Source organism: Pseudomonas sp. CFBP 13711 (assembly GCF_014842265.1).
Taxonomy (GTDB): domain Bacteria; phylum Pseudomonadota; class Gammaproteobacteria; order Pseudomonadales; family Pseudomonadaceae; genus Aquipseudomonas.
Genome location: NZ_JACYVI010000001.1, coordinates 975935 through 1091277, shown reverse-complemented (window position 1 = coordinate 1091277; position 115343 = coordinate 975935). Strand labels below are relative to the sequence as shown.

Here is a 115343-nt window from a genome sequence, read left to right as displayed (position 1 = left end):
GCCTGGCGGCACCGACCGGCAAAGCCGCGGCACGCTTGACCGAGTCGATCAGTCATCAGGTGCAGTCGCTGCAAGTGCCGGAAGACGTGCGGCAGAAGATCCCCAGCGAAGTCACGACGGTTCACCGCTTGCTGGGCAGCCGTCCGGGCACGCGGCATTTTCGGCATCACGCGGGCAACCCGTTGCCGCTGGACGTGCTGGTTGTCGATGAAGCCTCGATGATCGACCTGGAAATGATGGCCAACCTGCTGGACGCGCTGCCGCCCCATGCTCGGATGGTGTTGCTGGGCGACAAGGATCAATTGGCGTCGGTCGAGGCTGGCGCCGTGCTGGGCGATTTGTGCCGCGACGCGGAGGCGGGGATGTACAGCCCGCAGACCCAGGCGTGGCTGGAATCGGTCAGCGGGGAAGATCTTGCCGGAAGCGGTTTGCAGCAGGGCGACGATCAGCATCACGCCCTGGCGCAACAGGTGGTGATGCTGCGCCATTCACGTCGTTTCGTGGCCGGCAGCGGCATCGGTCAGTTGGCCAAACTGGTCAATCAGCAGCAGGACCAGGACGCGCGTGCATTGCTCGCGGCTCGCCAGTACCCGGACCTGTTTTCCCTGGTGCTCAAGGGTGAGCAGGACCGCGCGCTGTCGCGACTGCTGCTCGACGGTCACGGCGATGGCCCGCAAGGCTATCGCCATTATCTGGGCGTGATGCACGCGCAGCGGCCGCAAGACCTGACGCAGATCGAAGACCCGCGCAGTGTCGAGTGGGCGCGGCAGGTGCTGAATGCGTTTGATGAGTTCCAGCTGCTGTGTGCTGTGCGTAAAGGGCCGTGGGGCGTGGAAGGGTTGAATCGACGGATCACTGAAACGCTGTTCAGCGCCGGACTGATCGAGAGCGATCATCAGTGGTACGAGGGGCGCCCCGTGTTGATGACGCGCAACGATTACGGGCTGGGTTTGATGAACGGCGACATCGGCATCGCCCTGCGTTTGCCCGAGGGGCCGGTCGAGGAAAACCGTCAGGCGCTGCGTGTTGCGTTCCCGCGTAACGACGGCAGCGGCGGGGTGCGCTTCGTGCTGCCGAGCCGACTCAATGACGTGGAAACGGTGTACGCGATGACGGTGCATAAGTCCCAGGGCTCGGAGTTCGCGCACACGGCGCTGGTTTTGCCGGAGGCGCTGAACCCGGTGCTGACCAAGGAGCTGATCTACACCGGCATCACCCGGGCCAAGCACTGGTTCAGCCTGATCGAGCCGCGTCAGGGCGTGTTTGAAGAAGCGCTGCGGCGCAAGGTCAAGCGCCTGAGCGGGTTGATGTTGGGGCTGTGAGGCTCAAGCTTCTTTGAGCGCAGGCGTTTGTTGCGTCACGGCGTGATCCAGCCCCATGAACCTGCGCACGCGCTCGCCGCACTGATCGGCAAGAATCGTCTGCGGCGCGGCGTCGACCTGCACGATGCCGTTTTCCATGAAAATCACCCGGTCGGAAATCGACAGGGCGAAGTCCATCTCATGGGTGACGATGAGCATCGTCATGCCTTCCTTCGCCAGGTCGGCGATGACCTTGAGCACGTCGCCCACCAACTCCGGGTCCAGCGCAGACGTCGGTTCGTCGAAGAGCATGATCTGCGGGTCCATCGCCAGTGCCCGGGCAATCGCCACGCGCTGTTGCTGACCGCCGGATAACTGATGGGGGTATTTGTGCGCATGGGCCAGCAGCCCGACCTTGTCGAGCAGGGCGTAGGCGCGTTGCTCGCTGAGGTCCCGGTCGCGGCCGTGGTACCGCGGCGCGAGGGTCACGTTGTCGAGAATGGTGCGGTGGGGGAACAGGTTGAAGTTCTGGAACACCATGCCGATGCGCTGCACCCCTAGGCGGATCTGCGGTGCGTTGGGGTTGTCGCCGGCGTGAATGTAGCCTTCGCCAAACAGGATGATCTCGCCCTTGTCGATGGTCTCCAGGCTGTTGACCGTGCGAATCAGCGACGTCTTGCCCGAGCCCGACGGGCCGATGATGGAGATGACCTGCCCAGCCTCCACCTCCAGATTGATGCCCTTGAGCACCTCATGCTGCCCGTAGCTTTTGTGGATGTTGACCAGTTGCAGCGCCGGCGCCGAGCCCGGACCTGTTAGCGGCTGACGCGTCACTGCGGGCTGCGTGACCAGGCTGGTGCGCAGGTTACTCAGGGCAGGGTCGTCGAGGGTTTGCGGCTTGCGATTGCTCAGCTCCAGGTGCTGCTCCAGCCAGTGAAACAGCCAGCCGAACACCGTGACGATCATCACGTAATACACCGCGACGGCCGACAGCGTTTCCATGACCAGAAAGTTTTGCGCGTAGAGGCGTTGGCCCACGGTCAGCAGCTCAGTGAGGGAAATCACTGACACGAGTGAGGTCAGTTTCACCACGGTGATGTATTCATTCACCAGCGTCGGCAGGGAGATACGGAATGCCTGGGGGATGACGATCAGACGCTGCATGCCGATCAGACCAACACCCAAGGCGCGGCCCGCTTCCTTCTGGCCCTTGGCGACCGAGATCAGGCCGCCCCGGTGAATCTCCGCCATGTACGCCGCCTCCGTGACCACCAGCGCAAGAAGGCCGGAATAGAAGGGGTTGGACAGCACCTCGCGGGTGACCGGAAACATCTGTGGCAGGTTGTAGGTAAACACCACCAGCACCAGCAGCGGGACACTGCGGAAGAACCAGATATAAATCGACGCCGGCACACTGATCCAGCGTGCGGTCGAGAGCTTGGCCGAGGCCAGGAGGAAACCCAGCAGCATGCCGATGAACCAGCCCAGGGCGCTGAGTTCGATCACGGTGATGCAGGATTCCCAGAAGTCAGCGACCGAGAACAGAGAAAAAAAGTAGGACCATTCGAATTGCATACACACACCTCAGCAGGGCGGGGCCCGGCGGGATTCTCTTGTCAAACGCGATCCCTGTGGGAGTGAGCTTGCTCGCGATGACTTCGGTACAGCCAACACACCTTCATCGTCTGTCACGGCCAATCGCGAGCAAGCTCACTCCTACACGGGTGACGCATCAAGCCGTCAGTTCGCGGGCTCTTCCAGGTTGTATTTCTTCAAGAGCGCAGCGTATTCGCCGGATTTTTTGGTCTCGTCGAAGGCCTTGAGTAACGCCTGATAGAGCTCGTCATTGCCCTTCTTCACGTAGATGCCAAGCGTCTGCTGATAGATCGAATGCTCGGTGCTGACCACCACGCGGCCCTTGGTGCGTTCGGCGATCATGCCGGCGGCGCCGTCGATTTCTACCTGCGCCTGCACGTTCCCTGACAGCAGCGCCTGGGTCACTTCCGGTGCCGACGGGAATTCGCTGACGGCGACCGGGCCTTTGCCCTTCGGCACGCAGTATTCGGTGGAGAGCTTGTTGAACTGGGTGACCCACGTGGTGCCTTTTTCCAGGCCGATTTTCAGCCCACACAAGTCTTCCGGCACCTTGGGTTTGAGCGGACTGTCCTTGAGCACCATGATCGCCGCGCCGGTTACAGCGTAGGGAATGGTCTGTGCCTGGGTCTGGCGCTCCGGCGTGATGTACATGCCCGAAATGATCGCGTCGTAGTGCCCGGCATTGAGGCTGAGGATCAGGCTGGAGAACTTGGTGTCGACGAACTCCGCTTTGAGGTCCATGTGCTTGGCGAGCAGGCGCGAGAGGTCAGGGTCGGCACCGACGACGTTCTTCTTCTCGTCGTAGGATTCGAATGGGGGGTAGGTGATCTCCATGCCAACCTTGAACTGCCCGGGCGTCACGGTGGTGGCAGCTTGTGCGGCCGTGGCAGCCAATAACGACGCGCCGAGCATGGCGGAGGCAAGCACGGTCAAGCGGACAGCAGTGTTCAAAGTGTTGCGCATCGTCGGTGACTCCACGTCAGGAAAGTAGGGCTGGGTGTGCTGGGTATTCGAGTGATGCAGGGCGCCGTATCGCATCAAGATACGTCCTGTGTCTGATTCTTCAGGTGGCCGAAGCTCGACGGCTTGCGCGCCTTTTCGTACAGCTTGAGTTCGCCGTTCTCGACCTTGCGCCGCAGGTATTGGTAGGTCTGCAATGCCTGACCGAACATGTGCTCGCCGATGGTGATTTCTTCGTAGTCGGCAGTGCCCTTGTCGAACTGCGGAAGGGGCTTGATCTGGGTGTGGAAGTCGCAGGCGAAGAACAGTGGAAACGAATAGCGCTCCTCGCTGACCGTGCGTACCCGATGAGCCGTAGCAACGAACGTACCAGCGGTCATGACCTCCAGCATGTCGCCGATGTTGACCACAAACGCGCCATCAACCGGGGGCGCGTCGATCCACTGCCCGAGGTCGTTCATCACTTCCAGCCCGGGCTTGTCGGCCAGCAGCATGGTGAAGCACTCGTAATCGGTGTGCGCACCAATTCCGGGCGCATCTTGGGCGGCGCCGTCGAACGGGTAATGAATCAGTCGCAGCTTCGACGGCGGACGGGTGACCATCGCCTCGAAGTAGCCTTCCTCCAGGCCCAGCGCCAGCGCAAAGCCGTCGAACAGGCGGCGGCCCAGGGCAAACACCGCCGCGTAATACGCTTCGACCGCAGGGCGAAAGCCGGGCAGGTCCGGCCATTCGTTGGCACCGATCAGCGGGGTTTTAGCGATCACCAGTGGGTCGTCATCGCCCACTTCAAAACCGATATCGAACGCCTCTTTGTGATCCGGCTTGCCCTTGGCGTACACCTCTTCGCCCTCGGGTACGAAGCCTTTGTGGCTGCGTGAAGTGCCGATGTAGTGCTGCATTTTGTAATCGAGGGATTGGGCGAACAGGTCCTTGGCCGCCTGACGCAGACCGTCGATCAAAGACGGCGCGATGCCGTGATTCCTGACGTACAGAAAGCCCACTTCCCGCGCCGCCTTGCCCAGTTCGTCGGCGACGGCCTGACGCAGTGCGATGTCGGGGCTGAACAACCCCGCGATATCGACCACCGGGATGCTGCTGAAATTGGCGACCTTCGGGGCTGCCGTGTGCGACGGATCTGGCATGACGAAACGCTCCTTATCGGCTTGTGGTGTGGGTGAAGCGCTGAAAATGTTCGCGTTCGGTCCGGCCCATCCACAGGTTCAGCGACCAGAGATCGGCCACCGGCACATTGGTGAAGGGCAGATGATGCAGATAGCCGTCGGCGCCGAATTCAGGCGTCATCGTGCTGACCTGATAACCGCGGGCCTGCTGGGATGTCCACACGGCTTCCCAGTGCTGCTGATGGAAAGCCAGCTCTCGGGCGTACTCGGGGGCAGCCGGATGAGGGACTTGCGGACCCTGGTCGTAGCCGACCCGAGCCTGAATGTGATGAACGCGCTCGACGAACGCGCTGAGGTCGTCTTCCGGGTCGTCGAGCAAACGCTCGCAGGTGACGATCCAGTGGCTGATGTCGCTGGTGAAGCGTAGATCGGGCAGTTGGCGGATCAGCTCAAGGGTGACCCACGGATTGAACAGCGAGCGGGCGCGATGGGTTTCGAAAGTGACGGTCTGCCCGTGCTTGCGCGCCACCTCCAGTGCCCGACCGAAGAAGTCCACCTGCTGCGGCAATTGCCAGCGGTCGTTGCCGGCCAGCACGTTGACGAAGCGCGGCGCCAGTTCGGTTGACCAGGCGAGCTTCTGTTCCAGATCGGTGAGGTGTTCCGCGGTGGTCGCTGATTGTTCCGGGAGGACGTCGTAGGCGGTGAAAACGGTGGCGATGTAAGGCACGTGATTGGCGCGCAGGAAGGCACCGAATTCCGCACGCTCGACAGGCGTCAGTGGCAGGCGTGCTTCCATGCCGTCGAATCCGGCTTCCAGCAGCTCATCCAGCGCCTGGGCCTTGCTGGCGCGGTAGCCCCAGAGCGTGCGGAAGATTTCCAGTTTCATCGAGCGTCCTCAAAGATTGCAGCAAGCGGCTGACGTGTGACCCGAGAAAGGGCTCCGCCGCGGCGCGGGCCGAGACGGGTACAGCGGCAGTCACATCAGAAAAGGCAATCTTCGGGCCGTGTCTCTACTGGACGGGCTCCTTTATTGCGGCCGATCTTAGATTCGGCCGATGAACGGGAAGAATAGGAAAGCTCAAATGCATAGTTCAGAGATTTCTGAACTATGGTCGGGAGGTGCGAGGTAGACGCAGACTTCAGGCATGCGACGTTCATGTGGGAGTGGCCGGGATGGCGCTCCACCTTGCTCGCGAATAGATAGGAACATCCACCGCATCTTCAGCGCCTGAGATGCCGCCTTCGTGAGCAAGCTCACTCCCACAGGATCGCGTTTCATCCGCAGGCAAGTTGGGCGCTACCCCTACCTGCAGCCGACTTTTCGTTCAATCCACAAACGTCATCCGTTCCGTCTTGCCCAGCAGAAACCCCTGATTGCGCTCGGTAGCCTCACGGATGTAATCCCACAGCAACGTAATCCGCTTGAGCTTCCTCAAGTCCTCGCGGCAATACATCCAGAACTGCCGCGTGATATCCACCTCACTTTCCAGCACCGGCAACAGCCGAGCATCCTGTGCCGCCAGAAAGCACGGCAGGATCGCCAGCGCTCGTCCCTGCAACGCGGCGACGTATTGGGCGATGACGCTGGTGCTGCGCAGGGTGGCGTGGGCGCCGGGGAGCAGGTTGCTGAGGTAGAGCAATTCCGAGCTGAAGGCCAGGTCGTCGACATAGCTGATGAACGGATGGTCGGCGAGGTCTTCGGTCTTGAGTATCGGCGCGTGGTTGTCGAGATACTCCTGAGTGGCGTAGAGCCTCAGGCTGTAGTCGCACAGTTTGCAGCACACGTAAGGCCCGTGTTCCGGACGCTCCAGCGCGATGACGATATCGGCCTCGCGCTTGGACAGGCTGATGAAGTGCGGCAGCGGCAGGATGTCCACCGAAATGGCAGGGTACGTGTCGGTGAAGTGACTGATTTGCGGGGTGATGAAGAAGCTGCCGAAGCCTTCGGTGCAGCCCATGCGCACGTGCCCCGACAACGCGACGCCGGAGCCGGAAACCTGCTCGCAGGCGATGTGCAGCGTGCTTTCGATGGACTCCGCAGCGCCCAGCAATCGTTGGCCTTCCGCCGTGAGGATGAAGCCGTTGTTGCGGGATTTTTCGAACAGCAACGTGCCCAGTGAAGTTTCCAGCGAGCTGATCCGGCGCGACACCGTTGTGTAGTCCACCGCGAGGCGTTTGGCCGCGGAACTGGCCTTGCGCGTGCGCGCCACTTCGAGAAAAAACTTCAGGTCATCCCAGTTCAGCGCGCTCAGGGACGTGATGTTTTTTTGCATGTTGAACCTGCTTTTATGTGCGTTTTTATTAGAAGTTTGCACATCTATACTCCGAAGCGCGGCCGGATCCAACCTGTCCGTCAACGCCTGCTGCAGCAGCTGAAACCAACGAGGTAGCGCCCCGGCAAACCGCCCCATCCCACATGCCATAACACCCTGCACAACAATAAATAAGCGGAGGAGTTTATGAAGAACGCTATTACGGCGGACGCTGGCGCACTCGATGCCGGCCCCGTGAAAAACGCCCGATCCTATCGGCTTGCCGGCGCGGCAAGCATGGCCGGCACGACCATCGAGTGGTACGACTTTTTCCTCTACGGCACGGCTGCCGCACTGATCTTCAACAAGATCTTCTTCCCTGCACTGGACCCGATCATTGGTGTGCTGGCGGCGTTCGCCACCTACGCGGTGGGCTTTCTTGGCCGGCCACTGGGCGGCATCGTGTTCGGCCATTTCGGCGATAAGATCGGGCGCAAGTCCATGCTCCTGTTCACCCTGATGCTGATGGGCATTCCGACCATCATCATCGGCCTGATTCCCACCTACGAACAGATCGGCTACTGGGCTGCAGTCCTGCTGGTGGCGATGCGGTTTCTCCAGGGCATGGCGGTCGGCGGCGAATGGGGCGGGGCGGTGCTGATGGCCGTCGAACATGCGCCCGAGGGCCGCAAAGGTTTCTACGGCAGCCTGCCGCAAACCGGCGTTGGTGCCGGGCTGGTACTAGCCTCGCTGGCGATGGGCATGGTTGCCAAATTGCCGGAGGCCGACATGCTCAGTTGGGGCTGGCGGATTCCGTTTCTGGCCAGCGTTGTGCTGCTGGGCGTTGGCTGGTTGATTCGCTTGAAAGTCCCGGAGTCGCCCGATTTCGAGAAGCTGAAAAAAGACAACATCGCCGTCAAGGTGCCGCTGTTCAAAGTGTTCCGCGAGCATCCGAAGGAAACCCTGACCATCATCGGCGCGCGCACGGCCGAGAACGCCTGGTTTTACATGTCGGTGACCTTCGCCCTGGCGTACGCCGCCAATCAGTTGCTGATACCCCGTGCCGACGTGCTGAGCGCGATCACCGCTGGCGCTGCGCTGTCCTTGGTGACCATGCCGCTGTGTGGGCACCTGTCCGACAAGGTCGGTCAGAAACGTCTGTATTTCGCCGGGCTTTTGCTGCTCTGCGCCTTCGTCTATCCGTTCTTCGCCATGCTCGGCACCCGCGAACCGCAGATGGTGTGGTGGGCGATGGTGCTGGCGGTGGGCGTGGTGTTCCCGATCCTGTACGCGCCGGAATCCCTGTTATTTGCTCGCCAGTTCCCGGCGGAAATTCGCTACAGCGGCATCTCTGTCTCGGTGCAGTTGGCGGGCGTGTTGGGCGGTGGATTTGCGCCGATGATCGCCACGCAATTGCTGGCCATGGGCGGCGGCAGTCCGCACTACGTGATCGTCTACCTGATCGGCATGGCGCTGGTGGCATTGGTCTGCACCGCGCTGATGAAGCGCGATCCGCCTCGCCATCGCGCAGCCTGAATCGACTTTTTTTCAGCGCGCCCACGCCGGCGCGCTGCCTTGAATGGAGCAATGGCAATGAACGTGTCACTGAACAAAAACAACACCACCGTGGCCCGCGTGAAGCTGCTGATCGGCGGTGAATGGGTTGAGTCGCAAACCACCGAGTGGCTCGACGTGGTCAACCCCGCCACCCAGGAAGTGCTGGCCCACGTGCCGTTCGCCACGGCCGCTGAGGTCGATGCCGCCGTCGCCGCTGCGCAGAAGGCATTCACCACTTGGCGGCACACGCCGATTGGCGCCCGTATGCGCATCATGCTCAAGCTGCAGGCGTTAATCCGGGAACACTCCAAACGCATCGCCGTGGTGCTCAGCGCCGAACAGGGCAAGACGATTGCGGACGCCGAGGGCGATATCTTCCGCGGCCTGGAAGTGGTTGAGCACGCGTGCTCCATCGGCACGCTGCAGATGGGCGAATTCGCTGAAAACGTCGCCGGCGGCGTGGACACCTACACCCTGCGTCAGCCCATCGGCGTTTGCGCAGGGATCACGCCTTTCAACTTCCCGGCGATGATTCCGCTGTGGATGTTCCCGATGGCCATCGCCTGCGGCAACACCTTCGTGCTGAAACCGTCCGAGCAGGACCCGATGTCGACGATGCTGCTGGTGGAGCTGGCCGTCGAAGCGGGCGTGCCGGCGGGCGTGCTCAACGTTGTGCACGGCGGCAAAGAGGTGGTCGACGGGATCTGCACCCACAAGGACATCAAGGCGGTTTCCTTCGTAGGCTCGACGGCAGTGGGCACTCACGTTTACGAGCTGGCCGGCAAACACGGCAAGCGTGTGCAGTCGATGATGGGCGCCAAGAACCATGCCGTTGTGCTGCCCGATGCCAATCGCGAGCAGACCCTCAACGCACTGGTCGGCGCCGGTTTCGGTGCGGCGGGTCAGCGCTGCATGGCGACGTCGGCGGTGGTCATGGTCGGCGCGGCGAAGCAGTGGATTCCCGACCTGAAGGCGCTGGCGCAGAAGCTCAAGGTGAATGCGGGCAGCGAGCCGGGCACCGATGTCGGGCCGGTGATTTCGAAGCGCGCGAGACAGCGGATTCTTGATCTGATCGAAAGTGGCGTCCAGGAAGGCGCCACCCTCGAACTGGACGGGCGTGGCATCACAGTGGCGGGCTTTGAGGAAGGCAATTTCGTCGGGCCGACGCTGTTTACCGGCGTGACCACCGAGATGCAGATCTACACTCAGGAAATCTTCGGGCCGGTGCTCGTGGTGCTGGAAGTCGACACGCTGGATCAGGCCATTGCGCTGGTCAACGCCAACCCGTTCGGCAACGGCGTCGGGCTGTTCACTCAGAGCGGTGCGGCGGCGCGCAAATTCCAGAGTGAAATCGACGTGGGTCAGGTCGGCATCAATATCCCGATTCCCGTGCCGGTGCCGTTCTTCAGCTTCACCGGTTCGCGCGGTTCGAAGCTGGGAGATCTGGGGCCGTACGGCAAGCAGGTGGTGCAGTTCTACACTCAGACCAAGACCGTCACCAGCCGCTGGTTCGATGACGACAGCATGAATGACGGGGTGAACACGACGATCAATTTGCGTTGAGTGCGACGCGCTTTAAGCGGGCGCGCGTGTCGCCGGTGGCACTGGAACTGAACAAGGAGAACAACAATGAAAATCGCATTCATCGGCCTGGGCAATATGGGGGCGCCGATGGCGAGGAACCTGATCCGTGCCGGGCATCAGCTGCATTTGTTCGACCTGAACCAACAGGTGCTGGCCGAGCTGGCCGAATTGGGCAGCCGCATCAGTGAGTCGCCCAAACATGCTGCTCAGGGTGCCGACCTGGTCATTACCATGCTCCCGGCGGCAGCCCACGTTCGCGCGGTTTATCTGAATGAAGACGGCGTATTGGCTGGCATCAGCGCAGGCGTTCCGGCGGTGGACTGCAGCACCATCGATCCACAGACTATCCGCGATGTGGCGGCCGCAGCGGCGAAACAAGGTGTGGTGGTCGGCGATGCGCCGGTGTCGGGCGGCACGGGCGGCGCGCAGGCCGGGACGTTGACGTTCATGGTCGGCGCGAGTCTTGAGCACTTCACGGTGCTCAAGCCGATCCTCGCGCAGATGGGCCGCAACATCGTCCACTGCGGCGATGTCGGCACCGGGCAGATCGCCAAGATCTGCAACAACATGCTCTTGGGCATTTCCATGATCGGTGTGGCAGAAGCCATGGCGCTGGGTAATAGCCTGGGCATCGACACCGGCGTGCTGGCGACCATCATCAACAGCTCGACCGGACGCTGCTGGAGCTCGGAAATGTACAACCCGTGGCCCGGCGTCGTGGAAACCGCCCCGGCGTCGCGCGGCTACACCGGAGGGTTTGGCGCAGAGCTGATGCTCAAGGACCTGGGCCTGGCAACCGAAGCCGCCAAAGCCGCACGCCAACCGGTGATCATGGGCGCGCTGGCGCAGCAGCTGTATCAGGCGATGAGTCTGCGCGGTGATGGCGGCAAGGATTTCTCGGCGGTGGTTCAGGGTTACATCAAGAAGGAAAACTGATGGTGCACGCCCCGGCCTCTTCCCGGCTAAAGCCGGTCCCACAATGTGCACGCGGTCACCGAGTGGGACCGGCTTCAGCCGGGACGAGGCCAGCACCAACACAGCAATGCCGCGGCGTGGCATCCGACGCCTTCCCGGCTAAAGCCGGTCCTACAATGTGCACGCGGTCCCACTGAATACACGGAGTCCCACCGAGAACTAACCCCGCGGGCCGCTGTAATCCTTGGCCCACTGCTCTTGCGCCACCAGGTGCTTCTTAAACCGCGCGATCTGTTCGGCCACTCGCACCGGCGACGTACCGCCCCAGCCGCTGCGCGCTGCCAGTGCAGCTTCAAGCGTCAGGCTCTCCAACACCTCCGGCGTCAGGCGCGGGTCGGTGTCGGCGAGCATCTTTGGCGTCAGCTCCGGCAGCCCGATGTCCTGGGCCTCGCACAGCTGCACCAGTTGCCCGGTGATCTCGTGGGCTTCCTTGAACGGCACACCGCGAACGGCCAGCCAGTCGGCGATTTCCGTCGCCAGGGTGAACCCCAAAGGTGCCTGCCGCAGCAATTCGTCCTTGCGCACCTTCATGGTTCGAACCATGCCGGCGAAGGCGGGCAGCACCAGATTCAGCGTGTCCAAAGCGTCGAAGATGGCGTGCTTGTCTTCGCTCAAATCCCGGTTGTACGACAGCGGCTGCGCCTTGAGCACCGACAGAATCGCCGTCAGCGAACCGATCAACCGGCCGGATTTACCCCGGGCCAGTTCGGCGATGTCCGGGTTCTTCTTCTGCGGCATGATCGAGCTGCCCGTGGCGTAGGCATCGTCCAGCTCGACCCAGCGAAACTGCCGAGACGTCCAGATGCAGAACTCCTCGGCCATGCGCGAAATATTGATCCCCAGCATGCTCGCACAGAACAGAAACTCGGCCACGTGATCGCGGCTGCCGACGGCGTCGATGGAGTTCTCACACGGCCCGGCGTAGCCCATTTCCGCCGCCGAACGTTGCGGGTCGCGGGCGATGGCGGAACCGGCCATGGCGGCGGCGCCGAGGGGCGACAGATGGAAGCGCTGATCCCAATCCTGCAGGCGCTGGATATCACGATGAATTGCCTGGGCGTGGGCCATCAGGTGATGACCGAACACGATTGGCTGCGCTTGTTGCAAGTGAGTGAAACCCGGCGCAATGGTCTCGATATGCGCTTCGGCCTGGCCGACCAACGCCTGCTGCAAATCCAGAATCGACAGGGTCAGCACGCGAATCCGGTCACGCAAAAACAGCCGCATGTCATTGGCTGTCTGATCGTTGCGCGAGCGCCCGGCGCGAAGCTTGCCGCCCAGTGCGCCAAGGCGTTCGGTGAGCAGGCGCTCGATGAAGGTGTGCACGTCCTCGTCGGCGGGAATGGGCTGAATCGTGCCGGCGGCAAAATCCTCGTCAATCGATCGCAGCGCGTCGATGATGCGGCGGGTTTCGTCGGCGTCCAGCAAACCGGCGCGCTCAAGCTCGTGGGCGTGGGCCTTGGAGCCTGCCACGTCATAAGGCGTCATGCGGAAATAGACGGCGGGCGAGCGTGACAGGTTGGCCATCGCTTCGGCTGGCGCTGATTTAAAGCGCGCGCCCCACAGACGCTCAGTTGCATCGGACATATGCATTCCCCCTCAAACACGTGATTGCTGGCGAGCCAGGCGTCGGCGACGTCAGGGGATCCTAGAAAAAACCGGCTGCCGGTGAAACGTTACAAATGGCAAGTCGGGTTGGCAGAAATGGAAAGCTGCTTGATTCGGCCTGCTGATCAGAAGCGTGGTGCAGACTTTTTTTCGTTACCGCAGGTGGCGGAATGTGGTGAAGTGGCGCCGATCACAACGCTCGCTGTTTACCCTCTTCGACCTTTCGCAGGATGCGCCCATGACTGATTTCCTATCGCTCTATCAAAACCTCGGCTGGACCTTGTCAGCGCTGGTGCTGCTGACGTTTCTGCTGGCGGGGACGGTGAAGGGCGTGATTGGCATGGGCCTGCCGACGGTCGCGATGGGGCTGCTGGGCGTGATGATGCTGCCGACCCAGGCGGCGGCGTTGCTGCTGATCCCCTCGACGCTGACCAACTTTTGGCAGCTGGCAACCGGCGGACATCTTCGCGGACTGTGCACGCGGTTGTGGCCGCTGCTGTTGATGATCGTCATCGGCACGCTGCTCGGCTCCTACGCGCTGGGCCTTGGCAACGGGCACGCCATGGCGAGGGCACTGGGCGGCGCGCTGTTTGTGTACGCGCTGTGTGGCCTGTTTTTGCCGACGCTCAGGGTGCCGCCCACTGCAGAGCGCTGGCTTGGACCGTTGTGCGGATTCATCACCGGGCTGGTCACCTCGGCCACCGGCGTCTTCGTCATTCCGGCGGTGCCCTACATTCAGGGCCTGGGGCTGGATCGTAATGAACTGGTGCAGGCGCTGGGGCTGTCGTTCACCGTCTCGACCCTGGCACTGGGTGTCGGTCTGTTCTGGAACGGCGCAGTGGGCAGCGCCGAAATGGGCGCCTCGTTGCTGGCGCTGATTCCTGCGTTGCTCGGGATGATGTTCGGTCAGTGGCTGCGTCAACGGATCAGCGCGCTGGTGTTCAAGCGGATGTTCTTTATCGGCATGGCCCTGCTGGGCGCGCATCTGATGATCGCGGGCTGATTACGCGGCGTTCGGCTCGGATTCACGCTGCCGTTCTATCAACATAAATTCATCAATAGCCGCCTGACTCGTGATTCAGGCGCAAATGTATTTTGCCCGTCTGTGGCTTATTCCCGTCTCGTCCGCCAGATATTCTGCCGTCCATTCCAATTGAAGACCCTCAATCCAGTACCGCTGAGCCGCGGGCTGCATTGACGACGGACGAGGCTTGATATGAAAAAAGTACTGTTTCTCAACGGCGGCAAACAATTTGCGCACTCCGATGGCCGCTACAACACCACGCTGCATGAAGCCGGCCTGACGCTGCTGGATCGTGCCGGTTTTGAAGTACGACAGACCTTCATCGACGGCGGCTACGACGTGGCCGAAGAAGTGCAGAAGTTTCTCTGGGCTGACGTGATTATCTGGCAGATGCCGGGCTGGTGGATGGGGGCGCCGTGGACGGTGAAAAAGTACATCGACGAAGTGTTCACCGAAGGTCACGGCAGCCTGTACGCCAACGACGGTCGCACCCGTTCCGATGCCTCCCAGCGTTATGGCAGCGGCGGCTTGCTGCACGGCAAGCAATACATGATTTCGGCCACCTGGAATGCGCCGCAGCAAGCGTTCGACGACCCGGCCGACTTCTTCGAAGCCAAGGGCGTGGATGCCGTGTACTTCCCCTTCCACAAGGCCAACCAATTCTTGGGCATGACCGGCCTGCCGACCTTCCTGGCGGTGGACGTGATGAAGATGCCGAATGTGGAAGCAGACGTGAAGCGGTACGAGGCGCATCTGGCCTCGGTGTTCGGGATCTGAGGGGGAGGAGCGAGCTACAAGCTTCAAGCGGCAAGCTTAAAGCTCAATGCCTGCCGCTTGCCGCTCTTGCCAGCAAGCACGCTAATATCCAGTCTCTTGTGAGCGGGAGACAACAGTGAAAGCCAGGTCAGATGAGTTGCAGGTTTTTGTCACGGTGATCGAAAGCGGCTCGATTTCAGCTGCGGCCGAGCAGGTCGGGCAGACGCCTTCGGCAATCAGCCGCACGCTGTCGCGACTCGAAGGCAAGCTGGGCACGACGTTGATCAACCGCACCACGCGGCGCATGGACCTGACCGAGGAGGGCAAGTATTTCCTCGAGCGGGCCAGGCAGATTCTGGATCAGATGGAAGAGCTGGAAGAACGCATGTCGGTGCGACAGCAGACGCCCTCCGGCCGTTTGCGGATCAACGCGGCGTCGCCTTTCATGCTGCATTCCATCGTCCCGTACGTTGCCGAGTTTCGTGCGCTGTACCCGGACATCCAGCTGGAGCTGAACAGCAACGATCTGATCATCGATCTGCTGGAACAGAGCACCGATGTGGCGATCCGTATTGGCGTGCTGGCCGATTCCACCCTGCACGCCCGGCCTCTTGGCAGCAGCCCGCTGAACATCCTGGCCAGCCCTGAATACCTCGAAAAGCACGGCACGCCGAAGACCGTTGCAGCGCTGAGCGAGCATTCCCTGCTCGGCTTCACCCAGACCGAAACCCTCAACCACTGGCCGTTGCGCCACGCGGACGGGGATCGGCTGTTCATTCAGCCGACGGTTTCGGCCTCCAGCGGCGAGACGTTGCGCCAGTTGGCGTTGGCGGGTGAGGGCATCGTGTGCCTGTCGCACTTCATGACCCACGAAGACATCCGCCAGGGCCGCCTAAACGTCATCCTGCCCCAGGCCAACAGCGGCTATCGACAGCCGATCCACGCCGTTTACTACCGCAACTCGCAGCTGGCGTTGCGGATTCAGTGCTTTCTGGATTTCATTCAGGAGAAACTGGCGGTGTACGCCGCCTGACGCGTCACGCCTCGCCCACCCCGCTGAATTCCGCCCGTAACATCTGCACAAACGCCTCCCGCGCCGGGTGATGCTCGGCGCTCTCGTGCCAGTAAAACAGGTTGTCGATGGAGGTCAGTTCAGGGAATTCATAACCGACCCAGCCCGAGCCTTTCCGGTACTGCTCGTAAACCCCTTTGGGCACCAGCGCCACCCCGGCCCCGGCGCTGACGCAACCGACGATGGTGCCGTAATTGGCGATGCTGACGATGGGCTGAGTCTGGCCGTCGCTCTGCAACCAGCGCTCCAGCGCCGCGCGATAAGGGCAGCCTTCGGGCCACATGAAAATCGATTTGCCCTGCAGATCCGCCGCGCTCCGAATCGGCCCCAACGACTCGGCGGCAATCAGCACCAGATCCTCCCGGTACATCGACGTGCGCTTGAGCCGTGGGCGTTTGACATCGATGGCGACAATGGCGCCATCGAGCTTCTGGTTGAGCGTCGCTTCCAGCAGCTGCGTGCCGGTGCCAGTGGTCAGCTCCAGCGACACCTGCGGATAACGCGCATGAAAGCGCGCCAGCAGTCGCGGCAGCCGCGCCGTGGCCGAAGATTCGATGGCGCCGATGCGCAACGGCCCGGATGGCGCGGCGTCCGGGTGCACCGCGCGTTTGGCTTCGTCGGCCAGGCTCAGCATCTTGCCGGCGTAGGTGAGGAAGATTTCTCCCGCCGCGCTGATGCGCAAACCGCGGCCCTGACGGTAGAACAGCTCGGTGCCCAGCTCTGCTTCAAGCGCCTTGATCCGTGCGGTGATGTTCGATGGCACGCAATGCAACACCTCCGCAGCGCGGGCAATGCTGCCGGTGTCGACGACAGTCTTGAACATGCGGATCTGGGCCAGTTCCATTCATCACCAAAAGTGAGGGGTTGAGTCATTATTGTTCGGTTGTGGTGAGCATAGGTTGTTTCGATACTCGCAGCCATGGGCAAGCGCCGGGCTTGTCGGCAGGAGTATCGAGATGAGCGTGGTAGCTGAGCCAGTTCCTGATTCCGATGTTACGGCTAACGCTGCGGTGCCCTGGCAGGGGATGAAAGTCGCTCTGGCCACTTTCTTTGTGGTCGCCTGCTGGGGCTTCTCGCCGACCGGCATTCGCATCGGTTTGCAGGCCTATGAGCCGGGGCATCTGGCGCTGCTGCGCTTTCTGATCGCGTCGGTGTTCATGCTGTTAATCGCCTCATCGCAACGCATCGCGTTACCGCGCCTGAAAGATCTGCCGTTGCTCGCGGTGCTGGGTTTCTTCGCCGTCAGCCTGCATCACATCGCCCTCAACTTCGGCCAGGCCGGCGTGACTGCCGGGGCGTCGAGCGTGCTGGTTCAGTCGACGCCTCTGTTCACCGCGCTGCTGGCGCATTTCGTGTTCAAGGAGCGGGTCAGCGCCTGGCGTTGGGGCTGTGTGGCGCTCGGGCTGGTGGGCGCCGCAATTGTCGTCACCGGTGATCGCGGCATCGGCCACATGGACGCCCGCGGGCTGCTGATCTTGGTGGCGGCGTTTTCCTGGAGCGTTTATTTCTCTCTGCAGAAGCGTCACAGCCACCGGTACGACGGCCTGACCATGGTCTGTTACACGGTCTGGGCCGGCACGGTGTTCCTGCTGGTTTACCTGCCGGGGCTGATCGGCGAAATCGTCAACGCGCCGCTTAGGGTCAATGTGGCCGTGGGTGTGTTGGGGCTGTTCCCCAGCGCGCTGGCGTATCTGGCCTGGGCGTACGTCTTGAAGCACATGGAGGTCAGCCGCGCCTCGATGAGTTTGTACCTGACGCCACCGATGGCCATCGCCATCGCGTCTGTGATGCTGGGCGAGTTGCCCTCACAGCGGGTGATCGTCGGGTCGATTGTGGTGCTGGCGAGCGTGTTGGCGCTCAATCTGCGTCGGGAGAGGGCGGTGGTGTTTCCCGTTCGGGATGAACCTGAACGTGCCCCGGTTTAGGCGCTTGGCCGTTTGCGTTTGCGCCAAGTTTCATCATTAATGTGCAGCCGGACCGTTAGTCTCTTCAGCCTCCAGACAGCCCATCAGTTCCAAGCTGTCGCATTTGCCATCAAGGAAGCCCCATGCGTGCAGTGACCCTGAAAACCCTTGCCCTGTCGGTGATCTTCGCCGCGAGTTCGCCGGTGTATGCCGTGGTACTGGAAGGCGGCGCCGTTGCGGCCCCGGACCAATACGGTGCTCAGGTCGCTGCGCAGATTCTGAAAAAGGGCGGCAACGCCGTCGATGCCGCTGTCGCCACGGCCTTCACCCTGGCGGTCACTTACCCCGAAGCGGGCAACATCGGCGGCGGTGGCTTCATGACCCTGTTCATGAACGGTCGGCCGTATTTTCTCGACTACCGCGAAGCCGCGCCGAAAGCCGCCACGCGCAACATGTACCTGGACGACAAGGGCGAGGTCATCCCGGGCATGAGTCTGGTGGGCGCACGTGCGTCGGGGGTGCCTGGCACGGTAATGGGGCTGTGGGAAGCGCATCAGAAATTCGGCAAGCTGCCGTGGGCCGAGCTGCTGACGCCGGCCATTGGTTATGCCAAAAACGGCTTCAAGGTCGCCGACAAGCAGTACATGTACGGCGCCGAAGCCATCAAACAGCTCAACGGCAAAACCAATTTTGCGGATTACTTCGGCGACATGAATACCGGGGAGACCTTCCGTCAGCCGGAGCTGGCCAAGACCCTGGAACGCATCGCCAACAAAGGCGCCAACGAGTTTTATCAGGGCCAGACGGCCGATCTGCTGGTGGCGCAGATGCAGCACGACAACGGCCTGATCACCAAGGAGGACCTGCAGGGTTACAAGGCGGTCTGGCGCAAGCCGCTGCACGTGAACTTCAACGGCAACACGCTTTATACCGCGCCGCTGCCCAGTTCCGGCGGCATAGCGCTGGCGCAATTGATCGGCATGAAGCAGCTGCTTGCCGATGACTTCAAGGACGTGCCGCTCAACTCGGCGCGCTACATCCACCTGCTCGCTGAAATTGAAAAACGTGTGTTCGCCGATCGCGCCAACTACCTGGGCGATCCGGACTTTTCCGTGGCGCCGGTGAATCAGCTGACCGACAACGCCTACCTGGCCAAGCGCGCCCATGAGGTCAACCCGACGGCGATTTCGCCCACGGAAAACGTAAAGGCCGGGCTTGAATCGCACCAGACCACGCACTTCTCCATCGTCGATGCCAAGGGCAACGCGGTCAGCAACACCTACACCCTGAACTGGGATTACGGCAGCGGCGTGGTGGTGAAGGGCGCAGGCTTTTTGCTGAACGACGAGATGGATGATTTCAGCTCCAAGCCCGGCGTGGCCAATGCGTTCGGCGTGGTCGGCGGAGATGCCAATGCCATTCAGCCCGGCAAGCGCATGTTGTCGTCGATGAGCCCGAGCCTGGTCACCCGCGATGGTGCGGTCACGCTGGTGCTGGGCACGCCGGGTGGCTCACGGATTTTCACCACGGTGTTTCAGGTGCTGAACAATATCTATGACTTCCACATGCCGCTGAAAGACGCGGTTGCCGCGCAGCGGGTTCATCACCAGTTGCTGCCGAAAGACACGATCTACACCGAGAAATTTGCACCGCTGGCGACCCCGGTTGCCGACGAGCTGACGGCCATGGGTTACACGTTGAAGGACCAGGGCTGGTCGATGGGCAATGTGCAGGCGATCAAGATCGACGGCACGAAGGTCGAAACCGCGTCCGATCCCCGTGGGCGGGGTGTGGGGATGGTGGTGAAGTGAGGGCGTGATCGCTGCGATCGTTCCCACGTTCCGCGTGGGAATGCCCGAATTGTCACAGAACCATTGTGGGAGCGAGCTTGCTCGCGAATGCGTCAGTTCAGGCTACTCAAACTGTCTGTCATGCCGCTTTCGCGAGCAAGCTCGCTCCCACAAGCGTGGGAACAATCACTCGGAGGAGTGAGCCTTAGTGATGCTCCCGCGTTGCGCGGAATTTCACGTCAGGCCAGCGCTCTTCCATCAAGGCCAGGTTGACCCGCGTCGGCGCGAGGTAGGTCAGGTGACCGCCGCCGTCCACGGCCAGGTTTTCCACGGCCTTGTTCTCGAATTCCTCGAGCTTCTTCTTGTCGCTGCAATCGATCCAGCGGGCTGACCACACGGTAATCGGCTCGTAGGCGCATTCGACTTTATATTCTTCCTTCAAACGGCTGGCGACCACATCGAACTGCAGCACACCGACGGCGCCGAGGATGATGTCGTTGCTGCGCTGCGGGAAAAACACCTGAGTGGCGCCTTCCTCGGCCAGTTGCTGCAAACCCTGACGCAGCTGCTTGGATTTCAGCGGATCTTTCAGGCGCACGCGGCGGAACAGCTCCGGGGCGAAGTGCGGAATGCCCGTGAAGCCCAGCGCCTCGCCTTCAGTGAACGTATCGCCGATCTGAATCGTGCCGTGGTTGTGCAGGCCGATGATGTCGCCGGCGTAGGCTTCTTCCAGCTGCTCACGCTCGCTGGAGAAGAACGTCAGCGCGTCACCGATGCGCACGTCCTTGCCGGTGCGCACATGGCGCATCTTCATGCCCTTGTCGTACTTGCCCGAGCAGATGCGCATGAACGCGATGCGGTCGCGGTGTTTCGGGTCCATGTTTGCCTGAATCTTGAACACGAAACCGGCGAACTTTTCCTCGACCGGCTCGACCGTGCGCTCGTTGGCAACCCGGGCCAGTGGCTTCGGTGCCCAATTCACGACGGCGTCCAGAACGTGGTCGACACCGAAGTTGCCCAGCGCCGTGCCGAAGAACACCGGGGTCAACTGGCCGTCGAGGAATTCCTGCTGGTTGAATTCATGACAAGCGCCTTGCACCAGTTCCAGCTGATCGACAAAGCGATCGTATTCGTCACCCAGGTGCGCGCGCGCCTCGTCCGAGTCGAGCTTCTCGATGATTTTCACCTCGGTGCGCTCGTGACCGTGACCGGCGGTGTAGACGATGATGTAGTCGTCGGCGAAGTGATAGACGCCTTTGAAATCGCGGTAGCAACCGATCGGCCAGGTGATCGGCGCAGCCTTGATCTTCAGGACCGCTTCGATCTCGTCGAGCAGCTCGATCGGGTCGCGAATGTCGCGGTCGAGCTTGTTGATGAAGCTCACGATCGGCGTGTCGCGCAGGCGGCAGACGTCCATCAGTGCGATGGTGCGGGGCTCAACCCCTTTACCGCCATCGAGCACCATCAGCGCCGAGTCGACGGCGGTCAACGTGCGGTAGGTGTCTTCGGAGAAGTCTTCGTGGCCCGGGGTGTCGAGCAGGTTGATCATGTGATCGCGATACGGGAACTGCATGACCGACGTGGTGATGGAGATGCCGCGCTGCTTTTCCATTTCCATCCAGTCGGAGGTGGCGTGACGGTCGGATTTACGCGACTTCACCGTACCGGCGACGGAAATGGCCTTGCCCATCAGCAAGAGCTTTTCAGTGATGGTGGTCTTACCCGCATCGGGGTGGGAAATGATGGCGAAAGTGCGGCGTTTCGCGACTTCGGCGGCCTGTCTGGTCATGGGAAATCGCCCGAGAGGTGATTCAAAAAAGGGCGGCGATTATAGCCCAAACTAAAGCAATAACCGAACCGTTCAGTCAATAAGGGGTGGCCAGATACCATCGCACGTGGGAACCTTTGCGGTTACGGAGACGTCCATTCCCTGGTATCGCAAGACGCCAAGGGTTGCAAAATCAGCAAGTTAGCTTGACGAAGCTGCGCTCATGGCTTGTGTTTTCGCCGAGGTATCAACCTTTCCGGCGACCCACCCGCTGCTCTTCGCGAACGTTCGCGTGCTGCCTTAAAGGGCCAGTTCCACGCCAGACGTTCGCCGACTGAAATAAGGAGTCCGCCCGTGGCAAATCGCTATGGCAAGGGGCTGTTGGGAGGTGTGATTGTCATTGCACTCCTGGCCCTGCTGGTCCAATGGATCGGCATCAGTACCATCAGGCAATATCAAGATGATCTGCTGTTTTATCTGCAAGCCCATGTCTGGCTTGTGTTGGCTTCGATGCTCGCGGCACTGGTGGTCGGCATCCCGACCGGCATTGTCCTTAGCCGACCGAACATGGTTGGCCGCGCCGAACGCTTCATGCAGATCTTCAACATCGGTAACACCGTTCCTCCTCTCGCCGTGCTGGCCATTGCTCTGGGTATTCTGGGCATCGGCAGCGGTCCGGCAATCTTCGCTTTGTTCCTCGCTTCGTTGTTGCCCATCGTGCGCAACACCTACGAAGGCCTGAAAAACGTTCAGGGGTCCCTCAAAGAAGCCGCTCGCGGCATCGGCATGACACCGCGTCAGGTGTTGTGGCGTGTCGAGCTGCCCAACGCCGTACCGATCATCATCGGCGGTGTGCGTGTGGCGCTGGCGATCAACGTCGGGACCGCGCCACTGGCCTTCCTCATCGGCGCGAACAGCCTGGGCAGCCTGATTTTCCCCGGCATCGCCCTGAACAATCAGCCGCAACTGGTGCTGGGCGCCGCGTGTACCGCGTTGCTGGCGCTGCTGCTCGATGGCGCCGTGACCCTGGCAAGCCGTCTCTGGCTGGAACGCGGCCTGGCTCGATAACTCGAGCCCCGCTGAGAAAGGAATTGCTATGAAGAAGTTATGCACATTAATCATGGGCCTCGGGCTGTTGCTGTCCGGTTTCGCCCAGGCTGCGGATGCACCGGCTGAAATGCCCGTGTTGCGCATCGGCGCGCGGGTGTTTACTGAGCAGACCATGCTGGCCGAACTGACGGCTCAATACCTGCGCGACAAGGGCTATGACGTCCAGATCACCGGCGGCCTGGGCAGTAACCTGGCGCGCAGTGCTCAGGAAAGCGGCCAGCTGGATCTGCTGTGGGAATACACCGGTGTGTCGCTGGTGGCCTACAACCATGTCGACGAGAAGCTCGACAGCGATCAGACCTATCAGCGCGTCAAGGAACTGGACGCGAAAAAGGGGCTGGTCTGGCTGTCGCCGTCCAAGTTCAACAACACCTATGCCTTGGCTCTGCCGGACAAAATTGCCCAGCAGTATCCGCAGGTCAACACCATGTCTGACCTGACCACAGTGCTCAAGGCCGAAGCCGACAAGGGTCACATCGTTGCGCTGGACACCGAGTTCGCCAACCGTTCCGACGGTCTGGTGGGCATGGTCAAGCATTACGGCATGAACCTGGGGCGTGAAAACACTCGTCAGATGGACGCCGGCCTGGTCTACACCGCGCTGCGCAACGGGCAGGTTTTTGCGGGCCTCGTCTACACCACCGATGGCCGCCTGAACGCGTTCAAACTCAAGGTGCTGGCGGACGATAAGCACTACTTCCCGGACTACACCGCCGCACCAGTCATCCGCAAAGAGTACCTCGACAAGCACCCGGAACTGGCCGATTTGCTCAAGCCACTTGCCGCGCTGCTGGATAACCAGACCATGCGTACGCTGAACGCGCGCATCGACGTCGACCACGAAAGTCCTACCGTCGTGGCGGCAGAATTCCTGCGCGAGCATCCGATCAATCCTTCCGCCGACAGCGTGCCGGTCCCGCCGGCGTCGGCGGCAAAACAGGAGGAGAAACCATGAGTTTCCTCAGCGCTTTCTCCCATCTGGACTGGAATCAGGTCATGCACCTGACCCTGCAGCACATCACCCTCGTCGGCATCGCGGTAACGCTGGCGATTGTCGTCGGCGTGCCGCTCGGCGTGTTAATGACGCGCTTCCCGACCCTCGCCGGGCCGTTGCAGGCCAGCGCCACCGTGCTGCTGACCATCCCGTCGATTGCCCTGTTCGGCTTGCTGCTGCCGTTCTATTCGAAGTTCGGTCAGGGCCTCGGCCCGATGCCGGCGATCACAGCGGTGTTTCTCTACTCGCTGCTGCCGATCATGCGCAACACCTACCTGGCGCTGACCGGCGTCGAGCCCGGCATTCGTGAAGCCGCCAAGGGCATCGGCATGACCTTCGGCCAGCGCCTGCGCATGGTCGAACTGCCGATCGCCGTGCCGGTGATCCTTGCCGGCGTCCGCACCGCCGTGGTCATGAACATCGGTGTCATGACCATCGCCGCCACCATTGGCGCGGGCGGTCTGGGCGTACTCATCCTCGCTTCCATCAGCCGCAGCGATATGTCGATGCTGATCGTCGGCGCCGTACTGGTCAGCATTCTGGCCATCTTCGCCGACCTGCTTCTGCAATGGCTGCAACGCTCGCTGACTCCAAAAGGACTCCTGAAATGATCGCCAAACAAATGATTGAGCTGCAGAACCTGACCAAGACTTTCCAGAGCAACGGCAAGGAAGTGAAGGCTGTCGACTCAGTGAGCCTGACCGTCAATGAAGGCGAGATCTGCGTGTTCCTGGGTCCGTCGGGTTGCGGCAAAAGTACAACACTGAAAATGATCAACCGGCTGATCATGCCGACCTCCGGCAAAGTGCTGATCAATGGCGAGGACACCACCGGTCTCGACGAAGTCACCCTGCGCCGCAACATCGGTTACGTGATTCAGCAGATCGGCCTGTTCCCCAACATGACCATCGAGGAAAACATCGTGGTCGTGCCCAAGCTTCTGGGTTGGGACAAGCAGAAGTGCCACGACCGTGCTCGCGAACTGATGAGCATGATCAAGCTGGAACCCAAGCAGTACCTGCATCGCTATCCGCGCGAGTTGTCGGGTGGTCAGCAACAGCGGATCGGTGTGATTCGTGCGCTGGCGGCCGACGCGCCGCTGCTGCTGATGGACGAGCCCTTCGGTGCGGTCGACCCGATCAACCGCGAGATGATCCAGAACGAGTTTTTCGAGATGCAACGCGCGCTGAACAAGACCGTGATCATGGTCAGCCACGACATCGACGAAGCCATCAAGCTGGGCGACAAGATCGCCATCTTCCGCGCCGGCAAGCTGCTGCAGATCGATCACCCGGACACCCTGCTGGCGCACCCGGCGGATGATTTCGTCAGCAACTTCGTCGGCCAGGACAGCACGCTCAAGCGCCTGCTGCTGGTCAAGGCCGAAGACGCGGCGGACAACGCGCCGTCCGTGAGCCCGGAAACGCCCGTCGCCGATGCCCTGGAAATCATGGACGAAAACGACCGCCGCTACGTGGTCGTCACCGATGCCGAAAACAAGGCAATGGGTTACGTCCGCCGCCGCGACCTGCACCGTCAGGCCGGCACGTGCGAGCAATACCTGCGCCCGTTCAACGCCACCGCCGCTTACGACGAACACCTGCGCATCCTGCTGTCGCGCATGTACGAGTTCAACCGCTCGTGGCTGCCGGTGCTGGATGCCGACAATGTGTTCCTGGGTGAAGTGACCCAGGAATCCATCGCGGCTTACCTGAGTTCCGGCCAGTCGCGCGGGATGAAGACCAGCATTGTTTCGCCTGCGGAATTGGTGGAGCAGGCTGCGCTGAGTTGAGGTGAAGGGCCCGGGTGCTTTGGTGCCCGGGCTACTGTTGACGGTGACGACGCTGAGTCGTTATCGCCGACAGTCAGGGTTGTAATTGGTCTGCGTGAATGACATGAGGATCAAGCCCACAGCGTTCCCAACAATCGTGATGACCATGAGCGAGTCAACGGACTGTTGAAAAACCGCTACCTGAACGATCAGCGTGTAAACGGCTGTTCCAGCAATACCCACCGTTACGACATGTCGGCCGATTGTTCTTATGGACAGCACCAGTGCTGATTGCATCAGGACCAGGAAGATCACGGTGAGGGCCGTCAACTGAGGCGCCTCAGACACGATGGTCACGAGGGCACCATCCAGCAATCCAATCGTTGCGCAGACCAGAAAAGCGAACAGTGATCTGCGCGCATATAGGTTGTGGAAGGGTTGGCCTAGATTGTTAAGTCGCTGGGTTAACAGTGTAATTAAATAAAGCGAAATGCCGCACGTTACTGAAAACGTCACACCTGTTTCCAGCTCGTAATCATCATGTATGCCACTGCCTTGCATGACTGAGCTGTAAGAAGTACACAGCACCCATCCTGTGCCCAGTGTAAGCAGAAAGCCAAATAGGCCCAATCTGCCTGACTTTCTTATATTCGTCAGAGCGATGATGATCGAGCTCACCGAGAAGGCGATGCCGGCAAACACGGCTGGGTTAAGGTTTAGCAAAGCTGTGTAGCCACTTGCCCAGCAGGTGAACGTAAACAGGGTGATCCAAAAATAGTTCTTGATCAGTTGTCTTGAAGAGAATGTGGTGGTTGGCGGAGTGGGGGTAAACAGGAATAGGGGTAACGCTATGATGATTGATGCCAACGATGCAACGGCGGCAAGGACGATGGGTTCCAAGTCCACGTTCTGCTTGTAAGTGATGTAATTCATTGTCATGGCATTGCCAGTTAGAAAAATAATTAGTGCGGTCAGGCCTGGCGAGTAAAGTTTTTTCATATTCAAGTCAATGTGTCGTGGCTGTAGTCTGTTTTTTGAATGAATCGATATATGCCTTGTGGCATCCATCTCTGTCTGATTCGTCCTCTATTTGCGTGATATACCCTAAATGGTATCGGCAGTAATCGATCAAGTCCTGGCGGTCGTCATCCCTCAGCTCATGCACCGGATCAAAATCGCTGTCGGTCGCGAACATATTCTCGAATTCGATTTGTAGGGCGGGTTCTTTTTTTATAAAAAATACGGTGATGTTGTCTTCCGCCCAGTGCGTGTCGTAGTAGCCGATGTTGAGGACGGTCCATGCTGTGATGATAAGAACCACCGTAAACAAGAGAATAATCTTTTTCATTCTTGTAGTGGCCTGTGTAGTCCGGTAGTGGCACGCACTACTTTCACAAAATTCATTCCAATATTTCCGGGGCAGATTTTATGCTGATCCTCCGTCTGATGAGGGAACTCTCTGTGGCCGCCGAGGTGTTTTATAGGAAACTCGCGGTTTAAAGCCCTGATCAGATTGATAGCAGCCTCCTGCTGAATATTTGGCACTTGCATCGTGGTGTTAATTCCAAGGTGACTGAAAATCGTACGTGCTACCGCAGTCAGCCCTCCGCCCTCTTCTGGACTACTTAGGTTGTCCAGAAGCACGATGCCTAACACGTTGGAGTTATAAAGCTTGAGGTGTTCGCCCTTGAAGCGTATGTCCCTACCTTCGTAGACGACGCCGGAACAGTCGATTCCAAAATGGTAACCGACGTCATCAGACTTTTCGGCCATTTGAGAATCTTGTACATACCGCATCTGTTCGGCCCCAATACCGCATGCGTAGCTTCTCCCCGCGTGATGAAGTGCAACCATGCTGTAATCCCAGTCTCGGTCCAACGGCTTTTTAGGCGGCGTCGCATGCCACTCCGACCGCTCGACAAACCTGTGCCCCAGCTCCCGCACTTTCCGAATAATCGCCTCTCGCGTCGCGGCCCGATCATTCACGGTGATCACCATGGGCTTCGGCGCATCCCCATGGATCAACGTCTCCACGCGCGTTGTGGTCGTAACTTCGCGCGTGGTCATTCCCGCAAGCTCACTCAACTCTCGCACTGGCGAGCGGAACATGACGTGGAGAGACACGACGGACTCCGCTGAAGAACCCTCAACGCGGGCCAGTCCATAGCTGTCGGTGATACCGGTCTTCTGCTGACCGTCCACCCTCGCCACAAACGCCCGGTTCACCAGCGGTCGTCCCGTTTCGCTGTCGCGGATGACGAAGGTACGGACGAAGACTTTTCCCGACGCCCGAGTGGTGTGGGGATAAAGAGAAGGCGGGGTACTCGATGTGGGCGTCACGTGGCGTGGCGTCGCAGGAGTAGGCGCAACGCGAGCGGCTCCCGCGCGCCCTGACCGCGAAGCAATCAATCGATTCGTGCCCGGCGGACACGCGCACAACACAAGCGCGTTATGCACGGCGGTCGGGATGCCTAGCCACACGAAGCGACTGTCCCCTTCGACGATTTCACCGATCTGCCCCACACACGCCGCAAGGGCTGGTCTTGTCGCCTAGCCGCAATGCCATCCGGCCCTGTTCCAGGGATGACTGCACAAGACTGGCGTGGCAGATTGCGCCGGTGGTGGTCGCGTCTCCATCGAGGCCTTGTTCCCGATTGTGGATGCCGAAGAATCCCATGCATCAACACTCCGCAGCAGGAAGGAAATCGTCCGGCCACGCGACATCCTGGCGTTGCAGCAACAGAAGGTGTCCCTGGGGCGTATTGATGATCTCGTCGCCGTTGCTCAAGCGACTGCCAACTAGCGCAATTTGACTGTTCGCTTCTCCTGCACCGGTAAGGATCTGCGCCTCAGTGCCATCGGGGTAAACGGCGTAATCACCGACTCTTGCGCCCGCGACCTCACGCCCGTCAGCGAGCGTGAAATTCATACCCAGTGTGCCTTTCACGATGACACCGCCATCGCGGGTCTGGCTGCGTTCCGCTGCCACCCGGAAAATGCCAGTGGGGGGTGGGCCTGCTTGAACGCTTCGTTCTCTTTTACCCGAGCCAAGGCTTCCGGACTGAACGTGGCAAGCGCCTCGTCTGAAAAGTGCGGTCGATTCTGATCACGCAGGTACTCGGCGGTGATGTCGTTGTTGTACAGCGGGGAAAGGGCGTTCTCTTGCATGACGCTGATCCTTGGCCGGGTTGATTCGCCTCCTCGTACCGTTCGTGCGAGGTGAATGAACGCCAACCCTAGTGATCAGGATCAATGGGATACGTGGGGGAGAGAGATCCGGTGCGTAGGGCATTTCGGGTGATCAGGTAGCCGATGTCTGACGGACAGGTGGCTTTCGTAACGGATCGCCCATTTGCCACCCACCGGGAACATCACCCTGTCACATCGGTCGGTTACTACGGGTTGATTGAACGCGCGTGGATTCCCGTCTGGCAAAAACGGGCAGAAACGCGACATTTTTAGTTGATCTCCGGCCCCTCAGGTCCTACAGTTCGCGCCGAACGTCCATGCTGGAAACGATCCATCCGGCTCAAGTACTGACGACGAGACAGCAAGGCCACGGGACATCGCGTTCCCATGGCCTTTTTGCTTTCGGCCGAGCAGCCTTGGGAAGTAGGCGAACCAAAGTGGGGATACGGAGGACGTTCACGAGCCGCGCGCTCACACCCATTGTTTTTTACCGTTTGCCAACAGGAGTCCCCGCATGTCGATCCAGGTCGAAGACTATTTCGAGAAAAGCACCTTCGATAAAATGAAGGCGTTTGCCGACAAGCAAGAAACCCCGTTCGTGGTCATCGACACCGCGATGATCAGCAAGGCCTACGACGACCTGCGTGCAGGCTTCGAATTCGCCAAAGTGTATTACGCAGTCAAAGCCAACCCGGCGGTCGAAATCATCGATCTGCTGAAGGAAAAAGGCTCCAGCTTCGACATCGCCTCGATCTACGAGCTGGACAAAGTGATGGACCGCGGCGTCAGCCCGGATCGCATCAGCTACGGCAACACCATCAAGAAATCCAAAGACATTCGCTACTTCTACGAGAAGGGCGTGCGTCTGTTCTCCACCGACTCCGAAGCCGACCTGCGCAACATCGCCAAGGCTGCGCCGGGCTCGAAAGTCTACGTTCGCATCCTCACCGAAGGCTCGACCACGGCTGACTGGCCGCTGTCACGCAAGTTCGGTTGCCAGACCGACATGGCCATGGACCTGCTGATTCTGGCCCGTGAACTGGGCCTGGTGCCTTACGGCATCTCGTTCCACGTCGGTTCTCAACAGCGCGACATCAGCGTCTGGGACGCCGCGATCGCCAAAGTGAAAGTGATCTTCGAGCGTCTGAAAGAAGAAGACGGCATCGTGCTCAAGCTGATCAACATGGGCGGCGGCTTCCCGGCCAACTACATCACCCGCACCAACAGCCTGGAAACCTACGCTGAAGAAATCATCCGCTATCTGAAAGAAGACTTCGGTGATGACCTGCCGGAAATCATTCTGGAGCCGGGCCGTTCGTTGATCGCCAACGCCGGTATTCTGGTCAGCGAAGTGGTGCTGGTGTCGCGTAAATCCCGCACCGCCGTCGAGCGTTGGGTGTACACGGACGTGGGCAAGTTCTCCGGCCTGATCGAAACCATGGACGAAGCCATCAAGTTCCCGATCTGGACCGAGAAGAAAGGCGAAGTGGAAGAAGTCGTCATCGCCGGCCCGACCTGCGACAGCGCCGACATCATGTACGAGAACTACAAGTACGGCTTGCCGCTGAACCTGGCCATCGGTGATCGTCTGTACTGGCTGTCCACGGGTGCGTACACCACCAGCTACAGCGCTGTGGAATTTAACGGCTTCCCGCCGCTGAAGTCTTACTACGTGTAAATCTGCGCAGTAACGAGAAAACGGCACCCGGTGGGTGCCTTTTTTTTGCGGTTCAAATACTGAATCGAAGAATACTGTCGAGGGTGTAGTTGATCAGCCGCTGAGCCTCGCGTGCTGAGATGGCCGCGGATTGACACGACACGGTCATGCGCCGCGCGGGTTGATTGGCCTTGAGCGCCTGGACTTCACGGAGTGTGGCGTTCAAGAGGCCGGACAATCGCGAGCAATAGGCTCCCATATTTCCTGCCGAGAGGATCGTCGTATTGTAGGCGCGACGATGCCATTGCATTGCGCCTCTTGCCGAATCCAGACTGCTCTCGTCCGTTACCGCGCTGCTCAGCGTTTCCGGTACGTTGCTGGACTTTCCTTTAACCAGCAGCCCTTTTCGTTTCGCATATTCATACGTCCTGACGTTCATGAAATCGATGAACCGGGGAATGGTCTGCCTTGCGCATTCGATGATGCGGTCGCATTCCGCCTGTTGCCGCTTGAACTCTGCATCGTGGCGCAGCAGATCCTGCGTGAGCTGCGCGATTCGGCTGTCGAACGGGTTGCTGTCCAGCAGTGCGACCAGCTCAGCCAGTGTCTTTTTGGTGTCGTGATGGAGCGAGCGAATCTTCTTCACGCTGCTGCTCCAGAGCGTACTGCCCTGCCGCGCGATGGCGACGGCTTGATCCATCGCGGGCTCCCTGTATTTACCGTATTCAGCTTGAGGCACCAAACCGAGTTTGATCTTGAAGGCTTCAATGTGTTGGGCAAGTTTTTCCAGATAGCCGATGTTGTATCCCAAGTACCCGACATCGTCGTATTCGATGAGATGTGTTGTCATGATGCCGCCCTCCATGGCGTTACAGCGCAAACTCGTTGTGTTGCCACTGCGCGGTGGCGTAGGTCTTGTCTACGTCGAAGCGTTCGAATTCGTCATGCCTGATGCCCATAATTCTTGCGGAACTCGCGGTCTGCCTCTTTGAACACTTTGAGCAACGTGTCCGCTTCCCGTTTTATCTGGGTCCAGGGTTCAGCCACCAGATTAAAAGCGTTCATGAGGCGGCGCATTGACAGCGCGTTATCAATTTTGCCCGCTTCTTGAGCCGAGTGGATCAGGAAAATATGCAGACCGTTCCACACCACAACCATGTTCTGGATGGCAATGTCTGCATCCAGAATGATCAGGCTTAGATCATGCAGATCATGACGAACGCGCTGCAGTGAGGCGTGGATCCGGTTTTTTTGCTCCAGTAGACGAATGCTGTTCTCTTGTTCCAGGCGCAATGCATTGATCTTTCTACGCACTTTGCCTGCTTCAACCCCGTAGTAAATACCCAAACCGATCAGGGCAAAACTGGCACCCACCGACTTTTTGATCAGCGTTTTGTATGCCCGCTGTTTTTCTTCAATGTCTGCGGCACGTCGGTTGATGGCGTCGTTCAGCGTTTTGATGTCGGCCGGCACATTATTGTTGTCGATGCTCTTTAACTTGAGCTGTACGTCGGGCATTACCCGTGTCGACAACTCCCGCGAAAAGGCATCGAGCCGACCCTTGAGTGCTTCGGTTGTGCTGCGTCGATGCAAGACGAGCGCGGCGACCTGCTCGATGTAATGCAGAAAATCCTGGTGATCGGTCGGCTCGAGCGTCTCTGCAGCCTTTGCCCTGATCTCGTTATAAAGCTCTCTTACACCGTTGCCGTAAACTTGCATCTGATCGGCGAACACCCACAACTCGCTGCCTACGTTCATCAGGTCGGTACGAAGCGGTTTCCATTGCGCGGCATGAAGATGAATGCGATTGAAGCTCGCCTGAAAATCCCTGGCTTCAAGATTCAGGCCGGCGCCTGTTTCGTAGCCCAGATACCAGACAACATCTTTGAGTGCGATGGGAAGCGCGAGACCGTGGGTTGTATAACGCATAAGGTCAATCAGTTGTGATTTGGTCAGGAAGAGGCCTGGCGCGCGAATGGCTTCTTCTACCGTACCCGCTGCAGCGGAAATCAACGTGCAGGGCAGGCGCTCTGCCAAGTCAAGTTTCTCATCCCGAAAGGGTGCGTCATCCATGGCTCCGGATGATTTCATATCGTTAATCCTTTAATGAGATGAATGGTGTGAAGGGGAGGCCTGACGTGAACCAGGCGCTCCGGCATGGGGCCGGGAAGAAAATCACTTGTACTTCCCGGCCTGCATTGTTGCGCGTTGGCGGATGAAATCAGGCCATGACTTTCAAGTGTTTTGCCAGCGACAGCGCGTCAACGCTGAACTGAGTGACCGCGTCCTGATCACCACCGTTTACGGTGTTGTAAGTCGCGAGGAAGGCCCGTTTGGCCGCGACACATTTCTCGAACTCGGTGATGTACTGCGCCCGATGTTCATCGAAGTTATGGCACGCCGTGATCAGCTCTTTTTTTAATGTGACCAGGCGCAACTCATTGGTCTTCGCGTAAGTGCTGCTGATCAGGTCATCAATCTGTTTGCGCAGGGTGTTGCGGGCTTCAACCATCCCCAGGTAGTTGATCAGGCTTTCGGCCCGTTCCAGGACCTGTTGCGCCAAGCCGATGGCGGCCTCTACGGCAATCAACTGGGGGGGTGTCATGCCCATTTTGACCAGCTCCTGAGCGGTCAGCGCTGTGTCTTTGGCCAGCTCGGTGAAGCCCTTGGCTTCGATCAGTGCCATGGCGTCAGTCAGCGCTTTGCGCTTTGCTTCCAGCGTGTCCTGGCGTTCTTTGATCTTCAGCACTTCTGCCGGCAGGCGCGCCTGGTCGGCTTCAAGCTGCTTGATGTACGTGCCAGTGGCAGCACGATCAATTGGCGTTGCCATGGCTGTGATCAGATTGTGGAGCATCAGCTCTTTATTGCCCACGGTGTTCATGATGGTCTGAATTCGAATGACGATGTCTTCAATGATTTCTTCTTTGTCGGACTCGGGGGCGCCCAGGAACTCACTTTGAAGTTCTCTGAGGGCGCCCACTTGAATCCCTAAAACCGTACCCAGTGATTGAACGGTGTCCCGAAGTCTGAAGTCAGACTCACGTATCGCTTTGTCCAGTTCAGAGACTCGGTTGTGCAATGACGGCAGATACTGTGTCTGAATGAACAGAACTTTCATTTGAATGGTTGCATCGTTGGCATTGGCTTTCGCCTGTTTGAACGCTTGAACGTTCAGCTCCGGGTAGTCGAGGCTGCCTGGAAATTGAGAAATGTTATTCATGTTTAAACTCCGTAATCTTCTCTGAATTCGCGGTCCGCTTCTGCGAACACGTGTTGTAATTTTTGGGCGTCCACTTCAATGGTTTCCCACGGTTTAACCACGAGATTGAATTGGTTGCGGAACCTGCGCATGGACAGGCCGTCGTGGATACCATCTACTTCAGCGGCGGAAGCAGCGATGAACGTGCTTAACGAGTTCCAGACACTGATCAGGTTTTGGGTGGCGATGTCGGCATCGATCACAATCAGATCGAGGTTCTGGAAGTCCATCCGTATACGACCCAGCGACGCCAGGATCCGGTTTTTCTTCGCCATCAGCGCGATATCTTTTTCTTGCTCTTCGGTGAGCTTGTTGCGTTCCTTGCGGATTTTTTCGGCCTGGACGCTGGAGTAAATCATCATGACCAGGTTGCCCATGACGGCACCGATGGCCTGCTTGACCATCTCTTTGTATTCTTTGTTCTTCTCTTCAATGGCCAGCGCGCGGTTATCGATTTTCACCTGACGCGCCTGGATCTCGCTGCTCATGGTGTTGTTGTCGATGCTCGCCAATTTGAGCTTGATGGCAGGGCCAACCTGTTGGGCCAGTTGTCGGCCGAATGAGTCCAGGCGCTGTTTTATTGCAAGCGCCTCCGCCTCTTGCTCTCTTACTTTCTTGAGTATTTCATCCAGATAAAAACCCAGATCAAGACGATCCATAGCCTCAATGCCGGGAAATTTTTTGCCCAGCTTAAGTTCGACTTTTCGCAGATCTTCAAGTGTCTTGATGTTGTATTTTTCGATCAGGCCCAATACCGCCATATCATCGAATACTTCCCTCATGCTCGCGCCATAGACTTGCATGGAGCCGGCGAATACCACGAGTTTGGTATTGACGGTCAGCAGGTCGGTGCGCAGCGGATTCCACAGCCTGGCGTGGCCATTGACGAGCTTGAAGGTGCGCTGGAAGTCAACGGGCTCCAGCCCGAGACCGGCGCCGTTTTCATAGCCCAGATAAGCGATGACGTTGTCCAGTTCGGTCGGAAGGGCCAGGCCGGCGATTTCATATTTCTTGAGGTGCTTAAGCTGCTCTTTGGTCAGTATCAGCCCGGTGTCCCGGGTATCGCTCCCGTTTGTTGCGACCGATGAACCGAAAAGGCTTGCAGGATCACTCGCTGCGTCGGTGACGAGGTTTTCCGTAAGTTGAGACATATCATTAATCCTTTAATGATGCGTATTAAATGTTCTGAAGCTAATTAACGCTTCAGATGCAGAATGGTTAAGTTGTCTGCACGAGAAGGAGAGTAAGTCGTGTTTTTGAGGCGGTCAAAGTGCGAAGGCAGTCTGAGTTTGTAGGATGATTCGTTCCCACCCATGCACAATGTTGGCATGTCCCCGGAAATGGGGGCGTAACACACGATTGGGGGCTGCTCGTGAAACTGTGGTTGGCAAATGAACTTACAATTGGCGGTTATATAACTTTCAGTAGTTCACGATATTCCGCCGCGTCTGCTTCATTTCCCAACTCCGCCGCCCGCTTATGGTAATCGAGAGCCAGCGCTCGAACCTGAGGATGGGGTGCTTGCAACAGCGTCTTGCGACTGACCCGCAGGAAGTTGAGATTGCCATTCTGCACGGCAGTTTTCAGCCAGCCTACGGCTTCCTCCACGCGTCCGTGATCTGCCAGCACTGCGGCATGACTGAACTGCCCACGGAAATCACCTGCCTGCGCCGACCGTTGATACCACTCATGGGCTGCATCGAGATCCTGCTCGCAGCACAGACCCTCTTCCAGATAACGCCCCAGCAGATTCATCGACTTCGCGTGGCCCAGCTCTGCCGCCTTGCGATAGCAGGCCAGCGCGCGGGCCTGATCTTTGTTCACCCCGCGCCCGGTGGCGAGCAGGTTGCCGTAGTTATAAAAGCCCCAGTCCAGACCGGCCTCGGCGGCGAGACGATAATGCTCGGCAGCCTTTGCCGCGTCCGGCTCGCAGCCCCACCCATGCTCGTGGCAGCGGCCAGCCATGTTCTGCGCCATCGCGTGGCCACGCCGGGCCGCAATCTGGAACCAGACCAACGCCAGCGCCGGGTCGCGTTCTATGCCGGTGCCGTCGAGCAGTATCTGCCCGAGCAGCGCTTGGGCGTCGACGATGTTGGCCTGCGCCGCGATCAGAATCGCCCGTGCGGCACTGGCTGAACTGTCTTCAAGCATGGCGCGCAATTGGTCGCCGTCGAGCACCTCTTCACGTCGCAGATTCCAGGTCATGACTCAGACCTCGACCCACTGCCGCAGCAGGTTGTGATAGGTGCCGGTGAGTTGCAGCAGTGAAGGATGATCGGGCACGTCGCGGCTCAATTGCTGAATGGCCGCGTCCATTTCGAACAGCAGCGTGCGGTGGCCATCGTCCCGCACCAGGCTCTGGGTCCAGAAGAACGATGCGTACCGCGCGCCCCGCGTCACAGCATTGACTTTGTGCAGACTGCTGGCCGGATAAAGCAGCAGGTCACCCGCCGGGAGCTTGACCTGACGGGTGCCGAAGGTGTCCTGAATCACCAGCTCGCCGCCGTCGTAATCATCGGGATCGCTGAAGAACAGCGTCGATGACAAATCCGTGCGCACACGCTCGGTGCTGCCCTTGGCCTGACGCACGGCGTTGTCGATGTGGAAATCGAAACTGCCGCCGCCGGTGTAGCAGTTCAATAACGGCGGGAAGACCTTGTGGGGCAGGGCGGCAGACATGAACAGCGGGTTCTGCCACAGGCGCTCAAGCATCGCCGCGCCAATCTCCACGGCAAGTGGATGGCCCTCTGGCAACTGCAGGTTGTGCTTGGCTTTCGCCGACTGGTGCCCGGCGGTGATCTTGCCGTCCGCCCATTGGGTTTCCTCCAGCGCCTGTCGGATGCGACGCACCTCCTCGGGTGAAAACAGACCGGGGATATGTAGGAGCATGAATCGCGACCTGCGAGAAGAATGAAGCGGCGGATGATAGTGATTCTTATTGGTCGTGTAAAACGCCACCCGCGCGTGTGAATGGACAGATGTGAAAATTGAGTAATGAGAAAGTGTAAAGATTGTAAGTTTTCTGCGAATGCGAAGCAGTCTCAACTATATTCCGCCGCCTTATTGTTTCCTTGGGGAAGGAAAATGTCGCGCCAAGCACAACCGGTTACCGCCCATTCGCAGCGTTCCATTGTCAGCGCCGTGGGCGTCGCCCTTGCGGCGATGTCAGCCGCCCATATGGCGCAGGCTGTGGAACCTGCATCGGATGCTCTGAATCTCGGGGCCACCAATATTGACGGCGAGCGCGCCGACACGGCTTACAAGACCGAAGAATCGGCCTCGAAAAAGTACACCGCACCCCTGCGCGAGACGCCGAAGAGCGTCACGGTGATCCCGCAGCAAGTCATCCGCGACACCGCGGCGACGAGCCTGGCTGACGCATTGCGCACCACCCCCGGCATTACTTTTGGTGCGGGGGAGGGCGGCAACCCGAATGCGGATCGCCCGATCATTCGCGGCTTCAACGCAGAGAGCGATGTATTCGTCGACGGCATGCGCGACGTAGCGGCGCAGAGCCGGGAGATTTTCAACGTCGAGTCAGTCGAGGTCAGCAAAGGCCCGGGCTCGGCGTTCACGGGTGCAGGCTCCACGGGTGGCAGCCTGAACCTCGTCACCAAGGGCGCTCATCTGGGCGATGCCTTCAACGGCGGCTACACCTTCGGTTCGGACCAGACCCAGCGCTACACCCTCGACGTCAACAAGCAGATGACCGACACCTCGGCCTTCCGCCTGAACCTGATGAAGCATGATTCCAACGTCGCCGGCCGCAACGATGTCGACAACAGCCGTTGGGGCGTTGCGCCTTCGTTCGCGTTCGGTCTGGGCACCGACACGCGGGTCAAGGTCGACTATTACCACCTGTCCACCGACGACATGCCCGACTACGGCATCCCGCTGACCAACACCACCGGCCGCAGCAAGTACGTAGTCGACAAGCCGGCCCACGTCAACGAAAACAACTTCTACGGTCTGACCGACCGCGATTACCGCAAGAGCGTCAACGACAGCGGCACGATCCGCCTCGAACACGACCTCAACGACAACCTGACGATCTCCAACAGCTTCCGCATGTCGCGCTCGACGCTGGACTACATCGTCACCAACCCCGACGACAGCCGCGGCAACGTTGCCAGCGGCCTCGTATCGCGCTCGGCGAAGAGCCGCAATTCCACCTCCAGCGGCTTCGTCAACCAGACTGACCTGCAAGCGAAATTCGACACCGGTTTCATTCAGCACAGCCTGGTGACAGGCCTCGAGTTTTCGTATCAGGACACCCACAACCGCGGCTACAACGTGCTCAGTGCCAGTGGCGGGACCATCGGCTCGACGTGTAACGCAGCGCTCTTGGCGTCCGGCGACTGCACCAGCCTGTCCAACCCGTCGCCGAAAGACGACTGGAACGGCACCATCACCGACAGCCAGGCGTACACCGATACCGACACCAAAACCAGTGCCGCGTATGTGTTCGACACGCTGAAATTCAACGAGCAGTGGTCGTTAAACCTCGGCCTGCGTTACGACGATTACGACGTGCGTTCCAGCGGTTACAGCACCGGTGGCCGGGGCTCGGTGGCGGGCAGCTTCAAGCGTGAAAACACCAGCCAGCTGTGGAATTACCAGGTCGGCGTAACCTACAAGCCATTGCCGAACGGCAGCATCTACGCGGCATGGTCGACGTCCAGCAACCCGTCGGGTGAGACCAGCGGCAATGGCGGTCTGGAAATCGCGGCGAACAATGCCAACCTCGATCCGGAAAAGAACCGCAACTACGAGCTGGGGACCAAGTGGGACTTCTTCGACGACAACCTGTCGCTGACCGCCGCGCTGTTCCGCACCGAGAAGACCAACGCGCGGGTCACTGACCCTGACAACGCGACGTTCCAGGTGCTGGACGGCGAGCAGCGTGTCGATGGTCTGGAGCTGACTTACAGCGGCAACATCACCGGCGAATGGAAAGTCTACGGCGGCTACACCTACATGGAGAGTGAGATCGTCAGTGCGACCAGCAAGGCGGATGAGGGTAATCACATGCCGAGCACGCCGCGCAACAGCTTCAATTTCTGGTCGACCTACGAACTGATGCCGAAGCTGACCGTGGGCGGCGGCGCGACGTTCGTCGATTCCCGTTTCGGCAACGAAGCCAACTCGGTGGAAGTGCCTTCCTACTGGCGCTACGACGCCATGGCCACGTACGCGCTGACCAAGAACGTCGACCTGCAACTGAACGTGCAGAACCTGACCGACAAGCGTTACTACGATCAGGTCTTCACCACCCACTACGCCCACATGTCTGCCGGGCGTACCGCGCTGATGAGTGCCAGCTTCCACTTCTGATCCGGTCACTCCCACAAGTCCGGCGAACGATCCGAAATATCGAATCAGTCCACTGCCTCGTGGGAGCGAGCTTGCTCGCGAAGACCTGAGTTCAGTCGCTGAAGATTTCAGCGACTGTGCCGGCCTCTTCGCGAGCAAGCTCACTCCTACAGGATTTATGTTGGCCGGGTGAGCGCGGGGTGGCAGGGCAAGCTCGGTCCCCCAGGTTTTGCATCAAGAATCAGCCACAGATGAGAATGTATGCCGTTTGTGCGCATAATGCGCGCCGTAGCGGGTGAGTGAGGTGTCGAGGGTGTTGAAAAAAGTCCTGTTTCAAGTGCACTGGTTCTTTGGAATCACGGCCGGTCTGGTGCTTGCCCTTATGGGGATCACCGGCGCGCTGTATTCTTTCGAGGACGAAATACTCGACGTGCTCAACCCCGATGTGTTGTTCGTGCAGCCTCAGGGTCGTCAACTGTCACTGGCGGAAATGGTCAGCAAGGTCGAGGCCCAGGGCAACGACACGGCGGCGATGTTCCGCATTGACGTCGACGGCGACAAGGTCGCTCAGGTCTGGTTCAAGCCGCCACCGGGCCAGCGTCGCGGCGAGATGCACAACTTCAACCCCTACACCGGCGCGTTCACCGAGGACGCCGTAGGTCAGGATTTCTTCGGTTTCATCCTCAACCTGCACCGATTCCTCGCCGCGGGGGAGTACGGCAAGCAAGTCACCGCGGCGTGCACGCTGATCCTCGTGTTCTTCTGCCTGTCCGGGCTGTATCTGCGCTGGCCGCGCAAGCCGCTGAACTGGCGCGTCTGGCTCACCATGGACTGGGCGAAGAAGGGACGCAGTTTCAATTGGGACCTGCATTCGGTGTTCGGCACCTGGTGCCTGATCATCTATTTGCTGCTGGCGATCACCGGGCTGATGTGGTCTTACGACTGGTTCAGCAACGGCATGACCAAGCTGATTGGCGATCCTCCCGTGGCGGGCGAACAGCGCCGTGGCGGCGGCCCGCGTCCTGGCCCGGTCGTGAAAGAGGCGCCCAAGGAACTCACGGCTTCGGCCCCGGATTATGACGCCATCTGGCAGACCATCCAGAGCGCTGCCGGCCCGGACCTCAAGACCTACAACCTGCGCATGCCCCAGGCACCGGGCCAGATGGCGACGGTGTTTTACCTCCTCAAAACAGCGCCGCACCCTCGTGCCTTGAACCAGATCAGCCTCGACCCGGCCGATGGCTCCCTCAAGGCGGTGTCGCGTTACACAGAGAAAAGCCTCGGCGCGCAGCTGTTAATCAGCAACTACGCCCTGCACACCGGCAGCTACTTCGGCCTGATCGGGCGCATCGTCGTGACCGTGGCCGCGTTGTTGATGCCGCTGTTTTTCATCACCGGCTGGCTGCTCTACCTCGACCGCCGACGCAAGAAGCGCGAGATCCGCAATGCGCGCGGTGAAGTGTCGACGATGACGGGCGAGCAGGGCGCGGCGTGGCTGATCGGCTTTGCCAGCCAGAGCGGGTTCGCCGAGCAACTCGCCTGGCAGACGGCCGGCCAGCTGCAAACTGCCGGGGTGCCGGTGAAGGTGCAGCGGCTGGGCGACATCACCGAGCAGGACCTGCACCAGAGCCGCAACGCACTGTTCGTGGTCAGCACCTTCGGCGACGGCGAGGCACCGGACAGCGCCCGTGGCTTCGAGCGCAAGGTGCTGGGCCGGCCGCTGGCGCTGGAGAACCTCAACTACGCGGTGCTTGGGCTGGGCGATCGTCAGTATCAACAGTTCTGCGGTTTCGCTCAGCGGCTGCACGGCTGGCTGGCGGAGCGCGGCGGACACACGCTGTTCGCGCCGGTTGAAGTGGACAGCGGCGACGGTGTAGCGCTGCAACACTGGCAACAGCAGTTGGGCCAGCTGACAGGCTCGACGCCGACGACCGTCTGGCAAGCGCCGGAGTATCAGAGCTGGACGCTGGTGGCTCGGGAATGGCTGAACCCCGGAAGCGTGGGTTCGAAAGTGTTCTTGCTGGGACTGACGTGTGAGTCGGCGGCTGCTTGGGAGGCCGGCGATCTGGTTGAGATATTGCCGCGTAATCCGGCGTCTGCGGTCGAGCAGTTCCTGTCCGGGTTGGGCATCGCTGCTGACACCCAGGTCACCGTCGACGGCTTGAGCGAGACCCTCGGCCAAGCCTTGTGCTCGCGACAGCTGCCGGTCAATCGCAGTCATCTGGTCGGCTTGCACGCCCAGGCGCTGGTCGATGAGCTGGTGCCGTTGGCCATGCGCGAGTATTCAATCGCTTCGATTCCCGAGGACGGTGTGTTGCAGCTGATCGTGCGTCAGGAACTGCACCCCGATGGCAGCCTTGGGCTGTGTTCGGGCTGGTTGACCGAGCATGTCGCCGTGGGCGGCGCCGTCAGCGTGCGGGTGCGTCGCAACAGCGGTTTCCATCTGCCTGCCGAGCCTGCGCCGATGATTCTGATTGGTAACGGCACCGGACTGGCAGGCCTGCGCAGCTTGCTCAAGGCGCGCGTCGTTTCGGGTGAGCAACGCAACTGGCTGCTGTTTGGCGAGCGAAACAGGGCGCACGATTTCCACTGCGCGTACGAACTTAACGGCTGGCTGGCGAGTGGCGATCTGGCGCGTCTGGACCTGGCGTTTTCCCGGGATCAGGCTGAAAAAATCTATGTGCAGGATCGGCTGCGTGAGGCGGCTGATGAGCTGCGGCGCTGGCTGGCCGAGGGCGCTGTGATTTACATCTGCGGCAGTTTGGAAGGCATGGCGGCTGGCGTGGATGAAACGTTGAACGCTCTGCTGGGTGAGGATGCGGTGCGGGAGTTGATCGAGCAGGGGCGGTATCGGCGGGATGTTTACTGATAGCGTTCTGGTTGTGAGCCTGTCGGGTCATTCCCGGCTAAAGCCGGTCCTACGCCAGCCACAAAAAAAGGCCGTTGCGCTCACACGCAACGGCCTTTTTCTTACTCAACCATCACGCCACAAACTGTTCCGCGTAATGGCAGGCAACCTGACGGTTGTCGACCCAACGCAGCCCCGGCACTTCGACGGCGCAACGCTCGGTCGCGTACGGGCAGCGCTTGTGGAACGCGCAGCCTGACGGCGGGTTCAGCGGGTTGGGCAGCTCGCCGACGATTTTGATCTTCGGCTTCGACGGGTCCGGGTGAATCGTCGGAGTCGCTGACAGCAGCGCCTGAGTGTACGGGTGCAGCGGACGGTTATAGATCTCGTCCTTGGGACCCATCTCGGCCGGGCGACCGAGGTACATCACCAACACCGTGTCGGCGACGTGACGCACCACCGCCAGGTTGTGGGAGATGAACACGTAGCCCGTGTTGAACTCTTGCTGCAGATCCATGAACAGGTTAAGCACCTGCGCTTGAATCGACACGTCGAGCGCGGAAGTCGGTTCGTCCGCCACCAGCACTTTAGGCTGCAGCATCATCGCCCGCGCCAGCGCGATACGTTGACGCTGACCGCCGGAGAACATGTGCGGATAGCGCTGATAGTGCTCGGGACGCAGACCGACCTGGGCCATCATGGCCTGCACTTTCTCGCGGCGTTCGGCGGCGGAAAGACTGGTATTGATCAGCAGGGGCTCGCCCAGTTGATCACCGACTTTCTGCCGCGGATTGAGCGACGCATACGGGCTCTGGAACACCATCTGCACGTCTTTGCGCAGCTGTTTGCGTTGCGCCTTGGTCGCGCCGGTGACTTCCTGGCCGGCGATTTTCAGCGATCCCGAAGAAGGCTCTTCGATCAGCGTCAGCGCGCGGGCCAGTGTCGACTTGCCGCAGCCGGACTCGCCGACCACCGCCAGGGTCTTGCCGGCTTCGAGTTCGAACGACACGCCGTTGAGCGCGCGCACGGTTGCATGGGGCTTGAACAGCCCACGGGACACATCGTAGTGACGAGTAAGGTCACGAGCGGTCAGTACGATTTCGCTCATCACGCCACCTCCTGATTCAGCGGAAAGAAGCAACGCGCCAGGCTATGTGCTTTCGGGTCTAGGCCCGGGCGTTGCTGGCGGCATTTGTCCTGGACGTACGGGCAGCGCGGCGAGAGCAGGCAGCCACTTGGACGGTCGTAGCGACCCGGGACAATACCGGGCAGTGTCGACAGGCGCGCGGCGCCCATGCTGTGCTCGGGAATCGCCGCCAGCAGTGCTTCGCTGTACGGGTGCGCAGGGACGTCGAACAGCCCCGGCACCTGACCCACTTCCACGGCTTGACCGGCATACATCACGCAAACCCGCTGAGCGGTTTCAGCCACCACGGCGAGGTCGTGCGTAATGAGCACCAGCGCCATGTCCTGCTCTTTTTGCAGGGCCAGCAGCAGGTCCATGATCTGCGCCTGAATGGTCACGTCCAGCGCGGTGGTCGGTTCGTCGGCGATCAGCAGCTTCGGCTCGCCAGCGATGGCCATGGCGATCGCGACGCGCTGGCTCATGCCGCCCGACAGTTGGTGCGGGTAGGCGTCCAGACGCTGTGCGGCGCCCGGGATTTCCACCTTCTGCAACAGCTCCAGTGCGCGCTGATGGGCCGCACGCCCCGACAGACCCAAATGCTGCTTGAGCACTTCCTTGATCTGGAAGCCCACGGTGTAGCTTGGGTTCAGCGCAGTCATCGGGTCCTGGAAGACCATCGACATGTCTTTGCCGACGATCTTGCGACGCTGGCGCGCATTGAGCGTGAGCATGTCCTTGCCGTCGAAGACCAGGGCGTCGGCGGTGACGATGCCGGGGTGCTCGATCAGGCCCATGAGCGCCATCATGGTCACGGATTTACCCGAACCCGATTCGCCCACGATTGCCAGTACTTCGCCCTTGTCGACGGCCAGATCCAGGCCGTCGACCACCGGGGTGGCCGTGGCGTCGCCAAAGCGCACGTTGAGGTTCTTGATGTTTAAAAGAGACATTCGGACGTCCTCAGGCGGCGTTCTTGAGTTTCGGGTCCAGCGCATCGCGCAGACCGTCGCCCATCAGGTTGATTGCCAGCACGCTGAGCAAAATGGTCAGGCCCGGGAGGCTTACCACCCACCAGGCGCGTTCGATGTAGTCGCGGGCCGAAGCGAGCATGGTGCCCCACTCAGGCGTCGGCGGTTGTACACCCAGACCCAGGAAGCCCAGCGCCGCAGCGTCGAGGATCGCCGAGGAGAAACTCAGAGTGGCCTGAACGATCAGCGGCGCCATGCAGTTGGGCAGCACGGTGATGAACATCAGGCGCGGCAGCGTTGCGCCGGCCAGACGCGCGGCGGTCACGTAGTCACGGTTCAGCTCGCCCATGACCGCTGCACGGGTCAGACGTACGTAGGACGGCAGCGAAACGATGGCAATGGCGATGACGGTATTGATCAGGCCTGGGCCGAGGATCGCGACGATGGCCACAGCCAGCAGCAGCGATGGCAGCGCCAGCATGATGTCCATCAGACGCATGATGGTCGGGCCGAGGATCTTCGGGAAGAAACCGGCCAGCAGACCCATGAGAATCCCCGGAATCAGCGACATCACCACCGACGACAGACCGATCAGCAGCGACAGGCGCGAACCCTGGATCAGACGCGACAGCAGGTCGCGGCCCAGTTCATCGGTCCCCAGCAGAAACTGCCATTGGCCGCCTTCCAGCCAGACCGGCGGGGTCAGCAGGAAGTCGCGGTATTGCTCGCTCGGATCATGGGGGGCAACCCACGGCGCGAACAGGGCGCAGAACACGATCACCAGCATGAACACCAGACCGGCGACGGCGCCTTTGTTCTTGGAAAAGTGCTGCCAGAACTCTTTGTAAACGGACGGGTAGAGCAGGCTTTGATCGACTGCTGCTACGGGAGTAGGTGTGCTCATAAAAAGGGATCTCAGCGCTGATGACGAATGCGTGGGTTGGCAAAGCCGTAGAGGATGTCCACCACGAAGTTGACCAGAATCACCAGGCAGGCGATTAGCAGGATGCCGTTTTGCACGACAGGGTAGTCACGGGCGCCGATGGCTTCGATCAGCCACTTGCCGATGCCCGGCCAGGAGAAGATCGTTTCGGTCAGCACCGCACCGGCCAGCAGCGTGCCCACCTGCAGACCGAACACCGTCAGCACCGGGATCAGCGCGTTGCGCAGACCGTGAACGAACACCACGCGAGCCGGCGACAGACCCTTGGCGCGCGCAGTGCGCACGTAGTCTTCACGCAGGACTTCGAGCATCGAGGAGCGTGTCATCCGGGCGATGACCGCCAGCGGAATGGTACCCAGCACGATGGCCGGCAGAATCAAGTGACGCAGAGCGTCCATGAACGAACCTTCTTCGTCGCTGAGCAGGGTGTCGATCAGCATGAAACCGGTTCTGGGGGGAATGTCGTACAGAAGGTCGATACGGCCCGATACCGGGGTCCAGCCCAGGGATACCGAGAAGAACATGATCAGGATCAGGCCCCACCAGAAGATCGGCATCGAGTACCCCGCCAGGGAGATACCCATGACCCCATGGTCGAACAGGGACCCTCGCTTCAGTGCCGCAATGACACCGGCCAGCAGACCGAGAATGCCTGCGAAGATCAGCGCCGCAATCGACAGTTCCAGTGTTGCCGGGAACAGCGAAGTGAATTCGGACCACACGCTCGTGCGCGTACGCAGCGATTCGCCCAGGTCGCCATGGGCGAGCTTGCCGACGTAATCGATGTATTGCGCATAAAGGGGTTTGTTCAGGCCAAGACGTTCCATGGCTTGGGCGTGCATTTCCGGATCGACCCGGCGTTCACCCATCATGACTTCGACAGGGTCACCCGGAATCAGGCGAATCAGGGCGAAGGTCAGCAAGGTGATGCCGAAGAAGGTGGGTATGAGCAACCCCACTCGGCGAGCGATAAAACTAAACATCTTCTCGTGTACCTCATCAGGTACCGGCGGGTCTCTGGGTAATAGAGCCCGCCGGATTCTTCTTCTACTTCACTTGGGTGGTAGCGAAGTTATTAGTGGTGAGAGGGCTGATGTGGTAACCCTCCACGTTATGGCGCATTGCAGTGAACATTTTGGTATGGGCCATGCTGATCCATGGCAAATCCTGGTTGAAGATCACTTGAGCCTGCTCGTAAAGCGAAGCGCGTTCGGCCGGGTCGGTTTTTTCCCGCGCCTGATCGATCAACGTCTGGAACTTCTGATTGCACCAGCGCGAGTAGTTTTCGCCGTTTTTAGCGGCCTCGCAGCTGAGCAGTGGAGTCAGGAAGTTATCAGGGTCACCATTGTCACCTGCCCAGCCGGCCGACACCATGTCGTGTTCGCCGTTTTTGGCACGTTTGAGCATTTCGCCCCATTCCATGACGCGTATATCTAACTTAATGCCGACTTTGGCCAGGTCGGCCTGCATCATTTGTGCGCCCATGGTCGGGTTCGGGTTGGTCGCGCCACCGCCGTTGCGGGTGAACAGGGTCAGCACGGTGCCTTCAGGAACGCCGGCTTCCTTGAGCAAAGCGCGGGCCTTGTCCAGATCGTGAGCAGGGTTTTTCAGGTCTTTGTTGTAGCCCAGCAGCGTGTCCGGATACGGGTTCACGGCGACGGTGGCGTTGCCTTTGCCGAACAGGGCGTTGACGTAGGCTTCTTTATCAAACGCGATCTCGATCGCTTTACGCACCCGCACGTCACTCATGTACTTGTGCGTGGTGTTCATGGCGACGTACGCGGTGGTCATCGCGTTCAGTTCGTCGATCTTCAGGCTCGGGTCTTTCTTGATGTTCGGGATGTCATCGGGCTTCGGATACAGGGCGATCTGACATTCGTTTGCCTTGAGCTTCTGCAGGCGCACGTTGCTGTCGGTGGCGATGGCAAAGATCAGAGCGTCAGCCGGCGGCTTGCCCCGGAAATAATCCGCGTTGGCCTTGAAGCGAACCTGAGCATCCTTTGCGTAGCGCTGGAAGACGAACGGACCGGTGCCGATGGGCTGGCTGTTGAGGTTATCGGTCTTGTTGGCCTTGAGCAGCTGATCGGCGTATTCAGCCGAGTAAATCGAAGCAAAGGCCATGGCGACGTCCGCCAGGAACGGCGCTTCGCGGCGGGTCAGGGTGAACTTGACGGTGCTGTCGTCCACTTTCTCGACGTTCTTCAGCAGCTCTTTGAAACCCATGCTCTCGAAGTACGGGTAGCCGACCTGCGACTGTTTGTGCCACGGGTGGTTGGGGTCCAGTTGACGCTGGAAGCTCCAGACCACGTCATCGGCGTTCATCTCGCGGGTCGGTTTGAAGTAGTCGGTGGTGTGAAACTTGACGCCCTTGCGCAGGTGGAACGTGTAGGTCAGGCCGTCATCGCTGATCTCCCACGTGTCGGCCAATGCCGGGACGATTTCCGTGGTGCCTGGCCTGAAATCCACCAGACGGTTGTAAATGGTTTCCGCCGACGCATCGGCGGTCACGGCCGTGGTGTAGAGCGCCGTGTCGAAACCTTCCGGGCTGGCTTCGGTGCAGACCACCAGAGGCTTGGCCGATACGCCGACCGCGACGCTGAATACCGCCAGTGCGATCGCGCTGCGCAATGTTGCGAGTTTGAATGTCGATTTCAAGTAACGCACTCCGCAAGTGATGAAGCCATAAGTGAGTCGGTATCGGGCCACGAAGTTCGGTAAACCGCACCTTGAGGCCCGATCGATCGTGCTGATTACATAATGTTGAATGGAATCGTGGTCACCAGACGGAACTCGTTGATGTTGCCGTCAGCCTGGTTGGCGCTCGCGCGGTGAGTGGTGTAGGTCGCACGCATGGTCGAGGCCTTGAGTGGGCCGGACTGCAGGGTGTACGACGAGCCAACACCGTATTCGTAGTGAGTTTCGCCGTCCATACCGCGGACATCGTAAGCGGTGCCTTTGTAATGGGTACCGTCGATGTCGAAACCGCGCGCCTGATAGATGTTGAACTTCAGGCCTGGCACGCCGTAGTCGGCCATGTTCAGCAGGTAGCTCAGCTGAACCGACTTCTCGTTCGGGCCGTTGAAGTCCGAGAGCAGGGAGTTGGCCAGGAAGATGGCGTTGGTGTCGTGGACGTAGTCGAAGTAGGTGTCGCCTTCGACTTCCTGGTACGCAACGCTGAAGCTGTGCGCCTTGTGAGTGGCGGTCAACGACAGGCTGTACGTGTCGTTGTCGATCTCGCCCATCTTCTTCTGACCGGAATCCTTGGTCTTGTAGTAGTTCAGGTTGGTGCTCAGTCCCAGTACATCAGGGTCACCCAGTTCGTGGGTGAAAGCGAAGTAGTACTGATGCCAGAAGTCTTCGACGTTGGAGGCGTAGAAGCTGGTGGTCAGGCTCTTGAACGGCTTGTAATCCACGCCCGCCATGTCAACGCGATCGGCGGTGGCGGTGTTGTTGGTGTACTCGGAACGGAACTTGGTCAGGCTCTGCTCGGTACGTGGCGACACGCGGTCGAAGCTGCCGGCCTGGATCGAGATGTTGTTGAACTCTTCGCTCAGAATGCTCACACCTTCGAAGCTCGAAGGCAGCGCACGGTTGCCGATGTAAGCCAGCACCGGGGTGTTCATCGACTGACGGCCGGCGGTCAGGGTCGTGTTGGAAACGCGCGCCTTGATGTTGCCCAGGCCCAACTTGCTCCACTGTCCAACAGGGTCGCCGTTGTTCTCGGTCAGCGTACGGTTGGCGCCGCCCATCAGGTCGTCCTTGTCACGGTCCAGCGCAACGGCGTTGTAGACCGCCATTTGCGTGGCGAAGCCTACAGTGCCCTGGGTGAAGCCCGAGCTGTAGTCAACGATGGTGCCCTGAACCCAGTTGATCCGGCGCGGGTCGCTGTCGACGACGACGCCGTTCTCGCTGCGGCGGAACTCGCCGCCACGACGCAACAGTTCGTTGGCGTACCAGTTCTTGGTCGAACCGGTCAGTTTCGAGTCTTCCAGGAATCCCTTGGCTTCGCCCTGGAGGTTGCTGGTGGCCAGTGTGGTCGGAACGAATTCCTGACTGGTCGGCTCTGCCTGAGCCGCGACGCTGAGGGCGAGGACGGATAAGGCGAATACAGCGGTGCTGGCTTTTTTCACGTTTTGAAGCTCCCGATTGCTGCTTTTTTAGAGGCGGGCTTTTTATGGTGTAGCCCGCTCGGTGGTGCGGCCTCATGGCCATTTTCCTGCCTATCCGGCTAAACGCGGATAAAGCAATGCCAAAGGGCGTGGTTGCGCCCCCAGGCATGTTTTTGAATCAGTCGGCGATGCTGACGCCCGAGAAGTTGTTGCGATTGAACGGACTCACCAGAAAACCCTGCACTTCCTTACGCAGCGGCTGGATCACCGTCGAGTGGGCAATCGGCGTAATGGGGACCTGTTCTTTCAGGTAATGCTGCGCCTGTTTGTACAGCGCGATGCGCTGATCCTTGTTGGTGTTCGAGACAGCGGCCTTGACCAGCGCGTCGTATTTTTCGTCGCACCACATCGAGTAATTGTTGCCGCCGATGGACGCGCAGCTGTACAGCGTGCCCATCCAGTTGTCGGGGTCGCCATTGTCCCCGGTCCAGCCGATCAGCGAAATGTCGTGCTCGCCGTTCTTGCTGCGCTTGAGGTATTCGCCCCACTCGTAACTGACGATGGTCGCCTTGATGCCCACCTTGGCCCAGTCGGCCTGAAGCATCTGGGCCATCAGCTTGGCGTTGGGGTTGTAGGGGCGCTGAACCGGCATGGCCCAGAGGGTCAGTTCGGTGCCTTCCTTGACGCCGGCGGCGCGCAGCAACTCGCGGGCTTTTTCCGGGTTGTAGGGCGCGTCCTTGACCGTGTCGTCGTAAGACCACTGCGTCGGTGGCATCGAGTTCTGGGCCAGTTGCCCGGCGCCCTGATACACCGCAGCGATGATCGCTTGTTTATCCACCGCCATGTCCAGCGCCTGGCGGACCTGCAAGTTGTCCAGCGGGGCGTGGCGTACGTTGTACGAGATATAGCCGAGGTTGAAACCGGGCTTTTTGATGACCTGCAGGTTTTTGTCCGCTTCGATCGACTCTACGTCTGCCGGGCGCGGATTCAGCGTGACCTGACATTCATTCTTCTTGAGCTTTTGAATGCGCACCGACGCATCTGTATTGATCGCAAAGATCAACTGATCAATCTTGACCCGACTCGGGTCCCAGAACGCATTGTTTTTCACGTAGCGAATCTGCGAATCTTTTTGATAGCGCTGAAACACAAACGGGCCAGTGCCAATCGGCGCCTGGTTAATATCGCGCACATCACCCGTCGCCATCAGTTTGTCTGCATATTCAGCAGACAGGATTGACGCGAAGTTCATCGAGACGTTCTGGATGAACGCCGCGTCGACTTTGTTGAGTGTGAATACGACGGTCATCGGATCGGTCTTTTCCACCGACTTGATGTTCTTGTCCAGGCCCATGCTGGTGAAGAACGGAAACTCCGTCGGATAAGCAACGCGGAACGGATGGTCTTTGTGCAGCATGCGATTGAACGTGAACAAGACGTCGTCGGCATTGAAATCGCGCGTGGGCGTGAAGGTCTTGTTGCTGTGGAATTTGACGCCTTCGCGCAGATGGAACGTGTAGGTCAGGTTGTCAGGGGAGATGTCCCAGCTCGTTGCGAGAGCGGGTACGACGGTGGTCTCGCCGCGGGCGAACTCGGCGAGACGGTTGTAGATCGGCTCGGCGGCATCGTTGTCAGTGCCGGAGGTGTACTGACCGATATCAAACCCGGCCGGGCTGCCTTCCGAACAGAAGACCAGACTTTTGCTGGCAGCCTGAACGCCGGGCGTCATAGCCAGAAGCCCTGCGGCAATAAGTGATGGCATAACGATATTCGAACGCATGATATTCCTTATCGTAAGAAGCGCATTAAATGCGAATGCCTGCGCGATCCATGGCAATTGTTTGCGCAAATGGACAGTCAACGCCCGGATACATCTCACTGTTCAAGATAAACAACGGACAATATTGGCGGCTTGTCAGAAGGTATGTCTCTGGCGCCACACAGTCCATAGTTACGCGTGCTTCAAAGTTTGTAGGAAAAGTGCTTATCGTTAGTAGGCAAGGACTGTAAGCAAGTCGCTACTCATCTAACGATAGTCAATTTCATTTAACGATCGTGCACATGACAACGCGGTCGCGTTGCCCTGAGGCAACGCGACCGGTTGGTCATTTAAAGATATTACTTGCCGCTGACGCTGACGCCGTAGAACGAGTTCAGACCGAATGGGCTGATCTTGAAGTCCTGAACTTCTTTGCGCATCGGCTGATAAACAGTCGAGTGGGCAATTGGAGTCATAGGCACGGCATCTTTCAGCAGATGTTGAGCCTGCTTGTACAGCTCGGTGCGTTTGGCCTGATCGGTGGTTTCCTTGGCCTGGTGGATCAAGGTATCGAACGGCTTGTCACACCATTTGGCGAAGTTGTTGCCGTTAAGGGCGTCGCAGCCAAACAGGGTACCCAGCCAGTTGTCCGGGTCACCGTTGTCGCCGCTCCAGCCAATCAGCATGGCGCCGTTCTCGCCGGCCTTGGCACGGTTGATGTACTCGCCCCACTCATAGGAAACGATCTTGGCGTTGATGCCGATCTTCTTCCAGTCGTTCTGGAGCATCTCGGCCATCAGCTTGGCGTTCGGGTTGTAAGGACGCTGAACCGGCATCGCCCACAGGGTGATTTCGGTACCTTCCTTCACGCCGGCCTGCTTGAGCAGGTCCTTGGCTTTGGCGACGTCGTACGGAGCATCTTTGATGGTGGTGTCGTAGGACCACTGGGTCGGCGGCATGGCGTTGGTCGCCAGTTGGCCCGCGCCCTGATACACCGCGTCGATGATGGCTTTCTTGTCGACAGCCATGTCCAGCGCCTGACGTACTTTCAGGTCAGCCAGCGGGTTTGGCTTGTCTTCGCCCTTGATCTTCGGCATCACGTTGTAGGCGATGTAACCCAGGTTGAAGCCGGCCTGATCAGGCATCTTCAAAGCAGGGTCAGCCTTCAGTGGCGCGAGGTCGGCCGGACGCGGGTAAGCGGTGATCTGGCATTCGCCTTTCTTCAGCTTCTGCGCACGAACCGAGGCGTCAGTGGTGATGGCGAAAATCAGGTTGTCGACTTTGACGTCTTCAGGCTTCCAGTAGTCCTTGTTCCCGGTGAACCGGATGTTGGAGTCTTTCTGGTAGCTCTTGAACACGAACGGGCCAGTGCCGATCGGCTTCTGGTTGATGTCTTCCGGCTTGCCTTCTTTGAGCAACTGGGCGGCGTATTCAGCGGACTGAATGGACGCGAAGCTCATCGCCAGGTTCTGGATGAACGCAGCATCAACGGTGCCGAGGGTCATTCTGACGGTGTGATCGTCGACCTTCTCGATCTTGGTGATGTTGGTGTCCATCGCCATGTCGGTGAAGTACGGGAATTCGGTCGGGTACGCCTTACGGAACGGGTCGTCCTTGTTGATCATGCGGTTGAACGTGAACAGCACGTCATCGGCATTGAAGGTACGCGTCGGTTTGAAGTACGGCGTGGTGTGGAATTTCACACCTTCACGCAGGTGGAAGGTGTAGGTCAGGCCATCCGGGGCAACGTCCCAGCTGGTGGCCAGGCCTGGAATGACAGCGGTGCCGCCACGTTCGAACTGGCTCAAACGGTTGAAAACGGTCTCGGCCGAAGCATCGAAGTCGGTACCGGTGGTGTATTGACCTGGATCGAAACCAGCAGGGCTGCCTTCGGAGCAGAACACCAGATTCGATGCTGCATGGGCGAAGGGAGCGCTGGCGATCAAACCTGCGCCGAGAAGAAACGGAATGACCGCTTTTTTGAGCATGGTGGCCTCAGTTGTTGTCATTTTTTGATTGAGGGTACGGCCTTTTGAGCCTGTCCCGCGGATACTTATGCAGGCGCCATACCCAAAGCAAGATGCTGGCGCCAGCAAGGTGACAAACAGTGGCACGAACGTACACGAATGTCGCATAAGTGTAATTTCTGACGCTGTTGAACGTTTGCGTGTCGCATATCGATATCTTTGCAGCACCAAAATGGTGCATCGCAACGTGGCGATTGCACCCGCTTCGGTCATCAAGTGTTACTTCGCTGTTGGTTTCAGCGAATTATTTGGCCAGGCTCACGCCGTAGAAGGGCGTCAGGCCAAATGGGCTGAGTTTGAAATCCTGTACCTCTTTGCGCATCGGCTGAAATACTTTGGAATTGGCGATGGGTGTGATCGGCACGTCGTTTTTCAGAATGTTCTGCGCTTGCTGGTACAGCTTGATCCGCTCGTCTTTGTTGCTGGTCAGCTTGGCCTGGGTGACCAGCTTGTCGTAGGCCGGGTTGCACCACTTCGCGTAGTTGCTGCCCTTCACCGCGCCACAGCTGTACAGCACGCCCAGCCAGTTGTCGGGGTCACCATTGTCACCGGTCCAGCCGTAGATCATGACGTCATGCTCGCCGGCCTTGGCGCGCTTGATGTACTCGCCCCATTCATAGCTGACGATGTTGGCCTTGATACCGATCTTTGCCCAGTCCGACTGAATCATCTGCGCCGACATGCGCGCGTTGGGGTTGGACGCACGCTGCACGGTCATCGCCCACAGATTGATCTGCGTGCCCGGTGCAACGCCTGCCTCCTTGAGCAACTGCTTTGCTTTTTCAGGATCGTGGGGCGCGTCCTTGATATTTGGGTCAAAGCTCCATTGCGCCGGTGGCAGCGCGTTCTGTGCCAGTTGGCCTGCGCCCTGGTAAACCGCTTTGATGATGGCCGGCTTGTCGATCGCCATGTCCAGTGCCTGACGCACCTTCAGTTGATCGAGCGGCGGATGGGTCACGTTGTAGGCCAGAAAACCCAGGTTGAAACCGGCCTGGCTCAGCACCTTGAGATTCGGGTCTTTCTGCGCTTCTTCGATGTCCTGAGGGCGCGGATACCCGCTGATCTGGCACTCGCCGGTCTTGAGTTTCTGCAAGCGGGTGGCGGCGTCGGTGTTGATCGAGAAGATCAGGTTGTCGAGCTTCACGTCCTCCGGCTTCCAGTATTCCTTGTTGCCGACGTAACGGATCTGCGCGTCTTTCTGGTAGCGCTTGAACACGAATGGGCCTGTACCGATCGGCTTCAGGTTGATGTCGCCGGCCTTGCCTTGTTTGATCAGTTGCGCCGCGTATTCAGCCGACTGAATCGAGGCAAAGCTCATCGCCAGGTTCTGGATGAAGGCGGCATCGATGTTGTTCAGTTGAAAACGGACGGTCTGATCGTCGAGCTTTTCCACCTGCTTGATGGTGGTGTTCATGCCCATGTCGGTGAAGTACGGCGACTCCGACGGGTACGCCTTGCGGAACGGGTCGTCCGCATTCAGCAGGCGATTGAAGGTGAACAGCACGTCATCGGCGTTGAAGTCGCGGGTGGGTTTGAAATAGTCCGTGGTGTGGAATTTCACCCCGGGCCGTAAATGAAAGGTGTAGGTCAAGCCGTCGTCGGACACTTCCCATTTGGTAGCCAGCCCCGGCTCGACATCGGTGCCGCCGCGCTTGAACTGGGTGAGGCGGTTGAAGACTGTTTCTGCTGACGCATCGAACTCGGTGCCGCTGGTGTACTGACTGGGATCGAAGCCGGCAGGGCTGGCTTCCGAGCAATAGACAAGGGTGCTGGCCGCCTGCACCGAGGGAACGCACAGCGCCATTGCGGCTGCCAGGAGCAGGGGTTTGAAGGTTGTGTCCATGTGAACCTCATTAAGTGCGGCACTCATGCCTGAATTCATCGACGGGATGATAGACCGCCAAGAATGCCGCACGGCTCACTTGGGCAACAAGCCACGGAAATTCATAAGCTTATTACTTGATGAACGTTTGCAGCTCTTTCCACCAGGGTGTGCTGGAAACCACTTTCATGAAACCCTGCTCCAGAAAACCCTGCACGCCAGAGGTCTGAGAGGTTTTGCTGTTGAACACGTAGTCCAGATAGCTCTGACTGTTTTTGATGAGGGTGTTCTGGATGGCGCGGAGTTCATCGATCGCCGCTTGCTGGGTTTTGTCCAGCTCGCTCTTCGATTCACTGCGCGCCACTTCCGCCGGATTGCTGCCCGCCCATGCCGTGACGATCGGGTACTGCCACTCGCTGTCGGCGGGATGGCAAAAGAACGCCGATGCGACGGCGACCGGATCGGCGCCAGGTTTTCCTGCCCAGTGATCAACCATGGCCTGCGCGACCTGGCGCACGGCTTCGGTAGCGAGCAGCGCTGCCAGATCGTGAAGAGGGTGCTCGGCGTGGTCCTTGGAGAGTTGCGAGTGGCTCGGCTCCAGAGTCGGATCTATATTCGGGTCACTGCCCAGCAGGGTTTGCGCGTCGTCGACGCTGTTGCCGATCCAGGTCAGAACACCTTGCGCCGCGCTGTTATAGGCGTTCAAGAGAATGCCCGCCGGGGTGTTGATCAGCCAGCGATAGAACTTGAGGGTGTCTACGCCCATTTGCTTCGCAAGCGTCACCAGGCCGTCCCTGGCCGTGAGCAGCGCGTCGAATGCCTTGAAATAGTCCTGATCAGGATGTTCGCTCAGCAACACCATCATCACTTTATCCCGGTCCGAGCGATAACCCGGCTGGGTGAGCTCGAACTCCAGTTCCTGGGTGGAAAAGAGAATTTTGCCCAGCGGCCCCGCCAGACTGGCAATCACGTCGGTGGCCCCGAACGTGCCCGTGACCAATGGCAGATTCCATTTGACGTGAACAGGCGTTGTCCAGGGCAGAACCCTGACATGCCCGGCCTTGATCAGGCTCAGCTCTGCGAAGTTTGAATGGGCGAACAGGTCTTCGAGCACATGCAGGGCGGCGCCGAAGCTGCGCAGCCCGTCGAGGGAACGGCCTTTGCTCATGGCAAGACGCAGTTCTTGCTCCATGTAGCTCACCGCATTGCCGATGTAGCGCTTCATCGACGTGGCTCGGTCCGCACCCAGGGATGGATCGCCGGGTAGCACCCAGGCTTCAAAGTCGGGATCACGCACCTTCGGGTCCGGGAAGGGCGGATCAGTGACCAGCGGATTGTCGATGTGCTCTGTCGGGCGATAAACGCCGAGCTTTTCGCGCGTGACCTTCATTTCGTTGGGGTAGCGCATCCGCAAATCGACGAATTTTTTAGCGGCCAGCACATCGACGAGGTGGGTCCAGCTTGCGCGAGAGAGGGCCGCTGGAAACTCCTTTGGCATGTCTGCTGCGCGGGTGATCTTGGGATCGACGACCTGGGAGTAATCTCGCAGCCAGTTGCCGAAGTACACGGCGTCTATCTCTACTCGGCTGAAATTGAAATCCCGCAGAACCCACTCGATTGTCTGGTGGGTGCTGCCTTTGGCGTCAGTGCCCGCTTCGAAGGCTTCCCGATCGGAATTGCTGTGCGTTGGCTCGAAGCGCAGATCGGTCGAGGCCAGATAATCGCGAATGGCTTCGCAGGCTCTTTTCCACGACATCGCGTACTGACGGCCGGTGGCTGCACTTTCGGAATACGTGGCAAAGGTCAGTTCGTCCTGGGCCGGACGAGCAGCTTCGGTTATCCACAAGGTGAACAGATGGCCCTCTTCGAACGGCGCATCCGTTGCCACGGGTGCGTTCTCGTCGATCAGCTCATGGCGCAGGACATTGTCGATGTGGTGGCCGAATTCGTGGAGCAGTGCGGTGAGCAGCCACCAGTAGTGCTGTGGGTGGGCAGTGGTGCGGACGAAGAATCCCCAATCGACGCGGATGACGCGTTCGCGGTTGTCGTAGTCCGCTTCGAAACCCAGCTCCCAGGCAAGGAGGATCTCAGGGTTTGCCACTTCCCCTGCCAGCAGCTTGTCCTGCAGCTTCGTGTAGAGGTGATGCGGGATGTCGTTGCCGAAGATGTTGCTCATCTCCAGAGCAAAAGAATCTGGCGTGAGTTTTTTGGCCACTTGGGTCAGCAGGTCCAGCGCGAAGCTACTGCGTAACGTGCGGGTGGTCATGTCGACCGGAATGACGGGTTGAGCTTGAAAAGGCATGACTGGATTCTTCCTTGAATCATTAGCTGCGCACGGTCACACCCCATAGGAGGAGGCGGCCGTCATTGCGCGTTTAGGTTGGGTACTGCCGGGGACAATTCTATGTATTTCAGGCGACGTGAAAATCGGCCGAATCGCCCGGGGACGTAGGAGATAAGGGGCGCGCGGATGTGGAAGGGGCCACGGGACAGCGGGATAAAAGCAGGGGCGGGGGAGGGAAAAAGCGGCAGCCCTTGGCTGCCGCCGTGTGCATCAAGGAATAGCGACTTCGATGACACCGTCTGCCGCGACGCTGACCTGACTGGTGCCGGCCTCGACATCCGGCGTTGGCGCGGCGTCGGCACGGGCGGCCTTCATCATCATGACCGGCGCTCGCAGATACGGCTGCGGGAAACCGGAGGTGTTCAGGTTCAGATTGACCACCTTGTAGCCAGTGCCGCCCAGTGCGTCAGTCACCAGTTTGGCGCGGGCGCGGAAGGCCGTCACAGCGTCCTTGAGCAGAGCGTCTTCGCTGGTCTTGCGCGCGGGGTTGGAGATCGAGAAGTCCATGCCGCCCATTTTCATGTCGCCGCCCAACAGGTCGCCGGTCAACTTGGAGAGGGCAGCGAAGTCTGCGCTTTCCAGGCGCAGTTCGGCGTGCTCGCGCCAGCCGGTGATCTTCTGGCCTTTGTCGTCGTAGATCGGGTAGCTGTTGCGGCTGCCCTGACGAATGTTGATGTCCTTGACCTGACGCGCTTCGCCCAGGGCCTTGTTCAGGGTTTCAGTGACACCGGCCGCCAGTTTGGCCGGGTCGGTGTTTTGGGATTCGGTGTAGAGCGTGACGGTCATCAGGTCGCGCTGCACTTCCTGGCTGACCTCGGCGCGGACCGAAACCTGGTTGTAGTGAACGTCGTCGGCGAGGGCAGGGGTGCTGGCCAGCGCGAGTGCGCCCAGGGTAAACAATGTGGCAGTGGGACGAAGGCTGAACATAAAAACTCCTTGTTTGGCGAACCGTCCTGAGGCGCATTGCAAGCCCCCGGCGGACGGATGCCCATGAGACTGTGAACCCGGAGGCTTGTTCCTGCGCCGTCACACACCCGTCAGATGGATGTGGCGCTTTGACGCACTTTGACGGCAACTGTTGTCGCATTGGTTATACTCGCTCCGATTCGCCTGGAGCGCTCATCAGGAGAGCTCATGCTCGCCCCCTTGCAACTGCTTTCCGCCACCCGTCAGAACCTCTGGCGCCTGACGTTCATCCGCATTCTGGTGCTGGGTGCACAGGCAGGCTCGGTGGGGTTCGCCTACCTCTTCGATCTGCTGCCGCTGCCCTGGCTGCAGCTGGACATCACCCTCGGTTTTTCGGCGATCGTCTGCCTGCTGACCGCCATTCGTCTGCGCACCTCATGGCCGGTGACCGAACTCGAATACGCGGTGCAATTGGCGTTCGACCTGTTTATCCACAGCGCGCTGCTGTATTTCTCCGGCGGCTCGACCAACCCGTTCGTTTCTTATTATCTGGTGCCGCTGACCATCGCTGCAGTGACCCTGCCGTGGCGTTATTCGCTGATCCTGTCGGGCATCGCGCTGGCGCTGTACACGCTGATGCTGGCCAAGTTCTTCCCGCTGGATGCATTTGTGGCCCGCGAGAACATGCAGATCTACGGCATGTGGCTGAGCTTCGCGCTGGCGGCCGGGGTGATCACCTTCTTCGCCGCGCGCATGGCCGAAGAGCTGCGCCGTCAGGAACACATGCGTGCTTTGCGCCGCGAAGAAGGGGCGCGCGATCAGCAACTGTTGGCGGTGGCGACCGAAGCCGCTGGCGCCGCCCATGAGCTGGGCACGCCACTGGCGACGATGAGCGTGCTGCTCAAGGAAATGCAGCAGGACCACAGAGACCCCGCGTTACAGGAAGACCTCTCGGTGCTGCAGGATCAGGTCAAGCTGTGCAAAGAGACGCTGCAGCAACTGGTTCGCGCCGCTGAGGCGAATCGTCGGCTCTCGGTGCAGGAACAGACCGTTACGCACTGGCTCGATCAGGCGCTCAACCGCTGGCACTTGATGCGCCCGGAAGCCACTTACCGCTTTCAACGGCTGGGGCAGGGCGACGTGCCGATGCTGGCGCCGCCGCCGGATCTCACTCAGGCGCTGCTGAACCTGCTCAACAATGCCGCCGATGCCTGCGCCGAAGGGCTCGAGGTGAATCTGGACTGGACCGCCACTGAAATCCGCATCAGCATCCGCGATCATGGCGCCGGTGTACCACTGGCCATCGCCGAGCAGATCGGCAAACCCTTTTTTACCACCAAGGGCAAAGGCTTCGGCCTGGGCCTGTTCTTGAGTAAGGCCAGCGTGACCCGCGCGGGCGGCTCGGTGAAACTCTATCCTCACGAGGAAGGCGGCACGCTTACCGAGCTGCGCCTGCCCCGTGACGCACGAGGAGATGAAGCATGACTGACGAAATCCAGGTTGAAGGCGAAGAACTGCCGCACCTGCTGTTGGTGGACGATGACGCCACTTTCACCCGCGTGATGGCACGGGCCATGGCGCGCCGTGGCTTTCGCGTGAGCACTGCCGGTTCCGCCGACGAGGGCCTGGCCCTCGCGCAGCAGGACATTCCGGACTACGCCGCCGTCGATTTGAAGATGGAAGGCGACTCGGGGCTGGTGCTGTTGCCCAAGTTGCTGGAACTGGACCCGGAAATGCGCGTGCTGATCCTGACCGGTTACTCGAGCATCGCCACCGCAGTCGAAGCAATCAAGCGCGGCGCCTGCAACTACCTGTGCAAACCGGCCGATGCCGATGACGTGCTGGCAGCGCTGCTGTCCGAACATGCCGATCTGGACACGCTGGTGCCGGAAAATCCGATGTCGGTTGACCGTTTGCAGTGGGAGCACATTCAGCGCGTGCTGACCGAGCACGAAGGCAATATCTCCGCCACGGCGCGGGCGCTGGGCATGCATCGACGCACCTTGCAGCGCAAGTTGCAGAAGCGCCCGGTCCGTCGTTAAGCAGGGACTGCTTTTTAAAGATTTATTCATGGAAGATCGTCTGTGGCGTCTGGCACATTGGCGCCAACGCCTATAACTGCCCGCTGCCGAGCTTTTTGCCATGAATTTTGATGTAGATGAATCCAGGGTCAATGACGCTGTGAACGGGAATTTCTTTTCCCGGGTCTGGAAGCTGGTGACGCCTTACTGGCGCAGCGAAGAAAAAGGCATGGCCTGGGTGCTGTTGATCGCAGTGATCGTGCTGTCGCTGTTCAGCGTGTTCATTTCGGTGTTGGTCAACAGCTGGTACCGCGACTTCTACAACGCGCTGCAGAATAAGGACCTGGGGGCCTTCACCCATCTCATCCTCTACTTCTGCGGCATTGCCGCCATTGCCATTCTCGGCGCGGTGTATCGCCTCTATCTGACCCAGATGCTGACCATCCGCTGGCGTCGCTGGCTGACCGAACAGCATTTCGCCAAATGGCTCGCGCACAAGAATTACTATCGGCTGGAGCAGGGCGGTTACACCGATAACCCTGACCAGCGTCTGTCCGAAGACCTCAACAACTTCACGTCTGACACCCTCAGCCTGAGCCTCGGCCTGCTGCGCACCGTGGTCAGTCTGGTGTCGTTCTCGGTGATCCTGTGGGGTGTGTCCGGCAGCATCGAGCTGCTCGGCATCACCATTCCGGGCTACATGTTCTGGGCCGCACTTATTTATGCCGCGGTGGGCAGCTTGCTGACTCACTTGATCGGCAAACGCCTGATCGTCCTGAGCAACCAGCAACAGCGCTACGAAGCCGACATGCGTTTCTCGCTGGTGCGCGTTCGCGAGAACGCCGAAAGCATCGCCCTGTCCGATGGCGAGGCCAACGAGAATCAGCGCCTGAGCGCGCGATTCGGCATGGTCTGGAGCAACTTCTGGACGATCATGAAGGTGCAGAAGCGCCTGACGTTCTTCACCGCTGGTTACTCACAAATCGCCATCGTGTTCGCCTTTGTTGTGGCCGCGCCGCGTTATTTCGCGGGCAAGATCGAATTGGGCGAGCTGATGCAAATCAACTCGGCCTTCGGCAACGTGCAGGAGAATTTCAGCTGGTTCATCGACGCGTACACCCAACTGGCATCGTGGCGCGCCACCTGTGATCGTCTGCTCAGCTTCCGTCAGGCCATGGACGAAAACGAAGCGCGCGTGCCGGCCATCCAGGTCAGTCATGAAAGCAACGCCTTGCAGCTTGAAGGCCTGGCGCTATCCCTCGCAGGCGGTCGCCAGCTACTGAACAACGCAAACATCAGCATTGCAGCAGGTGAGAAGGTCATGCTCAGCGGCCGCTCCGGCAGTGGCAAAAGTACGCTGCTGCGGGCGATGGGCGGGTTGTGGAAAGAGGGCCATGGTGCGGTGAAATTACCGGCCAAACGCGCGTTTTTCCTGCCGCAAAAACCGTATCTGCCGATCGGCACGTTGCGGGAGGCGTTGAGTTATCCCCAGGCGCCCGAGGTCTATCCTGTAGAGCGCTTCGCCCAAGTGTTGGAAACCTGCCGCCTGGGTCATCTGATTCCACGACTGGACGAGAGCGAGCATTGGCAGCGCATGCTCTCGCCGGGCGAGCAACAACGCGTCGCGTTCGCCCGCGCCCTGCTGTTCGCGCCGGACTGGTTGTATTTGGATGAAGCCACATCAGCGATGGATGAAGAGGATGAAGCCGCGTTGTATCAGGCGCTGCTGGACGAATTGCCGGGTGTGACCTTACTCAGCATCGGCCACCGCAGCAGCCTCAAGCGCTTCCATCGTCGTCACGTGCGCATTGACGGTGGCCAGTTGCACGAGCAGCCGCTAACCGAAACGGCACTTTGAGCGTAGAGTGCTGAAGCGATAAAGTGTCGTAACCAGGCGCCTCGCCGGGGTTGTTGTGTGATCAGACAACCCGGTGAGCTATCATCAGCGTTCAGCGTATTTAGAGATGCATGTTGGATATGGAAAATCAGAGCGCTCCGCCTCGCGCCCGCCGAAAGCACCGCAGTCTCGCGCAGGAATTGGTCACCGAACTCTCCGAGCGCATCCGTAGTGGCGGGCTCAAGCGCGGCGATAAGTTGCCCACCGAGTCCGCCATCATGGAAGAGCAGGGCGTCAGCCGTACCGTCGTACGCGAAGCCATCTCGCGGCTGCAGGCGTCCGGGCTGGTGGAAACCCGGCATGGCATTGGCACTTTTGTCCTCGACACGCCAAGCCCGAGCGGATTCCGTATCGACCCGGCGACCATCGTCACCCTGCGCGACGTCCTGGCGATTCTCGAGCTGCGCATCAGTCTTGAAGTCGAGTCGGCCGGCCTGGCTGCTCAACGCCGATCCGCCGAACAACTGGCGGACATGCGCGCCGCCCTCGATGCTCTCAACGAAAGCGCGGCCCATGCCAGCGATGCCGTCGGCGCCGATTTCCAGTTCCACATGGCAATTGCCCTGTCGACCGGCAACCGCTACTTCACCGACATCATGAATCACTTGGGTACGAGCATCATCCCCCGTACCCGGCTGAACTCGGCGCGCCTCGCTCATGATGACAACCAGCATTACATGAGCCGCCTGAGCCGCGAGCATGAGGAAATCTACGACGCCATCGCGCGCCAGGACTCCGACGCCGCTCGCGCCGCCATGCGCCTGCACCTGACCAACAGCCGCGAACGACTGCGCCATGCCCATGAAGAGGCTGAATCGCAGCGGGCTTGAGGTGGATTGTTTGAAAGGGCATGGCGTAGCTGCGCTGCCCTCGATTGAAGCGGTTGCGGGGATTGGTTAATAGCCTTGGGATTGCCCCTTTGCTCCTTTGCTCCTTTGCTCCTTTGCCCCATCGCCCCGGTCCGGAGGCAGATGCAATTGTTGTGGCAAACACTGTCAGTGTGGGAGTGAGCTTGCTCACGAAGACGGCATTTCAGGCTCTGCAGATGTACCGGATGTAAGGGCCTCTTCGTCCGGATGCGGCCCAGACCAAGCTCGCTCCCACAGGGTCGTGCAATCTGCGACTACGCAATACCACCATCTGACTGTCGCCACCTCCGCCAAATCTCGGCCTCCCTCAAATCCACCACTCATCCTCACCCGTCATAAATATTTCAAAACGCTATTGAGTGATCCCCCTCCCAGTTGTACGATGACTTACGACATCAGCGCAGGACTGGTGCTTCATCCACAAAAATAGCTCCCCAGGGTGTTCGAATAATGAATCCACAAGAACTGAAGTCCATCCTCTCTCACGGTCTGCTTTCCTTCCCCGTTACCGATTTCAATGCCCAGGGCGACTTCCACCGCGCTGGCTACATCAAGCGTCTGGAATGGCTCGCTCCGTACGGCGCCTCCGCGCTGTTCGCCGCTGGCGGCACAGGTGAGTTCTTCTCCCTGACCGGCGGCGAGTACTCCGAGATCATCAAGACCGCCGTCGACACCTGCGAAACCAGCGTGCCGATTCTGGCTGGCGTCGGTGGTCCGACCCGCCAGGCGATTCAGATGGCTCAAGAAGCCGAGCGTCTGGGTGCCAAAGGCCTGCTGCTGTTGCCTCACTACCTGACCGAAGCCAGCCAGGACGGCGTTGCCCTCCACGTTGAAGCGGTCTGCAAATCGGTCAAGATCGGCGTTGTCGTCTACAACCGTAACGTCTGCCGCCTGACGCCTGCGCTGCTGGAACAGCTGGCCGAGCGCTGCCCGAACCTGATCGGCTACAAAGACGGCCTGGGCGATATCGAACTGATGGTTTCGATCCGCCGTCGTCTTGGCGACCGCTTCTCGTACCTGGGCGGCCTGCCGACCGCTGAAGTCTACGCCGCCGCCTACAAGGCGCTGGGTGTGCCGGTTTACTCGTCGGCGGTGTTCAACTTCCTGCCGAAAATGGCGATGGACTTCTACCACGCCATCGCCAAAGACGATCACCAGACCGTCGGCAAGCTGATCGACGATTTCTTCCTGCCGTACCTCGACATCCGTAACCGCAAACACGGCTACGCAGTGAGCATCGTCAAGGCGGGCGCCAAGCTTGCCGGCTACGACGCAGGTCCGGTCCGCGCGCCGCTGACTGATCTGACGTCGGACGAAGTCGACATGCTGGCTGCGCTGATGGACAAGCAGGGCAAACAGTAACTGCCCAGTTGCCGCAAAACCGCTGAGCGATCAGCGGTTTTTTGCCCTCGGGGCTTTGCTAACGGATACCTGGCAGGACAGCTTCACATCGCATCTGTTTTAGGGGCAGGGGCGAGCAGCACACACATAAGATCGTTTACCCGCACAAAAAAATAATTAGTGGGAGTTTCGAACATGCTGAAAACCAAGCCGACCCACGTCCGCTATTTGATTTTGCTCATGCTGTTTTTGGTGACCACGATCAACTACGCCGACCGTGCAACCATCGCCATCGCGGGCTCCAGCCTGCAGAAAAGCCTCGGCATCGACGCCGTCACCCTCGGTTTTATCTTCTCCGCATTTGGTTGGGCGTACGTCGCCGGCCAGATCCCCGGCGGCTGGCTTCTGGACCGTTACGGCTCCAAGAAAGTCTATGCAATGAGCATCTTCACCTGGTCGCTGTTCACCGTGCTGCAAGGTTACGTCGGTGAATTCGGTCTCTCGACCGCCATCTTCCTGCTGTTCGCGCTGCGCTTCATGGTCGGCCTCGCCGAAGCACCCTCGTTCCCCGGCAACGCCCGTATCGTGGCGGCTTGGTTCCCGACGTCCGAACGCGGCACGGCCTCGGCGATCTTCAACTCGGCGCAATACTTCGCTACCGTTCTGTTTGCTCCGATCATGGGCTGGATCGTCTACACCTTCGGCTGGCAGCACGTGTTCGTCGTGATGGGCAGCATCGGCATCCTGTTCTCGCTGATCTGGCTGAAAGTTATCCACAGCCCGCGCAACCACCCGAACATCAACAAGGAAGAGTTCGATCACATCGCCAACAACGGCGGCATGGTCGATATGGATCAGGACAAGGGCAAAGGCTCGGCCAGCGGTCCGAAATGGGACTACGTACGCCAGTTGTTGACCAACCGCATGATGCTCGGCATCTACCTGGCTCAATACTGCATCAACGGCATCACCTACTTCTTCCTGACCTGGTTCCCGGTGTACCTGGTTCAAGAACGCGGCATGACCATCCTGAAAGCGGGCTTCATTGCTTCGCTCCCGGCCATCTGCGGGTTCATCGGCGGCGTACTCGGCGGGATCATCTCCGATTACCTGCTGCGCAAAGGCCACTCGCTGACCTTCGCGCGCAAGGCGCCGATCATTGGTGGTTTGCTGCTGTCGACCTCGATCGTCACCTGCAACTACGTCGACATCGAATGGGTTGTCGTGGGCTTCATGGCACTGGCCTTCTTCGGCAAGGGCGTGGGCGCACTGGGTTGGGCGGTCATGTCCGACGCATCGCCGAAACAAATCGCCGGTTTGAGCGGCGGTCTGTTCAACATGTTCGGTAACATCGCTTCGATCACCACCCCGATCGTCATCGGCTACATCATCAGCACCACCGGTTCGTTCAAATGGGCCCTGGTGTTCGTCGGCGCCAACGCGCTGGTGGCGGTGATCAGCTACATCTTCATCGTCGGTGAAATCAAACGCGTAGAACTCAAGGAAACCCCAACGAAGGGTGCCTTGCCGGCCAGTGAAGCCGAGCTTTCTCAAGCGAAACTCTGAGGAAAAACCGTGATGAACTTGATCCAACATGCCGACTCGCCGCGTTACATTCGCTTGCATGCGCTTGATAACGTCGTCGTCGTGGTCAATGACCAGGGCGTTCCGGCGGGGACTGAATTCGATAACGGTCTGGTGACCGTCGACAATGTGCCGCAGAGCCACAAGGTGAACACCGTGGACATCGCCGAAGGGGAGCCGATCATTCGTTACGGCCACACCATCGGCTATGCGCTGCAGCCGATCCCGAAGGGCAGTTGGGTCAAGGAAGATCAGCTGCGCATGCCGTCGGCGCCGGCGCTGGACAGTCTGCCGATGTCTGACGCGGTGCCGGTCAGGGGCGAGCCGCTGGAAGGCTTCACCTTCGAGGGTTATCGCAACGCCGACGGCACGGTCGGCACGCGCAATATCCTGGGGATTACCACGACCGTTCAGTGCGTGACGGGGGTTCTGGATTTCGCCGTCAAGCGCATCCGCGAAGAACTGCTGCCCAAGTACCCGAACGTCGATGACGTGGTGGCGCTGACCCACAGCTACGGCTGCGGCGTCGCCATCACCGCCAAGGACGCGTACATCCCGATTCGCACCGTGCGCAATCTGGCTCGCAACCCGAACCTGGGGGGCGAGGCGCTGGTGATCAGCCTGGGCTGCGAAAAATTGCAGGCCGATCAGGTCATGCACAGCGACGACGCCTCGGTCGATCTGAGCGAGCCTTGGCTGTATCGCCTGCAGGATTCCAAGCACGGCTTCAACGAAATGATCGAGCAGATCATGGAATTGGCCGAGACGCGCTTGAAGAAGCTCGACCAGCGTCGCCGCGAAACCGTGCCGGCGTCGGAATTGATTCTGGGCATGCAGTGCGGCGGCAGTGATGCGTTTTCCGGCATCACCGCCAACCCGGCACTGGGTTATGCCTCGGACCTGCTGCTGCGCGCGGGCGCTACCGTGATGTTTTCGGAAGTGACCGAAGTGCGTGACGCGATCTACCTGCTGACCTCCCGCGCGGAAAACATGGAAGTCGCTGAGGGCCTGGTTCGCGAAATGGACTGGTACGACCGTTATCTGGCCAAGGGCGAAGCGGACCGCAGCGCCAACACCACGCCGGGGAACAAGAAGGGCGGGCTGTCGAACATCGTCGAGAAGTCCCTCGGGTCGATCGTCAAGTCCGGCAGCAGCGCGATCAACGGGGTGCTCGGCCCTGGCGAACGGGTGACGCGTAAAGGCCTGATCTTCTGCGCGACGCCGGCAAGCGATTTTGTTTGCGGGACGCTGCAGCTGGCAGCAGGGATGAACCTGCACGTGTTCACTACCGGGCGCGGCACGCCGTATGGTCTGGCGATGTCACCGGTGGTGAAAGTGTCGACCCGCACCGAGCTGGCACAGCGCTGGCCCGATCTGATCGATGTTGATGCCGGGCGCATTGCAACCGGGCGCGCCAGCATCGAGGACCTGGGATGGGAGCTTTTTCACTTCTACCTCGACGTCGCCAGCGGAAAGAAGACGACCTGGACCGAGAAGTATCGTCTGCACAACGACATCACCCTGTTCAACCCGGCGCCGATCACATAAGCCGGAATTCAGCCCTCTACCAGCCGGGTTTAGTAGTCCGGCTGGTGCATGGTCCATGTGGGAGTGGTCGTGTCGCCACAGGTTTCTGCGTCGTACTCAGCGCCCTGTGGGAGCGAGCTTGCTCGCGAGTACGTCACTTCTGCCGCTGAAGAGTCAAAGGCATCAGCGGCTAGTCACCAACCCCGCTTTCTCTTCACCCGCCTCAGGCTCCGGTTCCGGAAACGCCTCGGTGTGATCAAACTCCACGCCTTCGCCCATCGCCTTGTATTTCTTGCGCAGCGCGTGCAATTCCTTCTGATCAAGATTATCCAGACTCAGCACGGCGTTCTGCGCGTCTTTCGTCACGCGCAGCAGTTCGTCGATCTTGATATGCATCTCATCGGTGTCGCGGTTCTGGGTGTTCTGAATCAGAAAAACCATCAGGAAGGTAATGATGGTGGTGGACGTGTTGATGATCAGCTGCCAAGTGTCGTTGTAGTGGAAGAATGGCCCGGTCACGGCCCACACACAGATCAGCGCAATCGCCACGAGGAAGGTTCGTGGGCTGCCGGACCACTGCGACAAGGCCTGCGCGAACTTCGAGAATTTCATTAACGGGTTTCCTTAGTTAACCAAGAGAGATACCCAAGGGACCACGCTAAGTCTTTGAAATTTCTTATCGCAACATGAAATCGGCGACAGGTTTCAGTCCCAGCCGAACACTTCACACGCGTTGGCGGTGCTCGCTGCGGCCAGTTTGTTCGCAGGGATTTTCATCAGTTCGGCGATGGCCGCGCATATATCGGGAAGGTGCTCGGGGCTGTTGCGCATGCCCGGAAACATCGCAGGCGCCATGTCCGGGGAATCGGTTTCCAGCACAATGCTTTCGAGCGGCAACTCGGCGATCACCCGGTGCATGCGCAAGGCCTGCGGCCAGGTCGCTGCACCGCCCAGCCCCAGCTTGTAACCCAGCTTGATGTATTCGCGGGCTTCCTCGCGGCTGCCGGCGAAAGCGTGAACGATGCCGCGGCGCTTGAGTTTGAAACGCTTGAGCGCTGCGATGGTGTCGGCATGGCTGCGGCGCACGTGGAGCAGGGGAGGGAGGTTGAAGTCGGCGGCCAGCTGCAACTGCTGGTCGAGCAAGGTCTGTTGTGGCGGGCGGTCCAGGGATTCGATGTAGTAATCCAGACCGATCTCGCCCACGGCGCACAGCTTGGGATGCCCGGCCAGACGGGTCAGCCAGTCGCGCAATTGCTGCACATGCTCGGGCTGATGCTCTTCCAGGAACACCGGGTGCAAGCCCAGCGCGGCGTACACCGAAGGTTCGCTGAGCGCCAGATCCCACACTCGCTGCAGATTGCGCTGATAGACGCCCAACACCACGATGCGCTCCACCCCAAGCTGCCGGCTGTTGGCGAGGACGTCGTCGCGGTCGGCGTCGAAATCGTCGAAATCCAGGTGCGTGTGGGTGTCGATCAGTCGCACGTTGCTTACGCCTCGTGAATCCGCTGTTTGAATGTCCGCACGATGGCATGCACGCCCGGTTCGTACTGATCCTGCTCAATGGCCGACAACGCCAGCGCGAGGGCTTTCTCGGCGATCAAAGGGTGCTGCTGAGCCATGGCATTGACTGGCAACGGCAGGAAATCCAGCAACTGCGTGTCACCGAACGTGCCCAGGTGAAGTTGGTCCGGATTCAGGCGGCGCTGGTGCAGCAGGTCGAACACCCCTTGCAGCAGGACGTAGGACGTGGTGATCAGCGCGTCGGGGAAATACCCCAGGCGATCAAACATGTCGCTGGCCAGTCGCAGGCCGCAATCACGGCTGAACGCGTCGCCGTGTTCGATGATCACCGAGCCTTCGAAACCCTCCAGCGCGTCTTCAAAGCCGCTGGCGCGCGCCTTACTGACGCTCAGTTCGGGCTGCGCGCCGATCAGGGCGATGTGCCGGGGTTTGATCTCCAGCAGGCTGCGGGTCAGCTGCTGGCTGGCATCGTGGTCGTCGCTGACCACCGAGCAGAAGTACGCGGGGTCCATCTCCCGGTCGATGGCGATGACCGGCGTCCCTTGCTGCTGCAGCGCCCGGTAGCTGTCATCGCTGGCCGGCAGGCAACTGGCGACGAACAGCGCATCGCAGCGTCGCGCGCGAAACAGCTGCAACAACTGCAACTCGCTGATGGGATCGTCGTCAGAACTGGCGATCAGCAGCTGGTAGCCGCGCGCGCGGGCGCCCTGTTCCAGTTGCTTGGCGATGCGCGCGTAACTGGGGTTTTCCAGGTCGGGCAGGATGAAGCCGAGGGTCCGGGTATGCCGGCTGCGCAGCCCGGCCGCTTGCGGGTTAGGCCGGAAACCGTGGGCGTCGACCACCGCGCGCACACGCTCGACCGTCGCACTGCTGATGCGTTGCTGTTCGGCCTTTCCGTTGATCACGTAGCTGGCCGTGGTCACAGAAACACCGGCCAGACGCGCAATATCACTGAGTTTCAAGCCGGGCATCCTTTCGTGATGGGAAGCAGAAGTGAGAGCTGAACTACCGTGGCAGGGATTTTCACCGATTAACAGCCATCATGACAGCAGACCGTCGTCTTGTAGGAAGCATGTAGCCCGCTCGGGATGTTTCCTACACGATTCGACCGGATGAGCTTCAAACCGCCGGGATTATCAAGTAACGTGCGCGACACTTCAGATTAAACGATTCAGCAGGCCTGTTTATGGCACTTTTTGCCCAATCGCACCTCTGAATGCCGCATTCAATACTCGCAAACCGTAAGTCATCGGTGTCTACGACCGGTCCTACAACAAGAATCTGGCGCGACCCCGCGCAGCACAGGAGAACGCAATGCTCGAGCTGACCATAGAGCAAATTTCCATGGACCAGTCGGCGGTGGACAAGCCCGCCGCGTTGCAACTGCTGGCTGACTTGCTCGTCGCCGATGGCCTGGTGGCTGCCGGCTACCTTGCAGGCTTGCAGGCGCGCGAGCAACAGGGCTCGACCTTTCTGGGGCAGGGCATCGCCATTCCCCACGGCACGCCACAGACCCGCGACCAGGTGTTTGCCACCGGCGTGCGCCTGATGCAATTCCCCGAAGGCGTGGACTGGGGCGACGGGCAGATGGTTTATCTGGCCATCGGCATCGCCGCCAAGTCCGATGAGCATTTGCGCTTGCTCCAACTGCTGACCCGCGCCCTCGGTGAGAACGACTTGGGCGAAGCGCTGCGTCAGGCGAAGGACCCCGAGTCGCTGCTCAAACTGCTGCAGGGCGCGCCACAAGAACTGGCCCTCGATGCGCAGATGATCAGCCTGGGCGTCATGGTCGATGATTTCGAAGAACTGGTCTGGCGCGGCGCGCGTCTGCTGCGCAAGGCCGAGTGCGTGAACAACGGCTTCGCGGCGGTCCTGCAGCAGGTCGAGCCGCTGCCGTTGGGCGAAGGCCTGTGGTGGCTGCACAGCGAGCAGATGGTCAACAAGCCCGGACTGGCCTTCGTCACTCCGGACAAACCCATGCGTCATCTGGGCCAGTCGCTGACCGGCCTGTTCTGCCTCGCCAGTCTGGGCGAATCACACCAGGCGTTGCTTGAACGCCTGTGCTCGTTGCTGATCGAAGGCCGCGGCCACGAACTGGGCAAGGCCACCAGCAGCCGCGCCGTGCTTCAGGCATTGGGCGGCGAAGTGCCGCCAGACTGGCCGAGCGAGCGCGTAACCCTGGCCAATGCCCACGGCCTGCACGCGCGGCCGGCGAAAATCCTCGCGCAGTTGGCCAAAGGCTTCGACGGCGACATCCGCGTGCGCATTGTCGACGGCACCGAGAATCCTGTGTCCGCCAAGAGCCTGAGCAAGCTGCTGAGCCTCGGCGTGCAGCGCGGTCAGTCCCTTGAGTTCATTGCCGAGCCGACCATTGCCGCCGATGCCTTGCCTGCGTTGATCGCTGCGGTGCTCGAAGGCCTGGGCGAAGAAATCGAGCCGTTGCCGACCCACAGCGAATCCGCGCCAGCTCCGGCGATCGTTGAGAAAACCCTCAGCGCGCCCGTTGCTGGCGCTCAGATTCAGGCCGTTCCTGCGGCGCCCGGCATCGCTTTCGGCCCGGCCCACGTGCAGGTTCTGCCGGTGATCGATTACCCGATGCAGGGCGAGTCGCAAAGCGTCGAACACGAACGCCTGCACAGTGCGCTGGCGCAGGTGCGCATCGACATCGAGCAGTTGATCGAGCGCAGCACGGCGAAAGCCATTCGCGAGATTTTCGTCACCCACCAGGAAATGCTTGCCGACCCCGAACTGGTCGACGAAGTGGCCCAGCGCTTGAAGCAAGGCGAGAGCGCGGCAGCGGCGTGGATGAACGTGATCGAGGCCGCCGCCCGTCAGCAGGAACAGCTCAAAGACGCGCTGCTGGCCGAACGTGCCGCTGACTTGCGGGATGTCGGTCGCCGCGTGCTGGCGCAGATCTGCGGCGTCGAGGATCTGGTTGAGCCTGAAGAACCGTACATTCTGGTGATGGACGAAGTCGGGCCGTCCGACGTCGCACGTCTGGACCCTGCGCGCGTCGCCGGGATTCTCACCGCGCGCGGCGGCGCCACGGCCCACAGCGCCATCGTTGCCCGGGCGTTGGGAATCCCGGCGCTGGTCGGTGCCGGCGATGCCGTGTTGCTGATCAAATCCGGCACGCAGTTGTTGATCGACGGCCAGCGCGGGCGTCTCGACGTCGCGCCAGGCGAAGCAACCCTGCAGCGCGCCTTGCAGGACCGCGACACCCGCGAGCAACGCCTCAAGGCTGCGGCTGCGCTGCGCATGGAGCCTGCGATCACCCAGGACGGCCACGCCGTTGAGGTGTTCGCCAACATCGGTGACAGCGCCGGTACGCCGGCCGCGGTGGAGCAGGGCGCCGAAGGGATTGGCCTGCTGCGCACCGAATTGCTTTTCATGGCCCACAGCTCTGCGCCCGATGAAGCGACCCAGGAAGCCGAATACCGTCGCGTGCTCAAAGACCTCGACGGTCGCCCGCTGGTGGTTCGCACCTTGGACGTCGGCGGCGACAAGCCGCTGCCGTATTGGCCGATCGATAAAGAAGAAAACCCGTTTCTCGGCGTGCGCGGCATTCGCCTGACCTTGCAGCGCCCGGACATCATGGAAAGCCAGCTGCGCGCGTTGCTGCGTGCGTCGGACAATCGCCCGCTGCGCATCATGTTCCCGATGGTGGGCACCGTTGAAGAATGGCGTCAGGCCCGGGACATGACCGAGCGCCTGCGTCTGGAGATCCCGGTGGCCGACCTGCAACTGGGCATCATGATCGAAGTACCGTCGGCGGCGCTGCTGGCGCCGGTGCTGGCCAAGGAAGTGGACTTCTTCAGCGTCGGCACCAACGACCTGACCCAGTACACGATGGCGATCGACCGCGGTCACCCGACCCTGTCCGCCCAGGCCGATGGCCTGCACCCGGCGGTGTTGCAACTGATCGACATCACCGTGCGTGCGGCGCATGCCCATGGCAAGTGGGTGGGCGTCTGCGGCGAACTGGCCGCCGACCCGCTGGCCGTGCCGGTGCTGGTCGGCCTGGGTGTGGATGAATTGAGCGTCTCGGCGCGGAGCATCGGCGAAGTCAAAGCCTGCGTCCGTGAATTGAATCTGATCGAAGCCCGAAAACTTGCGCAGGCGGCCCTGGCCGTTGGCAGCGCGGCAGACGTGCGAGCCTTGGTGGAGGGGCTGTAATGGCGAAAATACTGACATTGACCATGAACCCGGCGCTGGACCTGACCGTGCAGTTGGGCCCCTTGCAGATCGGCCAGGTCAACCGCAGCGACGCCATGCTCAGCCACGCGGCGGGTAAGGGCATCAACGTCGCTCAGGTGCTGGCTGACTTGGGCCACGAGCTGACCGTTGCCGGCTTCCTCGGCGTGGATAACCAGCAGCCGTTTGAAACCCTGTTCGCCAAGCGCGGCTTCGTCGATGAGTTCGTGCGGGTGCCGGGTGAGACGCGCAGCAACATCAAATTGGCCGAAAGCAGCGGGCGAATTACCGACCTCAACGGCCCAGGCCCCGAAGTCAGCGCCCAGGCGCAACAGGCGCTGGCCGCTCGGGTTGAGCAGATCGCGTCGGGTTTTGATGCGGTGGTCGTGGCCGGCAGTCTGCCCCGTGGCGTGAGCGCGCAGTGGCTGAAAACGCTGTTGCTGCGCCTCAACGCGATGGGCCTGAAAGTGGCGCTGGACACGAGTGGTGAAGCCTTGCGCGCCGGGCTCGAAGCGTCGCCGTGGATGATCAAACCCAACACCGAAGAATTGGCCGACGCCCTCGATGCGCCGATCATTTCCATTGACGCTCAAGCGCAAGCGGCGGCGGACCTGCGCCAGCGCGGCATCGAGCACGTGGTGATTTCCCAGGGCTCGGAAGGCGTTCACTGGTTCAGTGCCGACGTGGCGCTGCAGGCGCTGCCGCCCAAAGTCACGGTCGCCAGCACCGTCGGCGCGGGTGATTCGCTGCTGGCCGGGATGGTTCACGGTTTGCTCTGCGGGCATAAACCCGAGCAAACCCTGCGCACCGCCACGGCCATTGCGGCCATGGCCGTCACTCAGATCGGCTTCGGCATCAATGATCCGGCGCAATTGAAACGTCTGGAAAGCGGCGTCAACGTCCGCGTCCTGACGGCATAACAAGAGAGGAAGTGTGATGAAGTTAGCCATCGTTACGGCCTGTCCGAACGGCAAAATCAGCAGCGTCCTCAGTGCCCGTCTGCTGGATGCGGCGGCCCAGCGCCAGGGTTGGAGCACCAGCGTCGAGATCCACGATCCCCGCCATCCGGAGAAGCAACTGTCGCCGGGCGACATCGAAGCGGCCGACTGGGTGCTGGTGGTCAACACCGGCGCGCTGGACCTGGCGCGTTTCTCCGGCAAGCGCCTGTATCAGGCCACGCCCGCGCAAGCGTTGCAGGACGCCGATGGCTTTCTGCGTTCAGCAGCGGCGCTGGCGACCGAGCACACCGCGACTTCCGCCCCGTCTGCTACGTCCAGCGCGCAGCCGCGTCTGGTGGCGGTAACGGCGTGCCCGACCGGCGTCGCCCACACCTTTATGGCGGCCGAGGCGATTCAGCAGGCGGCGAAAAAACTCGGTTATGACCTGCAGGTGGAAACCCAGGGCTCGGTCGGTGCGCGTAATCCGCTTAGCGCCCAGGCTATTGCTGACGCCGATGTGGTGCTGCTGGCGTGTGATATTGAAGTCGCCACCGAGCGTTTCGCTGGCAAGCGCATTTATCGTTGCGGCACCGGTGTCGCCCTCAAGCAAGCCGAAGCGACGCTGAAAAAAGCGTTGGCGGAGGCGGAAGTCGAATCCACGGCTTCGGCGTCGAAGGCGTCGTCGAAAAAAGAAAAGACGGGCGTTTACAAGCACCTGCTGACCGGTGTGTCGTTCATGCTGCCGATGGTGGTGGCGGGCGGTTTGCTGATTGCGCTGTCATTCGTGTTCGGCATTCACGCGGCGGAAGAGCCGGGCACGCTGGCGGCAGCCTTGAAGCAGATTGGCGCGGGCGCGGCGTTCCAGTTGATGGTGCCATTGCTGGCCGGTTACATCGCTTACTCCATTGCCGACCGTCCGGGCCTTGCGCCGGGGATGATCGGTGGGCTGCTGGCGAGCACCTTGGGCGCTGGCTTCATTGGCGGGATCATCGCCGGGTTTCTTGCGGGCTACAGCGCCTGGGCGGTGAATCGCTACGCGAAACTGCCGGCGAGTGTCGAAGCGCTGAAGCCGATTCTGATCATTCCGCTGTTGGCGAGCCTGTTCACCGGGCTGGTGATGATCTACGTGGTAGGCAAGCCGGTTGCCGGCATGCTTGAAGGGCTGACCCACTTCCTCGACACCATGGGCACGGCCAACGCCGTGCTGCTCGGCGTGCTGCTGGGCGCGATGATGTGTGTGGATCTGGGTGGGCCGATCAACAAGGCGTCGTATGCGTTTTCCGTTGGCTTGCTGGCCTCGAGCAGTGGCGCGCCAATGGCGGCCACGATGGCGGCCGGCATGGTGCCGCCGATTGGTATGGGCATCGCGGCATTGATTGCCCGGCGCAAGTTTGCCCAGAGCGAGCGTGAGGCGGGGAAGGCCGCCTTTGTGTTGGGGCTGTGCTTTATCTCCGAAGGCGCGATTCCGTTTGCGGCGAAAGACCCGCTGCGGGTGATTCCGGCGAGCATTGTGGGAGGCGCGCTGACCGGTGCGCTGTCGATGTTCTTCGGCTGCAAACTGATGGCGCCCCACGGTGGATTGTTCGTACTGCTGATCCCGAATGCGATCAACCATGCGCTGCTGTATCTGCTGGCGATCGTGGCAGGCAGTGTCGTGACGGGCGTGCTGTACGCGCTGCTGAAACGACCGGAAACGGCGGAGCTGGACGCGGTGCCCGCCGGCGCCTGACCGCTACCGCACCGGTCACTTCCCGGCTAAAGCCGGTTCTACAAATTGTGGTTCCAGCCGGTCCTGTTGGATGCACACGATGCTTTTGTAGGGCCGGCTTCAGCCGGGAATAGGCCCGTCGGCACACCATCAAAATTGCGGTGTGAATACCGACGCCTTCCCGGCTAAAGCCAGTCCACAAAGTGCATGCGGTCAGTGGGACCGGCTTTAGCCGGGAAGAGGCCGGTGTGTTCGCCATCAGATGTTTGGTGTGAATGCTGACGCCTTCCCGGCTAAAGCCAGTCCTACAAGTGCGCGGTCCGGCCGCGGAGATGTGTCGGATGTTCGGCCTCATCGCGAGCAAGCTCACTCCTACAGGGACCGGGCTCGGCACTGGATCTTGTGCCAGACACAGACAACACTTGGCTTGTTCGCTGCCCTGTCATCTCCCGCAAACAATCCGCTGCTAGCGTCCTTCTTTTGGCATTCGCTTGAGGAGGATAAACATGTCCCGGTTCGACCTGACTCGCCGCCGTATCATCCAGGCCGCTGGCGCCGGCTTGTTGTTGCCGGGGCTTGCGCCGGCGGTCATCGCTTCGGTCAAGGACCGTCCGAAGATGACCGACGGCGTGCAGTCCGGCGACGTGCTCGGCGATCGCGCGGTGGTCTGGAGTCGCAGCGACCGGCCGGCGCGCATGGTGGTCGAATGGGACACCCGCAGCATGTTCAGCAACCCGCGCCGCACGGTCTCGCTGCTCGCCGACCAGCGCACCGACTTCACCGCGCGCGTCGAGCTGACCGGCCTGCCGGCCGATCAAGCCATCTTCTATCGCGTGTTCTTCGAAGACGCGCAAACCGGCGTCGCCAGCGAACCCTGGTTCGGTCACTTGCGCAGCGTGCCGGTCAATCGCCGCAACATCCGTTTCGTCTGGAGCGGCGACACCGTCGGCCAGGGCTTCGGCATCAACCCCGAAATCGGTGGCATGCGCATCTACGAAGCCATGCGCCTGCGCTTGCCGGACTTCTTCATCCACAGCGGCGACACCATCTACGCCGACGGCCCGGTGCCCGCTGAAGTGGTCACCGAAGGCGGGCGCGTCTGGCGCAACATCACCACCGAAGAAAAAAGCAAGGTCGCGGAAACCCTCGACGAATACCGCGGCGCCTACCGCTACAACCTGATGGACGAAAACATGCGGCGCTTCAACGCCGAGGTGCCGCAGATCTGGCAGTGGGACGACCACGAAGTGACCAACAACTGGTCACCGAGCAAGCAGCTCGACGACCGCTACAAGGTCAAAGACATCCAGCTGTTGGCGGCGCGCGGGCGTCAGGCGTTTCTCGAATACTCCCCTATGCGCCTACAGAGCGCCGACAACGGCGGGCGGGTCTATCGCAAAATCGCTTACGGTCCGATGCTCGACGTGTTCGTGCTCGACATGCGCAGCTACCGCGACGGCAACGACGCCAATCTCGCCGACAAACCGGGGCCGACCACTGCATTTCTCGGCCGTGAGCAACTGGACTGGCTCAAGCGCGAACTTCAAGCTTCCGGCGCTCAGTGGAAAGTCATTGCCGCTGACATGCCCATCGGCCTTGGCGTGCCCGACGGCGAGATCAGCCCGGGCGTGATGCGCTGGGAAGCGATCGCCAACACCGACAACGGCGCGCCGAAAGGCCGCGAGCTGGAAGTCGCCGAGCTGTTGGGCTTCCTGCGCCAGCAGAAGGTCCGCGACACCGTCTGGCTGACCGCCGATGTGCATTACTGCGCGGCTCACCACTACCATCCGGATCAGGCGGTGTTTCAGGATTTTGATCCGTTCTGGGAGTTTGTTGCCGGCCCGCTGAATGCCGGCAGCTTCGGGCCCAATACGTTGGACAAAACCTTCGGCCCTGAACTGGTGTTCCAGAAAGCTCCCCCGGCGCAGAACACTTCACCCTTCGCCGGCTTCCAGTTTTTTGGTGAGGTGAACATCGACGGTCAGAGAGGGGAGATGACCGTAACGCTGCGGGATCTGGACGGGGTTTCAGTGTTCGAGAAGAAGCTGCAGCCTGCGCCCATCGCCTGACGCAGCCCTTGGGTTGTACGACCACTGCGTAATTGCCGTAACACTTCCCGCGCCGCTGGCCTATCATTAGCCACCTAACGACGGCTCAGGGTTTGGCGTGCATGCTGGCAATCTTTCTGGAAACCCTGAACATCACCGCGCCGGTGTTCGCGATGCTGTTCCTCGGCGTGTTGCTCAAGCGCGTGGGCTGGATCAACGACAGCTTCATCCACACCGCTTCGTCGCTGGTGTTCAACTGCACCATGCCGGCGCTGCTGTTTCTTGGGATCATTCACGCTGACCTGCACGCGGCGTTTCAGCCGGGCGTGTTGATCTACTTCATCGTCGCCACCCTGGCGGGTTTCGCGTTGTCGTGGGGATGGGCGATCTACCGCGTGCCGTTCGCCGAGCGTGGCACTTACACCCAAGGGGCGTTTCGCGGCAACAACGGCGTCATCGGCCTTGCCCTGGCCGCGAGCATGTACGGCGATTACGGCATTTCCCTCGGTGCGATCCTCGCCGCGCTGGTCATTCTCTTCTACAACACCCTGTCCACCGTCGTGCTGGCGGTCTACAGCCCGGTGATCAAGTCCGACCCGTGGAGCATCACCAAGAGCGTCATGGCCAATCCGCTGATCATCAGCATTGTCGTCGCGGCGCCGTTCGCCTACTTCCAGATCCCGCTCCCCAAATGGCTCGACACCTCCGGCAGCTATCTGGCGCAGATGACCCTGCCACTGGCGCTGATGTGCATCGGCGGCACGCTGTCTTTGAAGTCGTTGCGAGAGAGCGGCACGCTGGCGATCAGCGCGAGCCTGATGAAGATGGTCTGGCTGCCGCTGATCTGCACGCTCGGTGCGTGGCTGCTGGGCTTCCGACATGCGGAACTGGGGATTCTGTTTCTGTACTTCGGTGCCCCGACGGCGTCCGCCAGTTTCGTCATGGTCCGCGCGGCCAACGGCAACCATGAACTGGCCGCCTCAATCATCGTCATGACCACCCTGGCGGCGGCGGTGACGACCAACGTCGGGATTTTCATTCTGCAGTGGGGCGGGTGGATTTAGTCTTGATTCGGGCTGTCGCCAATCAATGCTGACGCCGCCACGCCCGCACCGTCCCCACCACAATGCACAGCGCAATCACCGGCAGCGCGTAATGGATCATCAGTCGTTCCAGCCGCTCGGCCAGTGGCATGCCCGTGGTAAACGAAACGATGTGCAGCCCGTACACCGCGTAAAGCCCAAGCATCAATAGCCCCTCCAGCCGGGTGATTCGGTACCCCGAATAGAACAGCGGCACGCACAGCGCCGCGACGCCCAGCATCACCGGCAAATCGAAATCCAGCGCATTGGGCGAGATCGACAACGGCCCGGTGGAGATTAGCGCCGTGATGCCGAGCACGCCCAGCAGGTTGAACAGGTTGCTGCCAATGATATTGCCCACTGCGATATCCCGCTCGCCGCGCAATGCGGCGACCAGCGAGGTCATCAGCGCGGGCAGCGAGGTTGCGACGGCGATCACGGTCAGGCCGATCACCCGCTCCGACAGTCCTAGATCCAGCGCCACCGAGACCGCCGCGCCGACCAGCAGATGACTGCCAAACGTCAGCAGCGCCAGGCCGCAGGCCATGAGTGCCAGACGACCCAGCAACGGCCAGATGCGCCGGCGCGGCTCAAGGTCTGTTCTCGGCACATGCCGCGCGCCGTGGGCGAACTGACGGACCACAACGAACAGATACGCCGCCATGCCCAGCAACAGCACGACGCCATCCAGCGCGCTCAGCTCGCCATTCCACGCCAGTGCCGCGACCAGGGCAGTGGCAGCGATCATCAGCGGCAGATCAACGCGCACCAGTTGCCGGGCCACGCGCAGCGGGATGATCAGGGCGGACAGCCCCAGCGTGACCAATATGTTGAAAATATTGCTGCCGATGACGCTGCCGACCGCAATGTCGGTGCTGTCGGTGAATGCCGCTTGCAGCCCGACCGCCAGTTGCGGGGCGCTGCTGCCCAGCGCGACGACGGTCAGGCCGAGGAACAGCGGGCGGGTTTTGAGCAGGGCGGCAAGGGCCACGGCAGCGCGCACCGACAGTTGCGCACCGATGATCATCAGCAGCAGGCCGCTGACTAGCTCGATCAGTGTGGGCAAGGGCAGATTCGTTAGGGCGAGAATTCAGGGCACCAGTCAGTCGTCGAGGGCTTGTACCCGCACTTGGGCGGTTCCGCTGCGCAGCATACCCAATTGCGCGGCGGCTGCACGTGACACATCGATCAGCCGCCCCCGGGTGTGCGGGCCGCGGTCGTTGATACGGACGATGACCTTGCGGTCGTTGTCCAGATTGGTGACTTGCACGCGCGTGCCGAACGGCAATTGCCGGTGCGCGGCGGTCAGGGAATTGGCGTCGAAGCGTTCACCGCTGGCGGTGCGCTGACCGTGATGTTGCGAGCCGTAATAAGAGGCGCCGCCGGTGGCGTCGTAACCGTGCGGGTCGATGATGCCGTCACTGGCGCAGCCGGCCAGCAGAGAGAGCAGGGCGCAGGCGCCGAGGATTCGCTGCATGGGGCAGGGTCCCTACAGAAAGCGATGATCGTTCCCGCGCCCGGCGCAGGAACGATCACTGGGGTGAATGCACTCAGCCTTCGAGCTTGCGCTTCAGCAGCTCGTTGACCTGGCCCGGGTTGGCCTTGCCTTTCGATGCCTTCATCGCTTGCCCGACGAAGAAGCCGAACATTTTGCCGCGTTTGGCTTCATCCGCCGCACGGTATTGCTCGACCTGCTCGGCGTTGGCAGCCAGGACGTCGTCCAGCATCGATTCGATGGCGCCGCTGTCGGTGACCTGCTTCAGGCCGCGCTGCTCGATGATCTCGTCGGCGCTGCCTTCACCATTAGCCATGGCCTCAAACACCATCTTCGCGATCTTGCCGGAAATGGTGTTGTCCTTGATGCGCAGCAGCATGCCGCCCAACTGTTCAGCGCTGACCGGCGACTCGTCGATCTCGACGCCTTGCTTGTTCAGCAACGAACCCAACTCAACCATCACCCAGTTGGCCGCGAGCTTCGCGTCACCGGAAATGCTCACCACCTTCTCGAAGAAGTCCGCCTGTTCGCGGCTGGACGCCAAGACGCTGGCGTCATACAGCGACAAGCCGAACTGCGACTGGAAGCGCTCGCGTTTTTGCGGCGGCAGTTCCGGCAGGGTGGCACGGGTCTGCTCCAGGAACGCGTCTTCGATGATCACCGGCAACAGGTCAGGATCGGGGAAGTAACGGTAGTCGTTGGCTTCCTCTTTACTGCGCATGGCGCGGGTTTCATTGGTGTTCGGGTCGTACAGGCGAGTCTGCTGAATGACCTTGCCGCCGTCTTCGATCAGGTCGATCTGGCGCTGGATCTCGCTGTTGATCGCCTTCTCGATAAAGCGGAACGAGTTGACGTTCTTGATCTCGCATCGGGTCCCGTACTCAACCTGGCCTTTCGGGCGGATCGACACGTTGCAGTCGCAACGCAGCGAGCCTTCGGCCATGTTGCCGTCGCAGATGCCCAGGTAGCGAACCAGCGCGTGCATCGCCTTGACGTAGGCGACGGCTTCTTTGGCCGAGCGCATGTCCGGCTCCGAAACGATCTCCAGCAACGGCGTACCGGCGCGGTTCAGGTCGATGCCGGTCATGCCGCTGTAGTCTTCGTGCAGGCTCTTGCCGGCGTCTTCTTCAAGGTGGGCGCGGGTCACGCCGATGCGCTTGATGGTGCCGTCTTCCAGGGTGATGTCCAGGTGGCCTTTGCCTACGATCGGCAATTCCATCTGGCTGATCTGATAACCCTTCGGCAGGTCCGGGTAGAAGTAGTTCTTGCGGGCGAACACGTTGTGTTGGCCGATCTCGGCGTCGATGGCCAGGCCAAACTTGACCGCCATTTGCACGGCTTCCTGGTTCAGCACCGGCAACGTGCCGGGCATGCCCAGGTCGACGAGGCTGGCCTGAGTGTTGGGCTCGGAGCCGAACGTGGTGGCGCTACCGGAGAAAATCTTCGATTGGGTGGTGAGCTGGGTGTGAATCTCCAGCCCGATGACGACTTCCCATTGCATGTGTTTTCTCCTTAGAAGCCAGCCGGCGAGCGGGTGTGCCAATCGGTGACTTGCTGATATTGATGGGCAACGTTCAGCAAGCGGCCTTCCTGGAAATACGGCGCCAGCAGTTGCACGCCCACCGGCAGGCCGTCGGCGAAACCGGCAGGCATCGACAGGCCCGGCAGGCCCGCGAGGTTGGCGGTAATGGTGTAGAAGTCTTCCAGGTACTCGGCGATCGGGTCGGCATTCTTGGCGCCGATTTTCCAGGCCGGGTTCGGCGTGGTCGGGCCGAGGATCACGTCGACTTCAGCGAATGCGTTCATGAAGTCGTTCTTGATCAGGCGGCGGATCTTCTGCGCCTGCAAGTAGTAAGCGTCGTAGTAACCGGCCGACAGCGCGTAGGCGCCGACCATGATCCGGCGCTGCACTTCAGGGCCGAAGCCTTCGCCACGGGAGCGCTTGTACAGATCGGTGAGGTCTTTCGGGTCTTCGCAGCGATAGCCGAAGCGCACGCCGTCGAAACGCGACAGGTTGGAAGAGGCCTCGGCCGGCGCGATCACGTAGTAAGCCGGAATCGCGTGTTGCAGGTTCGGCAGGCTGATTTCCTTGACCACGGCGCCGAGCTTTTTCAGCTCCTCGACGCTGGCCATGACCAGATCGGCGATGCGCGGGTCGAGACCTGCGCTGAAGTATTCCTTCGGCACGCCAATGCGCAGGCCTTGCAGCGAGGCATTCAGGCTGGCGCTGTAATCCGGCACGGGCTCGTCGATGCTGGTGGAGTCATTGACGTCGAAACCCGCCATGCCTTGCAACAGCAACGCGCAGTCTTCAGCGGTGCGCGCCATCGGGCCGGCCTGATCGAGGCTGGAAGCGTAGGCGATCATGCCCCAGCGCGACACGCGACCGTAAGTCGGCTTAAGGCCGGTCAGGTTGGTCAGTGCGGCAGGCTGGCGAATGGAACCGCCGGTGTCGGTGCCGGTGGCGCCGGGCAGCAGACGCGCGGCAACCGCCGCAGCTGAACCGCCGGACGAGCCGCCCGGGACGTGCTCCAGGTTCCACGGGTTTTTCACCGCGCCGTAATGGCTGGATTCGTTGGCCGACCCCATGGCGAATTCGTCCATGTTGGTCTTGCCCAGGGTCACGGTGCCGGCGGCGGCGAGCTTGGCAACCACGGTGGCGTCGTAGGGCGCCTTGAAGTTGTCGAGCATCTTCGACGCGCAGCTGGTGCGAATGCCCTTGGTGCAGAAGAGGTCCTTGTGCGCCAGGGGAGCGCCCAGCAGCGCGCCGGTTTCCCCTGCCGCGCGACGGGCGTCGGCGGCCTGGGCCTGGGTGATCGCCAGGTCTTCGGTGACAGTAATGAAGCTATTGAGCTGCGGATCCAGCTGGGCGATGCGCGCCAGCAGAGTGCGGGTCAGTTCTTCGGAGGAAAACTTTTTATCGGCGAGTCCGCGAGCGATCTCTGCCAGAGTCATTTGATGCATTGCAGGCACATTCCCTTAGTCGAGGACTTTCGGAACCAGATAAAGGCCGTCTTGGACCGCTGGTGCGATGGCTTGATAGGCGTCGCGATGATTGACCTCGGTCACGGCGTCTACACGCAGGCGTTGCGAGGCTTCAAGGGGATGCGCGAGGGGCTCGATGCCGGTGGTATCGACCGCCTGCATCTGGTCAATCAGCCCGAGAATGCTGTTCAGTGCTTCAGTAGTACGCGGGATATCGGCGTCATTGAGGCCCAGTCGGGCCAGATGAGCGATTTTTTCCACGTCGGAGCGATCAAGCGCCATGGGGTTCTCCAGTGGAATGCGTACGGGCCAGGCCGTACGTCAGATTGCGGAACACTACGCCCTTTAAACGGTCATAAGGCCGCGATCTACCAGGGTAGTGCTCGGAAAAACCGCCAATTTAACATATTGGCTCCTTGCCCAAAATCCCTGTCGTTGTTAGAGTTTGCCGCACTTTTTTACCCACGCGTTGCCTAGGGTCCTTTCCCCATGTTCAAGAAACTGCGTGGCATGTTTTCCAGCGATCTTTCCATCGACCTGGGCACTGCCAACACCCTTATTTACGTGCGTGAGCGCGGCATTGTGCTGAATGAGCCATCAGTTGTGGCCATTCGGACCCACGGAAATCAGAAGAGCGTTGTTGCTGTCGGGATGGAAGCCAAGCGGATGCTGGGCCGTACCCCGGGCAACATCGCCGCCATTCGCCCGATGAAAGACGGCGTCATCGCCGACTTCAGCGTCTGCGAAAAAATGCTTCAGTACTTCATCAACAAGGTTCACGAGAACAGCTTCCTGCAGCCAAGCCCTCGCGTACTGATCTGCGTTCCGTGCAAATCGACCCAGGTCGAGCGTCGTGCGATCCGTGAATCCGCGCTGGGCGCCGGTGCACGTGAAGTATTCCTGATCGAAGAGCCGATGGCTGCGGCCATCGGTGCCGGCCTGCCGGTCGAAGAAGCCCGCGGTTCGATGGTCGTCGACATCGGTGGCGGTACCACTGAGATCGCGCTGATCTCCCTGAACGGCGTCGTGTATGCCGAATCCGTCCGTGTCGGTGGCGACCGTTTCGACGAAGCGATCATCACTTACGTGCGTCGCAACTACGGCAGCCTGATCGGCGAATCCACTGCCGAGCGCATCAAGCAGGAAATTGGCACGGCCTACCCGGGCGGCGAAGTGCGTGAAGTCGACGTACGCGGCCGCAACCTGGCCGAAGGCGTCCCACGTGCCTTCACCCTGAACTCCAACGAAGTGCTGGAGGCGTTGCAGGAATCCCTCGCAACCATCGTTCAGGCCGTGAAAAGTGCGCTGGAGCAATCTCCGCCAGAGCTGGCTTCGGACATCGCCGAGCGCGGTCTGGTGCTGACCGGTGGTGGCGCGTTGCTGCGTGACCTCGACAAGCTGCTGGCCCAGGAAACCGGTCTGCCGGTAATCGTTGCCGAAGACCCGCTGACCTGCGTCGCGCGTGGCGGTGGTCGTGCGCTGGAAATGATGGACAAGCACACCATGGACCTGCTCTCCAGCGAATAAGTCGCCGGAACGCAGCATGTTGCGCTTAACGGGCAGCACCTCACCGTGCTGCCTGTTCGTGTCCGACCTGTTGACGTCGCGCAGCGATGTTGCAAGTCTGACGCCCTGCATTTCCATCAACCCGCATCAGGCCGGTTTCATGTCGCATGAATAAGCACAGCCACACTCAAGCACCTCTGCACGCATCTCTGGAAGGAGCGGCCCATTAAACCGCTTTTCTCCAAGGGCCCGTCCCTGGGCGTCCGTCTACTGGTGCTGGTCGTGCTGTCTGTGGCCATCATGGTCGTGGACGCGCGTTTCACCCTGCTCAAGCCTGTCCGCAGTCAGATGTCGCTGGTGCTGATGCAGTCTTACTGGATTGCCGATCTGCCCGAGCGTTTGTATCAGGGCGTCGCCAGCCAGTTTGGCAGCCGCACCGAACTCGCCGCCGAAAACGAAAAACTCAAGACCGAGAACCTGCTGCTGCAAGGCCGCCTGCAAAAGCTGGCCGCCCTGACCGAGCAGAACGTGCGCTTGCGCGAGTTGTTGAATTCGTCGGCGCTGGTCAACGAGAAAGTCGAAGTCGCCGAGCTGATCGGCATGGACCCCAACCCGTTTACCCATCGCATCATCATCAACAAGGGTGAGCGCGACGGTGTGGTCCTCGGTCAACCGGTGCTTGACGCACGCGGGCTGATGGGTCAAGTGGTCGAGTTGATGCCGTACACGTCCCGCGTGCTGCTTCTGACCGACACCACCCACAGCATTCCGGTGCAGGTGAACCGCAATGGCCTGCGCGCGATTGCCAGTGGCACCGGCAATCCGGAACGCCTTGAGCTGCGCCATGTGGCCGACACCGCTGACATCAAGGAAGGCGATCTGCTGGTGAGTTCCGGCCTGGGTCAGCGTTTCCCGGCGGGTTACCCGGTGGCGACGGTCAAGGAAGTGATTCACGACTCCGGCCAGCCCTTTGCCATCGTGCGGGCGGTGCCGACGGCCGCGCTGAACCGCAGCCGTTATCTGTTGCTGGTGTTCTCCGACGGCCGTTCCCCTGAAGAGCGCGCTGCCGACGCCGCCCAGCAGCAGGAATCCCTTGATCGTCAGGCGGCTGATCCGTCGGCAGTGCCATCGGCTACTGTGCCGGGTGCCGCGCCTGCCGCCACGCCGAACAAAGCGGTGGTTCCGGCCACCGTGCCGAAACCGGCCGGGCACAGTTCTTCGTCGACGCCTGCCAACGCCAACAGCTCGCCTGCTCCGGCAACCACCGCACCGGCGGCGACCACGGCTGCCAAGCCCGCGACCAGCAAGCCGGCCGCCAAACCTGCGGCAAAGCCTGCCGCTACCCGACCGGCGACACCTGCTGCGACCCCGGCCGCTCCACGCGAGAGGGAAGAATAATGGCGCGTCATGCTCCCGCACGAAACGGCTGGGTGGTCTGGCTGACCTTCGCCATCGGCCTGCTGCTCAGCGTTTCGCCGCTGCCGCAGTTCATGGAAATATTTCGGCCTTTGTGGCTGGCGCTGCTGTTGGCCTTCTGGGCATTGGCGTTGCCGCACAAGATCGGCATGGTCACGGCGTGGATGCTGGGGCTGGCCGAGGATGTGCTGTACGGCACGTTGCTGGGGCAGAACGCATTGATCCTCACGCTGATTACCTTTCTCGTGCTGTCGTTGCAGCAGCGTCTGCGGATGTTCCCGATGTGGCAGCAGTGCCTGGTGATCCTGGTGATTTTCGGCCTCGCGCAGCTGGTACAGCTATGGCTCAGCGCCCTGACCGGCAACCGTCAGCCGACCCTGGCGCTGGTGTTGCCGGCGTTGGTCAGCGCATTGCTCTGGCCATGGGTCAGCTACGGCCTGCGCGGATTGCGTTTGCGGTTGAAGATCAACTGAGCAACACCATTCAGTGGGACCGGCTGCGGTCTGTCTCAGTAGGACCGGCTTCAGCCGGGAAGAGGCCGGTATGGGCGCCATCGGTTCTGCGGTGTGACACCCGATGCTTTCCCGGCTAAAGCCGGTCCCACAGGATGAATGCGATGCTTTAGTGGGACCGGCTTCAGCCGGGAAGACGCCGGTGTGACCACCATCACGTCAGCGGTCTGCACCAAGGCTACGCTTGTGATCAACGACACGGAGACGTCCCATGCCTCAACTTCTTCTTGCCTCCGGCTCCCCGCGCCGTCGTGAGCTGCTGACCCAGATCGGCGTGCCGTTCACGACCCTTAGCGCTGACATCGACGAAACCCCTCTGGCCAACGAAACCCCTGCCGCGTACGTCCTGCGGCTGGCCCGTGGCAAGGCGGACGCCGGCCTGCTGCAGCTCGCCAACGATCCTGCGTACCCTACCGCCTGCGTCCTCGGCGCCGACACCGCCGTGGTCCTCGACGGCCGCATCCTCGGCAAACCGGCGGACGAGGCCGAGGCGCTGGCGATGCTTGCCGCACTCTCGAACCGAGAACACGAAGTCCTGACCGCCATCGCCGTGGTCCATGAAGAGCGCTGCGAAACCCGAACCGTCGCCAGCCGTGTCCGTTTCCGGGCGATCCCGGAGGACGAGGCCCGCAGTTACTGGGCCAGCGGCGAGCCCTGCGACAAGGCCGGCGGCTACGGTATTCAAGGCCTGGGCGCGGTGTTTGTGGAAAACCTCAGTGGCAGTTATTCCGCCGTGGTCGGTTTGCCCTTGTGCGAAACCGCAGAAATCCTCCAGCGTTTCGGCATACCCTGTTGGCAACGCCCGGAAGGTGACAAGTCATGAGTGAAGAGATTCTGATCAACATCACGCCCATGGAATCGCGCGTGGCGGTCGTTGAGAACGGGGTGTTGCAAGAGGTGCACGTCGAACGCACCCAGCGTCGCGGGATCGTGGGCAATATCTACAAGGGCAAGGTCGTGCGCGTGCTGCCTGGGATGCAGGCGGCGTTCATCGACATCGGTCTGGACCGCGCGGCGTTCATTCACGCCTCGGAAATCTCCATGCGCGAAGGGCCGGCCGTGGAGACCATCAGCTCGCTGGTCCACGACGGCCAGAGTCTGGTGGTGCAGGTCACCAAAGACCCGATCGGCAGCAAAGGCGCACGGCTGACGACTCAACTGTCGATTCCGTCGCGCTACCTCGTGTACATGCCACGCACGGCCCATGTCGGCATTTCCCTGAAAATCGAAGACGAAGCCGAGCGCGAGCGCCTGAAACAAGTGGTCAGCGATTGCGTCGCCAAGGAAGGGATCAAGGAGAAGGGCGGGTTTATCCTGCGTACGGCGGCCGAGGGTGCAGGCGCCGACGAGATCATGATGGACATCCGCTACCTGCGCAGGCTCTGGGACCAGATTGGCGAGCAGATCAAAACCATCAGCCCGGCCAGCGTGATCTACGAAGACCTCGGTCTTGCGCTGCGCACCTTGCGCGACCTGGTCAGCCCGCGCACCGAGAAGATCCGCATCGATTCCCGCGAAACCTTCCAGAAGACCACCCAGTTCGTTGCCGAGCTGATGCCGGAAATCGCCGACCGTCTTGAGCATTACCCCGGCGAGCGGCCGATCTTCGACCTGTATGGCGTCGAGGATGAGATTCAGCGTGCGCTGGACCGCAAGGTGCCGCTCAAGTCCGGGGGTTATCTGGTGATCGATCCTGCCGAAGCCATGACCACCATCGACGTCAACACCGGCGCGTTCGTCGGCCATCGCAACCTCGAAGAGACCATCTTCAAGACCAATCTTGAAGCGGCGACTGCCATTGCCCGACAGCTGCGGCTGCGCAATATCGGCGGCATCATCATCATCGATTTCATCGACATGGAAGACGCCGAGCACCAGCGCCAGGTGCTGCGGACCCTCGAAAAACAGCTCGAGCGCGATCACGCGAAAACCAACATCATCGGCATCACCGAACTGGGTCTGGTGCAGATGACGCGCAAGCGCACCCGGGAAAGTCTGGAGCAAGTGCTGTGCGAGCCGTGCAGCAGTTGCCAGGGCCGTGGCAAGCTGAAGACCCCGGAAACCATCTGCTACGAGATATTCCGCGAGATCCTGCGTGAAGCCCGCGCTTATCAGGCGGTGGGTTATCGCGTGCTGGCCAATCAGAAGGTGGTCGACCGGCTGCTTGACGAAGAATCCGGCAACGTGGCCGAACTGGAAGTGTTCATCGGCAGAACCATTCGTTTTCAGGTCGAGACCATGTACTCCCAGGAACAATATGACGTCGTGCTGCTCTGAGAGTGCGTGATGCGCCGTGCTGCCGAGTGGCGGTGCAGTTGAAGACAGAAAACAGTGCCCTTGAGGCAGACGGAACGGATGCCGTCCAAAGAGAACAACGCGTGGCGATTGAGCACAACCTGGACGTACCCGCACCTGCACGATTGGGCCGGATGCCATATGCAGGCCGTTTTTGCGGAGGCGCAGCGACATGGAGCGTCTGACCCGGTTTCTGGCTGTGCTAACCCGTTGGGGCCTGAGTCTGTGTGCCCTTTTCGTGGTGCTGGTCGCGCTGTACGTGAGCGTCGGGCGTCAGTTGGTCCCGATGGTGGCCGAATACCGTGCCGACGTGGAAGCCAAAGCGCAGACCGCGCTGGGCATGCCGGTGAGCATCGGTCGGCTGGAAGGCAGCTGGAGCGGCTTCGCCCCTATCTTCGTCGCCCGTGACGTAATGATCGGCGAGGGCGGCAGCGCCGTTCGGCTGGATCACGTGCGGGCCATGCCTGACCTGCTCGCCAGCCTGCGGACCCGTGAAGTGCGCCTCGAACGGCTTGAGCTGGACGGGCTGCAGTTCGGCCTGAAAGAAGACCAGAACGGCCACTGGGCACTGCAAGGCCTGCCCGTACAGCCTGATCAGGTCACCGATCCCGAGAAAATCCTCACTCAGATGCAGATGGTCTCGCACCTGTCGTTGTTCGACAGCCAGATCACTTTGCAGGCCTATAACCAGTCGCCCCTGACGCTGACCTATGTAAGCCTGACGCTGAAGACCGGCAGCGTGCACCAGCGCCTCGACGCCCGCTTGAACCTGCCTGACGGCCAGCCGCTGTCGCTGAACGTTCGTTCTACCGTGCGCGCCCATGAGTGGCGCGACGGTGCGGCCGAAGCGTACTTGAGCCTCCCGCAAAGCGACTGGTCGAAGTGGCTGCCGAAGAGCCTCACCCGCGACTGGAAGATCCAGAATCTCAAGGCCGGCGGTGAGGTGTGGCTGAACTGGGGCAAGGGCAATCTGCAAAGTGCCGCGGTGCGGCTGAATGCGCCGCAGTTCAAAGGCGCCTACGCCGACCGCAAACCCGCGAGCATCGACAACCTGGCCCTCAACGCCTGGTTTAAGCGCGACGAAAAAGGCTTCAGCGCCACCCTCGACTCGCTGGCGATGGACCTGAACAGCAAGAGTTGGGAAAGCCGCATTCACTTGCAACAGACCGCCGCCACGGCTGACGCCGAAGAACTGTGGCACGTCCAGGCTGACCGGCTTGATCTGACGCCCATCACGCCGTTGCTCGACTCACTGGCGCCGTTGCCCGACCAAGTCATGGTGGCGGTGGACCGCCTGAAAGTCACCGGCGGGCTGCGCAACGTGCTGGTTGATTACCGCCCTCAGGCCGAGGCGCCGAAACGAGTGAGCTTCGCCGCCAACCTGGACAAGGTCGGTTTCGACGCCTACCACGGCGCGCCGGCTGCGGGGAACGTCAGCGGGGCCATCAGCGGAGATCTGGGCCAGGGCGAACTGCGCCTGGACACCGACGATTTCATGCTGCACCTGGACCCGATCTTCCGTAACGAATGGAAGTACCGTCACGCCAATGCAAAGCTGACCTGGTCGCTGGACGATCAGGGCTTCACGCTGATTGCGCCGTACATCAAGGTCGCGGGGGAGGAGGGCAACATCGCCAGCGATTTCCTCATTCGCCTGCACTTCGATCACAGCCAGGAAGACTACATGGATCTGCGCGTCGGGCTGGTCGACGGCGACGGTCGCTACACGTCCAAGTATTTGCCTGCCGTGCTCAGCCCGGCCCTCGATCAATGGCTGCGCACTGCGATTCTGGGCGGCAATGTCGATCAGGGTTTCTTCCAGTATCAGGGCTCGATCAACAAAGACGCGCCTGACGTGGCGCGGGTCATCCGCCTGTTCTTCAAGGTGCGCAACGCGAGCCTGGCCTTTCAACCGGGCTGGCCGCAGCTCACCAACGTCGACGGTGATGTGTTCGTCGAAAACAGCGGCGTGCGCATTCGGGCCAACAAAGGTCAGTTGCTGAACACCCAGGTCAGCAATGTCGCGGTGGACATTCCTCATGTCCCGGCGGGGCAGTCCAGCCATCTGTTGGTGGACAGTGACCTGAAAGGCAGCCTTCAGGACGGCATGAAGATTCTTCAGGAAGCGCCAATCGGCACCGCCCAGACCTTCGCCGGCTGGCAGGCGGAAGGGCCGTTGCAGGGGCACCTCAATCTGGATATTCCGCTGGTCAAGGGACAGGACCCCAAGGTCGTGATGGATTTCAGCACCGACAGCGCGCGGCTCAAGCTCGCCGATCCGGTGCTGGAGCTGACGCAACTGCGCGGTGACTTCCGTTTTGATTACACCAAAGGCCTGAGCGGCAAGAACATCAAGGCCGTTGCGTTCGACAAGCCGGTGAACGCCGAGATTTTCGCCGAAGGCAAACCGGGGGCGCCGGTGACGCGCATCACCGCCAGCAGTCAGATCGCCAGCAAACGCCTGACCGATTGGCTGGGCGTGACGCAGCCGCTGCCGATTTCGGGGGATCTGCCCTATCAGCTGCAGCTGACGTTGAGCGGCAACGCCAGCCAGCTGCAGATCAACTCGGACCTGAAAGCGCTGGCGGTGGATCTGCCGGCTCCTTTCGGCAAAACCGTTGATGAGACGCGCGACACCGATTTCCGCATGAACCTGCAAGGCCCGGAGCGGCGTATCGACGTCGGCTACGGCAATATCGCCAACCTGGCGTTCGCATCGCCGCCGGGGAAATTCGGCGACGGACGTGGCGAGCTGTTCCTCGGTGAAGGCGGTGCGATCGTGCCGGACAGCAAGGGGCTGCGTGTTCGCGGCTCGTTGTCGGAGCTGGACATCGCGCCCTGGCAAGCCATGGCTGAGCGTTACGCTGGCACCGACCCGGGCGGCAGCGCCAAGCAGTTGCTCAACAGCGTCGACTTGCAGATCGGCAAGTTGACCGCGATGGGCACGACCCTTGAGCAGGCGGGCGTTCAGCTCAAGCGCAGTGATACTGCATGGGCGCTATCGCTGGACAGCTCGAAGGTGAAAGGCACTGCCACGTTGCCGGACAGCAAATCCTCGCCGATCGACATCAGCCTGCTCTACGTGCGCTTGCCCGCGCCGGACCCGAATGCGGCAGTTGTGGAAAACGCGCCGGATCCTCTGGCGGATGTCGACCCACGCAAGATCCCCGCACTGAACATCAAGATCACCCAGCTGTTTCAGGGTGATCAGTTGATGGGCGCGTGGTCGCTCAAGGTCCGTCCGACGCCGAACGGCCTCCAGATGTCTGACATGAATTTGGGCCTCAAAGGTATTGCGCTGCTGGGCAATGGCGGTTGGGAAGGCACGCCGGGGACGACCAGCAGTTGGTTCAAGGGCCAGGTGAGTGGCAAGAATCTCGCGAATGTGCTCAAGGCCTGGGGTTTCGCGCCCACCGTTACCAGTCAGGAGTTCGAGCTGAACGCTGACGGACGCTGGCCGGGTTCGCCTGCGTGGGTGGGTTTGAAGCGTTATTCCGGCAGCCTGGATGCGACGCTGAAGAATGGCCAGTTCGTTGAGGTCGAGGGTGGCGCGCAGGCGTTGCGTGTGTTCGGTTTGCTCAACTTCAATTCGATTGGCCGGCGTCTGCGCCTGGACTTCTCCGACCTGCTGGGCAAGGGGCTGAGCTACGACAAGGTCAAAGGGCTGCTGGTGGCGAGCGATGGGGTGTACGTCACCCGCGATCCGATCACCATGACCGGGCCTTCCACCAACCTTGAGCTCGACGGCACGCTGGACATGGTCCGCGACCGCGTCGACGCCAAGCTGCTGGTGACCTTGCCGGTGACCAACAACCTGCCAATCGCTGCGTTGATCGTCGGCGCACCGGCGATTGGCGGCGCGTTGTTTCTGGTCGACAAGCTGCTGGGCGACCGCGTATCGCGCTTCGCCAGTGTCCAGTACAAGGTCGAAGGGCCATGGAAAGAACCGAAGATCACCTTCGACAAGCCGTTCGAGAAACCGCAGTGAGGTATAACGCCCGGAAAATGAATCTGTGGTGTGACACCCGACGCCTTCCCGGCTAAAGCCGGTCCCACTAAGTACTCCGGTGTCAGTGGGACCGGCTTCAGCCGGGAAGAGGCCGGTTTGAACACCGACAGTTTTGTGGTGTGGCTTCCGGCGCCTTCCCGGCTAAAGCCGGTCCTACTGGGTGAATGCGGTCCCAGTAGGCTGAAATCAGCGTGTCGAGCAAGCCCAATCCTCAGCGCTTGGAGTAGAGTGCAGTTCTATCGATCAGGGAGCGTGTATGTCTTTCGCAGTCATTCAGATGGTCAGCCAGAGCGACGTGCTCGGCAATCTGGCCCAGGCGCGCCGGTTGCTGGAGCAGGCTGCTGCGTCGGGCGCAAAACTGGCTGTGCTCCCGGAAAACTTCGCCGCGATGGGCCGTCGTGATGTGGCTGCCATCGGCCGCGCCGAGGCCCTTGGCGAAGGACCGATCCTGCCATGGTTGAAACTTACCGCTCGCGACCTCACCTTATGGATAGTGGCCGGGACATTGCCGCTGCCCCCTGAAGGTCAGCCTGATGGCAAAGTCACCGCATGCTCGCTGCTGATCGACGACCAAGGCCAGCAAGTCGCGCGTTACGACAAACTGCACCTGTTCGACGTCGATGTTGCCGATGCCCGAGGGCGTTACCGGGAGTCCGACGATTACGCCCACGGCAACAATGTCGTAGTGGCTGACACACCAATCGGCAGGCTGGGGCTTTCGGTGTGTTACGACCTGCGTTTCCCGGAGCTGTACACCGCGCTGCGGGAGGCGGGGGCTGAATTGATCACTGCGCCGTCGGCCTTTACCGCCGTGACCGGCGCGGCGCACTGGGAGATTCTGCTGCGCGCCCGGGCCATCGAAACCCAGTGCTACGTACTGGCGGCGGCGCAAGGCGGCATTCATCCGGGGCCGAGAGAAACATTTGGGCACGCGGCGATCATAGATCCATGGGGCCGCGTGCTGGCCGAGCAGGCACAGGGTGAAGCCGTGCTGCTGGCCGAACGAGACAGCGTAGAACAAGCGTCCATACGGGCGCGCATGCCGGTATCGAATCACCGGCGATTTTTTTCGCAGGCCGCCGTGCGACCTGCCAATACCCCGGAGTGAATATGAGCCACTTGTCCTCTGTCAGCGAACACCTTCTGGCACCAGGCGGCCTGAGCATCGACAGCCTGCAATCGGTGCTCGGCGAGCTGGCCGGCCCCGGCATTGATGCGGCCGACCTGTATTTTCAGGGGCAGATTTCCGAGTCCTGGGCGCTGGAAGACGGCATCGTCAAGGAAGGCAGTTTCAACCTGGACCAAGGCGTCGGCGTCCGCGCGCAATCGGGTGAGAAAACCGGCTTCGCCTACAGCAACGCCATCACCCCTGAAGCTTTGACCCAGGCGGCCCGGGCCGCGCGCTCGATTTCCCGAGCTGGCCAGAACGGTCGTGTTCAGGCGTTCACCACCCAGGACGTCGCCCAGCTGTACGCGCCGGACAACCCGCTGGAAGTCATGACCCGCGCCGAGAAAGTCGAATTGCTCAAGCGTGTCGACGCCGCTACCCGTGCGCTTGACCCGCGCATTCAGCAAGTCACCGTGAGCATGGCCGGTGTCTGGGAACGCATTCTTGTCGCCTCCACTGACGGCGGTCTTGCCGCCGACGTCCGTCCGCTGGTGCGTTTCAACGTCAGTGTGATCGTCGAGCAGAACGGCCGTCGTGAGCGCGGCGGCCATGGCGGCGGCGGTCGCACCGATTACCGTTATTTCCTCAGCGACGACCGCGCCATGGGCTATGCCCGTGAAGCGCTGCGTCAGGCGCTGGTCAATCTCGAAGCCATCCCGGCGCCGGCGGGCATCTTGCCGGTGGTGTTGGGTTCCGGCTGGTCCGGCGTGTTGCTGCACGAAGCGGTCGGCCACGGCCTTGAGGGCGACTTCAACCGCAAGGGCAGCTCGGCCTACAGCGGTCGCATGGGCGAGATGGTCGCTTCGAAACTCTGCACCATTGTCGATGACGGCACGTTGGCCGATCGCCGCGGTTCTCTCACCGTCGATGACGAAGGCACCCCGACCGAGTGCACCACGCTGATCGAGAACGGCGTGCTCAAGGGCTACATGCAAGACAAGCTCAACGCACGGCTGATGGGCGTCGCGCGCACGGGCAATGGTCGTCGCGAGTCCTACGCGCACCTGCCGATGCCGCGCATGACCAATACCTACATGCTCGGCGGCCAGAGCGATCCGGCGGAAATCATCGCCTCGGTCAAGCGCGGGATCTACTGTGCCAACCTCGGTGGCGGGCAGGTCGATATCACCAGCGGCAAGTTCGTGTTCTCCACCAGCGAGGCCTATCTGATCGAAGACGGCAAAATCACCGCACCGGTCAAAGGCGCGACGCTGATTGGTAACGGCCCGGAATGCATGAGCCGCGTGTCGATGGTCGGCAACGATCTGTCCCTGGACAGTGGCGTGGGCACCTGCGGCAAGGACGGTCAATCGGTTCCAGTCGGCGTCGGTCAGCCCACGCTGAAGATCGATGCGATCACCGTTGGCGGCACAGGCGGGGCTTGATAATCGAGGGGCTTGCGCCGGTTGAGTGATTCAAACGGCGCAGCAGTTCTAGCGCAGTCCGCGTTTGCTTTCGTCTAGCTCGCGGATGTATTTGAAGATTTTGCGGGTCGCGGTAGGGGCCTTGTTCTGCGCGGCTTCATGCTGAGCCTGGCGGATCAGCGAGCGCAGTTGCTGGCGGTCGGCGTCCGGGTATTCACTGACGAACTGCTCAAGCACGTCGTCGGTACCGGTCACCAGGCGATCACGCCAGCGTTCCAGATTGTGGAAGCGCTCGTTGTACTGGCGCGTAGAAGCGTCGAGCTGATCGAGCAGCACCAGGATTTCATCCAGATCCTGATCGCGCATCAGCTTGCCGATGAATTGAATGTGGCGTTTGCGCGCAATGTGCGCGGTGTGCTTGGAAGCATCGGCCAATGCCCGACGCAAAGGGTCGGTCAGAGGCAGCTTGGCCAGCACATCGGGCTTGAATGTCGTCAAGCGTTCGCCTAGCTCCACCAGAGCGTGAAGCTCTCGTTTGACCTGGGTTTTGCTTTTCTCTCCGTCGAAGGAGTCGTCGTAAGAATCAACCATGGGGGCCGTCCGCAAATAAACGCCGCCATGATAACCAGTCAGGGCCCGGTTGTCCGGCCCGGCTGCTGAAATCAGAATTTGATGGAGAACGTCATGAGTGCATCAGAAAGCGTCGGCCCGCAGGCTTTGCCAACATTGCAGCAGCAGGTCGAGCAGATCGTCGCTGAAGCCAAGCGTCAGGGCGCGACTGCGTGTGAAGTCGCCGTGTCGCTGGAGCAGGGCCTGTCCACCACGGTTCGTCAGCGCGAAGTCGAGACGGTCGAATTCAACCGCGATCAGGGTTTTGGCATCACCTTGTACGTGGGCCACCGCAAGGGTTCGGCCAGCACCTCCGCGAGCGGCCCCGACGCCATTCGTGAAACCGTTGCCGCCGCGCTGGCCATCGCCAAACACACGTCGGAAGACGAAGCCTCGGGGCTCGCCGACGCTGCGCTGATGGCGAAAGACCAGCCGGATTTTGACCTCTATCACCCGTGGGACATCACCCCCGAACAAGCCATCGAGCGCGCGCTGATCTGTGAAGCCGCGGCCTTCGACGCCGACAGCCGGATCAAGAACGCCGACGGCACCACGCTGAACGTGCATCAGGGCTGCCGCGTCTACGGCAACAGTCACGGTTTCATCGGCGGCTACGCGTCGACCCGCCACAGCCTGAGCTGCGTGATGATCGCCGAGGGCGAAGGGCAGATGCAGCGCGACTACTGGTATGACGTGAATCGCCGTGGCGAGCTGTTGATGGACGCCAGACTCATCGGCCAGAAAGCCGCCGAGCGCGCCGCGAGCCGACTGGGCGCACGGCCGGTGCCGACTTGCGAAGTGCCGGTGCTGTTCTCGGCAGAATTGGCGGGCGGTTTGTTCGGCAGTTTTATGGGCGCGATTTCCGGCGGCAACCTGTACCGCAAGTCGTCCTTCCTAGAAGGCGCGATCGGTCAACGTCTGTTCCCCGAGTGGATGACCATCGACGAGCGTCCGCATCTGGTCGGCGCCATGGGCAGCTCCGCGTTCGACGGCGATGGCCTGGCGACTTACGCCAAGCCGTTCGTCGAAAACGGTGATCTGGTCTCCTACATCCTCAGCACCTATTCGGGCCGCAAACTGGGCCTGCCGAGCACCGCGAACGCAGGTGGCGTGCATAACCTGTTCGTCAGCCACGGCACTGAGGACCAAGCGGCGCTGATCCGCCGAATGGGACGCGGGCTGTTGGTCACCGAGCTAATGGGCAGCGGCCTGAACATGGTCACCGGCGATTATTCTCGCGGCGCGGCAGGTTTTTGGGTCGAGAACGGCGAGATTCAGTTCCCGGTTCAGGAAGTGACCATCGCCGGCAACATGCGCGACATGTTCAAGCAGATCGTCGCCGTGGGCACTGATCTGGAGTTGCGCAGCAACATCCGCACCGGCTCTGTGCTGATCGAGAAAATGATGGTCGCGGGCAGCTGATTTCGCCCTCTTCGGCCGCTTCACCCAAAAGGCCTGCATCGATTTCGGTGCGGGCCTTTTTATGGGCGATTTCAAGCTCCGTGCGTGAACTCAATCCGCCGCCGGGGTTGTTTTGATTCTTAAACTCATTTAATAATGAATCTCATTCGTTAAGTGGGCCTCGGTCATGGGCACTGTTCTGCACGAGTCGCCGTACCTGGAAAACTGGCGCGCGTTGAGTCTGCGGATTCGCTGCGCGCTGGATCCGGACGAGCCGCGGCTCATCGAACACTACCTTGCGGAAGGCCGTTACCTGGCGCGCTTTACCGCCACGCCCAAATCCCTCATCTGTGAAAGCACCTTTCGCCTGCTGATCGACACCGCCAGCGACACCGCGCTGCCCTGGCATTGGCGTTGTCTGTGCCTGGACCAGGCGTGGCGTCCGCTGCGGGACATGCAGGCGCTTGCTTTCTCCGCTGCTCAGTTGGAACGCGTTCAGGCCTTCGCCCAGCGCCTGGCGACCTGCGCACTGCTGCCGTCGATTCCGCTGACGGAACCCGCGCCATCGAATCCGCAAAACGCCCTGCCGACGGCTTCTGATCGCCGGCGCCACTCGTGAGGACCTGCGCCATGGAGCAATGGAAACGTACCATCCTGAGCGGTAACAGTTGCTTCAACCGAGGCGACCTGATCGATGCGCGCGAGCTGTACCTGCAAGCCCTCGCGCTGGCGCAAGTGCTGTTCGACCGCTGGAGCGTCGCCGATGAGGCCGTGGCGGCGTTCGTGATTTCGCACCACAACCTGGCGGATCTGCACCTGAGCCTGGGTCAGCCGGAGGAGAGCGCCGAATACCTCTGCGCCGTCCATCAGCGCCTGTTGAATGTGATTCAGGACCCGCAAATGACGCCTGCCCTGCGACAGGCGGCGCTGCGGCACAGCAATAAAACCTACAGCGAACTCTTGGGTTTCGTCGGCCAATACGGCGAGTACCCACGCACCCGTCGCCTGCTCAACAGCAACGGCGAACATTCCCGCTCGGCGCTTCAGCACCACGTTGCCCGCGCTGGCACCCTCTCGTTTGGAGTCCACTGACATGCCGTTCACCTTGCCAGCCTTGCCCTACGCCTACGATGCGCTCGAGCCGCACATCGACGCGCAGACCATGGAAATCCACTACAGCAAGCACCACCAAACCTACATCAACAACCTCAACGCAGCCGTTGAGGGCACTGAATACGCCGAGTGGCCGATCGAGAAGCTGGTCGCCAGCGTCGCCGAGCTTCCGGAAAAACTGCGCCCGGCGGTGATCAATCAAGGCGGCGGTCATGCCAACCATTCGTTGTTTTGGGAAGTGATGAGCCCCCAAGGGGGCGGCCTGCCAAGCGGTGCGCTGGCGACGGCGATCGACGAGCAAGTAGGCGGATTCGACGCGTTCAAGGACGCCTTCACCAAGGCAGCGCTGACCCGCTTCGGCAGCGGCTGGGCCTGGCTGAGCGTTACCCCGGACAAAAAACTCGTGGTGGAAAGCAGTGGCAATCAGGACAGCCCGCTCATGAATGGCAACACGCCGATCCTCGGGCTGGACGTCTGGGAGCATGCCTATTACCTGCGCTACCAGAACCGTCGTCCGGAATACATCGCCGCGTTCTACAACGTCGTCAACTGGGATGAGGTTGCCAAGCGCTACGCAGCGGCGCTCGGCTGAAATTTCCCAGACCTCGGATAAGGCGATTTATGCGTTCGGACATACTGGCTCTCGGCAGCGTGCGGTTATTGCGGCTGGCATTGGGCTCGATTCTGGTCCTCGTTGGCACCGGCCTGCTGGTGGCGCAGGGACTTTCATGGGTTGCACTTGAGCCCAGAATGTTGCGAGCGCTGGAAGGTGGCGCCATCTGCGCATTGGGCACCGCGCTGGGTGCCGTGCCGGTGCTGGTGATCCGCGGCATGCCGGTGGCGGTGTCCGACGGCCTGCTGGGTTTCGGTGCCGGCATCATGCTGGCAGCGACGGCGTTTTCATTGATTGTGCCGGGCTTGGGCGCGGCCCACGATCTGGGTTTTACCCCGTGGGGCGCCGGTGCGTTGATCAGCTTCGGGATATTGCTCGGCGCCGCGGGCCTGTTTCTGGTCGACACGCTGGTCTCCAGAGGACCGCAGTTGTCGGAGGTGGCCGGGAAACCGGCGATTCCCTCGAACATCTGGCTGTTTGTGATTGCCATCATTGCCCACAACATTCCCGAAGGCATGGCGGTGGGCGTGTCGGCGGGTGGTGGTCTGGCCCACGCCGACAGCCTGGCGATGGGTATCGCCATTCAGGACGTGCCGGAAGGGCTGGTCATCGCGCTGGTGCTGGCGTCTGCCGGCATGTCCCGGCTCAAGGCGTTTCTGATCGGCGCGGCGTCCGGGTTGGTCGAACCGGTGTTCGCCGTGCTCTGCGCCTGGCTGGTGGAAGTGGCCGCGTTGCTGTTGCCGGTGGGCCTGGCGCTGGCGGCCGGGGCGATGCTGCTGGTGGTGACCCACGAAGTCATCCCCGAATCCCGCCGCAACGGTCACGACAAAATTGCCAGCTTCGGATTGCTGGTCGGGTTCTGCCTGATGATGGTGATGGACACGGCGTTGGCCTGAGGGTGAGTGCAGGTGAAAGCCTGCCTCAGCCCAGCTTCGACAGCGTTACGGCATCCGGCTTGCCGTCGAAAAACGCCTCAAGCACTTCCTGAAAAACCCGCGTTTCAGGCGCGAACGCTGCAAACAGGGTCATGCTCGAGCGCAGCTTCATGTCGTCCGGCGAGCCCATGATTTGCGTGGCGCTGCGAGCTTTCCACTCAAGCAATGCCTCGCAACAGCGCGCCAACCGTTCGCCCAATACCGGATGCTGCAAGTAGGCAATCGCCTCCTCACGCCCACTGATGCCGTACCGCCGGGCCATGTCGCTGTGGCCCAGACCCGCCAGTTGCGGGAAGACGAACCACATCCAGTGCGACTGTTTGCGCCCGGATTTAAGCTCCGCCAATGCGCGTTCGTGGGTCGACGCTTGCGCCTCGACAAATCGCTGCAGGTCAAATGGATCGTTCATGGCTGACTCCTCGCCCTGACCACGGCCTCTCGCCGTGCTTGGGATTCAGACTACCGCAGCGGGCGATGTTTCCAGCGTTTTCAGGCGCCCGCTCCTCAGGTGGATAAAAACCCTTATAATCCTGCGCCTATTCCTTCTGATGCGAGATCCGCCGTGAGCTTACCGCCGTGCCCAAAATGCAGTTCCGAGTACACCTACGAAGATGGCAGCCAGTTCGTGTGCCCGGAATGCGCCCACGAATGGTCGGCTGACGGCGCCAGCGCCGAAGCGGGCGACGACACCAAAGTCATCAAGGACGCCGTGGGCAACACCCTGCAGGACGGCGACACCGTCACGGTCATCAAGGACCTGAAGGTCAAAGGCTCGTCGCTGGTGGTCAAGGTCGGCACCAAGGTCAAAAACATTCGTCTGGTGGACGGCGATCATGACATCGACTGCAAAATCGACGGCATCGGCGCGATGAAGCTGAAGTCGGAGTTTGTGAAGAAGGGTTGATCTCCACGAGGATCGTTCCTCACGCTCCGCGTGGGAACGATCAAGCCAACTATGGATTCTTGGGGCATGTAGTGTGAAAGACTCAATCCTGCTGCTTGCAGTCGCTGTGATTGTCGCCTTTGCTGCGTGGGTGTTTTGGCACTACGTCGGTCTGAACGGTTTTGAACTACTAAGCACTTTAATGATTGTGTCGCTTGCGGTGGACAACACGCGCTTGCGGCGCGAAGTGAAAAAACGCAGGGCTTAATCGGTAGCTAAGAGATCCAGGCGACCTCGCCGCCGCTCGCCTGTGATCGTTCCTCACGCTCCGCGTAGGAATGCCGCTCATGACGCTCCGCGTCCTTTAAACGCAAATGCGGACGCGGAGCACCCGCGCGGCGTTACCACGCGGAGCGCGGGAACGATCAGGGTAATCCCGCCGCCCGCATTAGCTCGGCAAATTAATCCCGAACGTATTCACCCCATGCTCGCTGCGCACGAACACGGTGCCGCCGTGCATCAGGGCGATGGCTTTGACGATCGCCAGGCCCAGCCCGTGGTTGGCGCCGCTGTTGCTGCGCGAGGCATCCACCCGGTAAAAGCGCTCGAACAGTTTCGGCAGATGTTCCTCGGCGATCGGCGCGCCGGGGTTGGTCACGCCGATGCTGACGTGATCGCCCTCATCGCGAATATCCACATGAATCAACTGCCCTGGCGAGGTGTGCTGCACCGCATTGTGCAGCAGGTTGATCAGCGCCCGGCGCAAGTGCGCGGTTTCGATGGGCGCGCTGGCATCGCCTCGCACGTCAACCTGCACCTGGGCGTCTTCCAGAATGAAATCCAGGTAATCCAGGGTCTTCGCCACTTCCTGGGCGAGCGAGGCCTGGGTCAGTTGCGTGGCCTTGCTGCCCTGGTCGGCGCTGGCCAGAAACAGCATGTCATTGATGATCGAGCGCAGCCGCTCAAGCTCCTCAAGGTTGGATTGCAGCACCTCGAAGTAATGCTCGGCCGACCGCCCTCGGGTCAACGCCACCTGGGTCTGCCCAATGAGATTGGTCAGTGGCGAGCGCAGTTCATGGGCGACGTCGGCGTTGAACGACTCCAGCCGCGAATAGGCCTGCTCAACCCGGTCCAGCGTGGAGTTGAACGAGGTCACGAACTGATCCAGCTCCGGCGGCAGATGCGCCAACTTCAGGCGCCCGCTCAATCGAGGCGGCGTCAGTTTGCGCGCCTCCAGCGACAGTTCCGTCAGTGGTTTCAGGCCGATGCGCGCCACCCAGTAACCCAGTGCTGAGGCGAGGAGAATGCCGACGGCTGCCAGACTGATCAGCGCGATGAGCAGCGAGTGTTGGGTCTGCCAGAAGGTTTCGGTGTCGACCGCTGTGAGAAAACGCAGCGGCGGGCGTTGATCTTTCGCCGGGAACTGACTGACCAGCACTTTGAACGGGTAATCATGGCCGCTCAGGTTCAAGTCGCGCATGCCCAAGGGGCCCTTGGCGAAAGCGCGGATCTCGGCGTCCGGGTTGCCGAATTCATAGGTCGGGTTGTCGCTGACCACCCAAAAGCGCAGGCGTTTGTCTTCCTCGCTGAGCAGCCTGAGCTTGGCGTTGATCTTCGCCCAGTGTTCAGGCGTGCCGTAACGCTGGACGGCCGATTCGAGCACGCTGTATCGAGCGTCGACCTCGGCTTCCGGCAGCAGACCCAGGCCCTTGTCCACTTGCAGGTAAAGCGCCCAGCCGATCAACAGAAACACCAGCAGCGCCACGAGGGCGAACATGCCGCTCAGGCGCAGGGCGATGGAGTTAGTCGACACGACGGCTCTCCAGCACGTAACCCATGCCGCGGATGGTGTGCAGCAGTTTCTGCTCGAACGGCCCGTCGAGCTTGGCGCGCAGGCGTTTGATCGCGACTTCGACGACGTTGGCATCGCTGTCGAAATTCACGTCCCAGACCATCTCGGCAATCGACGTCTTCGACAGGATTTCCCCCTGACGCCGGGCCAGTACGCTGAGCAGCGAAAACTCCTTGGCAGTGAGGTCCAGACGCACGCCGGCCCGCGTGGCCTTGCGGCTGATCAGGTCGATCCACAAATCGGCGACGCTGATCTGCACCGGCTCGTGACCGCCGCTGCGTCGGGTCAGGGCTTGCAAACGCGCCACCAGTTCCAGAAACGAGAACGGCTTGCCGAGGTAATCGTCAGCGCCTTCGCGCAGGCCGCGTATGCGATCGTCGACGTTCTCGCGGGCGGTGAGCATGATCACCGGCGTCTGTTTGCGCGCGCGCAGGGCACGCAGCACGCCATAACCGTCCAGACCCGGCAGCATGACGTCGAGAATGATCACCGCGTATTCACTCTCCAGCGCCATGTGCAGGCCTTCGATGCCTTCGCGCGCGACGTCGGTGGTGTAACCCTGCTCGGTCAGGCCCCGGTGCAGGTAATCGGCGGTTTTCTCTTCGTCTTCGATAATCAGGACACGCATCGGTCCACGCTCACTTGTTGATGCTTACTTATAGGTGCTTGTTTCAACGGCCTGCTTTTCCGCACCCAGTTGGACTGCGGCTGGCCTGGACGCTGTCGAGCCTGGCGCTGTCGGGTCCGGCGTCGGACGCTGGCGATGGAAAAGTCGCTCATGCTGCAGGTAGATCACCGGCGTGGTGAACAGCGTCAGCGCCTGGCTCACCAGCAATCCCCCGACAACGGCAATGCCCAACGGCTGACGCAGTTCAGCGCCGACACCATAACCGAGCATCAAAGGCAGCGCGCCGAGCAATGCGGCCAGCGTGGTCATGATGATGGGCCGGAAGCGCGTCAGACACGCTTCATAAATGGCGTCACGCGGGGACATTCCGCGATTGCGTTGAGCGTCCAGCGCGAAGTCCACCAGCAGGATGCCGTTCTTCTTGACGATGCCGATCAGCAGCACGATCCCGATCAGGCCCATGATCGAAAAGTCCTGACCCATCAGCCACAGCAGCAACAGCGCACCGATACCGGCGGAGGGCAGGGTGGAAATGATGGTCAGCGGATGGACGAAGCTTTCATAAAGCACGCCAAGGATGATGTACACCGCCACCAGCGCGGCAAGAATCAGCCACGGCTGGTTGGCCAGCGAACTCTGGAACGCCTGGGCCGCGCCCTGGAAGTTGCCGATGATCGAGGCCGGCATGCCGATTTCGTTCTTCGCCTGATCGAGCAGCACCACGGCATCCCCCAGCGCCACGCCCGCCGACAGGTTGAACGACAGGTTGGCGGCCGGGAACATGCCGTCATGGCTGATCGACAACGGGCCCATCTTCGGCGCACCGACCTTGGCCAGCGCTGACAGCGGCACCATTTCATTGGTCAGCGGCGAACGCAGGTAGAAGTAGTTCAGGCTTTCGGCCTTGCCGCGCTGTTGCGGCTCCAGCTCCAGAATGACTTTGTACTGGTTGATGTCGGTCTGGTATTCGTTGATCTGCCGCTGACCAAAGGCGTCGTACAGCGCCTGATCGACGTCCGCCGTGGTCAGGCCGAAGCGCGCGGCGGCGCTGCGGTCGATGTCCAGATGGGTGACGCTGCCGCCCAGTTGCAAGTCGTTGGAGAGGTCGCGGAAAGCCGGCAGAGTTTTCAGCTTATCGGTCAGCTTCTGCGTCCAGACATTCAGCAGCGCGCCGTCGTTACTCTTGAGCACGTACTGATACTGCGCGCGGCTCGGCCCTGAACTCAGGTTGATGTCCTGCCCGGCCCGCAGGTACAGGACGATGCCGGGGATCTGCGCCAGTTTCGGCCGGATCCGGTCAATGAACTGGCTGGCTGTCACATCGCGGTCTTCGCGGTCTTTGAGAGCAATCCACACCCGGCCGTTGGCAATCGTCTGGTTACTGCCGCTGACGCCCACCGAATGGGAAAACGCCTTAACCGCCGGGTCGGCGGCGATGATTTTCGCCAGCTGTTTATGTTTCTCGATCATGTCCGGGAATGAAATATCCGCCGCCGCTTCGCTCGTGCCCAGCACCATGCCGGTGTCCTGCACCGGGAAGAAACCTTTGGGGATCAGCACGTAGCCGGCCACCGCCAGCACCAGGGTCAGGCCAAAAATCCCCATCATCAATCGCTGGTGGGCGAGGGCGAAGCGCACGCCGCGGGCATACCGCGCGAGCAGTCGCTCACCAAAGCCGGGCTTGGCGTGGGGATCGTGTTTCGGTGCGCGCATGAACAGCGCCGCGAGGGTCGGCGCCAGCGTCAGCGACACCACCACCGAAATCAGGATGGTCGACGTCGCGGTCAGTGCGAACTCCTTGAACAGCCTGCCGACCACGCCGCCCATGAACAGCAGCGGAATGAACGCGGCAATCAGCGAGAAGCTGATCGACACCACGGTGAAGCCGATTTCACTGGAACCCTTGATTGCCGCATCGCGCATGCTGTCGCCGGCTTCCAGGTGCCGATGGATGTTCTCGACCACGACAATTGCATCGTCGACGACAAACCCCACGGCAACCACGATCGCCACCAATGTCAGGTTGTTCAGGCTGAAGCCGAGCACGTACATCAGCGCGAAACTGGCGACGAGGGACACGCCCAGCACGGCGGTCACGATCAGTGTCGCCGAGAGCTGTCGGAGGAACAGCGCCATGACCGCGATGACCAGGGCGATGGCGATCAGCAGCGTCATTTCCACTTCATGCAGCGACGCACGGATGGTTTTGGTGCGGTCGCTGAGCACCGAGACGTCCACCGACGCCGGGAGCATTTCCTGCAACTTGGGCAACTGGCCGAGTACGCGATCGACTGTCTCGACGATGTTCGCGCCGGGCTGGCGAAACACCACGATGTTCACACCCTGCTGATCCCCGGACCAGGCGCGCACGTAGGCGTTTTCCGAGCCGTTGACGACCCGCGCCACGTCGCGCAAATGAACCGGCGCGCCGTCTTTGTAGGAAACGATCAGTTGCTCGTAGTCCTTCGCCTGAAACAGCTGGTCGTTGGAGGCGAGGGTGGAGATGCTGTCTTTGCCGTACAGCGCGCCCTTGGCCAGGTTGAGGCTGGTCTGCTGCAGGGATTCCCGCAGATCGGCGAGGGTAAGCCCGATCGACGCGAGTTTCTCGGGCGCCGCCTGGACACGAATCGCCGGACGTTGCTGACCGGTGATGTTGACCTGTCCGACGCCGTCGATCTGGCTCAACTGACGCGCCAGCAGGGATTCGGTGACGTCGCTGAGCTCGGTGCCGGGCATCAGGTTCGAGCTGACGCTGAGGATCAGCACCGGGCTGTCCGCCGGGTTGACCTTGCGCCAGGTCGGCAGCGTTGGCAAATCCGCGGGCAAGCGCCCGGCTGCCGTGTTGATGGCTGCCTGCACTTCCTGCGCGGCGGTGTCGATGCTTTTGTTGAGGGTGAACTGCAGCGTCAGGTTGGTGGAGCCCAGCGCGCTGCTCGACGTCATCTGGGTCATGCCGGGAATGGCGCTGAACTGCACTTCAAGGGGCGTCGCCACCGACGACGCCATGGTTTCCGGGCTGGCGCCGGGCAACTGGGCGGCGACCTGAATCGTTGGGAATTCGGCTTCCGGCAGCGGCGCCACCGGCAGGCGAGGGAAGGCGATGCAGCCCAGCAGCACCAGCGCGAAGGTCAGCAAAACGGTGGCGATCGGGTGGTTGACGCACCATGCGGAGATAGAACCGCGGCTGTTCATTTTGCCGCCCCGGTGGAGTCGGCGAGGGTGTCTACAGGATCACCCTTGACCACCTCGATCCGCGCGCCGTTTTTCAAACGTGACTGACCATCGCTGACCAGCACGTCATTGGCCTCCACCCCGCTGATGAGCATCAGGTCGCTGTCCTGATACAGCACGTTGACCGGCACCACTTCAGCCGTGTCGCCTTTGATCCGATACACGTAATGCTGGTCGATGCCGCGCTGCACCACTTGCGGCGAGACCTTCAGGGCACTGCGGTCGATGGCGGTCTGAATGCGCACGGTCACCAGTTGCCCGGGCCACAGCTTCTCTGTGGCGTTGTCGAATATCGCTTTGGCGCGAATGGTGCCCGTGCTGGCCGCCACCTGATTGTCGATCAGCAGCAACTTGCCCTGACCCAGGAGCGTGCCGGTTGCGCCTTCGCCGAGGTAAGCGTTGACCGGCGCGGGCGTGCTGGAGGCGATCAGATCATGCAGCGTTGGCAGCATCTGCTGCGGCAGGGAAAACTCGACCGCCACCGGGTCGATCTGCGTGACCGAGAACAGCCCGGTCGCATCGCTGACGCGCAGGAAGTTGCCTTCGTCAACGTTGCGGATGCCGACCCGGCCTGTCACAGGCGAACGTATTTGCGTGTAGGAAAGCTGTACCTGCGAGGCGTTGATCGACGCCTGATTGCCCAGCGCCGTGGCCTTGAGTTGATCGACCAACGCTTGCTGCTGATCGTACTGCTGTTTCGAGATGCTGTTGTCGACGGTCAGCAGCTTGTAGCGCTTGAGGTCGACATTGGCCACGTTCAGCTGCGCCTGGCTCTGGGTCAACAGCGCTTTGGCCTGATCGAGGGCAGCGCGGATCGAACGATCATCGATGGTTGCCAGCAGATCCCCCGCCTTCACCAGCTGCCCTTCCTTTACCAGCACTTTGGTCAGAATGCCGTCCACCTGAGGGCGAATCACCACGCTTTGCAGCGACAGCACCGAGCCGATCCCGGTGACATAACGCGGCACGTCTTCCTGAGTCACGGTGATCACGCGCACCGGTACGGCAACGGGGGCGCTGACTTTTTTCGCTGCGGGGCGAGTCAATGCCCAGACGCCTGTCACTACGAGCACGACCAACAGGGTCGCGAGCATCACGATTTTGTTCTTCTTCTGCATACAGGGACAGGCCAACCAGTGAATGAGGGGCGTAACCGGGAGCGTCCTTTATAACCCTTTGACCCGGTCAGCAAAATGACTGCTGCCTGTCAATATTGTCAGGTGAATAAGGGCAGACGATGAACGTGGGTAAAGAAACAAGGCCGCAGGGCGATACCCAAATAGAAGCCACGAGTTTCGATGAACGAGTTCTACTGTGACGGGGAAAATTCTTACATAAACTTCGTGAGTTCTGAATGCTTGTTCACAGGGCTCTGACTTACGTCGGTAAGCGGCTCTACTCCGGAGTGTGTGTCATGAAAAGCCTCATGGCTGTTTCGTTGTTGTTCTCGGTCGCAGTTCTCGGCGCTGACGCCATAGCGGGGTCCACCGCGTGGGCCGCCCAAGGTGGCCTGATGTTTCATGGCAGCGTGGTGAATGCCGCGTGCGACGCCCAGGTCTTGAGCGCTCCGTCGGCGGCATTACTTCCGACGACCTTGCAGGCCGACCCTGACGTCACCGTGGGCCTGAGTCGCCACAACGACGCCTGCGGCAAAGGCGTTGTGCCCGTGCAGGCACGTTACACCGAACTGGTTTCCGACCCGCAGAGCCCCCGCGCGGGAATTGTCACGCTGACCTACCAGTAGGCACTGCCTCCCCTCGATTCCCGATCCCCACTGACGACCCCGGTTCCATTGAGCCGGGGTTTTTCGTGGGTGAGACTTTTACATGGGCGCGTTTTTCAGGTCGGCGGTTAGGTGCCAGGCGCGAAGGTTGGTGAAGGTTCTTCGCGAGGGTTACTCCGCAAACCCCCGCCCGGTGAGGCCTCTGAAACAATAGCGTCATCTCCTACCGAAAGTTCCGACGCGCGCCACTGTCCTTTCAATCCACAGGATGTAGAACGCCTGACAGCCGATCCTGGAAGCGCTGCTTATAGTTCCTCTCGTCCTTTTGGGCACACACGAATCGACACAAGGAACGTCGTTATATGAAAAAGCTTTCTCTTACCCTGGCTATCGTGGCCGCAATGGGGCTTGGCATTTCCGGGACCGCGAATGCTGCGAACAACGGCAAACTTGTTTTCACCGGCACCCTGACCAACATCACGTGTGACATCGAAAACTTGTTTTCACCGGCACCCTGACCAACATCACGTGTGACATCGGCGCCGGGACTGGCGCCACCCCTGGCAACAACCCCGGCGAGATCAATGTCGACCTGGGCAACGTCTCGTTTTCCGACATCGGTCTCTTCGCCGACAACAAACTTGAAACTGCATCGCCCATCCAGCTGCTGGTCAATTGCACCGGCGGCGCCGCTCAATACAACACCGTGAACATGCGCTTCGTCGCCCGTCAGGGCAGCGGTCTGGATAACCTCGACCAGAAACTGCTGCGGGCTACCGGCGCGGCGGACGGCGTGGGCATCGGCCTGCTCAATGCGTCCAACCAGTTGATGGACCTGAGCGGCAACGAAACCATCGACACGCCGCTGGTCAAGGACGGCGCCGATGGCGCGACCGCCGAGATCAACTTCGGCGCCGTTTATGTCCTCAACGGCGCGACAACCAACCCGGGTAATGCCGACGGCTTCCTGCCGTTCGTGATGGATTACGAGTGATGTAGCAGGCGAGCGGGCAATGGCTCGCTCGCCTTCCTGGCTTATCCACCTCACAGCCCAAGACGGTCTCACCATGTTTCCTGAATTCCTTCGCGGCTCCGCCCTCTGGCTGGGGTTGCTTCTGGCTGCCCCGGCGCAGGCGGGCATCGTGCTCAACACCACGCGTGTCATCTACCAGGCCACGGACAAGGAGGTCAGTTTCGTTGTGAACAACAGCGGCACGGCTGACATCCTCGCCCAGTCATGGCTTGAAGCGCAGAGCGACACCGAGAATCTGCCCTTCGTCGTCACCCCGCCGCTGGCGCGAATGGCAGGCAGTGCCCGGCAAATGATTCGGGTGATCTACGCCGGCGAAGGTTTGCCCAACGACCGCGAGTCGGTGTTCTGGCTCAACGTCCAGGAGATCCCGCAATCGGCGAAGGACAACCAGCTGCAGATCGCGATTCGCCAGCGCATCAAGCTCTTCTACCGGCCCGCCGGGCTGAATGGCGATCCCCTCGATGCGGCAAAAAGCCTGCAGTGGCGCGTACATGACGGCCAGCTGGAAGTCAGTAATCCGACGCCTTATCACGTGTCGATGATCCAGATCGACGCGCGGCAGCAGGGCAAGACGCTGTTCAAGGCGGACAGCAGGATGCTTGCGCCAAGGCAGACCGTCCAATTGCCGCTCACCAGACTGGCCAGCGGTCACGCGGTGGACCTGCGGTTCATCAGCATCAACGATTTCGGCGCGCAGGAGCCGTACAGCGCGAGGGTCTCCGGTGGCCAGACGACTCAAGCCATCAATGTCGCCAACGTCATCACCGGCGCCGAGTAGCTACTCAGTCGGGAAGGCTTTCGCCCAGGTTTTCTTCGGTCGCCGTCATGCGGCTCCAGCGTCTTCCGCCTGCCAAACGTGGTTTGCCAGCGCCCTCGGAATCGAGAACACGAGTGAAACCCGCCAATGGAACCCCGAGATCACCAAAAGGGATATGCACGGATGGCAGCATGCTCTTCACACCTCGACCGCAGGCATCCGGCGCATGAGCCGTTTCGGATCACCCCGGTGGCGAGGATTATCCTTGCATCGGCAGGGCTGGCACTGGCCTCGCCTGCGACTGCAATGACTGATCAAAACAGCGCCGCGACCCATGTGAAATTCAATACCTCGTTCATTCAGGGCACCGATCAGCCCGCCGATCTCGCGACGTTTTTGCAAGGCAACAGCGTGGTCCCCGGAAGCTATCGGGTGGATGTCTACGTCAACCGTGTGTCGAGCGGGCGGCGTGACATCAACTTCGTCTCCAATGCCGCGAAAGGCACCGTCGAGGCTTGCCTCACCCTGGACATGCTCCGCCAGTTCGGCATGAACACCGACGCCGTGCAGGCCGGTGAGGCTTTGCCAACAGCCTGTTTCGATCTCCCGGCGCGGGTCGAATTTGCCCGCGTCGATTATCAGCCGGCGAGCCTGCGCCTGAACATCAGCATCCCTCAGGCGATGATGTCGCGCAGCGCTCGCGGTTACGTGCCGCCGGAGTTATGGGACGAGGGCGAGACGGTCGGTTTCGTGAATTACAACTTCAGCGGCGCGCGTCGCTCCCGCAGCGGCCAGGCTCAAGATCAGGATCAGTATCAGTATTACCTGAGTGTTCGCAACGGCGTGAACCTCGGTGCCTGGCGACTGCGCAACGAGTCTTCGCTGACCTACGGCAATGACCAGCCCTACCGCTTTCGCAGCAACCGGACGTTCATCCAGCGTGACATCACCTCGCTGAAAAGCCAGCTGACCCTGGGCGAGACTTTTACCGATTCGCAGGTGTTCGACAGCGTTCGGTTCCTCGGCGCGATGGTGATGTCCGATGAGGGTATGCTGCCTGACAGCGAGCGGATTTTCGCGCCGGTCATTCGTGGTATTGCCGACACCAACGCATTGGTGGAAGTGCGGCAGAACGGTTTCATGCTGTACAGCGGCAACGTCTCGCCGGGCCCGTTCGAAATCACCGACATCTACCCCAGCGGGTCGAACGGCGATCTGGAAGTGACGGTGGTCGAAGCCGATGGCAGCAAGCGCGTGTTCGTCCAGGCCTACGCGTCACTGCCGATCATGGTGCCGAAAGGCGCGTTGCGCTACAGCCTCGCCGCCGGCCAATACGACAGCAACACGGAAGACGCTTTTTCACCCTCGTTCGCCAGCAGCACGCTGGTGTATGGCCTGACCGAACGGTTGACGGCAGCGGGCGGCGTGCAAATCGCCGAGGATTACCAGGCCGGCAACATCGGCGCGGGGGTCAACACCGGGCTCGGTGCGGTGTCGCTGGACCTGACCCAGTCCCTCAGCCGCCAGCGCGAGCAACGCTACAGTGGGCAAAGCCTGCGCCTGCGCTACGCCAATACGCTGGACCTGACCAACACCACCCTCGCCGTGGCTGGTTATCGCTATTCAACGGATCAGTACCTGACGTTCGACGACCATGTCGAGGCGTTGCAAGCGCGTGACGGATCGGCCAGCGGGCGCGCCAAAGATCGCATCGAAATCAGCCTGACCCAGGCGCTGCCGGAGCAGTCTGCGTCGCTTAGCTTTACCGGGTCGGAGCAGCGCTACTGGGACCGTGGCAGTAAGACGCGCCAGCTGTATCTGTCGTGGAACTCGGCGTGGCGCAGTCTTAGCTACAACGTGTCGGTCGAGCGTAACCAGACCTTCGCGCGCAGCGGAGAAAGCCAGTCCGACAACCGCATTGCGCTGACATTGAGCCTGCCGCTGGGAAGCGATTCCGGCTCGTCGCGGCTGTTTGCCAATGCCGTGCGTGACAGCTCCGGCGCCTCCAGCCTGCAGTCTGGCTTGAACGGTCAACTGTTCGACGACCGCAACAGCTTCTACTCGCTGCAGGCCGGCCACGACAGTGCGTCGGGCTCATCGGGCTTCGGCAAACTCAGCACCACCACGGCCTACGGGCGTTTCGATGCGGGCTACGGGCAGGGCAGGGATTATCAGGCGCTGAGCATGGGCGCGTCGGGTTCGGTGGTCGCCCACGCGGGCGGGGTGAATTTCGGTCAGCCCCTGGGCGAGACCTTCGCGCTGGTGCAGGTAAAAGGGGTCAGCGGCGCGCGGCTGAGCAATTTCAGCAACGTCGAAACGGCCGATAACGGTTACGCCATCTTGCCTTACACCCAGCCGTATCGAACCAATTGGGTCAACCTCGACACCCGCCAGTTGGGCGCCGATGTCGAACTGGAGAATGCCGTGGATCAAGTCGTGCCCCGACGCGGCGCGGCGCCCTTGGTCAGCTTTCGTACGGCAATCGGTCGGCGTGTGCAATTCGAACTGGTGCGAGCCGATGGCAGCCGTTTGCCCATGGGTGCAGCGGTGGAAGACGAGCAGGGCAAGCCGCTGGCGACTGTCGACCCCAGCGGGCGAGCGCTGGTGCTGAGCGAGCGGGACAGCGGCGAGCTCATCGTCAAATGGACCGATCAACAATGCCGTGCATCCTTCGCGCTGCCGCCGAAAGAAGCCCATCGCAGCTACGATCGCCTGAAGGTGCAGTGCCAATGAAGCGCGCCTGTCTGTCAGGGCTTTTTCTGGCCGTCATCAGCGGCATGGCCCAAGGCGCCGTCTCACTGTCAGGCACCCGGTTGATCTTCGACGGCCGTTACAACGAGGCGACGATCGAGGTCAGCAACCGCGGTGATTCCGAGGCCCTGATTCAAGTCTGGCTCGATGCACCGCGCGCAGATGATCCACCGGGCCGTGATCAACCCGGCAATGCGCGCGCAGCCGATCTGCCGTTTGCGTTGACCCCGCCCCTGGCGCGCCTGCCAGCCAAGGGCAAGCAGACCTTGCGCCTGCTCTATGAAGGCATCGGCCTGCCCCAGGACCGGGAGTCGATTCTGCACCTGTACGTGCTGGAAATTCCTCGGCGCAGCCCGGCGGTTCAGCAGTTGAGCATTGCCATCCGCCAACGCATTAACGTCTTCTATCGGCCAGCAGCGCTGGCCGGCGACCCGGCCGATGCGGCGCAAACGCTGATCTGGCAACGCGCTCCATCAACCGATGCCACGCTTTCCGTGCGCAACCCGACGCCGTATCACGTTTCGCTGCAGGACCTGCGCATCAATGGCATCGAAGTCGCAGACCACCGGTTGCTGCCACCTTTTTCGGACGCCTCACTGACGCTGCCTGTCATTGGTTTGAAGGGATCAGTGGCTGAAACCCTGAGCTTCAAGGCCATGACCGATTACGGCGGACAGCGCGATTACTGCGCGCCGTTTCAGGGTGGGCAGCCGTTCGCAGTGCCGCTGCGCACGTCGGATTCACACTCACTCATAGGGAAATGCTGACATGAAAAGATCCATCATCCGCGGGTGGCTGACGCTGCCGATCACGTTGCTGATGACGCTATTGATGCCCGGTCTCGCCATGGCGCTGACCTGCAAGACCCAGGGCGCAGGCGAGTCGGTGGTTCGTGCGGACCTGAGCAGCACCGTCGCCATTCCCGCTAACCTGCCTGATGGCAGTGCGGTCTGGCGTTCGGAGCGGCTGAACCTTGCGGTCGAGTGCGCTAGGGACGAACCGGGTGGCCCTGAAGAAGTGTTCTTGTATCTGAACCCGGACAACCTGCAGATCGGACAGGGGATTCGCGCCGGACTCACGTTGAGTGGCATTGATTTCGTGCAGACCAGCGGGCGGGTTCCCACGCAACAGCAAGCGCCGGCCTGCACGGACGCAGGTTCGTCCTGTCCGAGCGTCACGTTCAACCTGCCGTTTTCGGTGTTCATCCAGAAGTACGGCCCGACCCCGCCTTCTGGCGTCGCGAGTGGTTTGCACGACTATCGCATGTTCCAGCTCGATGGCGGCAGCGGGCAAAATCCCGGGCCTGACGCCACGCTCAACTACGTCATCAACAACCTTGAGGGCCTGCGGTTCGTCGCCTGTGACGCTGAATTGCGGGTCATGCCCGAGACCGTGGATTTCGGTGACGTGGCCATCCGCAACGTGCGAGTAGGGGAGCCGGCCACTTTTCAGCGCTTCGCGCTGGCTACCAGCCGCACCTGCGAATCGCCGTTCAGCCTCAATGCGCGCATCACACCGGTGTCCGGGATACTCAAGGGTGATGTACTGGTGCCGGTCGACAATGACAGCATCGGCATTCGGATTACCCGTGCCCGCGATGACTCGACCGTGCCGTTCCACGAGCCCTTTCACCTGACCGATCTGCTGGAGGGTGATTACTCCGAGACGGCTGACTTCAACGCCCAGTTGCTGTGGCAAACCAGTACGCCGACCGCGGGCCCGTTTTCAGCGGAAGTCATGGTGGATCTGTTCTACAAATAGGCGCGCGCAGTCGGTCTGTTGGCAGCAGCGATCCGGCGGCGATTCAGGTATGCTGCGCGGCCCTCGGGCGCCGCCCGTATTCCTCGACTGTCTGCCATTCCGGAGCTTTCATGACCACCCCCGAACACACGCCCGCTCCTGATGCTCGTGAATCGCACGCTCCGGTCGACGCCGACGCTGCCCCGGCGGATACAAAACCTGCGATTCCGGCGTTCAGCTTCCCGTTCAAGCCGGGCGAGCTGTTGCAGGCGAAGAAGGATCAGCAGCACTACAAAGGCTCGGGTAAATCAAACCACGACAAGCGTCCGGGCGTTGCGCCATCAGGCACCCGTCGGTCGATGGGCAAGCGCTGATTACACCGTCGCAGGCGAGGACGCTGCCGGGGGAATCACCCGCCCGCCATGCTCACACTTCTTTGCGAAAGCTGTCCCGATACTGAGTCGGCGTCACCCCCAGACGCTGACTGAAGATCAGCCGCATGCGCGCGGCGCTGCCAAATCCGCAGTGATACGCCACCGCCTTGATCGCCATTTCGCTGCCTTCCAGCAAATGGCGAGCGGCGTCGATGCGCGCACGCTGCACGAACTCCGCCGGTGTGACCTTGGCGTCGCGTGCAAATACCCGGGCGAACGTGCGGGGACTCATCGCCACCACGTCGGCCAGTCGCTCCACTGAAAAGGGCTCGCCGATGTGCTCCATCACATAGCGCTGTACCTTGGCCACGGGCGAGTCGTCATCTGCCGACGCCGTGAGGTACGGGCTGAATTGCGACTGCCCGCCCTGACGCTGGGCCACCACCAGCAGACGTTTGGCCACCGCCAGGGATATCGCCGGGCCGTGGTCCTCCGCCACCAATGCCAGCGCCATGTCGATGCCCGCCGTGACCCCGGCTGATGTCATCAGCGCACCGTCGCGAACATAGATGCGATCGGGCTCGACCCTCGCGTGGGGGAACTGATCGGCGAGTTGCTCAGCGTGGCTCCAATGGGTAGCGGCCTGCTTGCCATCCAGCAAACCGGCGTGGCCGAGGATGAATGCGCCGGTGCAGATCGAGCCGTAGCGTTGCGCCTGGGGCACGGCTTCCAGCAGCCAGTGGGTGATGGCGGGCATTTCCGCGCCGTCTGGCAATGACGGACCGCCGGGAATCAGAAGGACGT

Annotated in this window: 95 protein-coding genes and 1 pseudogene (2 of these 96 running past the window's edge); 51 read left to right on the top strand and 45 right to left on the bottom strand. The window is 60.9% G+C overall.

The annotated features are described in order from the left end of the window. Positions 1-1322, top strand: the 3' portion of a protein-coding gene (gene recD / locus IFT47_RS04920) for an exodeoxyribonuclease V subunit alpha (protein WP_192170645.1). It extends 766 nt beyond the left edge of the window; 1322 of the gene's 2088 nt are visible here — the last part of the coding sequence; the start codon falls outside the window, past its left edge; it ends in the stop codon at positions 1320-1322. Between the two features lie 3 nt (positions 1323-1325). Here the strand turns inward: recD and IFT47_RS04915 are convergent, their stop codons facing one another. From IFT47_RS04915 to IFT47_RS04895, 5 genes are all read right to left on the bottom strand, one after another. Continuing rightward, positions 1326-2876, bottom strand: a complete 1551-nt coding sequence (locus IFT47_RS04915; protein ID WP_192170646.1) for an amino acid ABC transporter permease/ATP-binding protein — start codon at positions 2874-2876, stop codon at positions 1326-1328. Between the two features lie 165 nt (positions 2877-3041). Beyond that, the gene (locus IFT47_RS04910) at positions 3042-3860 is read right to left on the bottom strand and encodes an ABC transporter substrate-binding protein (protein ID WP_192170647.1); all 819 of its coding nucleotides are present in this window, start codon (positions 3858-3860) and stop codon (positions 3042-3044) included. A gap of 74 nt (positions 3861-3934) precedes the next feature. Next, complete coding sequence (locus tag IFT47_RS04905; protein WP_192170648.1) at positions 3935-4999, bottom strand: isopenicillin N synthase family dioxygenase; 1065 nt, start codon at positions 4997-4999, stop codon at positions 3935-3937. Between the two features lie 13 nt (positions 5000-5012). Then, on the bottom strand, positions 5013-5864 hold the full coding sequence (locus tag IFT47_RS04900; protein WP_192170649.1) for a sugar phosphate isomerase/epimerase family protein: 852 nt from the start codon (positions 5862-5864) through the stop codon (positions 5013-5015). A 439-nt stretch (positions 5865-6303) separates the two neighbouring features. After that, positions 6304-7251, bottom strand: coding sequence for a LysR family transcriptional regulator (locus IFT47_RS04895; RefSeq protein WP_192170650.1), 948 nt, complete (start codon positions 7249-7251; stop codon positions 6304-6306). A gap of 186 nt (positions 7252-7437) precedes the next feature. Between IFT47_RS04895 and IFT47_RS04890 the strand changes: the two genes are divergently transcribed. The 3 genes from IFT47_RS04890 (at position 7438) to mmsB (ending at position 11307) form a co-directional block, all read left to right on the top strand. Further along, entirely contained in the window at positions 7438-8766 is a 1329-nt protein-coding gene (locus tag IFT47_RS04890; RefSeq protein ID WP_192170651.1) for an MFS transporter, read from the top strand. A 57-nt stretch (positions 8767-8823) separates the two neighbouring features. Further along, positions 8824-10350: a CoA-acylating methylmalonate-semialdehyde dehydrogenase gene (locus IFT47_RS04885; protein WP_192170652.1), complete on the top strand. Its 1527-nt coding sequence runs from the start codon at positions 8824-8826 to the stop codon at positions 10348-10350. A 66-nt stretch (positions 10351-10416) separates the two neighbouring features. Beyond that, positions 10417-11307, top strand: coding sequence for a 3-hydroxyisobutyrate dehydrogenase (gene mmsB, locus IFT47_RS04880; RefSeq protein WP_192170653.1), 891 nt, complete (start codon positions 10417-10419; stop codon positions 11305-11307). 198 nt (positions 11308-11505) lie between these two features. Here the strand turns inward: mmsB and argH are convergent, their stop codons facing one another. Then, positions 11506-12933, bottom strand: coding sequence for an argininosuccinate lyase (gene argH / locus IFT47_RS04875; protein WP_192170654.1), 1428 nt, complete (start codon positions 12931-12933; stop codon positions 11506-11508). A gap of 259 nt (positions 12934-13192) precedes the next feature. Here argH and IFT47_RS04870 point away from each other — a divergent pair, with 259 nt between their 5' ends. From IFT47_RS04870 to IFT47_RS04860, 3 genes are all read left to right on the top strand, one after another. Continuing rightward, complete coding sequence (locus IFT47_RS04870) at positions 13193-13957, top strand: sulfite exporter TauE/SafE family protein (protein WP_192170655.1); 765 nt, start codon at positions 13193-13195, stop codon at positions 13955-13957. Between the two features lie 213 nt (positions 13958-14170). Further along, positions 14171-14755, top strand: coding sequence for an NAD(P)H-dependent oxidoreductase (locus tag IFT47_RS04865; protein ID WP_192170656.1), 585 nt, complete (start codon positions 14171-14173; stop codon positions 14753-14755). Positions 14756-14870: 115 nt separating this feature from the next. Beyond that, the gene (locus tag IFT47_RS04860; RefSeq protein WP_192170657.1) at positions 14871-15767 is read left to right on the top strand and encodes a LysR substrate-binding domain-containing protein; all 897 of its coding nucleotides are present in this window, start codon (positions 14871-14873) and stop codon (positions 15765-15767) included. Positions 15768-15771: 4 nt separating this feature from the next. Here the strand turns inward: IFT47_RS04860 and IFT47_RS04855 are convergent, their stop codons facing one another. Beyond that, positions 15772-16650 (bottom strand): LysR family transcriptional regulator, encoded by an 879-nt coding sequence (locus tag IFT47_RS04855; RefSeq protein ID WP_192170658.1) that lies wholly within the window; start codon positions 16648-16650, stop codon positions 15772-15774. A gap of 181 nt (positions 16651-16831) precedes the next feature. Here IFT47_RS04855 and IFT47_RS04850 point away from each other — a divergent pair, with 181 nt between their 5' ends. Together IFT47_RS04850 and ggt are read left to right on the top strand one after the other, a co-directional pair. Then, positions 16832-17731 carry a DMT family transporter gene (locus IFT47_RS04850; RefSeq protein ID WP_244655830.1) on the top strand — a complete coding sequence of 300 codons (900 nt, stop codon included), beginning with the start codon at positions 16832-16834 and terminating at the stop codon, positions 17729-17731. A gap of 122 nt (positions 17732-17853) precedes the next feature. Beyond that, positions 17854-19521: a gamma-glutamyltransferase gene (gene ggt / locus IFT47_RS04845; RefSeq protein ID WP_192170660.1), complete on the top strand. Its 1668-nt coding sequence runs from the start codon at positions 17854-17856 to the stop codon at positions 19519-19521. A 184-nt stretch (positions 19522-19705) separates the two neighbouring features. On the opposite strand, the gene IFT47_RS04840 is transcribed toward ggt, so the two are convergent. Further along, positions 19706-21289, bottom strand: coding sequence for a peptide chain release factor 3 (locus tag IFT47_RS04840; RefSeq protein ID WP_192170661.1), 1584 nt, complete (start codon positions 21287-21289; stop codon positions 19706-19708). Positions 21290-21622: 333 nt separating this feature from the next. Here IFT47_RS04840 and IFT47_RS04835 point away from each other — a divergent pair, with 333 nt between their 5' ends. From IFT47_RS04835 to IFT47_RS04820, 4 genes are read left to right on the top strand one after another with little or no spacing between them, the layout of a single operon-like run. Then, positions 21623-22336 (top strand): ABC transporter permease, encoded by a 714-nt coding sequence (locus tag IFT47_RS04835; protein WP_074886589.1) that lies wholly within the window; start codon positions 21623-21625, stop codon positions 22334-22336. Between the two features lie 28 nt (positions 22337-22364). Continuing rightward, positions 22365-23333 (top strand): glycine betaine ABC transporter substrate-binding protein, encoded by a 969-nt coding sequence (locus IFT47_RS04830; RefSeq protein ID WP_192170662.1) that lies wholly within the window; start codon positions 22365-22367, stop codon positions 23331-23333. Next, positions 23330-23983 carry an ABC transporter permease gene (locus IFT47_RS04825; protein WP_065990219.1) on the top strand — a complete coding sequence of 218 codons (654 nt, stop codon included), beginning with the start codon at positions 23330-23332 and terminating at the stop codon, positions 23981-23983. Before IFT47_RS04830 ends, IFT47_RS04825 begins: the two co-directional genes overlap by 4 nt. Positions 23984-23994: 11 nt before the next feature. Further along, positions 23995-25164, top strand: a complete 1170-nt coding sequence (locus IFT47_RS04820; RefSeq protein WP_192171041.1) for an osmoprotectant ABC transporter ATP-binding protein OsmV — start codon at positions 23995-23997, stop codon at positions 25162-25164. Between the two features lie 60 nt (positions 25165-25224). Here IFT47_RS04820 and IFT47_RS04815 read toward each other — a convergent pair whose 3' ends face one another. The 5 genes from IFT47_RS04815 to IFT47_RS27520 form a co-directional block, all read right to left on the bottom strand. After that, positions 25225-26142 (bottom strand): hypothetical protein, encoded by a 918-nt coding sequence (locus IFT47_RS04815; RefSeq protein WP_192170663.1) that lies wholly within the window; start codon positions 26140-26142, stop codon positions 25225-25227. Between the two features lie 7 nt (positions 26143-26149). Beyond that, a complete protein-coding gene (locus IFT47_RS04810) occupies positions 26150-26491 on the bottom strand; it encodes a hypothetical protein (RefSeq protein WP_192170664.1) in 342 nt (113 codons plus the stop codon). Next, entirely contained in the window at positions 26488-27267 is a 780-nt protein-coding gene (locus IFT47_RS27530) for an N-acetylmuramoyl-L-alanine amidase (protein ID WP_192170665.1), read from the bottom strand. The genes IFT47_RS04810 and IFT47_RS27530 overlap by 4 nt, the downstream gene beginning before the upstream one ends. Before the next feature lie 556 nt (positions 27268-27823). Continuing rightward, positions 27824-28072, bottom strand: a complete 249-nt coding sequence (locus IFT47_RS27525; protein WP_244655822.1) for a hypothetical protein — start codon at positions 28070-28072, stop codon at positions 27824-27826. Between the two features lie 14 nt (positions 28073-28086). Next, on the bottom strand, positions 28087-28311 hold the full coding sequence (locus tag IFT47_RS27520; protein ID WP_244655823.1) for a hypothetical protein: 225 nt from the start codon (positions 28309-28311) through the stop codon (positions 28087-28089). 535 nt (positions 28312-28846) lie between these two features. Between IFT47_RS27520 and IFT47_RS04795 the strand changes: the two genes are divergently transcribed. Further along, positions 28847-30010: a type III PLP-dependent enzyme gene (locus tag IFT47_RS04795; RefSeq protein WP_192170666.1), complete on the top strand. Its 1164-nt coding sequence runs from the start codon at positions 28847-28849 to the stop codon at positions 30008-30010. A 52-nt stretch (positions 30011-30062) separates the two neighbouring features. Here the strand turns inward: IFT47_RS04795 and IFT47_RS04790 are convergent, their stop codons facing one another. From IFT47_RS04790 to IFT47_RS04765, 6 genes are all read right to left on the bottom strand, one after another. After that, positions 30063-30839 (bottom strand): hypothetical protein, encoded by a 777-nt coding sequence (locus tag IFT47_RS04790; RefSeq protein ID WP_192170667.1) that lies wholly within the window; start codon positions 30837-30839, stop codon positions 30063-30065. 92 nt (positions 30840-30931) lie between these two features. After that, positions 30932-32080 (bottom strand): alpha-xenorhabdolysin family binary toxin subunit A, encoded by a 1149-nt coding sequence (locus IFT47_RS04785; protein ID WP_192170668.1) that lies wholly within the window; start codon positions 32078-32080, stop codon positions 30932-30934. Between the two features lie 130 nt (positions 32081-32210). Beyond that, a complete protein-coding gene (locus tag IFT47_RS04780; protein ID WP_192170669.1) occupies positions 32211-33209 on the bottom strand; it encodes an alpha-xenorhabdolysin family binary toxin subunit B in 999 nt (332 codons plus the stop codon). A gap of 2 nt (positions 33210-33211) precedes the next feature. Then, on the bottom strand, positions 33212-34399 hold the full coding sequence (locus IFT47_RS04775) for an alpha-xenorhabdolysin family binary toxin subunit A (RefSeq protein ID WP_192170670.1): 1188 nt from the start codon (positions 34397-34399) through the stop codon (positions 33212-33214). Between the two features lie 259 nt (positions 34400-34658). Next, a complete protein-coding gene (locus tag IFT47_RS04770) occupies positions 34659-35453 on the bottom strand; it encodes a tetratricopeptide repeat protein (protein ID WP_192170671.1) in 795 nt (264 codons plus the stop codon). 3 nt (positions 35454-35456) lie between these two features. Then, positions 35457-36137: a Fe2+-dependent dioxygenase gene (locus IFT47_RS04765; RefSeq protein WP_192170672.1), complete on the bottom strand. Its 681-nt coding sequence runs from the start codon at positions 36135-36137 to the stop codon at positions 35457-35459. Between the two features lie 195 nt (positions 36138-36332). Between IFT47_RS04765 and IFT47_RS04760 the strand changes: the two genes are divergently transcribed. Further along, positions 36333-38582, top strand: a complete 2250-nt coding sequence (locus tag IFT47_RS04760) for a TonB-dependent receptor (protein ID WP_192170673.1) — start codon at positions 36333-36335, stop codon at positions 38580-38582. A gap of 295 nt (positions 38583-38877) precedes the next feature. Continuing rightward, entirely contained in the window at positions 38878-41430 is a 2553-nt protein-coding gene (locus IFT47_RS04755) for a PepSY domain-containing protein (protein ID WP_192171042.1), read from the top strand. A gap of 112 nt (positions 41431-41542) precedes the next feature. Here IFT47_RS04755 and IFT47_RS04750 read toward each other — a convergent pair whose 3' ends face one another. The 11 genes from IFT47_RS04750 to IFT47_RS04700 form a co-directional block, all read right to left on the bottom strand. Next, entirely contained in the window at positions 41543-42517 is a 975-nt protein-coding gene (locus IFT47_RS04750; RefSeq protein ID WP_192170674.1) for a peptide ABC transporter ATP-binding protein, read from the bottom strand. Then, positions 42517-43485 carry an ABC transporter ATP-binding protein gene (locus IFT47_RS04745; protein WP_065990186.1) on the bottom strand — a complete coding sequence of 323 codons (969 nt, stop codon included), beginning with the start codon at positions 43483-43485 and terminating at the stop codon, positions 42517-42519. The genes IFT47_RS04750 and IFT47_RS04745 overlap by 1 nt, the downstream gene beginning before the upstream one ends. 10 nt (positions 43486-43495) lie before the next feature. After that, positions 43496-44407, bottom strand: coding sequence for an ABC transporter permease subunit (locus IFT47_RS04740; protein ID WP_192170675.1), 912 nt, complete (start codon positions 44405-44407; stop codon positions 43496-43498). Positions 44408-44418: 11 nt separating this feature from the next. Then, the gene (locus IFT47_RS04735) at positions 44419-45429 is read right to left on the bottom strand and encodes an ABC transporter permease subunit (RefSeq protein ID WP_037012635.1); all 1011 of its coding nucleotides are present in this window, start codon (positions 45427-45429) and stop codon (positions 44419-44421) included. Positions 45430-45493: 64 nt separating this feature from the next. Further along, positions 45494-47101 (bottom strand): ABC transporter substrate-binding protein, encoded by a 1608-nt coding sequence (locus IFT47_RS04730; protein ID WP_192170676.1) that lies wholly within the window; start codon positions 47099-47101, stop codon positions 45494-45496. Positions 47102-47196: 95 nt separating this feature from the next. After that, entirely contained in the window at positions 47197-48576 is a 1380-nt protein-coding gene (locus tag IFT47_RS04725; RefSeq protein ID WP_192170677.1) for an OprD family outer membrane porin, read from the bottom strand. 157 nt (positions 48577-48733) lie between these two features. Beyond that, positions 48734-50335, bottom strand: coding sequence for an ABC transporter substrate-binding protein (locus IFT47_RS04720; RefSeq protein WP_192170678.1), 1602 nt, complete (start codon positions 50333-50335; stop codon positions 48734-48736). Positions 50336-50673: 338 nt separating this feature from the next. Beyond that, entirely contained in the window at positions 50674-52302 is a 1629-nt protein-coding gene (locus IFT47_RS04715) for an ABC transporter substrate-binding protein (RefSeq protein WP_192170679.1), read from the bottom strand. A 283-nt stretch (positions 52303-52585) separates the two neighbouring features. Then, complete coding sequence (locus tag IFT47_RS04710; protein WP_192170680.1) at positions 52586-54184, bottom strand: ABC transporter substrate-binding protein; 1599 nt, start codon at positions 54182-54184, stop codon at positions 52586-52588. Between the two features lie 112 nt (positions 54185-54296). Continuing rightward, the gene (locus IFT47_RS04705) at positions 54297-56465 is read right to left on the bottom strand and encodes an HET-C-related protein (RefSeq protein ID WP_192170681.1); all 2169 of its coding nucleotides are present in this window, start codon (positions 56463-56465) and stop codon (positions 54297-54299) included. A gap of 252 nt (positions 56466-56717) precedes the next feature. Next, a complete protein-coding gene (locus IFT47_RS04700) occupies positions 56718-57434 on the bottom strand; it encodes an SIMPL domain-containing protein (protein ID WP_192170682.1) in 717 nt (238 codons plus the stop codon). A gap of 207 nt (positions 57435-57641) precedes the next feature. On the opposite strand from IFT47_RS04700, the gene IFT47_RS04695 reads away from it, so the two are divergent. The 7 genes from IFT47_RS04695 to garD all read left to right on the top strand — a co-directional run bounded on the left by IFT47_RS04695 (position 57642) and on the right by garD (position 66673). Continuing rightward, positions 57642-58898, top strand: a complete 1257-nt coding sequence (locus IFT47_RS04695) for an ATP-binding protein (protein WP_192170683.1) — start codon at positions 57642-57644, stop codon at positions 58896-58898. Further along, positions 58895-59455 (top strand): response regulator transcription factor, encoded by a 561-nt coding sequence (locus IFT47_RS04690; protein WP_065990162.1) that lies wholly within the window; start codon positions 58895-58897, stop codon positions 59453-59455. The genes IFT47_RS04695 and IFT47_RS04690 overlap by 4 nt, the downstream gene beginning before the upstream one ends. Before the next feature lie 100 nt (positions 59456-59555). After that, on the top strand, positions 59556-61292 hold the full coding sequence (locus IFT47_RS04685) for an ABC transporter ATP-binding protein/permease (protein ID WP_192170684.1): 1737 nt from the start codon (positions 59556-59558) through the stop codon (positions 61290-61292). A gap of 119 nt (positions 61293-61411) precedes the next feature. Then, the gene (locus IFT47_RS04680; protein WP_074886528.1) at positions 61412-62161 is read left to right on the top strand and encodes a FadR/GntR family transcriptional regulator; all 750 of its coding nucleotides are present in this window, start codon (positions 61412-61414) and stop codon (positions 62159-62161) included. A gap of 489 nt (positions 62162-62650) precedes the next feature. Beyond that, entirely contained in the window at positions 62651-63562 is a 912-nt protein-coding gene (gene kdgD, locus IFT47_RS04675) for a 5-dehydro-4-deoxyglucarate dehydratase (RefSeq protein ID WP_192170685.1), read from the top strand. A gap of 174 nt (positions 63563-63736) precedes the next feature. Then, a complete protein-coding gene (locus IFT47_RS04670; protein ID WP_192170686.1) occupies positions 63737-65107 on the top strand; it encodes an MFS transporter in 1371 nt (456 codons plus the stop codon). Positions 65108-65119: 12 nt separating this feature from the next. Continuing rightward, on the top strand, positions 65120-66673 hold the full coding sequence (gene garD / locus IFT47_RS04665; RefSeq protein ID WP_192170687.1) for a galactarate dehydratase: 1554 nt from the start codon (positions 65120-65122) through the stop codon (positions 66671-66673). A 162-nt stretch (positions 66674-66835) separates the two neighbouring features. On the opposite strand, the gene IFT47_RS04660 is transcribed toward garD, so the two are convergent. The 3 genes from IFT47_RS04660 to cra all read right to left on the bottom strand — a co-directional run bounded on the left by IFT47_RS04660 (position 66836) and on the right by cra (position 69138). Next, positions 66836-67264: a low affinity iron permease family protein gene (locus IFT47_RS04660; RefSeq protein ID WP_192170688.1), complete on the bottom strand. Its 429-nt coding sequence runs from the start codon at positions 67262-67264 to the stop codon at positions 66836-66838. A 93-nt stretch (positions 67265-67357) separates the two neighbouring features. Beyond that, positions 67358-68137 (bottom strand): TatD family hydrolase, encoded by a 780-nt coding sequence (locus IFT47_RS04655; protein WP_192170689.1) that lies wholly within the window; start codon positions 68135-68137, stop codon positions 67358-67360. Positions 68138-68142: 5 nt separating this feature from the next. Next, positions 68143-69138 carry a catabolite repressor/activator gene (gene cra, locus IFT47_RS04650; RefSeq protein ID WP_192170690.1) on the bottom strand — a complete coding sequence of 332 codons (996 nt, stop codon included), beginning with the start codon at positions 69136-69138 and terminating at the stop codon, positions 68143-68145. Positions 69139-69490: 352 nt separating this feature from the next. Between cra and ptsP the strand changes: the two genes are divergently transcribed. The 5 genes from ptsP (at position 69491) to IFT47_RS04625 (ending at position 78128) form a co-directional block, all read left to right on the top strand. After that, entirely contained in the window at positions 69491-72352 is a 2862-nt protein-coding gene (gene ptsP / locus IFT47_RS04645) for a phosphoenolpyruvate--protein phosphotransferase (RefSeq protein WP_192170691.1), read from the top strand. Further along, a complete protein-coding gene (gene pfkB / locus IFT47_RS04640) occupies positions 72352-73290 on the top strand; it encodes a 1-phosphofructokinase (protein WP_192170692.1) in 939 nt (312 codons plus the stop codon). Before ptsP ends, pfkB begins: the two co-directional genes overlap by 1 nt. Before the next feature lie 16 nt (positions 73291-73306). After that, entirely contained in the window at positions 73307-75037 is a 1731-nt protein-coding gene (locus IFT47_RS04635; protein WP_192170693.1) for a PTS fructose-like transporter subunit IIB, read from the top strand. Between the two features lie 485 nt (positions 75038-75522). Then, the gene (locus tag IFT47_RS04630; protein ID WP_192170694.1) at positions 75523-77085 is read left to right on the top strand and encodes an alkaline phosphatase D family protein; all 1563 of its coding nucleotides are present in this window, start codon (positions 75523-75525) and stop codon (positions 77083-77085) included. 101 nt (positions 77086-77186) lie between these two features. Continuing rightward, a complete protein-coding gene (locus tag IFT47_RS04625) occupies positions 77187-78128 on the top strand; it encodes an AEC family transporter (RefSeq protein ID WP_133776254.1) in 942 nt (313 codons plus the stop codon). 22 nt (positions 78129-78150) lie between these two features. Here the strand turns inward: IFT47_RS04625 and IFT47_RS04620 are convergent, their stop codons facing one another. From IFT47_RS04620 to gatC, 5 genes are all read right to left on the bottom strand, one after another. Next, positions 78151-79203: a calcium/sodium antiporter gene (locus IFT47_RS04620; protein WP_192171043.1), complete on the bottom strand. Its 1053-nt coding sequence runs from the start codon at positions 79201-79203 to the stop codon at positions 78151-78153. A gap of 45 nt (positions 79204-79248) precedes the next feature. Continuing rightward, the gene (locus IFT47_RS04615) at positions 79249-79623 is read right to left on the bottom strand and encodes a septal ring lytic transglycosylase RlpA family protein (RefSeq protein WP_192170695.1); all 375 of its coding nucleotides are present in this window, start codon (positions 79621-79623) and stop codon (positions 79249-79251) included. A gap of 73 nt (positions 79624-79696) precedes the next feature. Beyond that, complete coding sequence (gatB, locus tag IFT47_RS04610; RefSeq protein ID WP_192170696.1) at positions 79697-81142, bottom strand: Asp-tRNA(Asn)/Glu-tRNA(Gln) amidotransferase subunit GatB; 1446 nt, start codon at positions 81140-81142, stop codon at positions 79697-79699. 11 nt (positions 81143-81153) lie between these two features. Beyond that, complete coding sequence (gatA, locus tag IFT47_RS04605; protein ID WP_192170697.1) at positions 81154-82605, bottom strand: Asp-tRNA(Asn)/Glu-tRNA(Gln) amidotransferase subunit GatA; 1452 nt, start codon at positions 82603-82605, stop codon at positions 81154-81156. A gap of 15 nt (positions 82606-82620) precedes the next feature. Beyond that, entirely contained in the window at positions 82621-82908 is a 288-nt protein-coding gene (gene gatC, locus IFT47_RS04600; RefSeq protein WP_122534975.1) for an Asp-tRNA(Asn)/Glu-tRNA(Gln) amidotransferase subunit GatC, read from the bottom strand. Positions 82909-83115: 207 nt separating this feature from the next. Here gatC and mreB point away from each other — a divergent pair, with 207 nt between their 5' ends. The 9 genes from mreB (at position 83116) to tldD (ending at position 94917) form a co-directional block, all read left to right on the top strand. Continuing rightward, complete coding sequence (mreB, locus tag IFT47_RS04595) at positions 83116-84153, top strand: rod shape-determining protein MreB (protein WP_020292894.1); 1038 nt, start codon at positions 83116-83118, stop codon at positions 84151-84153. 16 nt (positions 84154-84169) lie between these two features. Next, positions 84170-84307, top strand: a complete 138-nt coding sequence (locus IFT47_RS04590; protein WP_192170698.1) for a hypothetical protein — start codon at positions 84170-84172, stop codon at positions 84305-84307. A gap of 80 nt (positions 84308-84387) precedes the next feature. Then, positions 84388-85530 carry a rod shape-determining protein MreC gene (mreC, locus tag IFT47_RS04585; protein ID WP_197983527.1) on the top strand — a complete coding sequence of 381 codons (1143 nt, stop codon included), beginning with the start codon at positions 84388-84390 and terminating at the stop codon, positions 85528-85530. Then, complete coding sequence (mreD, locus tag IFT47_RS04580; protein WP_065990112.1) at positions 85530-86021, top strand: rod shape-determining protein MreD; 492 nt, start codon at positions 85530-85532, stop codon at positions 86019-86021. The genes mreC and mreD overlap by 1 nt, the downstream gene beginning before the upstream one ends. A gap of 250 nt (positions 86022-86271) precedes the next feature. After that, the gene (locus IFT47_RS04575) at positions 86272-86883 is read left to right on the top strand and encodes a Maf family protein (RefSeq protein WP_192170699.1); all 612 of its coding nucleotides are present in this window, start codon (positions 86272-86274) and stop codon (positions 86881-86883) included. Beyond that, positions 86880-88337 (top strand): ribonuclease G, encoded by a 1458-nt coding sequence (rng, locus tag IFT47_RS04570; protein WP_037012596.1) that lies wholly within the window; start codon positions 86880-86882, stop codon positions 88335-88337. Before IFT47_RS04575 ends, rng begins: the two co-directional genes overlap by 4 nt. Before the next feature lie 190 nt (positions 88338-88527). Further along, complete coding sequence (locus IFT47_RS04565; protein WP_192170700.1) at positions 88528-92343, top strand: YhdP family protein; 3816 nt, start codon at positions 88528-88530, stop codon at positions 92341-92343. A 277-nt stretch (positions 92344-92620) separates the two neighbouring features. Continuing rightward, entirely contained in the window at positions 92621-93472 is an 852-nt protein-coding gene (locus tag IFT47_RS04560) for a carbon-nitrogen hydrolase family protein (protein ID WP_192170701.1), read from the top strand. A gap of 2 nt (positions 93473-93474) precedes the next feature. Beyond that, positions 93475-94917, top strand: a complete 1443-nt coding sequence (tldD, locus tag IFT47_RS04555) for a metalloprotease TldD (protein WP_192170702.1) — start codon at positions 93475-93477, stop codon at positions 94915-94917. 48 nt (positions 94918-94965) lie between these two features. On the opposite strand, the gene yjgA is transcribed toward tldD, so the two are convergent. Then, entirely contained in the window at positions 94966-95487 is a 522-nt protein-coding gene (gene yjgA / locus IFT47_RS04550; protein ID WP_133776245.1) for a ribosome biogenesis factor YjgA, read from the bottom strand. Positions 95488-95580: 93 nt separating this feature from the next. Between yjgA and pmbA the strand changes: the two genes are divergently transcribed. The 5 genes from pmbA (at position 95581) to IFT47_RS04525 (ending at position 99528) form a co-directional block, all read left to right on the top strand. Then, a complete protein-coding gene (gene pmbA / locus IFT47_RS04545; protein WP_192170703.1) occupies positions 95581-96927 on the top strand; it encodes a metalloprotease PmbA in 1347 nt (448 codons plus the stop codon). A gap of 166 nt (positions 96928-97093) precedes the next feature. Continuing rightward, complete coding sequence (locus IFT47_RS04540; RefSeq protein ID WP_244655824.1) at positions 97094-97525, top strand: FagA protein; 432 nt, start codon at positions 97094-97096, stop codon at positions 97523-97525. 11 nt (positions 97526-97536) lie between these two features. Continuing rightward, the gene (locus IFT47_RS04535) at positions 97537-97998 is read left to right on the top strand and encodes a hypothetical protein (RefSeq protein ID WP_133776242.1); all 462 of its coding nucleotides are present in this window, start codon (positions 97537-97539) and stop codon (positions 97996-97998) included. Between the two features lies 1 nt (position 97999). Further along, entirely contained in the window at positions 98000-98611 is a 612-nt protein-coding gene (locus IFT47_RS04530; protein WP_192170704.1) for a superoxide dismutase, read from the top strand. 29 nt (positions 98612-98640) lie between these two features. Beyond that, the gene (locus tag IFT47_RS04525; RefSeq protein WP_192170705.1) at positions 98641-99528 is read left to right on the top strand and encodes a ZIP family metal transporter; all 888 of its coding nucleotides are present in this window, start codon (positions 98641-98643) and stop codon (positions 99526-99528) included. 25 nt (positions 99529-99553) lie between these two features. Here IFT47_RS04525 and IFT47_RS04520 read toward each other — a convergent pair whose 3' ends face one another. After that, positions 99554-99976 carry a DUF1810 domain-containing protein gene (locus IFT47_RS04520; protein ID WP_192170706.1) on the bottom strand — a complete coding sequence of 141 codons (423 nt, stop codon included), beginning with the start codon at positions 99974-99976 and terminating at the stop codon, positions 99554-99556. Between the two features lie 153 nt (positions 99977-100129). Here IFT47_RS04520 and IFT47_RS04515 point away from each other — a divergent pair, with 153 nt between their 5' ends. Together IFT47_RS04515 and IFT47_RS04510 are read left to right on the top strand one after the other, a co-directional pair. Further along, the gene (locus IFT47_RS04515; protein WP_074886446.1) at positions 100130-100471 is read left to right on the top strand and encodes a zinc ribbon domain-containing protein YjdM; all 342 of its coding nucleotides are present in this window, start codon (positions 100130-100132) and stop codon (positions 100469-100471) included. Positions 100472-100544: 73 nt separating this feature from the next. Beyond that, complete coding sequence (locus IFT47_RS04510; RefSeq protein ID WP_192170707.1) at positions 100545-100718, top strand: hypothetical protein; 174 nt, start codon at positions 100545-100547, stop codon at positions 100716-100718. Positions 100719-100898: 180 nt separating this feature from the next. On the opposite strand, the gene IFT47_RS04505 is transcribed toward IFT47_RS04510, so the two are convergent. The 4 genes from IFT47_RS04505 to IFT47_RS04490 are packed head-to-tail and all read right to left on the bottom strand — an operon-like array spanning position 100899 to position 107279. Beyond that, entirely contained in the window at positions 100899-102263 is a 1365-nt protein-coding gene (locus tag IFT47_RS04505; protein ID WP_192170708.1) for a heavy metal sensor histidine kinase, read from the bottom strand. Further along, positions 102253-102930, bottom strand: coding sequence for a heavy metal response regulator transcription factor (locus IFT47_RS04500; protein WP_122534987.1), 678 nt, complete (start codon positions 102928-102930; stop codon positions 102253-102255). Before IFT47_RS04500 ends, IFT47_RS04505 begins: the two co-directional genes overlap by 11 nt. 24 nt (positions 102931-102954) lie before the next feature. Beyond that, positions 102955-106122, bottom strand: a complete 3168-nt coding sequence (locus tag IFT47_RS04495; RefSeq protein ID WP_192170709.1) for a multidrug efflux RND transporter permease subunit — start codon at positions 106120-106122, stop codon at positions 102955-102957. Then, a complete protein-coding gene (locus IFT47_RS04490; protein WP_192170710.1) occupies positions 106119-107279 on the bottom strand; it encodes an efflux RND transporter periplasmic adaptor subunit in 1161 nt (386 codons plus the stop codon). Before IFT47_RS04490 ends, IFT47_RS04495 begins: the two co-directional genes overlap by 4 nt. 296 nt (positions 107280-107575) lie before the next feature. On the opposite strand from IFT47_RS04490, the gene IFT47_RS04485 reads away from it, so the two are divergent. The 7 genes and pseudogenes from IFT47_RS04485 to IFT47_RS04455 all read left to right on the top strand — a co-directional run bounded on the left by IFT47_RS04485 (position 107576) and on the right by IFT47_RS04455 (position 114539). Beyond that, positions 107576-107905 (top strand): hypothetical protein, encoded by a 330-nt coding sequence (locus IFT47_RS04485; RefSeq protein WP_192170711.1) that lies wholly within the window; start codon positions 107576-107578, stop codon positions 107903-107905. Between the two features lie 341 nt (positions 107906-108246). Then, positions 108247-108878, top strand: a pseudogene (locus IFT47_RS04480) (fimbrial protein). Positions 108879-108951: 73 nt separating this feature from the next. Beyond that, positions 108952-109695, top strand: coding sequence for a fimbrial biogenesis chaperone (locus tag IFT47_RS04475; protein ID WP_192170712.1), 744 nt, complete (start codon positions 108952-108954; stop codon positions 109693-109695). A 285-nt stretch (positions 109696-109980) separates the two neighbouring features. Further along, on the top strand, positions 109981-112407 hold the full coding sequence (locus tag IFT47_RS04470) for a fimbria/pilus outer membrane usher protein (RefSeq protein ID WP_192170713.1): 2427 nt from the start codon (positions 109981-109983) through the stop codon (positions 112405-112407). Then, complete coding sequence (locus tag IFT47_RS04465; protein WP_192170714.1) at positions 112404-113192, top strand: fimbrial biogenesis chaperone; 789 nt, start codon at positions 112404-112406, stop codon at positions 113190-113192. Before IFT47_RS04470 ends, IFT47_RS04465 begins: the two co-directional genes overlap by 4 nt. 1 nt (position 113193) lies before the next feature. Continuing rightward, complete coding sequence (locus IFT47_RS04460; protein WP_192170715.1) at positions 113194-114186, top strand: fimbrial protein; 993 nt, start codon at positions 113194-113196, stop codon at positions 114184-114186. A 110-nt stretch (positions 114187-114296) separates the two neighbouring features. After that, positions 114297-114539, top strand: coding sequence for a hypothetical protein (locus IFT47_RS04455; RefSeq protein ID WP_192170716.1), 243 nt, complete (start codon positions 114297-114299; stop codon positions 114537-114539). Between the two features lie 52 nt (positions 114540-114591). Here the strand turns inward: IFT47_RS04455 and IFT47_RS04450 are convergent, their stop codons facing one another. Beyond that, a protein-coding gene (locus IFT47_RS04450) for a GlxA family transcriptional regulator (RefSeq protein ID WP_192170717.1) crosses the window boundary here: on the bottom strand, positions 114592-115343 show its 3' portion. The gene runs 211 nt beyond the window's last position; 752 of the gene's 963 nt are visible here — the last part of the coding sequence; its start codon lies off the right edge, out of view; it ends in the stop codon at positions 114592-114594.

Bases quoted from the DNA above. Each gene is read 5' to 3' on its own strand.
- IFT47_RS04915 (WP_192170646.1), bottom strand. From the start codon at position 2,876: ATGCAATTCGAATGGTCCTACTTTTTTTCTCTGTTCTCGGTCGCTGAC.
- IFT47_RS04910 (WP_192170647.1), bottom strand. From the start codon at position 3,860: ATGCGCAACACTTTGAACACTGCTGTCCGCTTGACCGTGCTTGCCTCC.
- IFT47_RS04905 (WP_192170648.1), bottom strand. From the start codon at position 4,999: ATGCCAGATCCGTCGCACACGGCAGCCCCGAAGGTCGCCAATTTCAGC.
- IFT47_RS04900 (WP_192170649.1), bottom strand. From the start codon at position 5,864: ATGAAACTGGAAATCTTCCGCACGCTCTGGGGCTACCGCGCCAGCAAG.
- IFT47_RS04895 (WP_192170650.1), bottom strand. From the start codon at position 7,251: ATGCAAAAAAACATCACGTCCCTGAGCGCGCTGAACTGGGATGACCTG.
- IFT47_RS04890 (WP_192170651.1), top strand. From the start codon at position 7,438: ATGAAGAACGCTATTACGGCGGACGCTGGCGCACTCGATGCCGGCCCC.
- IFT47_RS04885 (WP_192170652.1), top strand. From the start codon at position 8,824: ATGAACGTGTCACTGAACAAAAACAACACCACCGTGGCCCGCGTGAAG.
- mmsB (WP_192170653.1), top strand. From the start codon at position 10,417: ATGAAAATCGCATTCATCGGCCTGGGCAATATGGGGGCGCCGATGGCG.
- argH (WP_192170654.1), bottom strand. From the start codon at position 12,933: ATGTCCGATGCAACTGAGCGTCTGTGGGGCGCGCGCTTTAAATCAGCG.
- IFT47_RS04870 (WP_192170655.1), top strand. From the start codon at position 13,193: ATGACTGATTTCCTATCGCTCTATCAAAACCTCGGCTGGACCTTGTCA.
- IFT47_RS04865 (WP_192170656.1), top strand. From the start codon at position 14,171: ATGAAAAAAGTACTGTTTCTCAACGGCGGCAAACAATTTGCGCACTCC.
- IFT47_RS04855 (WP_192170658.1), bottom strand. From the start codon at position 16,650: ATGGAACTGGCCCAGATCCGCATGTTCAAGACTGTCGTCGACACCGGC.
- IFT47_RS04850 (WP_244655830.1), top strand. From the start codon at position 16,832: ATGAAAGTCGCTCTGGCCACTTTCTTTGTGGTCGCCTGCTGGGGCTTC.
- ggt (WP_192170660.1), top strand. From the start codon at position 17,854: ATGCGTGCAGTGACCCTGAAAACCCTTGCCCTGTCGGTGATCTTCGCC.
- IFT47_RS04840 (WP_192170661.1), bottom strand. From the start codon at position 21,289: ATGACCAGACAGGCCGCCGAAGTCGCGAAACGCCGCACTTTCGCCATC.
- IFT47_RS04830 (WP_192170662.1), top strand. From the start codon at position 22,365: ATGAAGAAGTTATGCACATTAATCATGGGCCTCGGGCTGTTGCTGTCC.
- IFT47_RS04825 (WP_065990219.1), top strand. From the start codon at position 23,330: ATGAGTTTCCTCAGCGCTTTCTCCCATCTGGACTGGAATCAGGTCATG.
- IFT47_RS04820 (WP_192171041.1), top strand. From the start codon at position 23,995: ATGATTGAGCTGCAGAACCTGACCAAGACTTTCCAGAGCAACGGCAAG.
- IFT47_RS04815 (WP_192170663.1), bottom strand. From the start codon at position 26,142: ATGAAAAAACTTTACTCGCCAGGCCTGACCGCACTAATTATTTTTCTA.
- IFT47_RS04810 (WP_192170664.1), bottom strand. From the start codon at position 26,491: ATGAAAAAGATTATTCTCTTGTTTACGGTGGTTCTTATCATCACAGCA.
- IFT47_RS27525 (WP_244655822.1), bottom strand. From the start codon at position 28,072: ATGAATTTCACGCTCGCTGACGGGCGTGAGGTCGCGGGCGCAAGAGTC.
- IFT47_RS27520 (WP_244655823.1), bottom strand. From the start codon at position 28,311: ATGCAAGAGAACGCCCTTTCCCCGCTGTACAACAACGACATCACCGCC.
- IFT47_RS04795 (WP_192170666.1), top strand. From the start codon at position 28,847: ATGTCGATCCAGGTCGAAGACTATTTCGAGAAAAGCACCTTCGATAAA.
- IFT47_RS04790 (WP_192170667.1), bottom strand. From the start codon at position 30,839: ATGACAACACATCTCATCGAATACGACGATGTCGGGTACTTGGGATAC.
- IFT47_RS04785 (WP_192170668.1), bottom strand. From the start codon at position 32,080: ATGAAATCATCCGGAGCCATGGATGACGCACCCTTTCGGGATGAGAAA.
- IFT47_RS04780 (WP_192170669.1), bottom strand. From the start codon at position 33,209: ATGAATAACATTTCTCAATTTCCAGGCAGCCTCGACTACCCGGAGCTG.
- IFT47_RS04775 (WP_192170670.1), bottom strand. From the start codon at position 34,399: ATGTCTCAACTTACGGAAAACCTCGTCACCGACGCAGCGAGTGATCCT.
- IFT47_RS04770 (WP_192170671.1), bottom strand. From the start codon at position 35,453: ATGACCTGGAATCTGCGACGTGAAGAGGTGCTCGACGGCGACCAATTG.
- IFT47_RS04765 (WP_192170672.1), bottom strand. From the start codon at position 36,137: ATGCTCCTACATATCCCCGGTCTGTTTTCACCCGAGGAGGTGCGTCGC.
- IFT47_RS04760 (WP_192170673.1), top strand. From the start codon at position 36,333: ATGTCGCGCCAAGCACAACCGGTTACCGCCCATTCGCAGCGTTCCATT.
- IFT47_RS04750 (WP_192170674.1), bottom strand. From the start codon at position 42,517: ATGAGCGAAATCGTACTGACCGCTCGTGACCTTACTCGTCACTACGAT.
- IFT47_RS04745 (WP_065990186.1), bottom strand. From the start codon at position 43,485: ATGTCTCTTTTAAACATCAAGAACCTCAACGTGCGCTTTGGCGACGCC.
- IFT47_RS04740 (WP_192170675.1), bottom strand. From the start codon at position 44,407: ATGAGCACACCTACTCCCGTAGCAGCAGTCGATCAAAGCCTGCTCTAC.
- IFT47_RS04735 (WP_037012635.1), bottom strand. From the start codon at position 45,429: ATGTTTAGTTTTATCGCTCGCCGAGTGGGGTTGCTCATACCCACCTTC.
- IFT47_RS04720 (WP_192170678.1), bottom strand. From the start codon at position 50,335: ATGCGTTCGAATATCGTTATGCCATCACTTATTGCCGCAGGGCTTCTG.
- IFT47_RS04715 (WP_192170679.1), bottom strand. From the start codon at position 52,302: ATGCTCAAAAAAGCGGTCATTCCGTTTCTTCTCGGCGCAGGTTTGATC.
- IFT47_RS04710 (WP_192170680.1), bottom strand. From the start codon at position 54,184: ATGGACACAACCTTCAAACCCCTGCTCCTGGCAGCCGCAATGGCGCTG.
- IFT47_RS04705 (WP_192170681.1), bottom strand. From the start codon at position 56,465: ATGCCTTTTCAAGCTCAACCCGTCATTCCGGTCGACATGACCACCCGC.
- IFT47_RS04700 (WP_192170682.1), bottom strand. From the start codon at position 57,434: ATGTTCAGCCTTCGTCCCACTGCCACATTGTTTACCCTGGGCGCACTC.
- IFT47_RS04695 (WP_192170683.1), top strand. From the start codon at position 57,642: ATGCTCGCCCCCTTGCAACTGCTTTCCGCCACCCGTCAGAACCTCTGG.
- IFT47_RS04690 (WP_065990162.1), top strand. From the start codon at position 58,895: ATGACTGACGAAATCCAGGTTGAAGGCGAAGAACTGCCGCACCTGCTG.
- IFT47_RS04685 (WP_192170684.1), top strand. From the start codon at position 59,556: ATGAATTTTGATGTAGATGAATCCAGGGTCAATGACGCTGTGAACGGG.
- IFT47_RS04680 (WP_074886528.1), top strand. From the start codon at position 61,412: ATGGAAAATCAGAGCGCTCCGCCTCGCGCCCGCCGAAAGCACCGCAGT.
- kdgD (WP_192170685.1), top strand. From the start codon at position 62,651: ATGAATCCACAAGAACTGAAGTCCATCCTCTCTCACGGTCTGCTTTCC.
- IFT47_RS04670 (WP_192170686.1), top strand. From the start codon at position 63,737: ATGCTGAAAACCAAGCCGACCCACGTCCGCTATTTGATTTTGCTCATG.
- garD (WP_192170687.1), top strand. From the start codon at position 65,120: ATGAACTTGATCCAACATGCCGACTCGCCGCGTTACATTCGCTTGCAT.
- IFT47_RS04660 (WP_192170688.1), bottom strand. From the start codon at position 67,264: ATGAAATTCTCGAAGTTCGCGCAGGCCTTGTCGCAGTGGTCCGGCAGC.
- ptsP (WP_192170691.1), top strand. From the start codon at position 69,491: ATGCTCGAGCTGACCATAGAGCAAATTTCCATGGACCAGTCGGCGGTG.
- pfkB (WP_192170692.1), top strand. From the start codon at position 72,352: ATGGCGAAAATACTGACATTGACCATGAACCCGGCGCTGGACCTGACC.
- IFT47_RS04635 (WP_192170693.1), top strand. From the start codon at position 73,307: ATGAAGTTAGCCATCGTTACGGCCTGTCCGAACGGCAAAATCAGCAGC.
- IFT47_RS04630 (WP_192170694.1), top strand. From the start codon at position 75,523: ATGTCCCGGTTCGACCTGACTCGCCGCCGTATCATCCAGGCCGCTGGC.
- IFT47_RS04625 (WP_133776254.1), top strand. From the start codon at position 77,187: ATGCTGGCAATCTTTCTGGAAACCCTGAACATCACCGCGCCGGTGTTC.
- IFT47_RS04615 (WP_192170695.1), bottom strand. From the start codon at position 79,623: ATGCAGCGAATCCTCGGCGCCTGCGCCCTGCTCTCTCTGCTGGCCGGC.
- gatB (WP_192170696.1), bottom strand. From the start codon at position 81,142: ATGCAATGGGAAGTCGTCATCGGGCTGGAGATTCACACCCAGCTCACC.
- gatA (WP_192170697.1), bottom strand. From the start codon at position 82,605: ATGCATCAAATGACTCTGGCAGAGATCGCTCGCGGACTCGCCGATAAA.
- gatC (WP_122534975.1), bottom strand. From the start codon at position 82,908: ATGGCGCTTGATCGCTCCGACGTGGAAAAAATCGCTCATCTGGCCCGA.
- mreB (WP_020292894.1), top strand. From the start codon at position 83,116: ATGTTCAAGAAACTGCGTGGCATGTTTTCCAGCGATCTTTCCATCGAC.
- IFT47_RS04590 (WP_192170698.1), top strand. From the start codon at position 84,170: ATGTTGCGCTTAACGGGCAGCACCTCACCGTGCTGCCTGTTCGTGTCC.
- mreD (WP_065990112.1), top strand. From the start codon at position 85,530: ATGGCGCGTCATGCTCCCGCACGAAACGGCTGGGTGGTCTGGCTGACC.
- IFT47_RS04575 (WP_192170699.1), top strand. From the start codon at position 86,272: ATGCCTCAACTTCTTCTTGCCTCCGGCTCCCCGCGCCGTCGTGAGCTG.
- rng (WP_037012596.1), top strand. From the start codon at position 86,880: ATGAGTGAAGAGATTCTGATCAACATCACGCCCATGGAATCGCGCGTG.
- IFT47_RS04565 (WP_192170700.1), top strand. From the start codon at position 88,528: ATGGAGCGTCTGACCCGGTTTCTGGCTGTGCTAACCCGTTGGGGCCTG.
- IFT47_RS04560 (WP_192170701.1), top strand. From the start codon at position 92,621: ATGTCTTTCGCAGTCATTCAGATGGTCAGCCAGAGCGACGTGCTCGGC.
- tldD (WP_192170702.1), top strand. From the start codon at position 93,475: ATGAGCCACTTGTCCTCTGTCAGCGAACACCTTCTGGCACCAGGCGGC.
- yjgA (WP_133776245.1), bottom strand. From the start codon at position 95,487: ATGGTTGATTCTTACGACGACTCCTTCGACGGAGAGAAAAGCAAAACC.
- pmbA (WP_192170703.1), top strand. From the start codon at position 95,581: ATGAGTGCATCAGAAAGCGTCGGCCCGCAGGCTTTGCCAACATTGCAG.
- IFT47_RS04540 (WP_244655824.1), top strand. From the start codon at position 97,094: ATGGGCACTGTTCTGCACGAGTCGCCGTACCTGGAAAACTGGCGCGCG.
- IFT47_RS04535 (WP_133776242.1), top strand. From the start codon at position 97,537: ATGGAGCAATGGAAACGTACCATCCTGAGCGGTAACAGTTGCTTCAAC.
- IFT47_RS04530 (WP_192170704.1), top strand. From the start codon at position 98,000: ATGCCGTTCACCTTGCCAGCCTTGCCCTACGCCTACGATGCGCTCGAG.
- IFT47_RS04525 (WP_192170705.1), top strand. From the start codon at position 98,641: ATGCGTTCGGACATACTGGCTCTCGGCAGCGTGCGGTTATTGCGGCTG.
- IFT47_RS04520 (WP_192170706.1), bottom strand. From the start codon at position 99,976: ATGAACGATCCATTTGACCTGCAGCGATTTGTCGAGGCGCAAGCGTCG.
- IFT47_RS04500 (WP_122534987.1), bottom strand. From the start codon at position 102,930: ATGCGTGTCCTGATTATCGAAGACGAAGAGAAAACCGCCGATTACCTG.
- IFT47_RS04495 (WP_192170709.1), bottom strand. From the start codon at position 106,122: ATGAACAGCCGCGGTTCTATCTCCGCATGGTGCGTCAACCACCCGATC.
- IFT47_RS04490 (WP_192170710.1), bottom strand. From the start codon at position 107,279: ATGCAGAAGAAGAACAAAATCGTGATGCTCGCGACCCTGTTGGTCGTG.
- IFT47_RS04485 (WP_192170711.1), top strand. From the start codon at position 107,576: ATGAAAAGCCTCATGGCTGTTTCGTTGTTGTTCTCGGTCGCAGTTCTC.
- IFT47_RS04475 (WP_192170712.1), top strand. From the start codon at position 108,952: ATGTTTCCTGAATTCCTTCGCGGCTCCGCCCTCTGGCTGGGGTTGCTT.
- IFT47_RS04470 (WP_192170713.1), top strand. From the start codon at position 109,981: ATGACTGATCAAAACAGCGCCGCGACCCATGTGAAATTCAATACCTCG.
- IFT47_RS04465 (WP_192170714.1), top strand. From the start codon at position 112,404: ATGAAGCGCGCCTGTCTGTCAGGGCTTTTTCTGGCCGTCATCAGCGGC.
- IFT47_RS04460 (WP_192170715.1), top strand. From the start codon at position 113,194: ATGAAAAGATCCATCATCCGCGGGTGGCTGACGCTGCCGATCACGTTG.
- IFT47_RS04455 (WP_192170716.1), top strand. From the start codon at position 114,297: ATGACCACCCCCGAACACACGCCCGCTCCTGATGCTCGTGAATCGCAC.